This window comes from Rhodococcus sp. OAS809 (genome assembly GCF_040546695.1).
GTDB lineage: Bacteria > Actinomycetota > Actinomycetes > Mycobacteriales > Mycobacteriaceae > Rhodococcus_F > Rhodococcus_F qingshengii.
Genome location: NZ_JBEPOI010000001.1, coordinates 288356 through 403698 on the forward strand (window position 1 = coordinate 288356; position 115343 = coordinate 403698).

Sequence of the window (115343 nt, forward strand, 5' to 3'; positions counted from 1 at the left end):
TTGCCCCCGATCGCGATCTGGGTGTACACGTGCATACACGGCCGTGCGGCCCGAACCCGGCGGACTCCGGGCCGCATTATCAGAACAACGTGGATCCGGCGGCAGCCGCCCAATCACCATCGACCGATTCCGCGTACGCCAACCCTTCCAACGAGGTTTGGCTCGACATCACCACCGATGCGAACGGTAGTGCTCACTCGTCAGCCACGGTCGACTGGAAGTTCCGCGAAGGTGAGGCGCGGTCTGTGGTGATCCATGCCGACCGGACGAAGACGGCGTCGGGAGAGGCGGGCATGGCAGGTAATCGGCTCGCATGCATCGACGAAGACTTCTGAGCAGCCGAAGTCTTCTACACGCACTGTCAACCGTTAGTGCACCACCGCGTGCGCAACGAAAGGGGAACCTCGATGTCCGAGTCGAAGAAGGACCCATTCCGCCCATCGTCGAGTCGATCCGAGCAGCACGACGGCTCGACCCCTGCGGAGAAGGCAGCGATTGACCAGGATCTCAGCGAACTCGTCGACAATCTCGAGGAACAGGTGGCCGCGGAGCGTCATCAGGAGGGTGTCCCGGGCAATCGTGCCGACCGCAAGGACAGCCCACCCATCGACACCGGTGACAGGGCGCCCGACTGACGAATGGTTCCGATGATCCCCAGCACTGGCTGAGTTCGTCGACGGAAGCAACGCCTCCCCGACTGGCCCTTTCACGCGTGGGAGGGAATCAAGCGGAGGTCGCCCGGCAAGACCGGCCGGGGCGAATTATCGCCACTCTCATGTCGCGGGCCGGCTCCATCGCGCTCCGGAGGGCGATGTCCCACCGATCACTGCGTGGTCAGCGATTTCACGACCTCTGCTGCGAGCACGGCCACCCGGATGTTCCGCTGCTGGGACTGTTGCACAAGAACCTCGAATGCCCGATCCTCACTAATCCCGTGCAGCGCCATCAACATCCCCTTCGCCTGATCGATCGTGGCTCGCGTCTTCATCGCCGCTCGGAGCCCGTCGACTTCGGACCGCCACTGCTCAGCCCGACGCGCATTCCACACCGCGCCCTCGACCGCGGCCACAAAGACCTGCAACAACACCTCGTCGATCTCCGTGAAACCGTGATCACCGAAACCGTACAAATTCAGCGCACCTACATGACGCTCGTCGATTGTCAACGGAGCCGACAGGAAACTCGCCACGCCCATCCCCGCAATATTCGCCGCGAACTGCGGCCATCGCAGCGCCGCATCCTCTACCCTCACTCGCACCACTTGACGAGTGCGGGCAGACTCCAAACACGGGCCCTCGTGAGCGCGGTACTGATCGATATCAACGTCCAATGCTCGCTCGTCGGTGCACGCCACTGTCTCCGGCTGGCCGGAATCCGCAGACAATGTCGTCACACCAGCCATGTCTGCACCTGGAATCGTCGCAACAATCTGAGCAGACACTGCTTGCAACAGCGTCGACAAATCCATCGACGTCCGCAGTAGCGCACCGAAACGCTCCAGCGCCTCGGCAATCTCATCGGAGTGGTACGGGCGCTCCGCAGTGATATCTACTAACGACGTATCGGAAGCTGAATCTTCGGAAAGGGTCATGACCGTCCTGTCCCGCAGGAATCAGGTCCTGCGCACACTCGAAAGTGGCGGCGCTGGCTTCACCGATACACCGACCATACCCTCAAAAACCGATAAATTGCGACAAAAGGTGAAGGTCCTCGCCATTGATGTAGGGTCGCGGATGTTGACGAATGTCGAACGAGATCGCCTGGCGAATCAGGCTTCTCGGACCACCCGGATGTGTCGGAGGGAACCATCGGCGGCGTCGGGTATCTCCATCCCCGCGTCGACTCCCGTTCGCAGGTAGTCGATTACGGACCGGCCGAGCCGTTCTCCCGGCACGACGGCGGGAATACCGGGCGGATACGGCGTCAGCTGTTCGGCGGCAATACGCCCATCCGTTCTTCGTGCCTCTATCATCTCAGTGGGCCCGAAGAAGGCATCACGCGGCGACATCACGGACTCGAGTTGCAACTCGCCGGGGTTTGGCAAGAACATTTTCGGCGGCGGATCGAACTCGCCCGCAACACGTGCGATCGACGACAGGGACGCGATGAGTCGGTCCGCAGTGCTCTCGTCGTCGGCCATAGACATCGTGGCCATGACGCGTCGGTGATCATGCATACCCAGGTCGAGGTGACAGTGCTCGCGCACCCAGTCTGTGCACTGGAATCCGGATATCCCGAGCTCGCTGACGTCGACAAGAATTTGCAGCCGGTCCAGATCATGTGACGCTTCCTCTCCGAGCAGTCGCCCTTCGAGCACATTCAGGCCATCGATGTCGGCGATCCGTTCCCTGGTGCGTTGGGCGAGGGTCAGAGCTCGGCCGAGTAGATCCCTTCCTTGTTCGACCATCTGTCTGCGCCAACCGTCGATGGCCGCGTACAACATCACGTTTGGACTTGTTGTCGTCAGCAGATCTGCGCATTGCGACAGGTGAGATTCGTCGACGAGATCCCCCTGGAGGTGATAGACGGATCCTTGTTCGAACCCCGCCCCCATCTTGTGGACACTGACCACACAGACATCGGCGCCGGCATCCATAGCCCATGTCGGAAGGTCCTCGTGGAAGGGCAGATGCGCACCCCACGCCTCGTCCACGATGAGTGGCTTACCTCGCTCATGGCACACGTTCGCGATGGCCTCGATATCCGCACACGTCCCGTACGGGCTGGGGCTGACGATCAACGCACCGGCCGCATCGGGGTGTTTCTTCCACATCGCAAGTACCTCGTCCGGCGACGGCGGGTGGGAGAAGTGCATGTCTTCGTCCCATCGTGGTGTGATCCAGCGAGGCGTCACCCCGCTGAAGATCAGGCCGGCGACGATGGATTTGTGTGAATCACGGGAGACGAGCAGCCCTCCCGGATCATTTCCTGCCACGGCCAGCATCGCCGCTTTTGACCGACAGCGAACTACCGCAGGTCGAGAAAAAGGCACGCTCTGCCCTCACTGCCTCGGCCATCAACTGTTCGGCTTTGGACAAGTACCCGTGGCGGGACTTGCGGTCGTCCAGACCACCGGAAGCCAGTACGTCGGAACGGAATACGTCGGGACCCAGTACCCGAATGACCCGACGGTCTGCACCGCGACCCTGCCGGTGTCCCGGTGGGGAAAATCCGTATCGGTCGAGTCGGTGGTACTCCTGCAACCCGTCCAGAATAGGTGCCTGCGACTGGTCCATGTACAAGGCCTACCCGTTGACGTCGCGTCTTGAACAACTGTCACCACCGCCTCGAAGTTGTGGACGTTGACCGTGAGGCCTTTCACCACGAAACATTCTCTGTCAGTCTGTTTTACAGGGAGGTTCGCGTCGAGAGGAGTCCATCCGATGACGGTCATCGAGTGCGCGGGAAACGGACGGGCACGTGGGCGCGCCCACGGTGAGCAAGCACGCGAGATGATCCACGCTGCGCTCGCGCGATGGCGGGAAGGTACAAGCGCTCACAGCCGGGAGCACCTCACCGCGAACGGACTGTTGGCGACCGTCGAAGCCTCGGTGCCGGATTTGGCCGAGGAGATGCGGGGGATCGCGGAGGCCGCCGCCGTCCCCTTGCCCGAAGTCCTTGCGTACAACTTTATGGATCAACAGTGGTGGATACACCGCGAGCACCTCGAGCTCGGCTGCAGTGTTCTCGGGCAGGTCGGCGAAGGTGGCGTGTTCCTCGCCCAAAACATGGACCTGCCGGATTTCATGACTGAATCGCAGGTAATACTGCACGTCAGTCCGGAGTATGGCCCCAACGCGCTCGTGCTGAGCTCGGCGGGAATGATCGGACTGACCGGCGTCAACGATGCGGGCGTCGGTGTTTGCGTCAACGCGCTTGGCATGTTGCGCCACAACGAGGTCGGATTACCTGTGGCGACGGTCATCCGAGGGGCGCTTGCGCAGGTTTCGCGCGATCGTGCCGTCGACTTCTTACGCCGCGTCTCTCACGCGAGCGGGCAGCACTATGCGGTGGCGGACGCGCGGGGTTTCCACGGTGTGGAGTGTTCAGCCTCGAAGGTTCGAGACAGTACCCTGCCAGATTCGCGGATGGTGCTGCACACCAATCATTCGCTGTCGAACGACGATATCGATCTCGTTGCCGAACGAGAACTGACCGATGAGGGACGGATCGCCGATTCCAAGATTCGGATGGATTTTCTGACGTCGCACGCGGTCAGTGCTCGCGACGGCGAGTCTGCACAACGCATTCTCGCCGACCGCAGCGCGCCACTGTGCGTAACTCCTCGCTTCGGCCGCCGGACACAAACTTTCGGGGCTGTCGTCTTCGAGTTTGTAACCACTCCACCAACAGCGCGATTCTGCCTCGGTTTGCCGGACCGGGAGCCCTGGATCACGCCGAGTTGGAGTGAGCCTCGGACGGTGGAGACGCGCTAGGAAATCACGGCCGCATGGAGGTTGACCGACGACCTAGAGCGGAGGACCGAGTCGTTGGATACGGCAAGCGGCAGTCTTGAAAATGGGCTGCTTGGAAGCGGGATCCCAATCGGTGACCGTCATCTCGTTTGCCGCGCGCCGATGTACGTGGCGACCCGATTCCGAACGCGGAGTGTCCCAGTATCCGTAGTGGAACGGCACGAAGATCACCCCTTCGCGGATACCGGTGATACGCGCTTGTCCTTCGATGATGCCCCGCCGTGACATGACCGCGACGAGATCGCCTTCGTCGATGCGATTGCGGAGCGCATCACCCGCTGAGACCTCGACCCATACCTGCGGTGCGGCGGCTTGCAATTGCGGAACGCGGGCAGTCTTGGTTCGCGTGTGAAAGTGGTATAAAGTCCGGCCCGTGATGAGCGCGTATGGGTACTCGTCGTCTACGTGTTCGCGAGGTGGAACGTACTGTGCTGCTTTGATCATCGCTTTGCCGTGTGGGTTACGGGTGCGGTATTCCTGCGCATCGACTGGCGCGCCGGTGACCAGATTCTTGCCGTAACTTTCGCAGTAGGCGGGCGCGGCAAAGAACTGTCCGTCGGTGTACAAACGCTCGGTCCCGTCGGCGTGCTCGTCATCGCACGGCCATTGAATGCCGCTTCCCCCTCGCAGACGCTCGTATGTGAGCGCGGTGTAGTCGCACGGGCGTCCGGCGCTGCATTTTTTCCATGCTTCGAAGGCAGACTCCGGATCGTGCCAGGGCGGAAATGGATCGCCGTCCTTGTCGCGGAAAGCCATACGCCGCGCGTAGTCGAGGAAAATTTCGAGGTCGGCTCTCGCTGCACCTGGCGCCTCGACAGCTTTGTCCGAAATGTGTACGGTCCGATCGGCATTGGTAAAGGTTCCCGTCTTCTCGCCCCAGGTCGCTGCGGGAAGAACCACGTCGGCGAGTTCGGCGGTTTCAGTGAGAAAAATGTCCTGTACAACAAGAAGAAGACGTTGCTGCGCCAGGATTGATCTGATCCGATGCAGCTCGGGTAGGGAGACAGCCGGATTGGTCGCACTGATCCACAGCATGCGAATCGCGCCTTGTTCCGCATGTTCGAATATCTTCATCGCGTGCGTCGGCGGTCCGTCGTGCTGCATCCGCCGGACGTCCAGGTTCCACAGTTTGGCGAGTTCTGCGACGTGCTCGTCGTTCGCCCAGTTCCCGAAACCCCGCCAGGTCTCCGTTGGCGCCACATTCTCGTGTGTTCTCAGCCGTGGGCTGCCCGTTCATCTGCAGCAGCCCGCATCCGGGGCGACCGAGCATGCCGCGGATGATGTGGATGTTGTTCACTTGCACTGCCGCTGCCGTCGCCTGGTGCGATTGGTAGAACCCTTGCAACACTGTCGACAGTAGGCGCTCGGCGGTGCCCAATAGTTGCGCTGCTCGACGTACATCCTCTTCGGAGACACCGCAGAGTTTCGCGACGCGCTCGAGTGTGTACTCCGAAACGCAGGCGACAAGGTCGTCGTAACCGACCGAGTGATCGTCGACGTACGTATGATCGACCCAGCCTTGCGCAATAATCTCGTGCAGCAAACCATTCATAAGCGCGAGGTTTGTTCCCAGCAGCGGCGCCAGATGAACAGTCGCAACTTGGGCCACGGGAGTGGGGCGCGGATCGACAACCACGATCTTCGGTGGATCTTCGCCAGCCAACCGGTCGAGTACTCGCGACCACAGCACGGTCTGTGTCTCGGCAACGTTGTGGCCGAACAAGGCAATCACATCGGCGTGGTCGACGTCCGTATAGCTTCCCGGTTGGCCGTCGCTCGCGAAGGACTCCTTCAACGCCTCGGCTGCAGTTGCGGTGCACAATCGGGTGTTGCCGTCGAGGTGGTTGGTTCCGATGCCGCCGTGCGCGATTGCGGCGAGGGTGTAGTACTCCTCAAGGAACAACTGGCCACTGGTGTAGAAACCGAGAGCGCTGGGCCCGTGCTCGTCGAGGAGTTCTCGACTTCGGTCGACAATGAGATTCATCGCTGTGTCCCAGTCCGTTTCGACGAGATCCCCATCGACGCGGACCAGCGGCGCAGTCAAACGCTCACTCGACGAATTGGCTTGCCAACCGAACAAATCCTTGGGCCCGAGCCGACCATGGTTCACCCTGTCGTCGACGCGACCACGCACACCGACGATCCGAGCGTCCCGAACCGCAATATCCATGGCGTCGCCGTTGCTGTGTAGCAGAGATGCAGATTGCACCCAAGTCTCCACATCGTCTACCTCGATGCCCGGGGCCAGGCAGATATCGGGACGCGCCGGCCATTGATCTCCCGCTCGGTACGGTGTCCGATCCCCCCAGGGTTCAGCGATCCGGTCTTGTTCGGCCATCCTGTGTTGCTACCCCGCGCCAGAAGGACGGAAACCAAGGGATATTCATGTATCGCCGCGGATGCCAGTGTGCCGACTGCTGTCGAGATCGAGGCGCTCTCCTCGGACGATCTCGAGCGCAACGGCGGTGATCCGACGATGCTGGGAGAACGCAGCAGATCGCAAACGTACCAACGCTTCTTCCACTGGAACACCGAGCCGTGCAGCCAACATTCCGGAAGCAACATGTACATTCCCGCGTCTGAAAACCTTTAGATCAGTCCCGGAAATCAATGCGTACGCAGGGTCGAGTTCCGCCAGTACTGCATGGCCGATCGACTCTGCATACAACCGGCATGTCGCGTCCTCGGTCGAAGCCAGGGACACCGGGGAGCGCCCGTACATTTCCAGAACCCCGAACGGCTCACCCCCGATGGTCAAGGGGTACGCGTAAACGCTCGCCGCCCCTAAAGCCAAGACTTGGCTCGAAAAAATTGGCCACCGATTCCGTGCTTCTCCGCTGGCTATGTCGTCGTGGAGTTCGCTGTGTTGAAAGCGGAACGCGTCGAGACACGGCCCCTCGCCGAGGGTGAATTGAATTTCGTCCAATTCCTCAGAGACGGTATCGGTCGCGTACACGAGATCGCGCATGGACGCCGATGCGAACACCGCGACACCGGCTCCGTCTACCCCGGTGCACTGGACAAGTTCGTCGGACAGGCGTTTGGTGACGTCGAATGGCTGTGGCGGTGCCTGCACACGACGGGCAGGGAGATTTGGCATCTCTGCGCCTAGTCCCTGTCTGCAGGGTGCGTGAGAAGGTTACGTATTCGACGATTGGCGTGTGAAGGAGACGGCACATCAGCTCGTTTCGTCATAGTCTTCCCCTTCCGCTTGATCTGGTTGTCGGGTGACGGACTGCACGTTACGGGGATCCGCATCGGGATCATCCGACGGATCGTACGGTTCTTCGGAGGGATTATTCGGTTTTTGATTCACGACTCTCTTTCCCCTTCGATGTCCGACTTCTCGCCCTGGCGTTAATTCCAGGGCGGCGCAGTCTTGTTGCCAGAAGCTTCATTGTGGAGCGGACCTACCCGCATCTTGCGATCGTCAATCACGCGATCGAATCCCGGACGACAGGCACTCACCCATGCGGCAATTCAACGACCCTCGAGCACATCCGGTTCTTCTTCCGCGAGTTTCTGATCCAACGATTCGCCCTCTCGCACTTCCCGAGGCGTCGTGCCGAATCTGTCGGCTTCGCTCCACGTCTCGGGTGGATCTACGACGTCGTCGCCGTCTTTTTCTGGTACCTCCTCGTCGTCGACGCTTTCGCTGACATTCAGCGTGTCGCCGGGACCATCTTCGATGCTCATTCACTTTCCTTCCGCATTTCGCCGGTGGCGTGAGACCAATTTCGAGGCGGCTTCCTCGGCTGTTTTCTCAACCGGAGGAAGCCTCAGGCGCGGCGATACCGAACTGGGGTCGCATGGGTCTACCGTGCCTTGGACTACTTCTACCCCGGGCAATCCGATGTGACACACGCCTGCGCCATTTCCACGACGTCGATATTCGTTTGGCCCAGTCCCGCGTGGGTACGTGTCCTGCGGGCAGGAGTCACCCACCCCTGAATCCCCACTTCGATCAAGGAGGACCGATGACCGAAGAAACCGGTACGGTGACCGGCACGAAAGACAAAGACTACAACCTGATTTGGTTCGTCGAAGCATCTTGAGTAACGCGCTACGAATGGAGACCTACATTCGAGACGCGGAACGTGACGGCGATGACGAACTTGCGGACTTCTTCCGGCGAGCACAGACGGAAAGTCGAAAGGGCGGCAAGGAAGGCAAGAAACTGCTCAGTGCCAGGCTGGACGGCTCGACCATTTAGACGGGCACGGCGTTCGACAGGTGCTGCGCGTTGCATGCGGCTAGGGCTCTTGTCTCGTGCAGCTCCTCAGGACTCGGCTTCCTCTTCACCGGATCGCTGCCTGTCCAATTCGTCTACAGCATAGTCGGCGCCTTCGCGGCGAAGCGCTTCTCTCATTGTTCGAGCTTTGTCCTGCGAAGCGCGAGGAGGAAGCAGAGGAGTATTCGGATCGACCATGGCTTCGATGACGACCGGTCTTTCCGCCTCCAGCGCCGTCCTCCACACAGATTCGGTGTCCTCGCGCTTGTGTAAACGGATTCCGCCCAGGCCGAGTAAATCGGCGTACTCGGCGAAGTTGAAAGACGGAACTTCCTGGGACTGACTGAAACGAGTGTCTCCTTCCATCTCCCTTTGCTCCCAACTGACTTCAGCCAGATCACCATTGTTGAGTATGAGCACAACGAATCGTGGGTCCGCCCACTCCCGCCAGTGACGTGCCAGCGTGATCAACTCGGAATTTCCACTCATGAGCATCGCCCCGTCGCCGGCCAGCGCGACGACCGGGCGGTGCGGATGGGCGAACTTCGCGGCCAAACCGTAAGGCATCGCCGATCCCATGGACGCGAGTGTGCTCGACAGGTGGGCGGGAACTTCCGCGGGTAGGGGGAGGAATCGGGCATACCAGTACACCACCGATCCGACATCGACCGCCACAAGAGCGTCTCGCGGAATGCACGAAGCAAGCGTTCCCACAACAGCCTGCGGATTCAACGGTGTCCGGTCTCGAGACAGGCGATCGTTCGAAATCGCTCTCCAGTTTTCGATCATGGTTGCAACGTCGTTGCTCCATTGCTTCTCGCGGTGACGAAGAAGCGGTAGCAACATACGGAGAGACTCCGCCGCATCGCCGACAATCGGTACTTCGATATCGTATTTGGAACCCACATTGCAAGCGTCTATGTCGATTTGGACCGCACGAGCTTGCCCTGGAGCAGGATAGAACTCAGTCCATGGATCGTTACTTCCGACGATCAGGAGCGTGTCGCATTCGCTCATGAGATCCGCTGCGGCTGTGGTCCCCAGATGGCCCATAACACCGCATGACCATGGTGAAGTCTCGTCGACGACTGGCTTTCCCAATAGCGATGTTGTCACTCCTGAGCTGAGTAGTTGTGCTGCCTCGGCGATTTCGGCGCGCGCTCCGCGTGCGCCTTGCCCGACCAGCATCGCGATGCGTTCGCCACCGTTCAGTAGCGCGGCCGCCCGAGTCACGTCCGCTGCGGTGGGAACCACGCGCGGAAAAGTCACAACGGGAGCGCTTGGGACGATGCCGTGGCTGTGCGGTTTGTTTTCTATCTCGTGTTGTTGCACATCGTGCGGAACTATGACGCAGGTAGGGCTGGAGGTCGCTATGGCTGTGCGGAAGGCGTTGTCCAGCACTGCTTCCAGTTGCTCCGGGGTGGAAAGGGTTTGCGAGTACCGCGCACACACGTCTTTGAACAGTGTCGGCAAATCGATCTCTTGCTGGTAGCTGCTGCCCCGCGCCGTCAATGCGACCTGACCGACGATTGCAACCACCGGTTTACGATCGAGCTTTGCGTCGTACAGCCCGTTGAGGAGATGGACGGCGCCGGGCCCCTGGGTGGCAAGACAGACGCCGACTTCCCCGGTGTACTTGGCATGACCAACTGCCATGAACGCTGCCATTTCCTCGTGTCTGGCTGTCACCAGCTCGATTCGGTCGGTGGCGCGGCTCAGCGCAGCCATGATCGGGTTGATTCCGTCCCCTGGGTATCCGAATATCCGCGGCACCTTCCATGCCAGGAGTCGGTTGACGATCCCGTCCGCGACGTTCGGCATTCGATCACCTTCTTCCGTAGCTCGCTTCTCGGGGACTACCCAGCGAACGATGAAGTACACGAGCAATTCTCGGCCGTGGAATGTGTACTTTTCATGTCCACCGGGTAGCTGCCAAATGTTTCCGGCAGAACTTTCCACGCAGGAGTCATGATGATCAGCCACCGCCATCGATCTTTGGTAGTCCGACTACAGTTGCCCGTCGAGTGTGATTCGACAAAGCGCAACAGCCTCCCGTTCGAGACTTCGTATCAGCCCGGACGCCGTGCAGCTCGACTTGCCGGAGTTGCCGAATGACTTTCAGCGCTCCAACGCGGAAGGGAGTTGCGGTCGAAACCGTGACGGTTCGTCCTGCTGTTTGCGGCGACGGCATCACTGACGTGCCCTTCCAGGAAGTGGTGACCCGCATTGGGAAACTCTTGACCGCTGCGGGTTTCAGGATCGTCGACGCGGAGGGAACAGGTCCGGCGTCAGAAGTGTACGAAGATTATGTGCTCTCGCCGGAAGGGCACGTACGAGTGATGCATGATGTGAGTTGCGGCGCCGTTGAGGTGAGTGTCGCCATCGAGTATGTCGGGCGCGAGGTCGCATCCTTCCTGCGAACTCGCTTGGCCGAGCCGTAGTTCCTCATCGAGAGATGTTTCCTCCGAGAGCCTTTCGCAGTGTTTCGAGAGATTGAGCAAGCAACCGCGATACATGCATCTGGGAGATTCCGACTTTTTCGGCTATTTCGGTTTGGGTCAGTTGACCGAAGAATCGGTAGACGAGAATGGTCCTCTCCCGCTCCGGCAGCGCAAGAAGTGCCGGCCGAAGTGTTTCGTGAGTGTCGATGCCGTCCAAGGCTGCGTCGAAGTCCCCCAGACTGTCTGCGAGGGACGCCCCGTCAGCAGAGAAGGCGGCATCGAGCGAAGCGGCGTGGTACGAGTCACCGGCCGCGATGATTGCGGCAATCTCACCGGGTTCGACGTCGATCTGCGCAGCGAGCTCGGGAACGGTTGGCTCACGGCCGAGACTTTGGGTGAGGGCAGCCCCCGCTTTCTGCAGTGCGAGATAATTTTCCTGCATCGAGCGTGGAATCCGAACGTCCCACCCCCGATCGCGGAAGTGCTTGCGGACCTCCCCCATCATCGTCGGGATGGCAAACGACAGAAAGTCTCTACCCTTGTCCAAGTCGAATCGATTTACGGCGTTGACAAGGCCGACACTGGCAACTTGAACGAGGTCTTCGTGGCTTTGACCGCGCCCTCGGTACCGGGTGGCGATGTTCTCTGCAATGGGCAGACACGACTCGATAATATGCACTCGGAGGCGCTCACGTTCTGGGGCGTCCTCCGGCAGAGCAGCCATCTCCGCGAACAAGCCGATGACGTGTGCGTAGTCTTTGCTTTCTCTGGCTTGAGGCGTCGTCAACCGGGTTGCACCGCCTTTCCCAGCATGATGGTGACCAGCCATTCTCCATCGATCGGTGTGGGTACCTGTTCAATTGCCACGTTGTCGACCAGCGTTCGGAGAACGATGCGCCCGAATGATGAGGAACTGTTACTGATGGGTCGCAAGGTAGTGGCCGTCAGGCCGATTCGCAGCTGATGGTCAGTGTCGACGGCGAACGTGCACATCAGGGTGCTTCTCGGGGCCGCGTAATTGACGAGAGTGCTTGCAGCTTCATCTGCAGCGAGCACAAGGTCGGTCAAAGCATCCAGGGTAAGTGGATAGTGTGCGGCAGCGGTCCGCACGAGGGCTCGGAGTACGCCGAGGTGCTCCGGAGACGCGTCGATGGTCAATGAAGCAGAAGGTGAAGTTGACGTATCGATCGCCCGTTCGTAAGACATCACGTGTTTGCGCTCCTGTACCTGCTCGGAGAACGGCCGGTCCGACTGGTCCTGGTCGCAAGCCAGATTCGGTTCCCGATATTTCAGCTACCCAGGAACCAGAACTCCAAACTCGGCTTCTGTCGCTGCCTCGACACCCAACGTGGACAAAGCTTTTCGACGTCTGCGGCTTGTGGCATCCAAGTGAGTGTTTAGTTCTCGGCCCTGGGGTACCCGCTGTCTATGCGGCTAGGTGTGTTGGATGTCGGGTCCAATTCGGCGCAGTTGCAGATCGTGGAAGCGACTGCCGGTGCGCCCCCGCTTCCCTTGCACGCACTGAAAGCTGCCACTGGGCTGGGTGAGTCGATCGACGCCAGTCAGTTCCTGGATGCCGGCGGGATAGATCGAGTCTGTCGAGCCGTGACGCAGTCGTTGCAGTCAGCGCATCGGTACGAGGTCGATCAAATCTACGTGTTTGTGACGGCCGCGATCCGAGATGCAGCGAATCGAGAGGAGATTCTTGACAAGGTAGCGTCCGAATGCGGATTGCGACCCCAGTTCCTCACCGGACTGCAAGAAGCGCGCTTGACGTATTTCGCGGTGCATCGCTGGTACGGGTGGTGCGCGGGTCGACTCCTGGATCTCGACATAGGCGGTACGACTATGGAGATCACCCTCGGCCGCGATGCTGCCCCGGAGTTGGCTGTTTCGCTGCCGCTGGGGGCAGGGCGGCTCACGCGGACATTCTTCGACGCCGATCCCCCATCTCACAAACAAGTAAAGGAGTTACGACGGTATGTGCGAGCGTCACTACGCGAGACAGCGGACCGCTTGTAGTGGGAGGGAAAGCCTCAGAGAGTTGTAGGCACATCGAAAACTTTTAAGCAGTTGGCGCGCCTGACCGGAGCACCACCGCAAAGAAAGGGCCCGTTCGTACGAAGAACATTGTCCCGCAAGGATCTACACGGGTGGGTGCCACGACTGGCTGCGATGACGACTGAACGACGTTCCAAACTGCAAGGAATTGCCAGATCGCGCGCGCACCAGATCGTGGCGGGAGCGATCGTCGCCTACGAGACCCTGTCCGCACTCGATATCGACGAGGTGGATGTGAGCCCATGGGCGCTGCGAGAAGGTGTGATATTGCAACATCTTTCGGCAGTGTCAGACCTTCGAAACGAACTTCCCCTCCATGCACTTACCCCCAAGCCGCACCTGGACGGCGCCTCGATCACCGTCCTACCGGGCGTAGACGCACTTCTCGACTCCACACGCTGAACATTTTGAATGGCTGAGTACCTGCAAGTGTTTCGAAACATTCAGTCGGGTTGGGATTGCAGTGCGCTGCACGGTATCGACCCGAGCACTAGGGTGCAGGTGGTGCGGGGATGCGGCGAACGAGCACGTTCGACGGTCACGGAACACCCTTCGCAGGTAGTGCAAAATCAGACACACACATTCGCTAACGAGGTCTCGTCCCGTTACCAGCTCGAATTCTGTGAGGGCGCTTATCATCCCGTGGAAATCGCCTTAGACGAAAGAGGATGACAATGACAAATGACGTCGAGAAAAGGTCGAACGCCAGAGCTACGTCACGTTGCGCGCTGGTGCACGCAGGCGTGTCCATTGCCTTCGCCGCAATCGTCGCAGCGCTCGCACTCGTCTGGATGGCGAACCGGCCGGACCCCTGTCACGTTCGCGAACTTCCAGCATGCACGGATACAGAGCGATTTGCTCTGGCAATCGTGCCTGCTGCGGTTTTGCTTGTCGGCGGTTTGTCGGCACTGGTTCGAGCTTACCGTGCATGGAAAAACCAACGCCCGTGGCCGATCTGGCAAGGAGTCGCGTGGGGGCTGCTCACGCTCATGATGATCTATCTGCTCGCATCCATGCGTTTTCTGATGGTTGGCTAGCGGGGCCCAGCACCCATGTCCTGGCTACGCGGCTCGCCAAACTTGTGCGAACAGCCGAGGGCGTCGATCGTGGCTGGGGGTGGTCGTCCGATGCGGATATGAATCCGCAGCGTGTTCCTATACAGCGCCAACTGGGCGACGTTGCACGATCGACAGCATGGAGGGAAATCTTGCTGAGACATAGGCGCCTGTGTCCGAAACTCGGTGGCGTCTGAACCCCCTACACGAGTATCGCTACGGCGACGACGACGAACACAAGCACAATAACCCCGATTGCGATGACCGTCCCAATGCCCATCAACGGGAACTTTCCGGCGGGCGAGGGTTCCGGAGAAGACAAACCGGAAGTTTGTGCAGCATCAGGTGGTGTTCGCCCAGGCGCAACACCTCCGCCGGGCTCCAAGTCAGGGGTGTTGGCGGGATCTGGTTCTGGCGGTGTAGCGATCACTTTTCCTCATCTCCACGGGATTATGTTCGGGCGGACCCGAGGCCCTTTCCTTGCGTAGTCGTGGTGCTACCCGATTGACCGAAAAAGTACTCCGTGCCAGGATGTGATTCAGTCCCGTTTCTCTTCGCCCCCTCCGCTTCGAACCTTTATCTCGGCGACTGACACGAAACCATCGCGGCTCGAAGGTCGGTCACCAGGTCGGCGAAAGCCCGTTCACGCTCATCACGTGCCCCCCGGAGAATCGAAGAAGGATGGACGGTCGCAAAGACGAACGGATCGCAGTGCACGCCCAGTTCCGGCATCAGATGGTGCCTTTCTCCGCGGTGTGCCGTGACACGAAAGTCTCGCGCAATCAGCGACTGCGCCGCCGTCGCCCCCAGGCACACAACAACATCGGGTTCAACCGCGTCGATCTCTGCCACGAGCCAAGGACGGCATGCGTCGATCTCGCCGCGCCCGGGCTTCTTGTGAATACGACGCGTTCCACGCTCAGCCCGTACGAATTTGAAATGTTTGACCGCATTTGTCACATACGCCTCGCTGCGATCGATGTCCGCTGCGTCGAGCGCCCCCTGCAGCAGTTTGCCAGCGGGGCCCACGAACGGCTTACCAGCGTTGTCTTCCTGGTCACCGGGCTGTTCCCCGACGAGCATCAACGTGGCCGCCTTCTTTCCATTCCCGAACACAGTCTGGTTGGCCTCGCGGTAAAGGCCGCAGCCGCGACAGTTCGACGCAGCGGCTTTGAGTCTGCGTAGGTCCCGACTGTCCGGCACGAATTTGTCTGCACCACCGTCATCCATCCTGGCTCCCTTCGGGTTTCACCACTGACAAAACGGGTTCTCTCGACGGGCGGGTTGTGCTATCGAGGCATGCCCTGACGCGGTCTTCTGTAATCCAGCAATCCTGCGACATCGTTCGAAGCCAAAATATCTGCAGAACCACACTTCGACCCGCCAGAACCAACAAATTTGTCGCCAGTGTATGGAGAAAGCAGAGGCTGGGTAGTCGCCCGTCATGAACTCCTTGACTGCTCTCGCTTTGACTTGCTCCTTGAAACCTTCGCCTGCACGGTCGAGTAGCGAACTCATTGCCGAGCAGCTCCTCTCCGAATTTCGCGAAGAGGGCGTGAGCTGCAGTTCAATTCGACTCGTGGACCATGACATCCGACCCGGAGTGGAAATCGACATGGGCGGGGGCGATCAATGGCCTCGAATTCGGGCACAAATACACAATGCAGACATCTTGCTGGTTTCGACCCCCACATGGCTTGGTCAAATGTCGAGTGTCGCCAAGCGTGCTCTCGAGCGTCTCGATGCCGAACTCTCCGAGACAGACGACCGTGGCAGACCTGGCATGTTCGACAAGGTCGCAGTAGCAGCAGTAGTCGGTAATGAGGACGGGGCACACGCCATAGTTGCCTCACTCTTTCAAGCTCTCAACGATTGTGGCTTTTCCATACCGGCACAGGGGTGCACCTACTGGAATGGCGAGGCGATGACACCCGGGGACTACAACGACTTGGAAAGCGTGCCCCCGGCCGTAGCATCCGCCAACTCCACCCTCGTGCGTAACGCCGTGCACCTCGCGAAAGTCCTTCGCCAACAACCGTATCCGGTAGAGGATTGACGGGCCAGGGTTTCAGCGTCGTGAGACCGAAGTCTGCAAAATCCTCTGGCGCGGACCAACTTCTGCGCTGGCCAGTAACTTCGGCTCCCCCTCGTCGCAATGGTCAGCATGAGCCACTGCGTTTCGTTCCAGAGCCACAGCGATTCAGTGGTCGACCACGCTAGCGCCGTCTTGCCGGTTTCGTACGAAAACGAAGACTGTAGTGATTGAGTGTAGCCGGCACAGCCGCGTCTGCGGTCAAACCAGTTCTCGGGTCGAGTTCGAAGGTGTTTCCGCGCAGCAGGTTTGCCAGTGCAGTCGTAGCGACGAAGAGAGCGAAGTTCTGCCCTGGACATACGGCAGGTCCGCCGCTGAAGGGCATGAACGCTTGCGTATCAGCACGGCCGTCGAGCCAAGCGTCAGGGGTGAACACGTCGGCAAACGGCACATTTTGCGGATCCCGGTGAAATGCTACGGTCAGGATGATGAATGCACTGTCGGTAGGAATTTCGGCGACACCGCGTTCGGTCGGCCAAGTCGTCGGAGCGATCGAATCACGCAGAATTACAGGCGTGGTCGGCCATAGCCGCGCGGATTCCAAGACGCACGCGCGTAAGAACGGGTATCGGCTGGGGTGTCGGGGATCGGTCTCGTCGATTTCTTCCAGTGCGCGTGCCCGTTGTCGCGGGTGGGTCGCAAGGAGCGCCAGCGCTCGAATAGTGACGATGCCGGCCGCATCGAATGCGAACAGCCAATGGGGCACCTGCCCAATCGGGTCGACCGAGGGTGCAGCGGATGTCTGATTGACTGCCGCGATGAGACTGGGCATTTCAGCGCGTGCTGCGTACTGATAGAGACTCTCGATGAACCGATCCCGCAATCGGCGACGATGCGGAAGGAAGTAGGACCAGTTGCCCTGCGACCTCAGGCTCCAAAGTTGGTCGGTGACAGAATTGTCCTCACGTGCGGACGACCCCAGCACCAGCGAGCGGACCAGATTCCACCAGGCCGGCAGAAAACTACCCGCATCCAAATGCCCGCGCGCACGTGCGAGCTCGTTGAGTTCGCCGGTTTCGCTGACCACGGTTTCGGTCATTGCTCCAGCGAGATAGTGAAGTGGTTCGCCTGTCTCGAGAACGGATTCGTTGAAAGCGCGTCGAGCGACCCGCATTCGGCCCCGAGTTACGAGAACTCCATGAGGTTGAAAAGAACTGAGTGCAGCGACCTTTTCGCGGTTTGCCGGGGAGAACGGATCCGGTGTCTCCTCGAGGACGCGACTCGCGTCCTCCCGGTCGAGCAATACTACGACTCGGCGACCCGGTAGATCGAGCAGCAGGAGGCCAGATCCGAATTCCTCGCGAAGTCCCGATACGAGTCGTGGAGTCGAAGCATCGGCTTGCACTTTTCCAGCAGCGGCAACGTCGAGTGCCTGCGAGCGATGGCGCCGGCTACCACTGACGGGCCCGCTAGTTGCATCAAGAGTCGCACTGCCCGGATACCAGTCACTGTCGGCACGCTTACTGATGTCGTCGCCGTGGTTTCGTTGGTAGTCATGGGTTGGTACCTACCCGATGGCACCCTCGCCAAACCCGCGACAATTCCCGGGCATGGCGGGTTCGATCGCCGAGAATCGGTTGAGCGCCGGACTTCGATCCTACGAAAGTAACTGCGTCTCAGCTGTTTACGAGGATTCCATTGTTTCCAGTATTGAGCCACGCGAACGACGGGTAGAAATCGATGGCTTGGGGTAACACCGGGGCATGACCACCCGCAACGCACGAAGCCTGAAACTCAATTCCGCTTGAACGGAGCAGACATGAAGAGGATAATTGGCGCAACGATACTCGCGGGCACCCTGATATCGACTGGAGCCTGCGGAAACAACGGTGGCAACGAAGATACGAATGCCACTGCGTCGATTCAGAACATGACCCCGCCGACCGGCCAAGTCACCGATGAGGAGACTTCGACGTCCGGATCCGCCGATCTGGGGACCCTTGATGAAGCGAAACTGACTTCCTTCGTCGTTGCATTCCGAACCGGGTATTCAGAACTCGCGGAAGAGCGTGACGATGAGAGCATCAAAGTCATAGTCCTGCAATCATGCGATGCCATTGGAGCCGGAGCCGATGAGCAACAAGTCACCGAGCAGATCCGAACGCTCGCCGCACACAACGGCAATGAACCGACGCAAGCTCAAGCTGAACAGATCTATGACTTGGTTACACCTGCCTGTCCGTCGTGAAAATGACCTACAGGCTAGCCGACCAGGAGGGGTAAGCGAGACAGTAAAAGAGAAGGAGAATTTCGTGGCTAAATGTGAAACCTGTGGCAATGAGTACGATCGAACCTTCACTGTGACACGCGGAGATCGCACCGCAACATTCGACAGTTTTGAATGCGCGGTACAAGCCCTGGCTCCGCAATGCGCCCATTGCGGCTGTCGCATACTCGGGCACGGCATCGAGGTGGACGAGACGATATTTTGCTGCGCCCATTGCGCAAGAGAGAGTGGTCACGACGAGCCAACAGACCGCGTCGCGGCTGGGAGTCGTCACAGCTGACAGACAGAAGTAGCACGTTCGAGTCGGACGGACCATCCGTCGATTTTCGGCGAATTTTGCGACGTACCAACTCGATGAGATGGGCTCGGGCGTTGTCGGTGCCCGCGAACGCCGTACCGAATCATCGAGTCTGTCCGGACGGTTGACCGCGCGCGAAATTGTGATGTCCGCGTCATATGCATCGACGGCACGGGGATTGACGTAGCACTTGCGTGGGTCGGCGCAATGGGAATCCCGGTACCTCGCGCGAAACACTGCAAGTCGGTTGGCTTCTGCGTTTTTGAAACTCTGGGGGGCTTTGCTCGGCAAAGCCAAAACAGCGGGCGTCGTCGGATGCCACGTTTCGGGGCTTTCCACCGAGTAGTCCTGACAACCAGCGATTTGAATCGAGCACTGATATTTCTCGGCGGTGACAGCGTCCACCGCACTGCATTCTCGATAGACGGGAAGACACGCCGAGCCGTCCTCATTCGACGAAGGGTGCGTAGCACGTTCGCAAACGGGCAGTTCGACAATCTCCACAGCTCCGCCAATGCTACTCTTCGCTGGAAAGATGAGCTCCACAGTACCTTTCGAGGTCTTTCGAGACCTGTGCGTGCTCGCACAGAAGACTGGCTACGCCGTACGGAACCATCTCTTCGACATATTCTCGTTGACAACCGGGAACTCCACGGTCGAGAACCCTCAGTGCCACCGCCTCAGCACGCTCTCGTCCAGTGCCGTGCTACCGCAAAGTTTCGATCGGATCGGCGGGCGGAAGTCGGGCAGATTCGTTGCCACTCGGGATATCCGCTCGTGGTCCTTCACGTCGCGCTCGGTTCAGCACATGGGAGAGTAGATACTTCGCGTGAAATCGAGCAGTCAGAGGGCTGGTTTCGCAGGGGCCCCGACCTGGTGTTCCCATTCAGATCGAAGGGTGCCTGTTCGGATATTCGACTCGACAAATTACGGTCCAGTACGTCAATCGGGCCGACCAAGTCCGTATACCGTGTAAGCGGCGCGGATGACGGGTTGCGCGACATTGCGAACCCGTACGCCTCCCGGCGTCGTTCCACGCTCACATCCCGCGTGAGCGTGACCGTGCAGGGCGAGATCCAGATGAAACTCGTCAATCGGCTCCCCAAGTAGATAGGACCCGAGGAACGGATAGATTTCAGGCGGCTCTCCATGCAAGGTGTCACTGACCGGCGAGTAGTGCAACAAGGCAATTCGGACGTCAGCTTCGAGTTCGGAGACGGTCGAGCGGAAGCGGTCCGCCACCTCGACGGTATGCCCCGCGAAGTTCTTCATCTGAGGTTCGCCGAACACACTGGCGCATTTTCCCGCGAATCCCCCACCAAATCCCTTTGTGCCGGCGATCCCCAATGTCTGCCCATCGATATCCATCGTGACCGATTGTCCCTCCAAAACTGTGATACCTCGCCCCACCAAAACTGCTGTGACATCTTCAACCGCATCACTGTGGTAGTCGTGATTGCCGAGCACGGCGATCACAGGAACGTCGAGTTCGCCGAACTCGTCAGCCACGACCTCAGCCTCCTCGGCTCCGCCGTGACGGGTGAGATCGCCCGCGAGCAGTAGCACGTCCGCATGAATCGACACCTTCTCGAGAGCCGGGCGCATCTCTCCCCGGGAGTCCACACCGAGATGGATGTCACCGACCGCCGCAATGCGTATCACGTCAAGTCCTCGCATTCAGGCTGGGGTTCCGCAGAGCTCACCACGTGGATGTCGTTGTGCACCTGCACGTCCGGATAAATCTCCGCGACGATTGATTCGAGTTCGTGCTTACGATGCTGCGTGCTCACTTCGCCACTGAGATGAACGGTCTCTCCTCGAATCGATACCCTCACACCAAGTTCAGAGGTTCGGGGGTCCTCCGCGAAGACTCGTCGAATGTGAGCCACCACATATTGAGGCAGCCGAGATTCGAACTCCATCGCATCCTCCTAGTCGGCTCGTTACGCCTCTGTCCTACGAGGACTTCGGCGAGGCAATGGACAGATCGTCGAGCAGGCCCAGGAACGCCCGTGCATACGGAGACGATTCGGTCTTGTCTGCCACCTCTGACCAGTCGACCTGCTCACGCAAGTCCCTCGCGATTTGGAGCATCGGAACAAAATCACATCGGTGAGCGTCGAGGACGTTCAGTTTGTCGATCATCAGGTCCGTCGCGGTAACCACCGGAGCGTGTGCTGAACCTATTCGCATCCGTGGCGCACGCGCGAGCAATTCGTCTGTGATTTCACGTCCTGACGCGGAGAAGATCAGGTCAACGAGAATGTCTCCGTCATAGGCTTTGACCAGCCAGTCCTCCGGTGGGTCCACCCGTCTCATGCCGTTCTGTTGCAGTACTGCAAGTGCTGGGGCGACGTCGGTCCGCCGCAGAAAAATATCAACGTCGTGACCCGAGGGCGGTCCGCCCCGCGCGTAAACAGCGCAGCCTCCGGCAACGGCGAACGGGATCTCGGCGTGGGTCAGCGAATTAACCACACGTGTCAATGTCTGCAACAACTCGTCCATCGACACAGTGTTGCGCGGTGGGAAGTACTCGACCGGCGGTGGCCGGTGCCGAGTCGGTTCGGTGGTCATTCATGAGCGATACCCGATCCTGACTTTGTAAACCGGCTACGGGCAGCGCAGCTTTCGGTCACGATCGCAGCGTGAGGCCGTGAGACGGTTGGCATGCAGCTATCGCCCCATTGGGTAGCCCGAACCCCATCAGTACCGTGACAGATCTCGTCGATGTCAACGTTCCTGGGCGTACCGCGTACGACCAGTGACCCATATTCGGGCCGATTCCCACCTCATCTCAGGGGTACGTGAGATGAGTCAAGACGATGTGTCACACATTGGATCGTCGAGATATGAAGCCAAGTGGGAGAATTCGACGCCCTCATCGCCGGACAGCACCCTTCCGAGCCCGTTCCATGGAAATCCGGCGCAGGTCCAACCACGCTGAGGTGATCACCTTCCACCGTTTGGACGATCGCCGGACGCGGGTGACAGCACGGATGGAATCGACCCGACCGATTCTGGAGGACGTCGCCGAAGAGGTCGGAATTCGCTCCGTGGCGTCAAGACCGACATAGAGAACTTCAAGGTGCTCATCGAGTTGTGGACACGAAACAGGCGTCCGGCGCTGGAACATCGAGCCCGGCCTCGATTCGCCCCGACGGGGCCTGATTGTCCCTCTGTTAGGTCGTTTACGACGTTCCACCTCGGGTACTGCCCGATCTATGAGCGGATTACGGGTCGTGGTCACGGGTGCAACGGGCAATGTCGGTACCAGTGTCATCAAAGCACTGAGTGCGGTAGAAGGCGTCGAATCGGTTTTAGGGTTGTCGCGTCGTCCTACCGACTGGACTGTACCCAAAACACGGTTCGCTGTCTCGGACGTTCGTCGTGACAACCTCGAGTCGCACTTCGAGGGCGCGGACGTAGTGATCCACCTGGCCTGGCTGTTTCAACCGGCGCGACGTCCCGAAATCACCTGGGAGAACAACGTCTCAGGGTCGTTGCGAGTGTTTCGTGCGGTCGCCCAGACGGGTGTCCCGGCATTGATCCACGCATCCTCGGTCGGAGCATACTCGCCCGGGCGCAATCAACCGGCGGTATCGGAGGACTGGCCGACACACGGGTGGCCTGGGGCTTCTTACCCCCGCGAAAAGGCTTACCTGGAAAGGTGTCTCGATATATTCGAAGACCGTCACAGGACCCGCGTCGTACGCATGCGTCCAGCATTCATATTCCAGAAGAGTTCCGCCACGGCTCAACGACGGTTGTTCGCAGGTCCGTTCCTGCCCGGCTCACTTGTCAGTAGTTTCTGGATACCGGTCTTGCCGCAGCTTCCTGCGTTGTCAGTGCAGGTGGTTCATTCATCCGATGTCGCCGACGCCTACGTGGCAGCGACTTTGGGCGAGCAGCAAGGCGCATTCAACCTGGCAGCGGATCCGCCCGTCGGTATGAACACCCTCACAGATTTGTTCGACGCACGCTTGATCGACCTTCCGGAGCCCGTAATCCGGGCGGGCCTTTGGGCGGCATGGCATGCACACGCTGTCCCATCTACTCCGGGCCTCTTCGACACCGTGATGCAGATTCCGACGATGGATTGCTCGCGCGCACGTATCGAGCTGGGGTGGCTACCCACTCGAAGTCCCAGCGCCGTTCTGCAGGAATTTTTCGAGGGGCTTAGAACGGGTGCTGGATGGCACACTCCCCCACTCGCGGGTGACGGGCCTGTCGCCAGGCTTCGCGAAATCGCGACCGGACTCGGATCCCGCGCTTGAAAAGACTGCGCAACAGCTAGTTTGGGTGGAAGATGTGGCGGCTGAAATAGGTAACACGGCCTACTCCGTCACGTGGGTCAGACGGCGTCAAGGACCAACCACCTTCGTCGAGCCGACAAGACACGCGCTCTATGTCCTCCTCGGACGGTTCTTCGCGGATGGAGCCCACTACGACTTCCCGGACGCGCGCGCAATTGATGTGCCAATCCGGAGTTTCAGAAGCACGCTCGACAGAGAGCGCCACCACTTGGTCGATCTCGTCATTGCTCAATCCACGACGCAGGACGGATAGTAACGCGAAATCCTCGTTCTCAGGGATGTCCTTCGGATCGCTGCGAAAGCTCTCGAGTACGGCTCTCGATGCGTGCGCCTACCCCTCAGTTCACAGCTTCGACGCCACAGAATCAAGACAGCAAGGACGATACAACACGTGCTTCCTCGGCCTTGCACACGGCCGAGAGTTGTTTAGGCCCCGCGGTGATTGGGAATTGTCCCACGGCAGCCACACGAAAGGGTGACACGAACCACCGTAGTCGGCCACGTCTACGGAGCGTGCGTCACAACGTAAGTCGTAGGCGACAGCGGGACCGAAACAACGAGAGGAACATCATGGCACAGCGAAATTTTCGTCGCACCTATTCAGCAGTACAGATAGCCGCGGCGGCCGTGGGTGCGGTGTTTTTACTAGTCGGAATCCTCGGCTTTATTCCCGGTGTGACAACCGATTACGACATGCTGGCCGGAGCGGGTCATCATTCAGGTGCGAAGCTTTTCGGGATTTTCGAAGTCTCCGTTTTACACAACGTGGTTCATCTGGTCTTCGGTGTGGCGGGTGTGGCGATGGCTCGTATGGCTCGCACCGCACAGGCATATCTCATTGGCGGCGGAATCATCTACTTGGCGTTGTGGATCTACGGCCTGCTGATCGACCAAGACAGTTCCGCCAACTTTGTTCCGGTCAACGATGCCGATAACTGGTTGCACTTCGGACTCGGGGTAGGCATGGTGGCACTCGGATTCTTGACTCCCCGTCTCGCGCGGCGAGAAAGCCGCACGGACAGCCCGATTCGGTGAAGTCTCCGCAATTGCGACGAGATGCCGGCGGCCACGTTTCTCATACGGTAGCGATGGGCAACCGTCGGTCATGACCTCCCTGTGGCTCGAAGGGGCGCGCCCCGAGTACTCATCCGAATTCACCGAGCGCGAATACGACACCGTTGTCGTCGGGGCCGGTATGACTGGTGTGGTTACGGCTTTGCTGTTCGCACGGGCCGGTCATGAGGTGGCGTTACTCGAATCCAGGACCGTCGGAGCTGTCACAACCGGCAATACGACTGGCAAGATCAGTTTACTCCAAGGCACTCGACTTTCGAGTATTGCAAAAAAGCACTCACCGTCGGCGGTGCGCTCCTACGTCGAGGCCAATCGGGAGGGACAGCAGTGGCTGCTGCGCTACTGCGCCGACAATTCTGTAGCAGTGCAACGTGAATCAGCTTTCACGTACACCACCAGCACCGACGGAACCGTCTCCCTACGGGAAGAATTGGATGCAGCGCGTGCGGCGGGCCTCGATGCACACTGGACCGACGCGGTCGAAATACCGTTCCCGGTGGTTGGCGCGCTCCGCTTGGATGATCAAGCGCAGTTCGACGCAGTCCAGGCACTCGACGCGCTGATCCGGGAATTCGTCCGGCGGGGTGGGACCTTGCACGAAGGGACCCGGGTCAGGACCGTGCACGGCAATCGTCATCGACGTTCGGTGCATACGAACCACGGCGTAGTCACCGCTGCTCGAGTCGTGATCGCCACGGGAACACCAATACTCGATCGAGGCGGATTCTTTGCCCGCTTGGAACCACAACGCAGCTACGCAGCTGCCTTCGCAGTTCCCGGCGATATTCCACGAGGAATGTACCTATCTGTCGACGAACCGAAACGGTCAATTCGTTACGCTCCGCGCAATGACAGCAACTTGCTGCTCGTCGGTGGTAACGGGCATCCCGTCGGGCGCGCAGCATCGCCGTCACAGTGTCTGCAAGAGTTGATCGATTGGACTGGCAAGACCTTCCCCGGCGCCGAACTGACCCATTCCTGGTCTGCACAGGACTACCGGCCTGTGAACGAACTCCCTTATGTCGGGGAACTTTTGCCGGGAGATCCCTCGCTTCTCATTGCCACCGGTTACGCGAAGTGGGGAATCACCAACTCGGTCGCTGCCGCGCTGGCACTGGTCACGAGCGTCCTCGGTACCGGAGCGCAGTGGTCGGCAATCTATTCGCCGTGGGATTGGAATCAAGTATCGGGAGTGCCCCATGCTGTTCGGGTCAATGCTGAAGTGGCTGTTCACCTAGCGGGCGGCTGGGTAAAGCCTTTGTTCGATCGACTCGCGCGCAAGAACCCGGGATCCGACAGCCATGGCCAGGTCGTATGGGAAGGGCTTACGCCTGTTGCCCGAAGCACTGTATGCGGAGTGACGCAGGAGGTGTCCGCGGTATGCCCACATCTCGGCGGCATCGTGAGTTGGAACGATGCCGAACGATCTTGGGATTGTCCGTTGCACGGATCACGCTTCACCGCGAGCGGTGAGCTTCTGGAAGGTCCTGCAACCGAAGATCTCTCACCTTCGTGAGCTGGATCGCCCTCAGCTCATTCCACGGCCTCTCGCTCTAACAGGCATGGTGCTTTCGGACAGTTCCGCGATACCCACCATTCTGCAATTTTGTCGGATACAGCGTTCCGTCGCCAGCATATCGCTCGACCTTGACCCCTTCACTCACACCGTGATTGGCTTTCGTGGCCTCCTGGATTGCCTCATTGTCCGATCCGAAATACTCGTCGAGAGTCGAACCGTCCGGCATCGTGACCCGATAGAGGTCCATCTCGTCATCCTTGCTTCCGCATCATGGTTGGAACGGGGTACGTCGAGCCGGTTACGGCTCGCGCTTTCCTGTGAATCGTTTGCGCGCGACTACGAACGCCACTGCACCGACCAGAATAAGAATCACCAATATCTCCATGCCGGACAACTACCCGATCCCGGCTGAAGGCAATCATCGGTCCCTGAGACTCGTCCATGAGCCCAATTACCGCCGGTTCTCAAGCCAAACAGCTGTGGACAAGACCGTCGCAAATGCACACCAAAACGGGTACGGCGCCAATGCCACTCCCGCCGCTCGTCTGATCGGAAGTGTTCGTCGCGCCAACTCTGCGCTGCTTACAGTCAGGATGGCTGCGACGACGGCTGCTGTACGAAGTCGATGCGAGCGGAAGAACACCCAACTCCAGCCGGCGTTTACGAGGAGGTTGATCGCCAGTACTCGGGTGTAGTCGCGAGCGGCGGTCTCGTCCCCCTTCTCGGTGAGGCGCGCAAGAGTCAGCGCCGTGCTGACTGCGATGTCGGCGTACAAAACAGTCCACACGACGGGGAAGGCAACGGGTGGCGGCTGAAATGAGGGCTTGCGCAGCTTCTCGAACCACGCGCTTTGTGCTGGTCTCCCCGATGCAACTGAGCCGACGACGGCGGCCGCCGTCGTCATTGTCGCAGTGCGCGGTAGCCATTTCCTGAAGGAGCGGCGACTCTCGGGCATTGGTCAACTCCTGGCGCCTAATGTTTTGACGATACTTTGAAGGCACAACCACTTTGAGCGTCTTCGGCACTCCATCGGTACTCGCGTCGGGCGGTCCGCTCTTCGCCGCACGAGGTGATGATCGCGATTTTTCGTCCGATCACCATGTCAAGGGTCTCAGACAGTCGCAAGTGTATCGGTGAGTTTCGCGCAGAACGCGGGTAAATCATCGGGCTTGCGGCTCGATATCAAGGTATTCGGGCCAGAAGTACAGACCACGACTTCTTGGTCTACCCACGTGCCGCCGGCGTTCGTGATATCGGTACGCAAACTAGGCCACGAGGTCAGTGTACGACCGGCCACCACGCCAGCTTCGACCAGCGTCCACGGTCCGTGGCAGATCACTGCGACAGGCTTCCCGGCATCGAAAAAACTCCGGGCGAACGCCACCGCCTCTGGATTCATGCGGAGAAAATCAGGGTTGGCCACACCGCCCGGCAGGACGAGAGCGTCGTATTCGGACGACTCCGCCGACTCGACCACCGCGTCCACGTCGAAGACGTCAGCTTTGTCGAGATGGTTGAACGCCTGGATGGTGCCGGATTCTGTCGAAACAATCGACGGCTGAGCGTGTTCGGCAACCAAAGCGTCCCAGGGATCCGTCAACTCGATCTGTTCGACTCCCTCCGTCGCCACGAGGAATGCCACTTTCTTCCCTGCGAGTAATTGACTCATGCTTGAACGTCCTTCCTCATCTTCGTCACACCCGTTGAGCGACTGCTCAGCTGGATGCGCCCTCGGTGTCGTCGAAGAACGACCATTCGCCATCATGGTGAACTTCCATACGCCATCCCAGTTCCGAGTTGTCGGCGCGGGCATCTACAAACCAGGCATGGGCGTCGTCGGCGCTTTCGATGTCGCGCGTCGCGGTGACGTCGCCTGCAGGATTGATCACTCTGTATGTAGCCATTCGGGTCGGCTTCCCCAGTCGATGTTTTCTTAATCATCCGTCGGGATGTCGTGGTAGATCTGCACCACGGTGGTTCACGAAGCTCTAGTTCCGAATCCGCACCCAGGTTTGAAGGTCTGGTCGGTACTCCACGAGACCCCTCTCTTCGAATGCGTCGATCCATCCTTGCATCGGCCACTGCCCCCAACGCTGATGAAACACCTGCGCATTGGTCAAGATGTCGTCAAGGTGCTCGATGGGTGGATCGGACACGTGGTGGAATTGATGGTAGGCATCAGCTCCTCCGACCCAGGTCAATTTCACGCCCTTGTCTCGGGCGGACCAGGCGAAATCGGTGTCCTCTCCGCCGTACCCGCGGTATTCCTCGCAGAAGCCTTGCAAGGCAAGCCATGTCGGTACAGTGACCGCGAACGATAACGACCAGAAGAGATTGAAGTCGTCCCCGTGGAGGACCGTCCCGGCGGGGGGCGCTGGCCTTGCTGGATGTGGATTGTGCAGCAGTGCCATCTCATCCGGAGTAATCGGCGACGACAACGGCTGCGTCAAGTAAGTAACCGGTCCGCAGAACAGTGAGGCAGTAGAATTCTCCTCACTTGCCGTCTCGTGATATCGAGCGAGCAGTGTTGGCGCCGCAATGCAATCGACGTCGAGAAATACAAGCAGCTCGGCTCCGTGACATCGAGCTTTCGCTGCTCCAATGTTTCGGGCACGGGCGAGCGGAAGAGGATCCCCTTCTGGAACGTCGATTTCCACGACGTGGGCGGAGCTTCTCTCTTGCGCGACTGTGTTTTTCACCGTCTCGTCGCCCATCGCGACGATGACGTGCGAGTACGGCAGGGTCGTACTGGCAGCGAGGCCACGCAGGTGCATTCGCAAGTGCTCGTGGCGCCCGTGCACGATCGTGATTACCGCTGTCCTCACGTCAGCGGGCCGTGTGCTGTCTCGCGACTGACTCGATGACTCGCGCCGCGCGGTCAGCAGCACCCGTGGTCCGCCACTTGGACCAGCCTGCGCGATCGAGAGCCTGCGCCTGCGCGATCAAATCGGGCCAGGATTCGAGTGCCGGCCATTCCTTCAGCGTCACGGCGAGATTGTGCATGGACAGAGCTCCAGCGGTCGCGACCTGTTCTCCGAAAGGACGTTCTTGTGCGATCACGATGGCAGGCTTACCGGCGATCGCGATGTCGGCCACCGCGTTCTGGCCTGCGTGCGAGACCACGATATCGCTCGAGCAGATGTCCGGCCAGGGATCTGCAACCCACGTCCCTCCCGGCAATCCGATCCCTGTCCAGTGGAAGGAACGATGCTGCGCCGCAGCAGCTTGAACGTCAGCGTTCGAGACCGCTGATCCGCCGGCGCCGCTCAACACCACAACTCGAGGAGACAGGGAAGTGTCCACGGTCCGAGATACGCACTCCCGATCCTCGAAGCGGCTGATACCTCCCACGTAAGTCGTCTTGTGCGCATGGGGGTGGAGCCAAGTCGGGTCGTAGACCTCGTGGGGCCAGGCGGCGATGATGTGATCAGCAAGTCGATACGCGAGCTGGTGGGCGGCGTCGGTCCTGTCGCCTGGCATCGCCACTACGATGACGGGGACACCCATCAATCGAATGAATGTTGCAATTTCGACGGATACATCCACGACAACGGCATCGGGACGCGCGGTCGCTACCCAACGGGCGACTCGGGCCATCCGAGAACGTAGCCCGGTTTCGTGGATCGGTGCCCAATGAAGAGCATCGTTGGCCGTGGGGTCAACCTCGTGCGCGTCGCCGTAGTCGAGTTGCAACTGAACATGGTCGTCGAAGGCCTCCACTGCAACTGAATGGGCACTGGTGAGCGCGGTGACGTCGAGGCTCAGTTTTCTCGCGATCGACGCGGCACGGGTGAGATGGCCTCGCCCGTGATGGTGGATGTAGTAACCGATCATCAGCTTGCTCGACGCGTTGTGGCAGCGGGTGCCGCTGGGTGTGTATCGGACTGTATTGGAGCAGAGCAGATTTCGTCGTACAGTGCGACATACCGGTCCACCATTCTTCGTTCCGAACAGTGGTTCACAGCTCGCGCCCGAGCGTGCTGTCGAGCCAGCTGTTTAGCCTCGCCGATCGCGACGGACAGCGCAGCCACATCGTCGGCTGGGACCAACCGACCGCAATCCGGCGTGAGTATTTCCGGTATGCCACCCCGACTGTAAGCCACGACCGGGGTACCGCAGGCAAGCGCCTCGGCGACGACCAACCCGTAGGGCTCGTCCCACTGCGGGGTCACAAGTGCCACTGCAGACGTCCCTACCGCGTCAACAAGATCGTCAGTCATCAGATGACCGAGGTATCGAACAGAGCCGCCGAGGTGTGGTTCAATTCGCTCTCTGAAATACGTATGGTCACTGATCGGCCCGGCTAGTACCAACGGCATACCGGCTTCCCTGGCGGCCACAATCGCATGGTGTGCACCCTTTTCCGGAACAAGGCGCCCAAACCAGATCAGTCGATGCCCGCCAGGTCCCTCACTCCATTGATCGGTATCGACTCCGTTGTGCACGACCTCGACGTCGCCGGCTGCCTGTTTCCATGAATCGGCGGTGAAACGACTCACTGCAGCAAACCGGCCAGGTGACCCCCCTGCCGCGATTGCTGATTCCAGCCACGGAGTCGGCGGCGTGTGCAAAGTGGTGAGCACAGGAGCACTCAGCGTGGAAGCCATCGCCACTGGGAGGTAGTGCAGGCTGTGGTTGTGGATGACGTCGAAGCTCTCCGTATAGTCACGCGAGAGGCGGAGCATCAGGTCGAGATAGGCATGGTGTTCTTGCATGAAATACTCTGCCGGCATGGAGATGTCAGTCCTGGCCGCCGTGCTGATGCGGGCTGGACGGACATCGATCAGCTCGCAAGCGAGTTCCGGATCCGAACCATGCCCGGCGAAAAGCGTGACATCGTGGCCGGCTTTTCGCAGAGCTGCGGCCAGGTGCCATACGTGAGCTTCGAGACCGCCGGCGAACGGTTGGGTGACGGGATAGCGACTCGATGCGATCAGAGCTATGCGTAACGCGCTCATGCGAGAGCCTTTTCATAGATTTCGCGGTGAGCAGAGGCAAGAAAACGACGCTGCCTGGCACGCATTCCCACGGAAAGACGCACGGGCTCTGCCGAATACAATTCGCGAACGCATCGATCCAGCGACTCCGGGTCGAAATGATGCTCGTCGAACCCGTAGATTTTGCAGTCCTGTTGTTGTGAGTAGAACCCACAGCTGGGAGCGATGACGGATGTCCCGAGGTCGTAACATGCCTCCAGCCATCCAGAATGCGTACCAAATCGATACGGCAAGACCGAAACCGACAGAGACATCAGATATCGCCACAGCTCGTCGTCGGTGAAATACGGATGTACCACGACCTCGACACCCGGTAGATCCTCGTATTCCAAGAGTTTCTTCGACGCCTGCGGTGCATACCAGTGATTGTCGGGATCGAAGATCTCATCATGGATGTTCACCACCAATCGCGCACCGGGCAACGTCGCAATCGTCGAGCACAGAGTGTTCAACACCGGAAAGGGATCCATGTTGGGACGCAGGCTTTTCACGTGCACTCCCACGGTGAATTGTGTTCCAGGAGGCCGCGCAAGACCGAATTTGTCCAATTCGATCACATGAGGATGAGGCAGCACTGTGCATTCTCTCCCCCAATCATTCGCAACCGATGCCGCCGCCCCCGGTGTCAAGGTGATCAGGGAGTCCGCCGCCGGGATCAACACGTCCAGGATCTCGCGGTGCGGCTCGGGATCGGGATGGTGCGGATTTCGCAGGTCATGCACCGTATAGACCAAGGGGATTTCGTGACTGTGTAACTCGTGAACGATGTCCTCCATAACCTGCGGTGCGATCGCGTCGAAACCGAAGTGAACATGGAAAAGATCAAAAAGGTGATGATGCTCGCGAATCCATCCCGGATCGAGCATCACGGGAGGCCACCAGCCGCCGGGAACCTTGCGGCCATCTGCGGGGATCGGATCGTCAAGACGAACGACGCCGTCCGTTCCCATGTGCGGTGCCAGATGCCGTACGTACACGTGCGATGCAGGAACAGACGCAACCCGAATCACGTCTGCAGTTCCGGCCACGTCGTCAACTCGAACCACGTCGACTTGTGTAGACAAATCAAAATCGGTCGACAACCGATCGCCGGGACGTGCTTGCCCGTTCATCTCACTCCTTGCATCAGGTCAGGGCGCGCTCGCGCCGAAGAGACGAGAAGACGGCTGTTTCTCGCTTCAACGGCTGGTTCCTCAACCGCGATACCTCATCACCATATCGTAGATGCGTCTGTTGGATTGGGTTGAGGCGGAACGTGTTTCGTGCCGCACGCCTGAACGCGACGGGCACACTTCCCGGGGTCGACCTAGCGTTACCCATTTTTCGCGTAACTCACACAAGCGAAGAGCATCCTGCGATTTGGGCTCACCCGAAGCCGCGTTTCATGCACGCGCCTCCCCCTCGAAATCGCACTCGCCTCGGCCGCCGTGACAATCGCTTGGTGCCGGGAGCGCTCGCCAACGGATGCTGATGCTGGTGAAGAACAGCTCACCTGTACGGCTCGTTGTTTCGTGTGGAGTCGAAGGGCGTGCCGCGGAAGTGAACATTCGGCAGTCAGGCTGGTCGACGCACTTTCCTTCGTCCACAGATGGTCCGAGGTGGCCGCCCGTCGTAACTCGATCCGATCACAGCGATTACAAAACAGACTGGCGTCAGGCACATAGTTTCGGCGTGGTCGTAGGATCCGCAGCGGGTCCATGGCAGACGAACGTGATTTCGTCCACAAGATGTCGGCCTACGAAGTCAGTTTCCCGTGTGTGAAGTCCAGATACCGGCCCGCGACGACTAAAAACAAGGCAGAAACGAACCATATTGTCTGTCTACTCCGGTGGGTTGTCCGGTGATTCGGCAGGATCGATCAACTCACTGTGCCGAATTTAGTCCCGCGTGCCAATTCTCGAGATAGAGCCAGGGGCGCGGGTATCACGATTCCTCCCCGCCTCCCGTGCTGAGTGGCTTCGGGTCATCTTTAGAGCGGCAGGTCTCGAGGCAGAAGGAGCCCAGTGTGACGTTTGTTTCGATTGTTTCCATCGAGTGCGGGGTAGTCCCGCCGCATGGATCAAAACCGAGCACCGTTATTGGAGGCCCTCGAGCAGTACCGTCGGTTGGATCGATACGGGTTCACCCCACCGGGGCACAGACAAGGGCGCGGCACGGACCGGCGGGTACTCGATGTACTCGGGCGGGAGCCGTTCCACGACGACGTTCTCGCTACGTCCGGCCTCGACGACCGCCGATCGTCGAACAACTACCTTGCAGATGCCGAACGATTGATGGCCGATGCGGTGGGCGCGGACTATGCGTTCTTCTCGACCTGCGGTAGTTCACTGTCCGTCAAGGCAGCAATGATGGCAGTCGCGGGCAACGATCCCGGTGGGCTGCTGCTCAGTCGAGACAGTCACAAGTCGATCGTCGCGGGGCTGATCTTTGCCGGCATCACTCCCCGATGGATAACCCCGCAGTGGGATGCTGCGCACCACATTTCGCATCCCCCTTCCCCTTCCCAAGTGCGCGACGCGTGGGAAAAGAACCCGGACGCGGCGGGGGCGCTGATCGTCAGCCCGAGTCCGTACGGCACCTGTGCAGACCTAGCCGCGATCGCAGACGAGTGCCATCGGAGGGGTAAACCCTTGATCGTCGACGAGGCGTGGGGTGCACATCTCCCTTTTCACGAAGGATTGCCCACCTGGGCAATGGATGCAGGAGCGGACGTCTGCGTGGTCAGTGTGCACAAGATGGGGATGGGTTTCGAACAGGGGTCGGTCTTCCACGTCCAGGGAGATCTTGTCGACACTGCTCACCTGTCGGCGTGCGCCGATCTGTTGATGACCACGAGCCCCAACGTCATGATCTATTCAGCTCTCGACGGATGGCGCCGTCAGATGGTCGAGACCGGACACGAGTTGTTGGATACAGCGCTGACACTGGTCACCTCGCTTCGTGACGACATCAAACAACTCCCAGATCTCGAGGTCCTCGACTCTGAATTGCTGGGCCACCAGGCTTCCCACGACCTCGACAGAATGCAAGTGCTGATCGACGTTTCACGGACGGGAGCCACCGGCTATCAGTGCGCGGATTGGCTCCGAGCCGAACGCTCGATCGATGTAGGCATGAGCGATCACCGGCGCATTCTCGCGACCGTCTCCACCGCAGACGATCGCGAGACCACCCGACGACTGCTGGACGGCCTCGAAGCTCTCTGCGGCGCAGCACCAAGTTTCCCCGACACCCCCCGCATCGAGCTACCCTCTCCTGCGAGCCTTCAACTCGAAACTGTGTCATCGCCACGCGAGGCGTTTTTCGGCCGAACAGAAATGGTCCCGGGTGCACACGCTGCGGGACGTATCGCCGCCGAGCAACTCACCCCGTACCCACCCGGAATTCCGGTCGTGGTGCCCGGAGAGCGCCTCGACGCGGACGTCATCGGCTACCTTCAGTCCGGGCTGCGCGCGGGTATGGCCGTGCCCGATGCCACCGACTCCTCACTCGATTGCTTTCGGGTGATGGTGTGACGTGCTCCCGATTCGATCGTGCGCCCCCTGGGATCCGCTAGATTCGAGGAATGTGACGGTGTTGATGGTCAGTTGCCAGGTGTCGATAGTGCCCAACAGGAAGAACGACGGAGCCCAGAGCACCACGATTATCACGCACATCACGAAAACCATGCCTGTGAGGTGCACTGACGTAGGTGGCGAACCGGTCGAAGACGGAGAGTTTCGTCGATACCTCGGATGGAAATATCACGTCCGCTTTCTCGACGAGTTCTCGCTCGTTGCCTTCTCGTTCCCGCCGTTCATCTGATTGTCCTCTCGCCGGAACTTCTTCCAGTACCGCTCACTATCGCCCCAGGGCGCTTGTCCCCTATGTCTGTATCGCCGCCCATCCGGTCCATCAATCCGGGGTGACCCTGGGATCGTCAAATCTTGTGCTACAGAACGTAGTTCAGGAGTTACTGGCGGCGGGTCGGACCGGCACCGATTATGCATGACAGCCCAGACATGCGACCGGGTGCCGGTCCATGCGCGACGGCGAGCCCACCAGCTCCGACGCGCAGCATCCGCGCTGCGCCTGCGCTCGGTGGTGATGCCCAGGCAGTTCGGCGGGCAAACATCGCTGCATCGAGCCCAGGGTTGGGCGAGGAACGAAAGGGACATGCTGTACCGGACGACATGGGCGTGGGTCCGACGGCGAAATCCGTTGCGCTACAACGGGTGGGAGGATTCCTCTATCGCCGCGCCGACGATCAGTGGAAGTAGTCGGATACACCGCTACGAACCCGGCGCCATCACCCCCGCCACGGAATTGCGTCTCTCCCAGAAACATTCCGGCGATCGGCCTCATGTCGCTGAGACGTTGGAAGCGCTCCGCACTTCCGGCGGCTCGTTCAGCAGCCGGCACCGCATCGTCGACACTAGAGGAACGACGCGCTCGGTGGTGATAGTCGGCGAACGACTGGTCGACGAGTCCGGCGAGATCATCGGCAGTTCCGGCTTCTACGTCGATGTCACCGAAACTATCGATGACACGGTCACGGAATCGGCGAACCGGGCATTCAACGTCCTCACCTGGCATTCGCAGGAAACACTCGTGAAAGTTCGTGATGTCGCAGAAAAGCTCCTCACGGGGCTGGCAACGGACTTCCACATGGCCGACGCCGTACCAACACACTCCGACCACGCCCTGCTGGGTCTCTGACAACGGCGTTAAGCTCGATGTTTGGCGGCACTTCAGTTGGGTAGCTGAGTGCTGATCATCCTTCTCGAATGCGGCTACCAAGATCCCACCAATGGGGTTGGCTGCATCCGATCAAGTACAGGAGCAAATCTCACGTGACGTCCTTCGCGCGGGCGATCGTTTCCCCGGTCGCCGTTTCACCTTCACTGTCCGTCTCTGCATCACCGGATCAACTGCCGGTGCTGCGATCGCTGGTGCGAACCGTGGCCGCGCACTATGCGCTCTCGTTGGACGCGTTGTCCGATCTCGTACTCGCCGCCGACGAAGCAGCGACCATCCTCATCGGCCACGCCCTCCCCTCCAGCACCCTGACGTGCACGTTCGGCGACGATACCGCCGCTGCGCAGGTGATCCTCTCTGCGGCAACAACGGGTCAGATCACCACGAGCACTTCGTCCTTCGGGTGGCGCGTCCTCGAGACCCTGGCCGACGAAGTGGTCCTCGAGGAGCTCCCGCCTACCGCACCCGAGGAGAAGTGGGCTGTGACAATCACACTGACCAAGGTCTTGCAGGCAGATTCTTGATCCCGCGCGCGGAGGAGGGCAACGAGTAAGCGCCGGCCACCGGACAGTTGGTGTGTCTCGTCGCCGTAACCGACGACGCGTCCGATCACGAGTTGCTTTGTACCGGGATCAACACGAGTCCACTTTTCTTGGCATCCAGCTCACGCTGCGACGGCGGCCTCGAGGGCTGCGAGGGACTGCGTCCGTCGGAGCGCTTTGAGCGATTGTGCAAGCAGTCGGGAGACATGCATTTGCGAGAGACCAACCTTCTCGGCAATTTCCGCTTGGGTCAGTTCACCGAAGAATCGGTAGAGCACGATTGCGCGTTCTCGTTGAGGAAGTGCGAGTAGTGCCGGTCGGAGCGTTTGTTGGTTGTCAATGCCTTCGAGGGCAGAGTCGAAGTCTCCCAAGGTGTCTGCGATCGTCCGTCCGTCGTTGACGGTTGCGGCATCGAGGGACGCAGCGTGATAGGAATCGCCGGCGGCGACGATCTCCGCGATCTCGGCAGGTTCCACTTCGAGTTCTTTTGCCAGTTCCGGCACGGTGGGTTCGCGTCCGAGGGCTTGGGTGAGGGAAGAGCGGGCCTTGTTGAGCGCGAGATAGTTTTCCTGCAACGAGCGCGGAACACGGACGTCCCAGCCGCGGTCCCGGAAATGTTTGCGCACTTCACCCACCATCGTCGGAATCGCGAAGGCTAGGAAGTCTTTGCCCTTGGCGAGATCGAAGCGGTTCACCGCACTGACCAGACCGACGCTGGCGGCCTGTACGAGGTCCTCGTGGGCTTGTCCGCGACCGCGGTATCGCAAGGCGATGTTCCGGGTCAGTGGTAGACACGACTCGATGATCTGCGCGCGTAGACGCTCGCGGTGCTCGTCGTCATTCGGCATTGAAGCCATCTGTTCGAAAAGGGCCGCAAGGTGCGTGTAGTCGGCGTCTCGCGTGTGGGTGCTCATGAGAATGCCAACCCCTTCCCCCTTGTCATCGCCCTGGCAGAGCGCCGAAGGACAGTGGCCCCTCGCTGAGGTGAAGACACCGTCGTGTTGTCGGAACGGCGTACAGATCGTGTTGCCGACATCGTCGTCTCCTTCATTTTCGGGTGTTGATCGGCAGAACGCTCCAGAAAACCATCGCCGCGGCCCGCGCGAACACAGGCCCGCAGAGCGGCCCCAGCGCCGGACAGGTGATGCCGTCGCCGCCGCGGGCGGTGGCCATGGCAGTGGTCATTCGCGCTCCCGAAGTGCAAGTGCTCCAGCATGCATCTAAGTAATTGACTGTCATAAATCTATATCAGCCGATGCAGATAAAAGGCAACAGGTGAAACAGTGATCGACCGACCGCAATACGACTTCCGGGCCCAGACATGCCCACTTATGCACGAAACCAGCATGCGCGGAATCTTTTCGGCTCCTTTCCCGGCGAGATCGGGTTCGCACGTCAGATGAAATCTGTGGCGTCGGAGATCAGGTTTTAGGTGCGGGAGGGCGGGGGGACGGCGCACCAACATGTTAAGGTCGAGAGATATTCGGCTGGGTTAAAGGAGAGTGCTGAGGCATTGAAGGATCCAGCGCACGCCCACCGAGGGGTCTACGGAATTTCCGTGATGTCGGAACTGTCCGGAGTCGGCCCACAGACATTGAGACTCTACGAACGTCGCGGACTGTTGACCCCCGCACGCACCAGTGGCGGGACGCGGCGTTACAGCGCGGCGGACCTCGACAAACTGCGCCGTATTACCGCGTTGATCGGCGACGGAATCAACTTGACCGGAATCGGTGTCATTCTCTCACTTGAAACCGAGAACGCGATCCTGGCTGAGCGGATCGCTCAGCTGAGCGAAACGGCCGTGGACACACCACCGGGAGTCACGCCCGAGACTGTTCAGCCCAGTTCGCGGGTGTAACGAATGCTGCCGAATTCCGCGTCTGCAACGACGATGTTTCCGTCAGATTCAAGCTGTTCGACCGCGGAGTCGAATGCGTCGATGAGCCACGGCTTCTTCGCCTCGCCGAGCAGCGTGTCCGTACCGTCGTCGCCGGTTTGAAAGATACGCACCAACCAGGATTCGCTGGCGTCAGGTTCGTCCCATAGTCCTCGCGGAGTGTTCGTGGCCAGGACGTAGCGGTTGTACTCGAGGTCGACGCGAATAGCGTAGTGGCCGTCCACATTCACGACGTTGGCAGGTCGTTGGGACGCCGCGGCCAGTGCAGTCAATGCGTCGTCGTACATCTCGGAAAACTTCTTCGTAAGAGGCATGCCGTCCTACCCGTACTCGACACCGCCATGCACCGGGCACGGCGTACAGACGATCAGTTGCCCCGGCAACGACCGGAACTGAAATGCATCCTAACCCTGCGCAACTCACCCCATTGGGGGCATCCCACTCGGTGATCAACACCGATCGAGCCGAATGCCCGTATGGGTCCAAACACTGTCCGAAACTGGACACCGATCTCAAGACCAAGCTCGGCGTCGCTGACGCTGGGATACCCGAATGCGATCACATCGCCGGTGTGCCGTCGAAGACCACCTCGCCGGCTACGTCGACAACCTAACCGTCCTCGCGGTGAGCGATGGCCTGACCCGGGTGGATCACGTGCTCGATGGCCGTCGAACGATCATGCCCCACAGCACCGCGGTATAGGTGAACTCCGGCCTCTTCTCCCTCACCGATAGTCAACCAGTCCACTAGTGTCCTCCTCGTCTCCGTCTTATGCGACCTGAGCAATTTTCTTCCGCTTCGTCAGTGTGTCCACTCACTCAACGGCAATCGCCGTGACCCGAACATCGGGCGACTGAGATTGTTCGACGAGGATTGTTCGATGAGCCCCGAACGGGGCGCTCCGGCCGCTCAGTCGAAACGAAGCGCGGGTATTCACTTAGAGGACGAACGAAGAGCTCGCTCAGCGTCCCCTGAGTACGGTGCCAATCGATCCGGACCACGCCTTTGGTTCTGTTTCGGCGGTCTACTTCTCGACCAGCGCCCCGGGAAGATCGCTCAATGACCCTCTTGGTCGAGAAGTTCGCTGCCTTCCAATCGCTTGATCCGCCGATGTTCCATCAAGATTGCCAGGGCACCGACGACGAAAGAAATTACGCACACACATCCGGCGATGACCGCCCACCCACGAAATCCGTAACCTGCTGCCACCAAAGTTAATCCGAGAGTTGCCAATCCGAGGCCGATCAGCAGGTACCCGGGATAGTTGCGCCCGTCTGTGATCGCCTCCCCGACGTGCGATCGATTCGTGCGTTCATTGTCCACATGGACAGGGTCGATTTCATTCGGCTCAGCCACAACACACACTCCCTCCAGCAATCATGACAACGTTTCACCAGCCCTCGTTGTTCGTTCGCAACGCACGTACCCCGGCCCTGCGCGGATGAAACAGTCAACTCCGCAACAAGGGAGGGCATCACACCCAGGAACCGTACGGTTGGCGTGGACGAGCCGAAGAGGCTCCAGCGACCTCGCGGTGATCGGATGATATGGAGCCTGCGTGCAATCACGTGCTGTTTGCACCGGGGAGCGACTTTTCCGCGGACATGCCATTCTGGGGTCGGCACCAGTTTGTGGGACCCGAACCGCTTCTCTCGATCGGCACGCCTACCCTTCGTCAGGCGTACCGGCAGGAGCGCATCAGTGTGCGTGTGACTGCAACATCGCGCCAAGTACCTCTGTTTCGTCCTGAACGGCACTCGCGTTCTCCGAACTTCGCTACCGGGGTATGCTCGTCGAAACCTGTAGCGCCGCATGGCCTGCCTCGTAGTTTCACCCGCTCGGTGCCGCGCAATAGCGGTTCGAGTAGATCTAGCTGTCGCGCCCCGAACAATTGCGGGGTGACGCTGGATCGCCGCGATTCAATCCGCCGATTAGACAGCTGCGGATCGAATTGTGCGCGACATCGTGTTGCGTTCAGTGCCACCAGGTATCGAAGGGTGTGACCGGCACCGTGCGCTTGTGACGAGTGTTGATGAACATCTTCTCGAGCTTTTCGGCTACCTCGGAGGAAACGTCCTTTCCTTCGAGGTAGTCGTCTATCTGTGAGTACGTGACGCCGAGGGCAACTTCGTCGGGCAGCGCGGGTCGGTCGTCCTCGAGGTCGGCGGTCGGCACCTTGCGCCACGTGCTCTCGGGTGCGCCCAATTCCTGCAGTAGCGCAGCGCCTTGACGTTTGCTCAGGCCGGTGAGCGGCGTGATGTCGACGCCGCCGTCACCGAACTTCGTGAAGAAGCCGGTAATCGCTTCTGCCGCTTGGTCGGTACCGATCACGAGGTAGCCGAGCTGACCGGCAATCGCATACTGGATGACCATTCGTTCGCGCGCCTTGATGTTGCCGCGGACGAAGTCGCGTAGTTCGCCGTTCCCCAACGCCTCGGAGGCCTCACGGGCCGTGGCGTCGGCGCCAGGCTTGACGTTGACCGTGAGAGAGCGGTCCGGCTTGATGAAGCCGAGCGCGATCTGAGCATCGGATTCGTCGGCCTGCGCGCCATAGGGGAGTCGAACGGCGACGAACTCGGCCTCGTGGCCTTCTTCACGAAGTTCCGTGACCGCGCGTTGGGCGAGGGCTCCGGCGAGCGTGCTGTCCTGACCGCCGCTGATTCCCAGAACGAACCCTTTGGGCGGGGGTCGAGCGCACGTAGTCCTTCAGGAACTGGACTCGCGCGCGAACCTCCGCTGCGGCGTCGATTGTCGGCTTTGTGCCGAGTTCTTCGATGATGCGTTCACGCAGTGTGGCCATGAATGGACTCTAGCGATGTGAGCAGGCGCGTGCAGTGCCACTAGGGGCCGGGGCCCGTTGAGAATCGCAATGGCGCAATTGCCGACTTTTCCGGCAGCAGCGACCGCGCGTGTCGTTGGCGTTCCGAGGGGAGCGCGTGGAGCGCCACAACCGGGATCTGCAGTATCTGTGCGTGAGTCAGTAGGCGGCGCCGCGATCGGTGACCGCTGAGGACTTGAGCGCCTATGGTGCAGAATTCTCCGCGGGCAGAGGGCCGTGTTCCTTACGGTGTGGGCATTCGCGTGCGGTGCTTTTCACGGGACGTCCTCCACTTTGCCTCCCTCCCTTCAATTTCCAAATCGCTGCTCGACGAGATGGTGGGATCCGCACCACACGGCGTGCGGGAGGTGCAAGTCCCGTCGCTCTTCTGGCCCGCCAAGTTGTGTAAGGGCTAGGTCGGCACTGCCAATTGCCGAAGCCACCCCGAGCGCCAGCGCTGCAGCGAATCGGCACAGGGTTGCGAAAAGCCAACCGTCGTCGGCATACCTTTGGACGCTCATTTCTCGGCTACTGCCAAAGTCGGCGTTCGTCGCTGCCGCGGGTGCTTCGCTGTCCGAACCGAAATAGTCGTCGGAGACCGAAAGTCGCGCATCGCGAATCTGTGGCCGTCCATTCCGAAACGATGCACTCTCTCGCATGCTTTCAGGAACATTCGGGTAGAAAAACTGTCGGGATCGAACCCCCTGAACTGGAACCCCTGAACTCAGGAGTCGACGATGATCGTTAGATTGCCAGGTGCGCACCGACCGCAGGACGATACGTCGCTGTTTACCGAGGCATTGAGGCGTCAGCAGGTGATGGGCTCGACTCGCGTTCTCGACCTCTGCGCCGGAACCGGTGCGTTGTCGATAGCCGCCGCGAAGGCTGGAGTTGGTCGCGTTCTCGCGGTAGACATTTCGCGCCGGCCAATTGTGAACGTCATGCTCAACCGCGTTCCCAACAAAGCACGTGTCGAGGCACGTCGTGGAGACCTCACCGCGGTGCTGACTGAGAAATGTTCGACCTCGTGGTTTCAACCCGTCGTACGTCCCGTCGGAAATCGACGAATTGCCGACTTCAGAGCCCAAGAGAGCCTGGTACGCCGGCGCCGGCGGTCGGGTTCCACTCGATCCGATCATCGCATCGGCCCAACTTCCTCGTCCCAGGAGGGTCTCTCCTGTTGTTGCAGTCCGCGATGTGCGACATCGGAAAGACCGGAGCCATGCTCAAGGAACGGAGGATGATTACAGAAGTCGTGGCGGGGAGATCAATCCCGCGCGGACCGGTCCTGCGCTCGCGCCGCGCGAGCGCTGACCCGTTGACCAGCTCGAACATCAAGCGACACAATACGAGTGCTCGACATCTATTGGAGAGGACTGGACATGAGTAACGACCCCCGGCCCGATTTACCGACCGAAACCGACCTCGACGAACTATGCAACCGCCTGGCAAGTGTCGCAGTGGCCCGAGGTTTGTCGGTGTCAACGGCAGAGTCCCTGACGGCGGGCAATATTGCCGCACACCTCGGTAAGGCGCCGGATGCCGGTTCTTGGTTCAGCGGTGGGATCGTCGCCTACAACCGGGAAGTGAAACGGTCGGTCCTCCATGTTCCGAACGGCCCTGTCGTGAGCGAAGAATCAGCGCGAGCCATGGCGCACAGCACAGCCACTCTGTTGGGAACCACACTGACGCTCGCCGTCACCGGGGAAGCTGGGCCGCAGACCCAAGAAGACGTGACCCCGGGGACCGTCTGGTTCGGGATCGTCGACCACGGAAGTGTCCACGCCGAAAAGCAAGTGTTCTCAGGCGAACCGGAAGACATCCTAGCCGCCACGATAGAGCACGGAATCAAGCTTCTGGTGCGGTACGCCTCCACGGACGCCGCGTCGATCTCCCGTGGAGTCCCGTCATGAGCCAGCGGACGTCGACTGTGGAGGATCGTCGTCTCTGACAGGCCTTGGGCGATGTCGACGAGGGACCTCGATCAACCGAGCTCTGGCCCCGTATCTCAGAGTCGCATCCGAGATATTCGACGCAACCGAGGAATTCGTGGTCAGCAAGAGTCGCCAGGTTTCTCGTCATGTGCAGCCTGGCGACATTTGTGAACCGTGACCGGTCCCGAGCCCCACGGCGGCGAATTCTTAGCTGATGCAATCGCGCGTGGCGCCGTAGTTGCGATAAGCGATCGCCCAACCGAGAGTGGAACGCTGGTCGTTGACAACGCCCGAAAGGCGTTAGGGCCATCGGCTTCTTCGATGCAGGGCCAGCCCTTCTCGATGTTGGACCCGGAGCGATGGCCTTGTGTCATCTTGACGAGTGCCCCGGTCACTCGCGCTGCGGGGGGCACGGCCGACGTCCGCGCCGAGAGGGGCAGCGCGGCCTTATTGCCTGTCCGCGACTGCTTCTGTGGCAAGTGACCGCGGTATTCACGGAAAGCTCGGCCGCGCAACTCGGCAAGGTCGTGAAGCGTCGGCGTGATCGCCCAACGGGTTCGACGCATCCGGAAACAGAGCCGATCGCTCATCCAGGTCGCCGTCGACCCGACCGGGTCTTTCCTCCTCGCCGGAGTGTAACGGTCAGGCGGAGGCAGCTCTACGGCTCGGTGGTCCTTCCATGCCTATGACGCGTGATCTGGCGATGATCGCTACGTAAAAGCGAACGTTGCCATGGGAAGTCCAGACACATCACCACAACGATGCCGATACTCAGCACTACAAGCAACAGAACAATGTTGAACATCGTATCTCCACCCCTTCGATCCAGAACTGACAGTCAAGCCGCGGCTACTGCCCGAAGATGGGTAGCAACCGACTCGCTCCTTTTCGATGTCGTCGAGAGGTTGGGACGCGGCAGCTCTCCGACATCCGGCGGCACACAGTGGCTCCGGGTGGTTGAAATTCCCACAATTTCGCGCCACCACCTCTCCCGTTCTTCGGATTCCGTCCACACCACAACATCCATCGCAATCTCCTCCATCACTCCCCGCTTGTTACCCAGATCACATACTCGGGAAACGGGCCGCGCCTGATACACGCGAAGGTCGTTCCACAACGCTCATGTCTCGTGCGTGAGAGAGCGAACTGACCGAGAACGCCGAGCGGGGTCGGCCGCTTGAGGTCCCGGAGTTCGGTGAAAAGACCTGATCAACGATCAGTTCACTGCTCGACGGCGCCGGGGAGGGCTTAAGTGGCAGGATACGACGGTGCAACCAGCGGATTCAGGGCGAACAACGCCTGGGACGCGTGCCCGCCGGTCGCACTACGTGCATTGCTGTGGGCACAAAGGATGAGCGTTGGTCCGATGCCGTCTGCACACACCAGCGGTTTGGCCTCACCAAGTTTCTCCATGCAAAAGGCCGCTACAACTGGGCTACTTGGTATTTGCACCAGTGCACGACGGCATGTGTCTGTCAGCTTGCGTGGTCAGAACGTAGCTACCCGGATACGACCAGGTCCTCCGCGGTGCACGACCGCACAAACTTTTCGATGCCGCGATGGGGGGCATCGTGCCTCGTGTTCCGAATCGTGATGATCGCCCCGACGATAGGCACTGGCGGCGCAAACCCGTGCCTGCAAGACTGCAGCTCCTATTGCATTGCGTCCGAGTCCTTCGGACGATGAGAACATATTGTCTGCGCTGGATCACCGAGCCTTCTGGCAAGCCAGGGCGCCCTCTGGGTCGCTACATGGCGGGCAGCAAATTCAGCGATATCGCCGAACCAGACGGTCTGTGTCCGATCCCAGCGTGCCAGGCCAGTAGGCCGAGAGTCGAGATCGCAGGACTCGTTTGTGGATGATGAGTACTCCTTCCGTTCAGGAAGCGCTCTCGTGGTCTTCCAGTCCGACAGCGAGTCGCAGTTCGCGCAGATCTTTATCGAGTTCGGGGTGCTGCTGGGCGAGTTGTTTCATCAGATCGGCCAGGCCGTCGGCGATGGCGTTCAACTTGTGCTGTACGGCGTCGTCGGATCGCTTCTGTGTGTTCTGCAACAACGCCACCAAGAGGAACGTGACGATAGTGGTGACGGTGTTGATGATCAGTTGCCAGGTGTCGATGGTGCCGAGAAGGAAGAACGACGGCGCCCAGAGCACCACTATCACCACGCACACTACGAAGAACCATGCCTGCGAGGTGCGTGCACTGACGTAGGTCGCGAACCTATCGAAGACGGAGATGTTCGTCGAAACTTCGGATGGGAGAACTGCAGGGGGCTTCATCGTTAGAACCTCATTCGAATCCGAAACATTGTGCCGATCGTTGCCGCAAACGTCGACGGCGCTCGCTAGTTGTGCTTGGTGAGGCGGGAACGCTGCTTGCGGCGGCGGAGGACAAGTACGAAGACCACTAAGAGACCGAACGCCGCAGCGACGGCTGCAGGCCGCTGCCTTACCCGTTCCACGTCACGCAACACCTCACCTTTGACGCGGGCCGGTACGTCGGCCTTTTCGGCGAGTGCGCCTACGGTTGCGGCTAGAGCCTCACGTTGGGCTCGAACATTCTCGTCGGGTCCGTCTGCGGTAGTGCTCATTTCACGCCCTTCTTGGCAGTAGCGATGTCAGCTTTGACGCTTTCGACGGTCTCTTCCGGAAGTGGTGGCGCCGCGGACTTCGCTCGTTTGGCTCCCACGAGTGCGGTTATTGCTCCGATGGCGATCACGATTGCCGCGATGATCAGAGCTGCAAGCCAAGGTTCGAGGGTTGTGGCCAATCCGAGTACTGCTGCCGCCAGAAGTACCGCGAAGCCGTACAGCAGCAGCAGTGCACCGGCGCCGGAGATACCGACCCCTACACCGAACCGGGTGCTCTTCGTCTTGACTTCGGCTACTGCGTGCGACATTTCGGCCCGTACGAGGTCGGACACCTGCTCGGTGAGGCGCTCGACGAGTTGTACGGTCGACAGTGCGTGCGGGTCTACGCCCTCTGTGTCGACAGTTTTCGGCGTCGCGGTGCTCGGAACGGTTGCCCGGCTATCGGATCGCTCGGTCATGGTCGACGTCCCTTCGTTGTCTTCGCCGCCGTGCGTTTCGCGAAGTTCGCGACCGGCGGCGATATCGTGTGCGTGCAGACGAGCGTTCTTTTCCGAAACGCTGGTGTCCCGAGGAGGCAGCCGCAGGAATTCTTCGGCTTCGATTCCGGCCTGTAACTGCCGGCCGCGTTCGAGTTCCGCGTCAACTTCTGCTCCGAACAACAACGCAAGATTGGTGATCCACAACCAGAGGAGGAAGATGACCGCCCCGGCCAACGATCCGTACGTCTTGTTGTAACTACCGAAATGACTTACATAGAAAGCGAATCCGACTGAGGCCACGATCCACACTGCAATAGCGAGTGCTGCTCCGACGCTGATCCAACGAAATTTCGGCTGTTGCACATTGGGAGTCACGTAATACAGCACCGCCACCGCCAACGCGACACAGATCAGAATGACGGGCCACTTCGCAATATTCCACGTCGTCACCGCGCCGTCTCCGATGCCGAGCTGATCACCCAGCGCCTTGGCTACAGGTCCGCTGACGACCAGCATCAAGATCACCGCGGCAACCAACAGAAGTCCTGCGAGGGTGACGACCAGTTGCAGAGGACGAAGTTTCCAGACCGGCCTGCCTTCCTCCACCTCGTACATACGATTCATCGCTCGCCCGAATGCGCCGACATAGCCGGAGGCCGACCACAACGCACCCGCGAGACCGATGATCAATGCGAAACCGGCGGTAGGGGCCGCCACCAGTTGTTCGACGGTGCCACGCATCGTGTCCACGGCCGAGTCCGGTCCGACAGCGGCCACCAGTTCCATCACCGTGTCCACACTGGCACGCCCCTGGCCGACAACTCCCAGCAGGGACACCAGCGCCAGAAGCGCCGGGAACAGTGACAGCACAGCGTAGTACGTCAAAGCCGCCGCCAGATCGGTGCACTGATCGCGAGTGAACTCTCGGGCAGAACGTCGTGCTACGAACTTCCACGACTGCGCCGTCAGGTCGGTCGGATCGGAAGGCTTACGCGCGTCGTCCGCATCAACCGTGTGTGTCACCATGCCCGAGTTGCTACCCAGTGAGCCGGGTGTCGAAACTCGGTCGAGACTCCCCTAGCTTCCGTACTCCTCTCGATCGAGGACAGCGAGCGCCGCAAGTAACCCACGGCTGGAGAGAACTATCGAAGGTGCGACGGACGTTGTGACTGTTCCCTGCTGCACGAGCTTTTCGAGTGCGGTCAATCTTTCACGGGCAAGGGGCAAGGTCGTGACGGAACGATGGTCGGTAGGGTCGTGCACCGGACCTCTTCCCGCATCGGCAAAGGCTATGGCCATCGCTTCGAGCAACTCCGAGACGGCACTTTGCATACTCCCGTTCTCGTTGAAATCGCCGTCCTCGACGGCAAGGATCAGGCCCATGAGATGTAGCGCTGCTCGATCGAGTGCTTCGGCGGCCGGGCGAAACAACTCGGATCCTCCTATACGCAACCACCCACGTTTGCGAAAGTTTCCGACCAGGCTGGCTTCACCGTCCATCACCGCGGTCTCCGCGGCAACGGATTTGTTCATCGACAGAGCGCGTTGACGCCATGAACCCTGTTTTCCAGCACTGGCTTTCACGTCCGCGGCCATCTGTCGGAGAATGTCCGCGACCTCATGCGTACGTGCCACCAAGAGGTCTCTGGCGTCGGAGAGATAGTCCGGCGGCACCAACACGGCATTGACCGCGATGCCCACGAATACTCCGAGCACTACGTCACCAATGCGGTGCATCACCAAGTACGGGTTGGTTGCTGTTCCGTACAGAAGGACCAATACGGCGGTGACGGCGACCCAAATCCCGTCAGGCGACAACCGCGGAATGCGGCCGACGAGTATTCCTGCACCCGTTGCGATGGCCAATGCAGCGACGGTCGGAAGGGTCACCGCCGCGACGGCGGCCACAACAACTCCGAGGACGACCACACTGACCTGGCGGGCGGCCACCCGCATCGAGTTCCGCACGGTGTTCCCGATGATGAAGAGTGCAGCGTACGGAGCGAGAAATGCTTCAGGGCTGTGAAAGACGCTGTTCGCGATCACCCACGCGATGACTACGGCGACTGCGCCTTTCAGAGCTGTGATCAAGCCTATGCTTTCACATCGCTGAATGAGGGGATGCTCGAGAATTGCTTGCTCCTTAACCTTCTACGGTCGTCCGAAGACTCATCTGAACAGGACCTTGTCCGCTGTTACCGGCAAGTCGCGTACCCGCACACCGGTAGCATCGTAGATAGCATTGACAACAGCGGCTGCTGCCCCGACGATCCCGATCTCGCCGGCGCCCCGCGATCCCATCGGGTTGACGTGTGCGTCAGTCTCGTCGAGCCAGAAGGCTTCGATGTCTTGCACATCCGCGTTTGTGCTGATGTGGTAGCTCGCCAAGTCGTGAGTCATCACGTGGCCGAACCTGTTGTCCCGGAAGCTTTCCTCGTGCAACGCCATCGACAATCCCATCGTCATTCCTCCGATGAGCTGTGAGCGAAGCGTTTTTGCATTGATTGCGCGTCCGATCGAGAATGCACCGAGCATCCGGGGGATCCTGATCTCGCCGGTCTCGCGATGTACGCGCGCTTCCACGAAATGAGCACCGAATGAATGCATGGAGTAAACGTCCTCGTCCGGATTCTCCGGCGTCTCAGTTGTCGTCTCCACGCCGGCAAGGGGAGTGGCGCTGTGTTCCGCGCGGAACTGACGGGCAGCCGCGACGATAGTAGAGCCCCACGACGAGATACCGGCGGAGCCGCCGGCAACTGTGGCGAAAGGGAATGTGGTGTCGCCGATTTGGAGCCGAACTTCCTCTATGTGGCATTCGAGAGCATCGGCGGCGATCTGAGTCAGAGCGGTCCATGTTCCCGTGCCAATGTCGGCCGCCCCGATCTGAACAGTGTAAATTCGATCGGCTCCGAAGACGATGCGCGCTTTCGAACCGGGGTTCGTCATTGCCGGATAGGTTGCCGCTGCCATGCCGGTACCCACCATCCAGTTGCCGTCCGGACTGAGACCACCACGCACCGGACGTCGTCCATCACGCCGACTCCGATCTTTCCACCCGAATCTCTCCGCGCCTGCGTACATGCAGTCGATCAAATTCCGCCCTGACCAAGGTTTTCCGCTCTCCGGATCCACTTCGGGTTCGTTCCGAACACGAAGTTCGATCGGGTCGAGGCCACAAGCTACGGCAAGCTCGTCCATCGCTACCTCGACCGCATACATACCCGGAGTCTCGCCCGGGGCACGCATCCAGAACGGGACTGCAACATCGAGGGCTGCAACCCGGTGAGAGGTAGAGCGATTAGGCGTGGCGTACATGATCCGGGTGGCAACAGCAGTCTGTTCCGCGTATTCCTTGATCTTCGACGTTTGCTCGATTACGTCGTGGGACATCGCCGTCAGAAGACCGTGGGAGTTCGCACCGAGGCGCAGGTGCTGAATGGTGGATGTGCGGTATCCGACGATCGCGAACATCTGCTGCCGCGTGAGCGCGAACTTGACAGGTCGCCCCGCCGTCCTGCGGGCAGCAAGAATCGCTAATACGTTGTGCGCGTGAGGTGATCCCTTCGAACCGAACCCTCCGCCGACATGTGGCGCCACGACTCGCATCTGCTCGAGTTCGAGCCCGAACATGGGCGCCAGGGTCTCGCGAACGACATGAACGCCCTGAGTAGAGTCGTACAGGGTGACGCACGCCCGCCCACCCTCGGCGTCGTCCTCCCAGATTGCAATGCAGGCGTGCGGTTCCATCGGATTGTTGTGTTCGAGTGGAGTGGTGTAGGTCTGATCTATCGTCACATCCGCAGCCACGAATGCCGACTCGACATCGCCGTCGGTCGTGTCGGTCGCGAATCCGTTGACGTCCTTCGGGGCGTAGAGGTCGTCGCGATCGGCTCGTAGCTCACAATCATGAGGGAGTTCGTCGTACTCGACTTGTACCAACCCGGCTGCATGACGGGCTGTCTCGGGTGTTTCGGCAATCACAGCACCGATGAATTGTCCGCGAAAGTGGACGGCTGGGTCCTGGAGTACGGACAGCTCTCGGTCTTCGGTATCCGCCAAGCGTGGGGCATCGAAAACGGTGATCACGGCGACGACACCCTGAAGTGCCTCTGCCAGTTCCGTTTTCATGCTGACAACGCGGCCACGCGCAACCGTCGCCTGGACGGCGTGCAGGTAGGTGGGATTCTCCACGGGATGTTCGAACGCGTAGAGCGCCGTCCCCGTGACCTTCGCGGACCCGTCGAGACGCTCCATCGGATTTCCCAGGTAGCCCGGTTCGATCATCCTCATCACGTCGGCCCTCCGGTGGTGAGTGACCTCAGCACCGAAACCATGACGCCGCGTGTCAGGGGAATCTTGAAAGCATTGCCCGACTGTGGGTTCGCGTTCGCCAACTCGGCATCTGCGGCTTGCACGAACACTTCCTCGGTAGGCGGGGATCCCAGCAAGACCTCTTCCGCCTTGTACGCGCGCCAGGGGCGGTGCGCCACGCCTCCGATGGCGATTCGGGCGCCCGCGACAATACCGTTTTCGAGTTCGATCTCAGCGGCAACCGAAACCAGAGCGAAAGCGAAGGAGGCGCGATCGCGTGTCTTGACGTACGTCGACAGCGCCGCCGGTGCAGGCACGGGCAGCTCCACTGCAACGATCAACTGGTCGGGTTTCAGAACTGTGTCATGTTCCGGTGAATCTCCAGGGAGACGGTAGAATTCGTTGACAGGAATGTTGTGCTCGCCACGGCGGTCCCTTACGACGACCACGGCGTCCAACGCAGCCAGCGCGACCGCCATGTCGGACGGGTGCACGGCGATGCATTTGTCGGAAGCCCCCAGGATTGCGTGGTAGCGCACGTGGCCGCCGACGGCGGAGCAACCAGATCCGGGTTCCCGCTTGTTGCACGGAGTTGTCACGTCCTGGAAGTAGACGCAGCGGGTAGCTTGCATCAGATTGCCGGCTGTTGTCGCGGCATTACGAAGCTGCCCTGAAGCTCCGGCCAGGAGAGCGCGAGCAAGCACCGCGTATCGGCGGCGGATGACGGGGTGGGCTGCGAGATCGCTGTTTCGAACTGTCGCGCCGATGCGGACTCCTCCATCCGGAAGCATCTCCACTCCGGCGAGGGGCAGCCGACTTACATCGATCACCATGCGCGGGTTGGTCACGCCGAGTTTCATACGGTCGACCAGATTCGTACCGCCTCCGAGAAAGGCGGCGCCGGGGTTTTCAGTCACCAGGGCCAACGCGCCGTCGACATCCTCGGCGCGTCGGTACTCGAACGGCATCACGACTGCACTACCTGTCGAATCGCTGCGACGATGTTGCCGTACGCAGCACAGCGACAGAGATTCCCGCTCATGCGTTCTCGAATCTCGGCGTCGTCCAGATCCGGGTCAGCATCGAGGTCCTCCGTGACATGACTGGGGTGCCCGGCCTTCACCTCGTCGAGCATCCCCACTGCCGAGCACACCTGTCCCGGGGTGCAGTACCCGCACTGGAGCGCATCCTGGTCGAGAAAGGCTTGTTGTACGGCATGCAGACCGTCGTGGCCCGCCAAACCGTTTGCCGTGGTGATCTGTGCGCCGTCCTGTGCCACTGCGAACGTCAAACACGTAACGGCGCGCCGCCCGTCGAGGAGGATCGTGCACGATCCGCACTGCCCGTGGTCACAACCCTTCTTCGGGGACGTCACGCCGAGGCGATCCCGCAGCGCGTCGAGCAGCGTGGTTCGAGTGTCGACCGTCAGGGTGTGGCTGCTGCCGTCTACCATCAACGTGATCTCGGCATCGATTCGCGAAGACTCCATGACGAGCACCTACCCAGCTCCGGATTACTCAAACGGGTAGCGTCACGATCTGACGAGGCGGCGTTTGCAAGATCGCGACTAGATCGCACTCGTACACACCGCCGCTACACCTCACCCGCTTCGGCAGTATCGCGATCTCCCCCATCTGGGACATGTGCTACTTCGTCATATTGGGGAGGTGGGTTCGATCGGCGGTGGGGACTGGCCACGCGGGCCCGCCCCGCCCCTCCAGGAGGGGTCGATCGTTAGATTTTTTTCTTCGAAATGTCGGAGTGAGGGCGGGTTACCGGCTCATGCTGCGCGTCCGATCTGCAGATTGAGCCAGTCCGAGATCCACTGGATCGCGTTGCGGCCAGCGTTGTCGACGACGAGAGAGTTGTAGTTCTGGTGTGCCCCGGAGGCGAAGAAGGACGCTGCGTCGAGCCCCTCCCCTATTAAGGATGCAAGGTCGTTGGCGCCTTGTGCACTGGCCATGGCGGTCAACGAATTAGCCAGTGCTGAGAGTTCCAGATTCTGTGTCTGAGCGGAATCGGTGGTCGCGGCCGTCGAGGCCTGCTTGCCGAGCAATGTCGGATCAGTCTTCGTAGCTTTGCCGGCGAGCATGTTGACCGCGACCGTGGCGAGTTCGAGTCCGACTGGGACGAGGCCGGTCATGGTGGCTCCGGCCCCGAGCGGGTCGGGGAGCTGTCCTGGCGGTGGGAGCAGCTTCTCGACTGCGGCCCAAGCGGTTTCCTGCACACGGCCGACGAGGTTTGCCAGGTTGATGATGTCGACTCCTCCCAGGATCGACGCGACGAGCGCGGCGACCTGTGAGTAGCCGGACGGATCCGGGATTGCCGACAGGACCTGTGAGACCCATTTCAGATCGACGCCGGCGGCCATCTTCACCAATGGGTAGAACTGGTTGTTCAGATCCCCTGCGACCTTGTGGGCACCGTGGGCGTCGAGCGCTGCGACCTTCTGCGGAAGAAGGTTCAGGTTCGCCAGGATCGCAGGCATATCCAGGGAGGTGAAGCCGGTGGCGACGCCCAGGACTTGGTTGACGACCACTGTGGGTTTGAGTAAGGAGAGGACTCCGGAGGCAGATCCGAGGACGTCACTCGGTGTCGTGGCGAGTGGGGCGATCTGGCGGTCGAGGGTGCCAGCAGCGGTCGACAGGGAGGTCAGGTCCGGAGATGAAGCTGGCAGCGTCGTGGAGCCCTTGCTGGCGAGCGTGCTCGCGGTGTCGGCGATCGCGGTCACTGTCGAGAGCGCACTGCTGAGATCAGATTCTCCGGCCTTGTCTAGAACGTGGCCGGCATTATTTTCGGCTGTTCCGGCGGGAGCTGCAGCGAGCTGCCCGTTCGCCGCAGGATTGGCGGCACCGGAGCCGAGTAGTTCCGCGAGCGGACTGATGGTGTTCGCCAGCGTTCTCGCGCTGGAGGCGACCTTCTGGAGGTCGACTGTGCCGTCCGTCTTCGAGAGTTCACTGGTCAGATTGCCAGTGGCTGTGGCGAGGCTGGGAAGGTCGGCTTGGGAGAAATCCGACGCCAGCGCGGTGGCCAGGTGTGAATTGTCGCCTACCTGGCCGTCAACTCCAGCACTCGGAGCTTTGGTGAGCACTGAACCCAGCGATCCGAGCAGCGGGCTCGAACCTTTTTGGATCGAGCAGTAGAGGTCTTTCGGATCGCAGATCGACGCGACCCGGCCCGAGAGCTTCCCCATGCCCTGCGGCCGCGGATCGGCGATCCCCTTTCCTGACGGCTTCGGGCCGATGACTGCTTCGCCGTTCGTTCCGGAACCGGGATCGGCGAGAAGCCCGACCGCGAGGACTTGCTCTGCCTTGATGGGGCCGGAGCCGTTGCCGATTTCAGAGGCAAGATCACCTGCGATGTCCGCGCCCTGGGAATAGCCGGTGATGGTGAATTTGGTGTCGGAGCATTTCGTTGCGATCTCGGCGATCACGTCCTTCGCCCTCGTCAAACCATCAGATTTGCTGTCTGCGTAGGTTTTTCCGTTGTCGAAGGCTCGGGCCATGTACGGCAGAGTGTGGACCTGTGCCGCGCTACCGTTCGTGTCCGCGATGCTGTGGGCGATCGGTTTTAGCATACCGACCGGGATCGAGGGATCGGCGTCTTCTGCGGTTTCCCAGGTTCCGGGGATGAACAGGTTGAAAGTCTTCGAGCATCCGTTTGATTGGGCGGACGCGATGCCCGGCGACATCAAAGCGATGGAGGCTGCGACGACTGTTGCCGTCATCAGCATGCATACCGGACGGTGGATGGTCGAACCTAGGAACGGCATGAGAACCTTTCTCTACCAGCAAACACGATGTACCTGTCCGCGCGCGGACAGGCCTGACGCGCCCGATTTCAGGTGAGGGCCGCTATGGTGCTGGACGTATTCACTCCGATCAATGCGCCCTGTGAAGAACTGAGCTGTGCGAGGGCCGGGTGATCCTGCGTCTAGCGCGCATGCCCGAGTCGCCGTTCCTGCGGGCTGAGGTGTCCAGTGGGGGCATGTCCGGTGGGCGTTCCCAGCAGCGCTGGGTAAAGATGGATGGGTGAATGCTCCAGCCGAACTGCCCGCCGACTACGCCCAGCTTCTCGACCATCTCAAGTCGCAAGTTCGGCAAGCGCGAGTTCGCGCCACCCGAATCGTCAACACCGAACTGCTCAGTCTGTATTGGGACATAGGGCACGCGATTGTGCAGCGTCAAGAGGCCGAGGGCTGGGGTTCAAAGGTGATCGACAGGCTCGCCGTCGATCTTCGATCGGCCTTTCCCGACATGCGTGGGTTGTCGCGGACCAATCTGAAGTACATGCGGCAGATGGCGAGCATCTGGGGGCGCGATGCAATTGGCCAACAACCTGTTGGCCAATTGCCGTGGGGTCATGTGACGGTATTGCTCGACAAGCTGGATAACCAGTCCGACCGCGACTGGTATGCATCAACGGCTGCTGAACACGGGTGGTCGCGCAATGTGCTGCAAAATCAGATCAACAGCGGTTTACGGCGCAGGATCGGTGCGGCACCGTCGAATTTTCAGGACCATCTTCCGGCTGAGGATTCCGATCTCGCTCAGCAATTGGTGCGTGACCCGTACGTCTTCGATTTTCTCGACATCACCGAACGTGTCGCGGAGCGGGAGCTGGAGTCCGCGCTGATGCGTCGGCTGGAGCAGTTCCTCCTCGAACTGGGACACGGGTTCGCTTTTGTTGGACGCCAGTACCATTTCGAGGTCGGTGATCAGGATTTCTATATCGACTTGCTGTTCTTCAACTGGGTGCAAGCGAGGTTCGTCGTCGTCGAGTTGAAGGTAGGCAGGTTTGAGCCGGAGTATGTCGGGAAGCTCGGCTTCTATGTTTCGTGGATCGACGACAACCTCCGCAACAAGGACATCCACGCCCCGACTGTGGGAATCTTGCTCTGCGCCGGCCGCAACGACAACGTCGTCCGGTATTCACTTGCCGGGACAACTGCACCCCTCGCCGTAGCCGACTACACCTATGAGACTCTCCCCTCCCAGGTTCGCGATCTCGTCCCTACCGACGACGAGATCGCGGCAGCTGTGGAAGCCACTGTCTCCGAACTCGACTCCCAATTGCCCGTCAAACCTGACAACTCCGGCTGAGAGGCGCCATTCGATTTTCGAACCTGGCCGACATATCCTCTGGTGCCGAGATCGCTACCGGCGTTTCGCACGAGGGTCTGCGAACGCGATGCCTGGTCCCGCCCGGTGCGTCGAGGAGCAGGGGGAGTTCTATGTCCAGTCGATGTGGACGGATTCGATGGAATCGAAGTGAAATCCGAAAGTGTCGCCGTACTGGTCGAATCCCTTGTTTTCCGGGTAATCCATCGTGGCGTGACGTTCGAGGATGGCAACCACTCGGGCATGATCGTCGTTGGCCAAAGCCATGGCGAGTTCTCGTGTTTCGTCGAGACTGAAGGGGCTGTCGGAGTTCGCGAAGTCGAGGGTACGCACTCGATAGTCGTAGCCTTCTTCGGAACCGTTGCGGACGGACACTCCCCCGCGGACTCGGATGGTGGCCTTTTTGGGTTGTCCGTCGGGTCGTAGGACGCCGGCGCGGTCCATGATGTCGCGTGCTTTGACGTTTTTGAGTTTCTTTTTCGCGTCAGCGCGCAGTTCGTTCGTTTCGCCGGAACGGTAGCGAGAGACCGCTGATCGTGAACGGCCGATTTTCTTTGCGACAGCGTCGATTCCGCCGAGGCGTTCGATGGCGGCTCGCCGTTGTGCGCGTTCGGTGACGTCGGGGTGCGGGATTCGTCCTTGCTGCGCCCAGCGGCGCAGTGTTCGGTCCGAGGGGGGCTTTCTTCCGGCGTCGACAGCTGCTTGCCGTAGGCCTTCTTTGCCGATTTCGGTACGGATCTGGCGTACGGAGACTTTGCTGGTGAGTCCGGCTAATCCCCCACTTTTGACCGATTTCGATTTTTCGATACCGCTTGTTGCTGCTGTCGAGACGGATACGTTGAGTCCGTCCAAGCCGACGGTCTTTTGTGCGGGTTTGGTTGATCGTGGTTTCGGAAGATGCAGGGCCACTATATGTTTCCTTCATCTTCGTCGGTGAACGCAGCTTTGAGTGCGAGGTTGATCTCGTGGGTGTCGCGTGCGTCGGTCAGCATGACGGTTATGTTTTCGGTGAGCGGGGCGCTCTTTTCCAGAGTCATTTTCCCGAGTGCGTCACTGTTGTCTGCGATGTCGATGCCCGGGGGCAGGGGGTAGACCCAGGAGTCGGTGACGGTGCGCAGTGGCCAACGCCCGGTTTCGCGTGCGATGCGCATCGCGACGCGGCGGCCTCGCCAGCGGCAGTGTGCGATGATCGCTGCTCGCCAGAGCGGTTGGTGGTGGTGTTGCATTTGTTTGGCGGTCCACATGTCGGGGTTGACCATTCGGCCGATGTAACCCTTGTAGCAGGCGCCGATGAACCGTTTCATTGCTGTGTCGCCTGTGTCGACGGCAACTTTGCGGGCCTCTCTCAAGATTTTCGCCCACTTGTCGAGGGCTCGACCCTGTTCGGGGTAGACCCACGCTTCTGCGATGTCGAGGTCGTCGAGTTCTGCGCCGATTCCGCCATCGGCGATGGACGTTTGAAGTGCATCGAGGCTGACGGTGGTGATCCAGGTCTGCACAGGTTGGTCGGCGAGCATGTGTGGGTGAGGCATCGGTAGAGCGGGTGGGAGCGCCAGCATGTCACCCGGTGGGAGGGTTACACGCCAGAGTCCGAACGGGGTTTTCGATTGCCGCGCAGCGTCGAGCGCATTCTCGCCGCGAAGATGTCGAAGTTTTCCGTAGCCGAATTCGAGCATGCCAGCGGAAGCGAGGTACGCAGCTCGTTGGTCTATCGATACCAGTTGTGTTGCGTCGGAAAGTTCTTCGAGGTCCGGGATGCGGGTCCATCCGGCGGCAGGTTCGAGATCTCCGCGGGGTTCGCCGTCCAGCGGTGGGACCGGTCCACCGACAGTGACGACGATTCCTCTACCGCTGCGGGTGCGGTCGCGTTTGATCTTGTCGACGATGGCGGCGCCGGTGCGTGCGGGGGTGGGGCCGGGTAGCACGCCGAGGTGTTGTGCGCACCAGGCGAGTCGGCGTCCCAGTTCCTGCGCAGCGGGGAGGTCGTCGTCGGGGAGGTAGGTTCCGGCGGTGGGTGATCCGAGGATCCCCATGTCCCCCACGCGATTGCCCCATCCGAAGTCTTTGTTCCAGTAGGTCCACACGTAGGGTTCGATGAAAATGTCGACCATGGATGTGAAGTTCCCGGTGGTGCGGGAGAGGTGAACGACGTGGCCGGGTTCTCCGCGGAGTTCCCATCCTGCGGTCAGCATGGGGGTCAGCGTGGCGTGGAGGATCGCGGTGAGTTCTTCGGCAGCGCGGGTGCGGAGGATTTCCATGTCGTCGACATCGTCTTCGCTGCCTGGGTCGATGATCCATCCGAGCATTTCGCAGGCTTCGATTCCGACTATCCAGATCTGTGCCGGTGCGCCCAGCGGGGTGAGCGTTGCCCATCTGATGAGTTTGTCGAGTTTTTCGATGGAATCGACTGGGCCGGTGAGTGTGTGGCCGGATGGTGTGTAGGTGCCGGCTGCTGTGACAATGACGGCGTGGCCGTCTGCTGACTCGCTGGCGGGAGGAAGGGCGGCCGGTTCAGTTGCGTCGAGTTCTGACGCCTGGGTGGGTTCCGTTTCCATTTCGTTGGAGCGCTCATCCGGAGGGGCGACGATGTCGTCGGTCCGGGGGTGCTCCGCAACCCCGGAATCCGTTTCGAGACGAGCGGTGTCGTCAACGTCGAACAGAGAAGGCTGATCGGGTTCGGGAACTTCGTCCGGACGAGTAGCGGATTCGGGTGGCTCGAGCTCGAATAGCGTGAACTGCTCCCCTTTCTTCAGCGCCATGTTTCATCCTTTCCGTTCACTGTCGTCATCATTCGAGATCGAAGGCGGCGCGCACGGCTATGGACAGTGATTCCTCTTGCGCTGGAAGAAGATAACCGATGATGTTGCCGAGTGCACTGACGGGAATGGTCGTGATGTGGTCGCAACTGACCACGGCGTCGGCGGATAGTCCGTTAGCGGCGCTGACGGACACCTCAGTGGACAGTCCTCGGATCTCGCCGGTGATGGGCGCTACCGTGACGGTCCCGAGGTGTGGACGGACCATCTCTCGGGTGAGTACGAGGACCGGCCGAACTGAGTCGAGGTTGGCTTCATGAATTGGTCGCATCAGGTCGAGCCTGTTGGCAGTCGATTCACAGCGTGGTGAGCGAGGGGGCTCAGATCATGTTCGGATGTTGCGGCCGAGAGGATCTCCGCGTCTCGTGCAGCTATCTGACGGCGACGCTCCCGTTCGAGAGCGCGCAACACTAGAGAGGCTCGCGAGGCGGCGCGATGTTCCCTGACTTCGTCGTCGAGAAATTCCACGATCTCGTCCGGTAGTCGTACCGCGATCTGCGTGCTCATATACTGATGGTACCGAAGTGGGATTCGATTTGGTACCACCATCGCGTGCGAGTTCTGCAACCGATCATTTCAACGGGAGGCAAGGGCCGATGAAGTACTCAGCGGCCCGACGCGGCACACCTTGCCACGCACACGGTTTCCGCTGTCTTCATCGGTCGATCTCTATCTGGTGTTCTTCAGTCTCAGTGACGGTCCCATCGCTGGTGACGTCTCCACATCGGTACGGCTCGGATCGCTGAAATATTCGCTATGAGACAAAGCACTCCGGGGATTCGGCTCTCGATGTCAGGCACTTTGTCACTCCTCTCGACGACGCAACTGCCTCGCTACCGTCGAGGAATTAGCAGTACACCGTGCACACGGTTGGCGACGTCACCGCGAGGAGTCCAGTTCCTCTCCCCTACTCACGACCTCGCCAGCGCGCGGACTACGCATCTGAAATCAAATACGCGTTCACTAAGTCGTCAATGCGTGAAGTGAAATCTCCAGAGTCGCCGAGCACCTGTATGACTTGAACTGCGCCGATAAATCCCGCGCACAGATTCGCGGCCAGGCGCTGGGCGGCAGAGGCGGGAAGCTGTCCGTCTGCGATCGCAGTATCGACGAATCGGCTGACGAGTTCCACCCACTCACGGAACGCGGGTTGGGCGGTATCGAGACCTGCTTCCATGGTGAGCCTGAGGCCGGCTCGGGCCAGGGCATCGTCGGCTATAAGCGCCGCTGAACCGTTGAAGAATACAGCCAACTTCTCGATCGCTGGTATTGCTGATTCGTCGGTTGATTGCCGGGTTCCGCCGAGCGCGGTCAACCAGTGGTTGATGAGTTCTCGCGCGATCGTTTCCTTGGAGTCGAAGTGGAAGTACACGGCTCCTTTCGTGGAGGCAGCCTCCGCAACGATGTCGTTCATGGAGGTAGCGGCGTACCCATCGATCGAGAATGAGCGTGCAGCTGCCTTGAGGATCTTGGCCTTCGTCTCGTGCGCTCGCTGTTGTCGGGGTCGCTGGCGCGGTTCGGGCGGAACGATCAAGTGGTGTCGGTCGTCTGGGTCGGTCAATGCGGGTTCCTTACCTGCAGTCTGTGGGCACTCTGCTGTGGTCAATCCCTCCATGATGATGCAATTCCTGGCGCTCGGGAACCTTGGCGTTGGCAGGTTGCGGCGCTACTCACGTTGTAGTGACGAGTTGGTCGGTGAAGTGAACATCGGAGGCTCGCATGTCGATGAGCGGCGGATTGTCGAAGCCAGCTGCTCGGGCCGCGGTATCGAACTTTTCGTATCGGCGCCACGAGGTCGATGTTGCAACCGGAGGGTTGGACGTCTGGGCGATCAGCTCCCAGGTGAGAGTCGGGTCTGCAAGCTTGCGTCGTGCGGTGTCCTTGACAGCGTCGGGCAGGTCCGATGTGGCAATGAACCATTCGAGTTCGGCGTGCGCCACCGCCTCTGCGTTCGACGGCTCCGGGTCCACTGAAGACCCCGTTTGTTCGGAGGGGCTCGGGCGCGGAGCGCTTTCCGGCGCGTCATGCGTTTCTACGACGCCTAAAGAAGGCTGGGCTCCTACGGCTGTTTCGTTGCGCATGACGACGCTTTGCGTACCAACCGTACCCACACCTGCGGCAGCATTGTCGATCTCGATCTTGTAGTCGGAATATGCAATACCCGTTGCTTTGATCAGGATTCCCAGACCGTGCGTGAAGGCGAGTACGAGCACCGGCGGAATGACCGCGATCATGGCAGCAACGGCCGGGTCGAGAGGCGTGTAGCCGATGCTCTGACCTGCCGCAACGGCCTGTTGCGCAACTGTTGCGGAGTGGAACGCATGGTAGGCGTTCCCGAGGATGCTGATCGCGACCACCGCAACAGCAACAGCAACGTAGAAGTACTTGTCGCGTCGATGCATCTTCAGTTTGCTCAGAATGACGATGGCGACGGTGGAACCGAAGATTGCACTGTCAACGATGACGGGAAAGATCCATGCGAGGTTTTCGGGGATAGTTCCTTGGCGCGCGAGGTCCCGTTGGACCGCGAAGGAGAGGACAAATGCGCCTGCGGTGATCCCGATTGCGATCAAAATCGCGATGAGAAGTGCGGCGATCAGTGCTCCAAGCTGGATCCGCGCTGCGCGCAGACTAAAATCACCCATGATCGGGTTTTCCTTCCTAAAAGGGGTGTTCTCGGTCTGGAGTCCCGCTGGTTGCCGCCGGCGGGACTCCTCCTGGTTTCGGAAGATTTCTTCTGGTCGTACTCCTGCGTTTCGTCCGTTTTGCGTGCGGTGAGGGTCGACAGCGATTTCTAGCGGACATATCCGAGAGTCGACTGATGTTTTTTGCGTCGCACTCAAAGCACGTCGGGGATGTCGTTCCAGCTGCGTGCCTGTTGATCTCAGAGTGACGTGGGGTGGTCTGCAATTTTGCGTGAGAATTGCGTGACTGCAACGGATTGTTCACGCAATTTGCTCCAGGCTTTGCGCTGCCAAGGCTTCCAAGTTCTACAGAACGGACAGTCAGCAGATGAGAGGGACATGGCATTGCGCGCGCAGCAAGGACTTCCCGCCCCGGCGGTTCGCCTCCCGCCCGCACCCGAGAACCGTTCTCAATATCGAGGTCCTTGGAATGTCCCCCACATGTGCCTACTCGGCTGTCGTGCCAGGCGCCTCTAATTAGGTCTTCCAGCCGAAACACAAGATGCCCTCGCCCGGGGGCCGAACTCCACAATCAAGAATTAAGACAATCCATCATGCGTGCACGCAGTGCATGCCATGCACGCGAATCTCTTATAGTCCCCTGGCCTTCAAGTATTCGTCCAGCGCAGCCTCGGTCATCGATGCCTCGCTGATTTCGCGATCGCCAGTCTCGTACCGCAATTTGTCGACGCCACGCCGAAGGCGATCCTTCGTCGAAGGTTTGATGCGCGTGTTGTGGGTCATCGACAGCTTCTCCTCCTCATCTTTGCGGGCACTGAGATCCGCTGAAGGCGTTGGTGGCGTAGCTGCAGGTGCCGCGGGGGTCGCGTCTCCCCTGGGCGGACGTTCCGGGATGAGTTCAGCCGGATGTGTCTTACGAATGGCAGGTTCCCGCTTCACGCTCATGCCGGGGCTCCGATCACGATGGGCAACTCAGCGAGCAAGTCACTGTAGGCAAGTTGCAGCGTCAATGCTTTCCCACCCTTGAACTGGTGAATCGGAGTGCGATTCGAGTGCGCGTCCTGGCGGGCCGCGAGTTCCGGGATCGATGTCTTGGCGACGAGTGAGCCGTAGGTTTCCCGTAGCTCGCTCTCTCTGAACTCATGTTCGCCGGTAGACCGTTTACGACTGATCACGATCTTGTCGAATTCCAGCTTCGGATTCGCCCGTTTACGAACGGTGTCGATTGTCTCTTCGAGCTTCTGAACGCCACCGACACTGTCGATTGTGGGTTCAGTGATGGCGACAACGCCATCTGCTGCAATAAGAACCGCGAACAGCACCTTGCCCATATTGGGAGGGCAGTCGAAAAGCACGGCGTCATAAGGAGAAAGGTCGAGCCCTTCGAACGCAACGTCTAGGCGAAACACCAGGTCATTCGACCCATCCGACTCGATTTTGCCGAGCTCTTCGTCTGCGGGAATGAGGTCGACGCCATCCCATGGGGTGGCAATGATCGCCTCGGCTGCAATGCCTTCTCTGGTCTGGTTCATGAGGTGGTAGGCCGTCATCATGCCCTCTTCGAGAGTGACGCCGAGGCCGCCGGTCGTATTGCCCTGTTGGTCCATGTCGACGACAAGTACTTTTCCGCCGACCGCGGTGATGGCGCTGGCAAGCCCGAGAGTGGAGGCCGTCTTGCCTACGCCACCCTTCTGGTTGCCGAGTGCGATTTTGCGTGGCTGCATTGCGGACCTTTCATCGAGGGCGTTGACATTTGCGAGGCGTGCATTGCGTGTAAACAACGCGCTGCATGCAATATGTGCATTGCTTGCTGTGTGCGCAATCCACGCTGCACGTGGGCTGCATGCAGACTGTGCGTGACGGGCAATCCAAGCACTGCATGCATTGCGCGCTAAGTCTGCTTCACTCGCTACACACGCACACTGTGCATTACGTGCGCGCGTAGCATAACACGCATGTCATGCGTGACGTACAAGCCTCGCACTCTGCGCGTGTCATGCACGAGTCGCATCAAGTGCAACCCTTGCGTTCAACGCGTGCAATGCTCGTCACGCGTTCACCGCAACCCATGCACGTCATGCGCGACCCGCTATCCATGCCTCGCTAGCAAACCCCGCATGCTTTGCACACAATGCGTTCCTCGCTAGCCAAGCACTGCGCACATACAACGCATGGCGTGCTTCGCACGCACGGCTAGCGATGCTACCTCCGCACGCACGCGGTGCTCTGCATGCACACCATACAACGCTGGCAGCGCACGCAGAGCACGCATGACGCGGTATGCAAGGATTGCACGCATGCCATGCGCTGCTAGCAGGACATGCATTGCATGCACCGCACATCTTTCAGTTCTGCATGCAATGCATGCCGACCACGCATTGCGTGGACGCGCAAAATAGCAGGTCAATGCACTCATTGCCATCGAACGAATCGAAAAACATCTGCCGTGAGTGTCACACACCGTTGCAAAAGGTCGACCGACCAAGAGCAGCTTGGCTGCCACGATCACCCGATAGCGAGGCGTTCCAGACATGAATCGAAACGTGTGACAGTCCGTCTCGATCAGATTGTCAAGGAAGTCGAAGGGACGCTATTGGGCAGCCAACTGACTAAAGGCGGAAATATAGTGTTCAGCAATCTCCGCTGTGCGCACAGAACAAATTGCTCAACCGTCGCGAGCGGTCCTGCCCAGCCATCCGCCAATGCACCGCCCTTGCGGGGATGGAAGGAACGCGCCAACCTCAACGAGGCGGGCAAGACAGCCTGCCGCTTCAGAAACTTTCTGATGTTCGCACCGGGGGCACTTCAATAGAACCCTGTACCCCTTTGAAGGCCAGAACATATTTCATTCCATCGGGGTCCGAACATCCAGGGCAGAAGGAAGGACTCACGTGAACCGCACGGATGGTGACAAAACTGAGACATGCGTGGGACGAACAACCGCACTGATCGAGGGGAGGGGGTTCCAATTCTATTGAGAGATACAGCCGACTGACTGCCAGTCGGGGTGCTCATCTAACTCACGAACAACATTGCGGAATCATTTCAGGACACAGCGGGGGCCCGCGGTGAAACGAAAATTCTGTGCGAAAGGTCGGTCGCGGTGTGAACCCGGACGTGTAAGGGAAGGGACGTGTGGAGATCCGGATCAGTCGAAGTTCGGCCGCGACGGAATGACCGAAGCGAGTCCGAGCAGGCACTAACTTTACGTCACAGTGACGAAATTGGCCTTGGGGACGGGGTGGGAAGAATCAGTTCCGTCAGGCTTGATTTCGCCGCTTTGCGAGCAGAACTTTCGGGTGGGCACATTTCGAATACAGCGACGCATGAATCGCAACGCCGAAACACACGCACTTCTCGACCGAGTGGGGGAGGGGATGGAGACAGCTTCCCGTCTACAAGTATCCCGTGCACGATGCCGGCGCTGCCGTGCCGACGGCTACGAACGACGCAAGGTGGACCACCGTTTCACGCAACAGCGCTGCCATACATGCAATGCATGCCTTGCAACGCACGCATTGCATGTATGGCATGCGCGACCAGGATGCCTCGCAAAGCATGCGTCACACGCAGTGATCGCACCATGCTTCTCTGCACAAAAAGCCGTTTACCTGCGCAAATAACGATGCTCAGTCAGGTACATGACTCGGAGAGATAGACCGATAGACGATCCGAATACCTACGGGCGCGTCTGCATTGGAGGAAACGGCTGTCGTTTCAACCCCTCTCGGATGTTGAACCCGTACCAGCGCGGCGTTCTTCAAGCGCAGAGAAGCGGACCGCCAGCCCGCCATTGACTGGCTCGGGCGGGGTCAGTTCTCCGAAAATGGCTGTGGAGCTCCGCGTATTAGATCAAAATGTTGTCCTCCGGGTTCTTTGTGTCCCGATCAACGTCGCCATGAGTATTTACACCTGTGGCGATCAGGGTGCTGTGCCTCGGATCGCCACACTTCTCGGCAACGCTTGTCGATCATCGTGAGGCGTGTTTTTCGGACGTGTATTGCTTGGCCGGATTGGGGCCAGTAAAGCCTCAATGCTGCTGCTTGCATGTCAGGTGTGCCCGAATGCTGGCTAGGATCTTGGCGCGATGCTCCGGGTTCGCTGCCATTTTCGTACGTTGAACATGTGAGCTTTCAAGTAATTCTTGTTCCCTCTTTCGCGCCAAGTCGGCCGATTTACGCTGTTCACTGGGCGATTCTCCGGTCCAGTCGATCCCATCGAGCCTGCGTCTGAGGTATGCCAACGGTGAGATCAGGCTTGATCTTGTTGGCCAGATCCACCCCCGGTCTGCTGTGTCTCGGGAAAGCGTCTGTGCGATGTCACGTCCTGTCCATCGCGTCGTATCGATCTTGACATCGCGGAGAAGATCACAGATCGCGCCGATATGTCCGGTCGGTCTGAGAGCCGGCGCATGGTTGACGAGTTCGGCTGCAGTCCTCTGAAGTGCCAGAGGCCGCGGTGTGATCCGAGAAGTGCTTCGTTTTTTTGTTGTGAGCTGGGCTCGCGCGTGCGCGCGTTGGTGAGTTCTTCCTAACGGAAGAACTTCAAAAGATAAAGAACCAACACTAGATAGGGTGTCAGTTCCTATCGGCCCTGGTCGACTGCTGTGGGGCTGATAGACGCGATTGACGTCGGGCCTCAGAGAGTTGTGAGCTCTGAGGCGGGTTGCTCTTTCAGAGGCGCGAGACGGTCGCGTCTTGGTGAGTTTGCGGTGAGGTGTCGTTGCCACGATTGTTCGAGGGGATGACAGTGACCATGTCGATGCAGCGCGGTGCTGTTGACCCCCGTGATGGGCTTCAGCAGCCAGAAATTCCAGGGTTTTGAGGTTCCGTCCCCGGACGTGTTCGATGCCCATTCCCAGCGCGATGAGCACTCGCCTGGCGCGATTGACAGAGGATTCGCTGACTTTGGCCCGGGCAGCGATCGTTGATTTCGCTGCGGAGACCCCGCGGCCGGTGTGCGATTCGGCGAAATGTGCGTGAGCTTGTGCCACTGCGTAAGCCTTGTCGGGCTTGATCAGGTTGCGCGCGCACAACGCCTTGCCAGCCGGACTGGTGGTGTGATGCCGGAATTGGCGGAGCCATTCCCTGCGTGATGTCCACACTGGAACGCGTGCTTGTTCCGTTGGTTCGACAGGTAGGGACCAAGAGCGTCCACGCTGGTAAGTGGACTCGTTGAGTTGCCGTGTAGCGGATTCGAGGCGCGCGATACGTGAGAGAGCATCGTCGACTGCCGCTTGCCATTCGTCGACTTCTGTCGATTGAGGAACAGCGGATTGGGCGCCGATGCGCGACACGCCGAAGGTTGGTGATATGGAATGAGTTGGGCTGTATTCAGGGTATGCGCTACCCTGAGACATACCTGCCATAGGTAAGTCCCTTCCAGGGGGATGCAGTACGAGCAGAGAAAGCGCTAACTTTCGAAGCTCACCTCTCGAGAATGTTCGAGAACAGATGTCGGAGAACCTGCCAGTTCTCAGTCGACGTCAAGGACCTGCCAGTCCTTATTTCGCCGCGATGCGGTCCGCTCCCAATCACCCCCTTCGGGGGCCTTTGTGCTTTCAAGAGGTCTGCGCTGTTTAGTTAGGTATCGGGGCACTTCGTTCGTTGTCGGCTAGGGGCGGCCTCCCTGTCTGCGGATCCGCTGTACGCGCGTCACGGCCGCGGTTGTTCGGAAGGTCTGTTCGATCCGGCGGCCGCACATCGGTACCACTATGGGTACGGTGCTGGCTTGCTCGGATGGGACATTCGGGACGCAGAAGTGTGATCCGAGCGCCGCGAAAGCCGAAATGTGATCTGGACGTGCCAAAAATGACACCGCGAATACGTCCGCGAGTATGGCGGAATTGCGTTTCTGCGATATCATCGAGTAAGCACCGCCTCTTCCTTTCGAGGTAGTGGTGGTCACCGCCTCTTCCTTCACTGGGTTAGTGGTGGTCAGGGAGCTGGGAAGCTCTCACAACCGCATAAACGGACAGCCCCCGATGCCGCCAAGCCCTGGGGGTTGTTCGCTGTCTAGGGGTAGTTCATGCGCCGACCGCAAGCTGCTCGATGCGGCGCAGTGATCCAGCGGCCTCGACCTCAAGCAGTCTCAGCTGGTCCGGATGCAGTTTGTCGATGATGTAGTCCGGTATGTCCAGTCCATGGGTGATGGCCAGTATGAGCACGGAGTAATCCCCAGCAGGGATTCCGAGTTCGGCGGCCCGATCCTCGTACACCTTGTGCTGCTTGAGGGGAGCACGAGTCGCGATGTGTCCGCGAGGTCCCTTGTTGTGCTGTGCCATGAGGAAAGACTAGAACCAATCTGTAACTGATACGGGTAGGCGCGCTTGTTCGGTGTGTCGCGTGTGGTTGATGTTGCCATGGAGTTCTGAGGGATTTTGCGGCGGCCCGCCTCACAGGCCGCCGCCGGCCCGACCAGGGAGGGGCTTGATGGACCACCTCTGCGGCTTCGCTGAAGGTGGAGTTTGGGTGCGTTGGCGGTCGGCGGTTCGATGATGGGTCTAGCGTCGGAATCGGGTTGGATTCTTCGGGAGCGGATGGAGATGCTTGGCTCTCATGCTGTCAGACGCCGGGGAGGTTCATGTGCGACTGAACGCGGGGGAGGGGTTTGTAACCCGCGTGTTGGACGGCGCTTCCGCAGGCTGCTGCCGTGTGTCCTGGAGATGGATGGAGACGGGGGTCTGTGGACAGTCGATGGTGCGTCTGCGAGCTCGATGGCTCGGGTCACGTGTCGAGAGGAGCACCTGAAAGATCCGGAAAGGCACCTTAACCTGTCAGCTGCCGAACGTAGGTTTCCAGCGGGGAGGGTTTGCGCCTTCGTGTTCGCCTGCGAATCGTGAGGGACTTCGGTTGGGGGAGGTCGATCCGCGTATATTGTCACGCGGAATGCTCTTTATCGCAGTTGCGCAGAGGATTTCGTTCACGGATTCGAACATTAGAGTCGTGCGTCGTTCGACTTCCGTGAGTACATTGCTCGGATCGACGTATTGACGGTGCGCTGTTCGCGCACTCGAAGGAATGCTTCGCATTCCGTCAACATTCGTTTCTCAGGACTCAAAGGTTCCACAACGCCAACAGTTCGGCCCGAAGACTGAGCGAGCGAACGTAGTGGTCGGACCACAGTTGTGCGCTGGGGTGCCCGAACTCGACGAGATACCTCTCGGTGTCTGCCACAGGAAGCGGTAGCAGGTCGTTGCGAACGCGGAGAAAGAACTGAAAATGACTGGGGGAATCCGGTATTCGATCCTGGTTGGATATCACGACAGCGGGTGGCAATAACAATTCGTTGTCCGTGGAGACGCGGATGACGACGTCCCCACGTGCCATGCTGCTTGGTTTTCCGAGTCTGAGTGTTTCGAGTCGATATCTCACGCTCGGATTGACCGAAAGATGCTTCGTTGAAGTCTGTTTCACAGGCGCGATGCGCACGGAGGGACGGGTTTCGTGATCGCTGACTTGCCTGATAAATACTCGGTTGGTCGGAGCAAGAGGAAAGTCGTTGTCAAGGTTCTGCATTCGGCCAGTGATGCCAGGTATGGGTACGGCACGCCCGATCGCCCATTCGCGCGCGGCGTTGTCGATGAATATTTGGTCTACAGCAGTGGTTTCGTCGATATTGTTGATGAACGCGCGACTGTCGGCAACCACTTGGGGGTCATCGGAAATGACGACCGCTTCATGGGTGAATGTGGAATTTTCGGAAGCATTCGGCGAGCCGATTACAGCTCGTTGGTTCGTCACGATGACCTTGGCGTGCAGTGTTGACGACGACAGGATGCGAACGCCCTTGCTGAGGTAGTGCGCAAGAACGGCAGGTGAAGTGGCGTGGGCGCGGATCGCCGCGGTAGAAGCATTGACGATCAGAAGGTCTCCACTGCGAAGTGGAAGTAGTTCGGGCGCAAGGTGTCCGAGATAGGGGACAGCGGCATAGCGTGGGCCTCGCGTGCGGATCGCGCGAGTGATGTGTGGCCACGGGTTCGGTCCGTGGAAGCTGGTCCCCATAGCCTAGAACGGTAGCGCGAATCGGGCCCGATTTCTGGCGCCTGCGTGAAAGCTGCCGTTGTTCTGCGTCGTCTCCGGAGCAAAAGAAACTTCCGGATATCTGTGATCTGTCGTGGAGGTCGAAGAATGTTGTAGCGATCAACCCTGCCGGGTCAGACGGCGTTAAACCCCAGTGCGACTGCAGCGCTGTCGATTCGGCGTGCGATTTCAATACGGGACGGTGGCAGTAATGGCGCCGGACGGGTGGGAAGGGTCTGCTGCTTGTTCGAGCAGCGCCCCGCACAGTGCACCGGGAAATTTACCGCGGTACGCGATCCCGCGGGGGTGAGGGCGGGCGTGGTGGATCGTGCGGGCCCATGCCTGGAGGGGCGTGTAGGCCTGAGATCGTAGGCGCTCGCCGTGTGGATATCGGGTGGCTGATGTAGTGTCGCTGGCGGGCCGAGTCGATTCGTGATCGGTGCTCGAAAAGTAAACGCGCAGAAAACTTCTCGGCATTCTAGTGTAGGTCTGGCGGCGTGGTCTTCATGAACTGATGGACCCGTGCCTCGTGACGGGGAAGCCGGGCGTGTTGGGCTGCAGTGGAGGTTCGTCTACCACTCTTTGGCAGCCTCTCGTCGCGAGTTCAGGTGAGGTGGCGGCTGGGATGCGTCAGCGTGGCTTCGGCGCCCCATCAGATAACAGGCGGTAGCGCCGGCGTGATGGTTGTGAGCGCAACGTAGGACATTGCACTCACTGGAGACGTTGTGGGGAAGAAGATTCCGTTGAGCTAGATCCATGAGGTTGCGACGGCACCGGCGATCAGTGCTGCGATTGTCACGGTGGTGGCTGCGCGCTCGCGGAAGAGGAGCATCACGGCCCCGACGCTGGGCTTTCGGGCGGGGTCAGCGCGGATAACCTCTGGCTACGGTGCGTGCAAGGATACCGAGCGTGGCTTTGAGAGATCCTTCGGCGATGACGGGAAAGATTCCTGCTTGCCGCCAGGTGGGGCCGATATCAGACCAGTCGTAGTACGAGGTCACGAGGGAACTGTGGCCGTCGTCGGCCGGCTCGATCCGATATCCGTAGACGTGCCCGATTGGAGGCCGGACAGTTCCGAGGATGGTCCATGTTATTTCGCGTTGGGGAACAAAGGTTTTGATCGTCACTGTGACGTCGTACTGTCCCATGGGTAGGTCGCCCAGAGCTTCGCGATCCATGTGGACGACGAATTCGTCGCCGGTCGCGGTCACGAGTTCGCCATCTGCGCCCATCAGCATTCCGGATCCGTCGATGGCGACGTGCCCCTGAGGGTCGCAGAGGACCGCGAAGATCGATGCGGGGTCGGCACGGATGGTGCGCTGTACTTCGATCCGTTCGCTAGTCATGTGGCGAATGCTGCCATACCGCCGATCGGTCGGCGAGGTTTCTCTCGTTCGGTGGGTGCATTCATCGGCTTCGGTCGGCGAGGCGGGGTGATGCGCGGACATGTCGGATGCTGCCGTTCACGCGCCGGACGGTTGAGTAATCCTGAGCGGGGTAGGTGATCCATGGAGTCTTCGCGAATGCTCGTGGAGAGCGTGGGTAATCGACCGTGTGGATACTGGGTGACTGTTGTAGTGCCGCTGGCGGATTGTGTCGACTCGTGAGAGGTACTCGACAAACGAACGTGCAGAGAGTTTCGCGATAATTTAGTGGCGGGGACAGCTCCATTTGCCGAAGAACCTGGCCATGGCACTGGGCGGTGAGGTGGGGGAGCTGTGTGTCGAAATCGAACCACTGTTCGTCGATCCTCGTTTGCCTCTGAACTCGGCACCCGTGGACAATGGAACGCAACGAAATTGGGGATCTCGCTTGTGCGCGGTACTGATAGGCGTCGTTGTCGAGCGTTTTCTGTGGAACTTAAGTGCTAACGCACCCCTTGTTGAGATGCCGAAACTACGACTTAAGTCGGAACAATTGAGATAAATCGCGAAAACTGGCACGAGTTCTAAAACGCTGTCTACGGTTACTTCCACATCGTGATCGCTCGGCCCTAGATCCCGTCCTTCGGGTGACGGAAATTCTTACCGGCGACATGCGACTGTCCGTTGCGAAGGAGTGGGAAATGTTAGTTCCGTTCTTGCAGGCGATTCTGAATTTCGCCTACGGGTCAATCGATGCCGGTGGGGTCGTCATCGACGGGCTCACTGGAATCTCGAGCGAATAGGAGGATGCGAGATGAATTCATCTGATCTGGGTTCGGTTTCGGCACTCTTGCCCATGATGCTGACTGCTTTCAAGTCCATCATCACGATGCCTGTTGCGCTCTCTGTGGACTTCGGTCTCGACGTCCCGTTCAATCCGTTCAAATAGTTTAGGAGGGTGAAAATGGGTTCCTTGGAAGATGTTTTCGGTCTTTTCACCGGGTCACTGTCAGCGATCCACGTCAGCTTCTTCGAGATGCTGACTGCATTGTCGAGTGACGGATGGGTGAAGGAATGACCTTCCGATCCGATTACTCGCGGCTTAAGGAGGTGAGTATCTAATGCTTTTTTCCTTCTTGAGTAATGCTCTGGGTTCGCTTCGAGATGTCAGCGGCTTGGCGGTGATGGGAAGCATGATGATTCCCTCGTTCAGCGCGGAATAACCTGATATGCGGGTCGACTCGTCGATAGGTGACGAGCCGACCCGCATTTTCTGTTGTGATGAAGATTCGGAGCGGCCGAAGACCGTCGATGCTCGAAGCTGTCGGCGGATCGACGAGCAACATGTAGATCTCACGGGCAGTGTGATGTTTGAGGCATCGGTGGATCTTCGGCGGCGATTTCCTTTCCACTGGTCGACGTGCGACGTAGGTGCGCTATCGCATGTCGCTACTAGTGTGGATGATCGCGATCCGCCAGAGCGCATTGTTGGCATGACGATCTCCGCCGCGGTTGAGGCGGTGGCGAGTGTGCTTTCCTGCGGGCGCCTCGATCGGAGAGATCCGCACAGGGCAGCAAACGATGTTTCACTGCGTAGTCTTTCGTGATTGTCGCCTGTGGTGACGAGCAGTGTGGATGCGCTGTTGACGCCGACCGGTGCGGCGAGCAGTGCGGTTGACTCGGCCACGAGATCGGTGAGTTCGCTTCGGAGCCCGGTTCATTTCTTCACCCTGAGTGATCGCCCGACGGGGCGGCAACCGTAACGTCGATTTGGCCGCCTCCCGAGGGGCAGTAGGTGCGCCTATCCGACTCACACCGTCGAGCAGTGGTGCAACAAGGCTCCGGTTGTCATTGATTCGAACTGATCACGTAGTTCGCGAGGAGCGCTGACGGTGACATTGCGTAGCGAATTAGTTGGTGAATTAGTTGGTGCCGTAGAGTATCAACGCAATCCAGACAAACTGCTGCGAAGTGATCTAGGGACCGGTCTCCGGTTGCTCGACCGTGGAGAGAGCGGACGCGCGCAGGAGGGACGATGCTCCGAGTAGTTCGATACCGAGGAGCCGTCCGTCTCTGTCGTAGTCGAGGATGATCTGGCCGTCAGAGCCGTCGCAGTAGACGTGCTGCTGGCGGACCGCATCTCCGTCGCCCGGTCGGAGGCCACATAGATGTATGAAGCGTCGGCGTCAGGGTCGTATGTTGCCGCGAATGTCAGATGCATGTCGAGAGGATAGTTCTGGGCGGAGCGTGGGGCGACTTGACGCTGTGGCCGCGCGGAGGACTTCAACACGTGAAGTGCCGGCAAAGATCCTCGTCGAGCGCGGGTTCATCCAAATCAGTTGGGACCGTTGAAGAATTCCTCGGTGAGGATGTCCCCGTCTTTGAGTCCACTATCTCTCAGCTTCTTTTTCATCTTCAAGGATGCATACACGTAGGGCAGGGCGGATCGCGGATCGGTGTCGTAGTCCTCTTCGTTCCCGCCTAAGAACACGAAGACGCGCGGCGTGATGCATTGTCCGACATCCAGGCTGGACAAACCGGCCCGCTGCAGCCAGAAGGCAAATCGGTCCAGTGCGCAGCCGTTCAAGATGGTTCCATCTGCGATTCTCAGCAGAAGAAGCCCGTACGGTAGCAGTTCCTCTGCGATACCTCGGGCGGGATCGTAAATGTAAACCATTGTTTCAGGTTTGTTCTGAGTCAACTTGTCGAGGATGAAGAACTGGATGCCATGCCAGTCCTGGGCGAAGCAGTACATGCGAGGGTGATCGAAGTAATGGGATAGCAAGTCAGAAAGCCGATCCGAGATCGACTCGTCGTAGACCTGGAACGCCCCACTTCCCAAAGAGAGGGAAGTTCTTTCGCTGGGCGTGCCACCTTCGAAGGATCCTCCCCGGATCCTGGCTGCGACGAAGTCCGGCACCGGCACTGGCGTCGTACAGGCCTCATGGTTCGGAGGCGAAGTGGGAGGGAGCGAATCACCCACGTGCGCTAGATCCAGAGGCGTGGGTGGGAGGTCGGGCCACCGATCGGGGATCGAGGGACGATACGTTTGGCGGGAGCCTTTGCGGACGAGGTAGATGAGCAGAGCCACCGTCCCGGCGATGATCAGCACGGCTGTTTCTCCATTCGCTGGGGGATCGGGGGAGGACTCGCTATCACGGAGTCGTCGGCGGCACGGCTGTTTGTCACAGACGGTGCGTCGCTGGGCGCCCTCGCGTGGTGGTCAGATCAGTAAGCCGAGCGTCAGAAGCGTGAGCGCGAGCACTGCGGTACTGGTGGCGGCGCCGGTGAGCGTCCGGTGTCCCGTGAAAGCCAGCGACGTCACCTGCAGCGCCAAAGAGACTAATCCGGTGCCGGCGGCGGTAAGCAGGACAAGTTGGGGCACGGCCACGGCAGAGTCCAATCATGTTCATTGTCAACGGAACAACGATCCGATGACGCCGCCGACGACGTCGGCGACGAAGTCCACGACTGTTTCGGCGATGCGTTCTGCGAAGCGGCGCAGTCGACCGGGATGTGAGGTGGCCATGTCGTCGGTGCCCGTGAGGGATTCAGAGGACGCGGGGGAGTGTGATGGAGGCGCAGCGCTGCCGGGCTCCGCTACGGCGACTCGATCCGATTGTCGTTCCGCCGCCGGCAGTGGCTGCTGTTTCGCGGACATGGGGTTCGCGCGGCATGTGCGGGCTCCTTCTGTCGGCGATCGCCCCGGTGCAGCCGGTTGAGGGGCCGCGGGGTTTCGTTACCGACAGTCAACGCCCATTTGTGAATATTCAGCAATTATTTTGTGAAGTTCGAGAGTGAAATCACACAAGACTGAAAGCGTTCTTGTTCTTCAAGAATTTTCCAGCGCGCGACGGCCAGCGTAGGTCGTCGAGGTCAGGTGAGCACCGTCTGGGTTATGTCATGGTTACCTGTCGGGCGCCCCCAGATTGGGCGGGGTGTTGTGTGGTTTCATGCGCCGAGTCCGACGTTGGTCCAGATGTCGAGGTAGGTGGAGTAGTCAACGATGTACGGGGGCTCGTCTGACGACCACACCCCTCTGATCTTCTCCCTGTCGATGTGCAGGCAGAGGTATCCGCCGCCGCCGGAGCGGAATGTTGCGACGCAGCGGGAGGAGTCGGGGTACTCGTCGGGGGAGAGACCGTCCAGGATTCCCCATTCGAAGGCGTCGATGCGAAACATCTCGCGCAGTGGCAGAGGCCCGACGGTTTTCCCAGCGATGTAGTACCAGCCGTTGTGAAGGTGGGTGTAGAACCGTGCGAGGCTTGCCGGAAAATGGTGCCACACTGCCGGGACGTCGTCGTTCTCGGTGACCGGCCGCCCACCGAGGTAATACATGCCTTCGCCGTCGGCGACTGTCATCCGATACAGGAGAAACCACTCACCCCGCGATTTGAGCAAGGCGACGTCGGCGAGACTGGCAGTGATCGTAGTGTAGGTGTCGGACATGATCGATCGGCCGAAGTGGTTCCACCGCTTCAAGACTTCTGATACGCGCCATGCACGGTCCCCGGCGAGTGCGTGCAGCCAGTGCTCCGGTAGCTGTCGGCGGTCCGGCATTGTGAGGTCGTCGAGTGCAATCAACTCGGGTGCGGCGACAAATCTCGCAACATGCTCCAGATCCACTTTTCCTCCATCTGCGACGTCGAGTTACCTGTCGCTGTTCGGCATTGACTGGCACGCTTCTCGGCCACTCATTGCTGACGTGGCCGCCTGCTGGGTTGGTGGTCCTTGTCCCAGGCGTAGTGGAGGAAGGGCCGCACGTGGGCGAAGGTGTCGATGACTTGGTGGACTATTCGCTCGATCGCGGCCGCGCCCTGCAGCGGGGAACCCTCCGAACTGCCCAGTTCCCCTTCGCAGATCACGCCGGCGGCAGATTGGATCTCCAGCACTGCGCTGTCCGCGACTTTCAGTCCGTAGCCCCTGGCAGTCTCCATCTCGGTGGTGGGGTCTCGATGCACGTAGGTGCTCGTCAGTCGTCCCGGTGTGGGGAGAAGCACGATGCCGTCCTCGACTGCTTGTGCGATCACCACTTCGGCAAGCTCAACAGATGGAGCAAACGGAATATGTGGGATCTCGCCGCGTACGTACGCGGCTTCCAGTTCCGCTGGCGAGGCGTCTACAAGGCCGGCTGGGAGCCAGGTACGCGCCCACTGCGACACATCGCCCACGATCAGGAAGGGCCATGTGCGGGAATTGAACTCGGCTTCCGCCTGCTCCCACGCTACGGCTTGACGCTCGTAGAACTGTGTGCGCGCGGCGGGAACCTCAGGCGTCTCGACCTGCACCTGCCCCGACCCCTGTGGTTCTACCAGCCGCTGTCTCCGTTGATACCATCTCCGCACCGACCGGCCCATCAGTCGAGTAAAGCACTATTGCCTCCCGGCCTGGCCAGGCGGTGCTGTCGGGGCGGGGCAGGGGTAACTCTCGGTGTCTCGAGGTCGTCTCGGTGCCGACACAAGGGTTGCTAGGGTTACCCGGTCATTGGAGAGATTCCTATCGAATTGGAGACGATGTTGCATGGCTGAGAGAGTGATTCGCCAACTTATCGACGATCTCGACGGTAAGCCGATCGACGACGGATTCGGCGAACGCATCCAATTCTCGTATCAGGGGTCGGACTACCTGATCGATCTGCGGCCGACGAACGTCGACAAGTTCAACGCCGCCCTCGAGCCTTTCGTGAAGGTCGCCGAGAAAGTCGGAAAGGCACGCCGCGGCAGTAAAGCTGATGTGACGGCGAAGGATGCCGGTTCAGGTCGCTCGAAAGAGCAGTTGCAGGCAGTGCGGGACTGGGCAGTCAAGAACGGCTACGACGTGGCACCGCGGGGACGGGTCAAAGCGGAGATACTCGATGCCTTCGACGCTGCGCACTGAATTCGATCCGTTTGAGACGACACGACATTCAACACTGATACGAAAGCGGGTGTGAGGGGAAGCGTTTCCCGCATACCCGTATCTTCCTAACCCGGCGTGGATTCCGCCACCGGCCGTCAGCTGTTGCAAACTGCGGGTTCTTCCAACAGAAAACACCCACGCATTACTCATTTTCTGCGGTCGAAGGACGTCGAAAAGCATCGCCGTCTGCGCTCGGCCGCCGACTGCCACTGCGAACAGCAGAGATTAGACGCAGTCATCTCCGGGTACAGTTCCGCAAGCAGCCTGCGGAGTGCGCGCATACACAATCCAGTCGGTCCACCGTCGACGTCTTGCGCTCATTCTGCAGGCTGCACCCGCAACTGTCAGTGCAGATCATTCCCCGAGTTCCCTTGCAGGCGAGTAGGCCCGGCAACGGAAGCATCGTCGACGGCAGTCCATAGGTCACTCCTCGTTGAGCCAGACACCGTCTGTGGCTTGAATCTTGCGGATCATCGAGGTACCTGCGGTCTATCGAACCTGCTGATCGCCAGCATTATCGGCGACGGCTCAGGTGGAATGCAGCGACTGGAATGTGGTCACGAACGCATCGATGGTTTCGCACACTTCGACCTCGTCTTGCGGTGCGCGGCTCGGGTCATCGTGACGTAGAGCGTTCATGATTTCGATCTGCCCCCATGCCCAGCGTAGGTCTTCGTGGCGATCGTGTTGTTCGTGCTCGTACTTGTCGAGGATCGATTCGTAGACGGTTACCAAGGCGTGCAGGGAAGTTCGGCCGTGATCGTAGTCGTCGGCTACCTCGAGGATCAGAGTGTGAAGATCTGGTGATTCGGGTGAAGGATCGTGCGGGTTGTCCGAAGTCATGAGTCTTGTCCTCGCGATTGACGGTCAGGAAGTTTCCGGCGGGGATGAAGTGTGCGACAAATTTGTGGTCTCGGGAGTAGTGCTCGGGCGTCGGTCCCGGTATTCATGGATAGCCATGTCCGTCGGTGCTGGGCCAGTTCCACGCTGCGATCGTGCCGCCAGGTGTCGAGACGACGAGCACGTTCCCGTGCGCGGAGACGTTCCAACTTTCGAAATCCGGCGACGGTGGCACCGACAGTACGGTCCCGGTGTCGAACAGTACGACGAGTGATCCGTCTGCGGTGCAGGTGCTGAGTTCGATTGTCGCGCCGGTCAGTTCCGCTGCGATGTCTGTTCCGGATGCACGTGCCGGAAGGCTGATGGTGACTTCGGTGTCGTCGGGAAGGGTGAGGACGGGGTTCTCCTCGACGAAGTATCGAACGTGCGCGTCAGTTTCGAACTGTAGGGCGTGACCGACCTCGGTGCGGACAACCCGCTGTCCGGCACCTGGAAGATTCATCGCGTTCACGTCAGAAGGATATGACGGCACTCTCGGCAACACCGCCCCGACGGTAGGCGGCAGGCATACTTAGGCGCCATGAGCTACAACCTGGCGTTCTGGGCCGGAGGCGATGATCTCGACCCCGGCAGCGTCTACACGCGTCTGAACGACGAGCAACACGTCGACAGCGTCGACATGGTGGACCGCGACCGTGTCTTGCGGTTGTTTGCGGAGGATCTCCCAGGCTGGACGTGGGACGGGCAGTTCCTGCGCCCGCCCGGGTCTGACCCCGAAGGAACGCCGGCCTACGACGTGTCCATCGGTGAGCAGTTGGTCGAGTTCGTCGGCTACAAATTCCGAGGAGAGCATGCAAACGAGATCATCGGCGCGATGCACTCACTCGGCTACCGCCTCTACGACCCGCAGATCCTCGAACGATTCGCCTGAGTCCCGACGGGAGAGATTGAAGTTCAGCCTTCGCAGGTTGATGCCGTGTTGTTGTGGCACGCGGCCGCATGAGCGGCGAAACAACAGCTCGTTTGGGGGACTGCGAGCGTCAGGGCCCACCGACTACACCAGGCTCTCTTGGCGGCGGCCGACGTTCTGGAGGCGCCCACAATGGCGATCTCACCTTCGTACGGAGATGGTGCCGACAAGGGCGCCGGACCCTCAACCCGGATGTCGACGTCAGCGGCATGGACACGCTTGAAGCGTGGAGCCGGCATTTCTGTCACGAGAATTGCGGGCGAGGTTGACGGAGTAGAACCGGAAGTAGCCCTAAAAATTGGGGGAGCGAAACCTCCAGCCCTCCTTGTGGATCCGGGGTAGCGCGACGAGGCGAGGAATGAGCATCGAATACGGCGAGGAGCGATGCTGATCAGCGTTCGGTGCCGCCGTGATCATCGACCTGCGAGGTTTCTGGTGTTTCTCCCATAGGGTGCGGATATGACGCCTGTGGATGAGGAGAAGGTCTTGGTGACCGCGGGGCAGATGGCGAGTGGGAGTGTTTTCCGCGCTCGTCTGAATGAACTTTTCGCCGATGCGGGCCCGAATCTCACCAACGCCGCAGTTGTGCGCGGCCTTCTCGACCACGGTTGCCGGATCGCGAAGCCGTACGTCCCTCAGCTACGTCACGGGCACCGCGTGAGCCCGTCCGACGAGGTCGTGACTGCGCTCGCGGCATTCTTCGGTGTCTCGCGTGGCTACTTTTTCACCACCTCTGTCGCGGGCGGTGATGTTCACGTCGAGGATGCCGAGATTGTCGAGCGCCTCGACGACACGGTGCACAAAGCTCTGCTGCCGGCAGCGAACGGTCACTCCGCGCCGTCGCTGGAGTTGCTGGCGGATCTGGCCAAGCTCCGCCTCTCCGAGGGCCGCCTGGGGGTTCCTGCGGATTCACCGTCCTATGTACGGTTGGCAGAAGCGGCCCTTCGGTCTCGCCATTCCGAGTCGCAGCCGCAGATCAGGCACTCATAAGCCTGTTCCGCGGACCGGTTGCCGGAACGTCACTGAATTCGTTTGAGTCGTCACCAATTCGTGATCGTGAGTCCCGTCACGCAGCGCATGTGAACAAACCGCCTGGTCCGAGTGTTCCGGAAATGTTGCTGTAACGCCGGGTACGACTTTTGGTGGGCTGAGTCGGATATCGGGGGCTGGTCGCGCATCCGTGTCGTCTTGTAGCGTCCCGGTCAGACGTTCAGCTAAGCTTCGGCAATCGATCGGGTTGCTGGACTTTTTACTCACCCACAGGGAGACCGACCATGGCCACCACGACCGTCGAGACCGCTCGGGCCCGAGTAGGAAAGCTCCGTCTCGGATAACAGTGTGTTCGTGTACTCCGACCCCACCTGGCTCTGATCCAGGGGCTGTCGTCAACGGCAGTCCGCGCCCGCAATCACATATCTCGGTTCACGTGCCGGACAGCCGTTGACACCTGCTACCCAACACTTTCCAAATTCACTCTTTCTCGAAGGAGCATCATGTCTTTGAATCGTACGAAGAAGATCGCAGCAACGACCGCGGCGGCATCGCTCGCGGTCGGCGGGATTCTGCTCGCTACCGCCCCAGCCGCGAGCACGGGCCGGCTGAGTTGGGTGCCCCGGTGGTGCAGGTTCCCCTCAATCACGCCGTGACGGTCGCGGCCCGCGACAGTGGGATTGTGGCCGCACTCTCGAATGCGAACGTGACGATCCCGGTACCGGGGTGGGAGCATGTCATCGATGCGTCGGCTGATGTCCTGGCGCGTCGGACGGCAATTGCTGCCCAATATCCGAACGGGTGCACATCATTCCAGTTCTACCTTCCGCCGAGCGGGAAGTGGGCTGCTCAAGCAACTTCGTACATCAACTGCCCCTGGTAACAGCACTCTCTTCCTGTCAATCACTGCATCCCCTCCCGTTGACCGCCCGTTCCTTGGTTGGTGACGGGTATCTCGAGTCCCGCTTTTTGGGTTGGCGGGGAAAGGCATTCACCTCCGATGACCACCTCACCGAACGCCCCGATGACCTCACCCACCCGCCGAGACCTCACGGCAGAGAACGCGTTGCCCTATGTTCCGCCTGGATCTGGGCGAACTTCGTCCACCGACCCCGGCCGCTCTCGCACCGAATCCTCGAAACAGGAATGGGATCGCGACAGTGAATTGAGCCTGATGTCGAAGGCTGTGATCGCGACCGTGTTCGGGCTCGCGTTGTTGGTTGCGGCGTTTGCGGTGATCGGACGCCTCGGTGGGTGGGCGGCGGATTACGGGACGATCCTGGTGTATCTGGCGTTCTTTCTGTGGATGTCGATCGCGGGCCGGGTGTTCTGGTGGGGCGCAGACACACTCATCGCCGAATTCAAGAAAAAGTCGAACACGGTCGGTGATCGCCGGTGAAGCCCACACAGACACCCGCGGCCACACTGAGGCTGCGCAGGTCGCTGGCGGGGGTGCTCGCTGCCGGCGCACTGCTGACCGGGACAGCTGGTGTGATCGGTGCGGGTATCGCATTGACCGCAGGGACTGCGGCTGCGGGGCCGGCGGAGGATTGTGCGGCGGTGCGGGCGCGTGATCATCAGATCTACCTGAACCTGGTCGCCTCACTACCGCCCGGTGCACCGATTCCGCCTGAGTACATCAACCCGTGCGTAACGGCACCATCAACGACCGCGACGGCTGCGCCGACGACGACCGTCGGGTTGCCGGGTGCGCAGGCTCCGGGCGGCGGCCCGAACGTCGGGGCGAACGCTCCGACGAATTTCCCCACCTACAACGGCACGCCCATCGTCCCGGTTCCGACGATCGAGGTTCCGCCTATTGCTTCCGAGTCCCCGACCTCGGAGAACGGTGCCGGCGCACCCCCTGATGCGTCGACGCCGCAGGTTCCCTCACCCACGTCCACGCTCAACGCCACCCCGGGTGAGGGAACCACCCCCGATCGCGGCCTCGGACCCGTCCCTGCAGCGTCACCGAATGCTGTTCCCGGACAGCCTGAATCGACTCCGACGGTGGCGACCTCCGGGCTCGACGACGATAACGGACGCGAACGCTACCTCGAACTTGTGTTGGTCGGCGCCGCAGGTTTCACTGCCGCCGGTATCGGAGTACGGGGGAGGCCCGGACCGTTCAGTGCGCGTGAGAGCGGGAAGGTCACTCCGCTACCGCAGACGTCGATGAGCGGTCTCGGATCGGGTGGGATCTTCCGTCCGGGGTACGAGGAATTGACGGTGGTGTGGCCTGGCGGTGCGGAGCAGACGTTCGATCTTCTCAACGGGCCGGAATCACCTCGTGAGTACTTCTTCCCGAAGAAGGTTCCCCCGGGTGGTCATATGCGTGTCAACGCAGACGGCTCCGCTGACATCCTCGACGTGAACGGCGCCGTGGTCTCGCACGAGGCTCCGCCGTGGGCGTACGACGCTCTGGGCCGTCCGCTGCCGACATGGTACGAGGTCGCCGACGATGGAACCACCTTGGTTCAGCACATCGAGCCCGGTCCGGATGTGCTGTATCCGATCTTCGCGGACGGCCTCGACGGCGGAACCAACGAGGCTACCGGGCATCAGATCTCTGCGGTCGAACTGTCGAACGGGCAGGAAGCGATCACGGGACAGTCGGGCGGTATCGCGGTGGTGGGCACCCCGGATGACGGGCACTCGGCGTATGTGCCGAACCAGGAGACGATGAAGCCGGATGCCCCGATGAACGTCGATCAAGGTGACGGCACCACCAACAACTACACCAAACCTGGTGATTCGGCCGATGCAGGGTTGGAGGTCACGAACGTGCCCACCACGCAGGCTCTGGACACGATGGCCGCTGAGCAGGAGCACGCGAACCAGGAAGCCGCAGCAGCGGCGGACGCAGCCGTCGTGGAACGGCGCGACATACAAGAGAGTGGTACCACTGGCGACATTTCAGACGATGAAGATCTGCCGGCGGGGGGCGATTCGCTCTATCAGGCGGCAGGTGTGATCGGCGTCGGCGCTCTTGCGGCTGGAGAGACAGGTGTGGGAATCCCCGCTGCGGTTGTGCTCGGGATCGTTGCTGGGGGTGTGTTAATTGCTGCCATGGCCCGCGATCGGGGTGATGGGCGCGATATACTCGGTCAATATGCTGACGGAAATGACGGGCTTAGCGGCAAAGAGGCCGAAAAGGCTGCGCTCGACAGTGAAGAGGCTGATCGCGGCATTACGATCGAACGTAAGCAAGTTCGAGCAACTGTCCAAGGCGTCGGACACGGTCGGTTTTACGACGGGCTGACTGAGAACCCAGACGGGACTTATACCGGGTACGAAGTCAAAAGCAACACTGGAAGCAAAAATCGCGAACAGCGAGATTTCGACAATCTTGTCAGCCCTGACAACCCTGCTAGGGCTACGCTAAACGGGCGGACAATCGAGATCGTTGGTGTACGTGATCTACCTGGCTGAACGCAGCGCCCGACTTTGATGAGAAAGAGGAATCATGTTTCTACTCACCTTTAGTGGAAAGCGACAGGTCATCGAGCATCGAATAGATCAGCGATGGCAGTTTGCTCAACCTCTCGAGAGATTCGACGGTCTCGAACGCTCCAGCCTGACCGTGAGTAAAATTCCAGAAGACCGCTATTACGAGGACCTCAGTGACATCGAAAAGATTTCAATGTCGGAGAACTATATTCAAGCTGCAGGATCTGCAGAAGCAATGTCTGTCGAGGTGAGGCGCCGTGACGAAGATGGCACCTCCCGCCTTTATATTGTTGGGCATCCAAGTTTTCGAAACGGCGAACCTGACGTCCGTATTCCGTTCCACAACGGCAAACACACATTGACGGTGTATTCCAATGAAGTATTTGACGCCGCGGAAGCAGCCGACTTATTTCTATCATGGGTTACTGATGGGCGCATTGACGAGACCGCTTACCAATTGCGTGAATTTGATCTCGGTCCAGGATGAGGAAAAATGACGAATCAAGTGACAATGTCGAACAGATCGGACAGCCGAATGTGTGATGCAACTGGTCACGCAGGATCGGGTAGATTATCCAAACTTCCGCGGATGGCGTCGACGGCGGCGTTCCTGCAATTGGCCTAGCTGGCTGGTTTGCCCAAAATTCTAGGTCAACGGGAAATAAGACTAGACATCAGCAAGAATTTAGCACATGAAATCCCCCCGAATGGCCCGTCTTATCGGATCGACGTCGAAAATCCCATTCCCGGGGAGCGTGCTGGGCAACTGCATTTGCAGGACGATCGCGGTGGGAAGTACTACTACAACTTCAACACCCAAGAATTCGAAGGCGCACCCCAGTCTTTGATCAAGAAGATCCGGGGCGACAACGCCTACCAAAACGCGTTGAACAAAGGCGCACGCTTCCTAGGAGTGAACTGATGTTGGTCGAAAGCAAGCCCTGGCCGAGTATGCCTGCCCTCGACCTGGAAGTTCATGCGCCTCGGCTGGTCACGGGGCGGGAGATTCGTGTCACCGGAGTTTCCTTCGGCTCAGAAGGTGATTCCCTTGTCTTCGACGCCCTTCTATGTGGTGCGCCCCGAATCTTGTTCAACGTGGCGTCGATGCCGCTGGCAGTGGTGTCGAAGGAATCGGACGACCATCCGATCGTCTACGGCGTCGACGGGATGCTCCAAGACGGCGGTATCGACGAAATCCCCCTGCTGCCGGGGCTTCCCGACGGGCCGATAGCCTTGTATCGCGCTGGGCTGGTGTTGGGCGGCGACTTCCGCGTCCAAGCCCAGACACACCGTGTGGTGGGCGGGATCGTGTACTTCTCGCTGCACTGCCGCACCGAAAAAGGGGAACTGGTGGACTACGACGTCGCCTCCGTTGCCGTCGATCTCATTCGCCGCCGTCCCGACGGCGCGCTCGACATCGACGTCGTCGATACCACCGATGACGCCGACGCCGGGGACACGCACGCGTAGTAACCACTGCTTGGTGGTCTTGAAAAGTACTGGTGCGGAGCATGTTCGCTGCTCACCAGAGGAGAAATCGGATGCTGATCTTCGGAACACCTACGAAGACGACCTTCATCGCGGCACTGTTCTTTACCTGTCACCTGTGCCGGGTCACTGCGGCGCAGCGGCTGCATCGCCGGCGTACGTGGTTCGCCCTGTTCTTCCTCCCGATTTTCCCGTTCGGGCACGGACAAGATTTCATGGCGTTCGCACATTGCGGGCAGACCACCGCCCTCTCTCGTGCCGATGCTGAACATTTCGCTGCCGACGCCGCGCAGTACGAGGCGCAACGCCGAAGCACCGAAACACTCGGATGAAAATACCCACCGGCACGCCACGATCGACTGGACGCGCCCACGCTTCGACGGCTGGATTCGAGGGAGAAATTAGGGTGTCAGAACAGCTTTCGCTCACCGATGTTCAACGGAGCGTTGTCGGCGATCGGATCACCAAGATCAGACGCGTCTACTACGTTCTCGGAGACACGATTCAGTCGCGGAACGGTCCCGTCGAAGTGACCGTCGGCGATAGGGCGCCTCTTGTGTTCGATGCAGGTCCGGACGGAGAAGAATTGGTGTGCCGGGAAGGCCCGTGGCTCGACCCGTTTGCTGATGTCGGCACCGGTGCAGATCCTGAAGGTGAAGCCGAGAACGCCCGGTACATAGCCGAATACGGAAAATGGACGGTGTTCGACGCAGACGAGGGATCTGCTGTGTCCGCCATCGGGCACAGCGTCGAAGCGCTCACCGTCGACACTGTGGCGGACGGTAAACCGGTCACTGCAGTCTTCGATCTGGGCGATCGTAGTTTGGTGTTGGCGGCAATGGGAGACGAACTCGTCACCACGGTGCGGTAGCGGTCAGATTTCCTGTAGTCGGGTTGGGGATCGAATTGTGACACGCACTACGCCCCACCCGGCTACCGACTCTGCGACCCGCAAATCAGCGAACGATTCGCCTGAGCCACGACGAGAAAGGAATGAAAATGCCGTCGACATCACTGCGCCGAACCATGACGGACGGACTGACCTTGAGAGCCATCTCGCCTGAGGGGCCGCCAACATCCGAAAATGTCACCGCCGCTCTCGTTGTTCGTTCGCTGCAGTTACTTCGCGACATCGACCCGGTCTTCGGTGTCGACCTCTATCAGTCGGTAGGCAACATTATCGAGGATCTGTACATTCGCCCGTGGTGAGCGATCCGAGCTTCCGTGTTCTCGCGGGGTGGGACGAGGCGGTTGCACCGACTGGTAGGGGTGAACGACTTCGATTGCTTTCTTTGCAGAGGGTTGCTCTGAGGGTGAGTACGAGCCGGACGGCAGCGGCCGGGACAGTTGATTCTGTTCTGGGAGATACTCTTTCGTCCGGCTCGTGTGCTATGTCCGGGGTGATGTCAGTATTCGCGGACAACGGTGCGGAAGTCGCCGTTGTTGATGCGCAGTTTCGTTCCTGCTCCGCCGTAGTAGCCGGCAGACAACATGATGTCGCCCAGGGTGGTGTCGATGGTGGGTGCGGTGAAGGTGACGTCGTTGCCGTCGAGGGTGGATGTTCCGGCTGTTGCGATGACTCGATCGACGTTGTCCAGGAATTCTTTCGCTTGCCCGGGCTCGGGAAAACGGGCGAGGAAGACGGCGTTGCTGTCAGTTTGTTCGGGCATGGTGGTGTCCTTCCACTGGATGTTGATTCCGATCGAGGTGTGACGGCCGTTGTGACGACGTCACTTCCGTTTGCGGTCGTGGGGGATGCTACGGTCCAAAAGTGCGCCGTGGTCGGGCGTGGCCAGGGACCCGTATTCGTTTGCGGCCAAGAAATATTCGGCGGAGTACGAAGTTGGCTGTGGTGCGCGCGATGGGGTGTGGGGCGCGCAGTGGTGGGCGGAGCGTGAATGGGCGGCTAGAGGATTCGGTCCTATGATGTAACTCTCAAACCGCCGGGTCTGGTTGCTCATGATTAACAGTTTGCCGTTTACTGGCATTGGTAGAACTTGGCATATCCCGTACCGCGGTAGAGGCGAAAAAAGTTTCGCTTCGAGGACATGGAAGGTTGCAGGACACATGACACGCACGTTGAAAGCCGTTGCTGCAACGAGTGTTCTCGCGTTGGCGACGGCTGGAGCCCTCCTGGCGGTCGGTACAGGAGCAGCCGCACCTGCGCGCACTGACCAGGGGAGCGGTGAACCGCCGCTCATCCATGTAGCCCCGACCCCTACTGGCCTGCCCGTCTCCCAGTGGCTTGCAGGTCTCGCGCAGTGCCCACCGGGTGAGGTGGACCCGCTGGATCCCTGCGCCGCCCTTGTGGATCTGAACCAGGGATCCTCTGGGGACTTCGAAATCGCCGTCCCGGCAGGCGAACACGGCCTCTCGGTGATGTACCCCGCGGGATAACACTGTCTTCAGCCCGGAGTCGGCGCCCCGCCGTCTCGCGGGCTCACTTCCCGCCGGAGGAGTGGACCGGTCGACCTACCCACACTGAATGGGTTGGTGCGACAGCAATCCCTGCTGCGTGGCGGCCTCGGAGAATCCCGAATCGGGTGCGGCCTTCGACTACCTGCAGTCCACTGAGGTCGGGGTGGATCGCGCTGCGGTCCAGAAGAATTGGTCGTCGTACCCAGGTACCGTCCTGTTCCCATGCCGAACGAACTTCGGGGTTGGCATAGTCGCGTGTTCCGATCCAATGCTCGTGATTCTGTGCGATCTCGGCTATCAACTCGGCTTCGCGCGATCCGGTCGGGAGGCCGACGAGGGTCGCTGTGGCGATCGCCTCGCACGTCCACCGGATAATCTTCGCCGACGCTCGGTCCCGCGTGGCTCGGATCGAGCGCCGACGCAGCATCGCCGGGTCCGCATTGCCCCATGCGACCCGTACCGGCCTGCCAAAGATCTCGGTGTCGTCAATGCGTGACTTCCGAGAGACATCGTTGGACAGGCGTCGCTGACCGGCACATAGCATCGAGACTGCTCGTAACTGTGCAACCTGAACGTATTTGGTGGCCCCGACGACCACACAAGAAAGGGGACCGACGGGGCCAGTTGGATGCCCTCGCTGTCTGAAGGCACCCTCTACCGCCACGATACTGCCGTCTCACTGTCTTGGCGAGGGCGTGGAGGACAGTCCGGCTGCGTCGGGGTGGGAGGATCTGACTCGAACATGGCATGAAAGATACGGAGTAAGAGGGTAGTTCGTGATCGAAGTCAGTTGATGCCCTAAAAACATGATGAGCCTGCGAACGAAGCCGACAAACAAACGGTGTGATGTGACAAAAGATAGTTGTCGCCGCCCTTCGGCGCGTTGAATCTGCTCCGTGGTGCCATTTCGATGGAGTGCCAGGCAATCCGTGCTTCTCGCACGGGAGACGGGGGCGGCACACCAGACAGCAGGTGTGTGAAGGGCACATTTCAAGTAACGGGATCCTGCTATGCCGAGACTGTTTCTCAGGGAGTCCCGCAGCGGGGGACTCCCCGCCAACGAAAAAGCTGCTGACCAGATCGCTAAACACATCGGCGATCTCCGCGACGGGCGACGAACAACTGGCCAGGCGTGGCTGCCGTACTTGTGCCAGGTGAGGGAGAACCGCGCTCTACCCGACAGGTTACTGCTGGCCAGCTTGACGGAGCCGATCGGACATTTCGATCAGTATCTCCATCGACTCGGTCGAAAGGCCCACGCAGGCTGACAGTAGGCGACTCAAACCGAAGCTGTGCAAATCGCGAACGATCGCGGACGTGTTTGCCTCGTCCGATGCGGAAGCGTCGGACGGGTGCGGGCCGAAGAAGAAGTCAGGCGCGACCCGGAAGTAGTCGGCGAGCGCGTCGATTACGAGGTATGACGGATTGACGCGTACCCCTGTGCGTAGTTGGGAGAGATACGGAGCGGACAGTGGACAACCGCGCCGGCGAATCTCCTTCGCCACATCATGATTAGTGAGTATGGCTTCCGAGCGTGAAAACAGAGCATTGAGGTGTGTGCGGAAAACGTGTGTCCCTGCGGCGTTCACGTACTTGCCTTAAGTAGTTCTGTCGGAAGCAAAATCGATCGCACATCGCAAATGAGTTGATCGGGTTTCCGAGGATGTGTGTGGGTGTGGAGCATCCAGTATTGTCCAGCAACTCGACGTTGGCCAGGCGATTGTCCCAAACAAATCCACTTGTTCCACACAAACCTTTTGTGAAACGAGTTCTGCCCGTGTACGAACCGCGGTGCCAGGTCTTTTGTCGCCACGACGATGATGCGTTCAGCGGCCTGAACACGGTGGGCGCAACCCAGCATTGCGGTAGCTGAAGCATTGCTATACGTTGCTGGAGAAGTGCTGGAAGTCCGAACGGCGGGCGCGGTCGTCTCGGTTGACGTCCGCTGAGGCACTCAGTACCCCCCGAATGGGCAAGAGAGGCGATGCGTGCGATGGCAGAGGCGAGAGTAGATTCGCGCACGGCTGTGGACTCGAAAAGTTCATGGGCAGTCAAGGGTGCGGGAGTCCCGTCCTTCGAGGCGGAGTTTCGGGTTCGCGGCAGTGATGTAGCTCCCGATCTGACACTGCGGTTCGACAGCGTCGCAAGGTTTTTGCAGGACGTGGCGACTGACGACCTGGCGGCGTCGAGTTTCGGATCGACAGATCCCTACTGGATCGTGCGCCGCACGATCATCGACGTGCTGGAGCCGATTACGTGGCCGGGTACCGTTTCGTTGGAGCGCTGGTGCTCGGGATTGTCGACGCGGTGGGCGAATATGCGTGTGCGTATCGTCGAGATACCTGAGGTCAATGCCTTCAACCCCGCGCCCCGTCGAGCTGGGGTGATCGAAACCGAATCCTTCTGGATCAATGTCAATGTTTCCGGGTTCCCAGCGCGGATCAGTGATGAAGGGTTTCGGCACCTCTCTGCCGGGGCGCCGGAGACAAGGCTGCGGTGGAAGTCGATGAATCCGGGAGCGCCTGCCGCACATCTCGGGACCGAAGCGATCCAGGAGCGAGAGCACGTTATCCGTGCTACCGACTTCGATCCTTTCGGGCATGTGAACAACAGCGCCTACTGGGCTGTCGTCGAGGATGAATTATCTGACCACCTGGACATCAGGACAGGCCCGCATCGCGCGGTGATCGAGTACCTCAAGCCTGTTACGCCGAACTCTCGAATCATGGTACGTCGCATACGTGTTGGGGATCGATTGAGTTTGTGGCTGTTGGTGAACGGCACCGTTGTGACGACTGTCGTTGTAACGAAATGCTGATCCGAACCGACAGAGAGATATGGATAACGTTGCACTGCAGTAGAAGTCGATCCTATAAGTCTGTTTCGTCCGGTTTGTGAACTCACGGGTGGACGAACACCGGCAGGTGGGATCCGGTGCATCGATGGATGACTGAGTTCGTGGTTGCTGGCGTCGAGGTGGTCGGCAGAAGTGGCACCGCGTCGCGAACCCGGCAGTGTCAGGCCTTGCGGCGGCAACCGCTTTCTATGTTGATCCGGATCGACTCGGTATATGAACAGTGTTGGGGCACAGAGTAAGTCGCTATCACGTGTCCGTTTCGTCCAATCTCAAGGTATGTCGTTCCCTGTCACGTGCGAAACGGGGCATTCGGGGGTCGGTAGAGGAGTGTGCAATATGCAGCAACCAAGTTTGAATCGTCGGCGCCTGCTGGGCTTGTCGGCGCTCATCCCTGCGGCGTCGTTGGGCTTGACGGGAACTGCCGGGGCGGCGCCGGCGCCGCCCGGGTTCCCGGTGCCGTTGCTGCCGCAGTTCGACCCCATTCCGTGGGCGCGTCAGGCTGCGCTCGTTCAGGCTCAATCGGCTTATACCTGGACGGAGGATCTGCCCTTTCTGACGGGAATCCCCGCGGCGTATTTCGTTCCGCTGGACTCTCTGCCGACCATCGAGTGGCTGATCGAGGGCCTCGATACCGTGCTCGAATGGGCAGTGAACTTGGTCGCCTCGATTATCCCTCAGTTCAACGCCGGTGCGACAGGAACATTGGCCGATACTCAAAACGACCTGCGGGCGAAGCAACAACGGTCGGCGGAGTTGAACGCGAGGTTCACCTCGCTGGGCAACGGCAAATACAACATGCTGGGGGACCGCACCTCGGACGCGTACGTGACGGCGACTGCGGAAGAAGCCGCTCAAGCGACGATGCTTCAATCCGAGGCGATGGATCTGTTTCAACAGATTCTCATCCTGTTGGGAAACCTGCGGACCAATGTGCAGGCATTGCTCGAGACGAATCAGAGCATCGGCAGTTTCGGCACGCACGACGGTTTGGCGAGGTACAACGCCATCTGGCAGACGATGCCGATACCTGGTGCCGCGGAGAACCTGCATGACGACAACTTCTTCGCGTACTTGCGGATCGCCGGTGCGAACACGAATGTCATCGAGCGTGTCGAGGGCATGTTGCCGGACAAGTTCCCTCTCACCGACGAGCAGTACAGAAAAGGGTTGGGCGCAGATGATTCGCTCGACGCGGCGATCGGTGCCGGAAGATTGTTCATCACGGACTACGCCGAGTTGGGGAAACTGGCGCCGGAGCATGCCACCTACAAGATCCTGACCGGCGACGGATACAACTCGGCACCCGTAGCAGTCTTCGCTATCGCGCCCGGCGGCACCAAACTACAACCGGTAGCCATCCAATGTGGTCAGGATCCGGCAACGGCTCCGATGTTCGTACGTCCCGCACCTGATGACCAGAAACACTACTGGGGCTGGCAGATGGCGAAAACGGTGGTGCAGACCGCCGACTTCAACCATCACGAGATGTTGGCTCATCTCGGTCGTGCCCATTTAGTCTCGGAAGCATTCGCACTCGCGACGAACCGGACGCTGGCACCGAATCACCCGTTGTCAGTTCTTCTCAAACCACACTACGAGGGCGACCTTTTCGTCAACTTCCTGGCAGCGACCATCATCTTGCCCCCGAATCTTTTCGCCGACATGATCCTCGCAGCTCCGCTTCCCGACATCTTGGATTCTGTCGGGCAGGACCGGCTCGACTGGCATTTCTACGAGCGTATGCCGCATCGTGATTTCGCGCGTCGCGGCGTCGACGATGCCAACGTGTTGTCCGAGTTCCCCTATCGTGATGACGCCCTATTGGTGTGGAGTGCCATCGAGGACTGGGTCGAGGACTACGTTCGGATCTATTACGAATCCGACAGCGACGTCCTCGGAGACACGGAGTTGGCAGCGTGGGTGCATGAAGTCTCCTCGATAGGCAAAATAAACGGGTTTCGGCCGATCACGTCCGTCGATCAGTTGATCGAGGTCATCACCATGGCCATCTACACCGCGAGCGCGTATCACGCGTCGGTGAACTACCCACAGGCCCATCTGATGACGTACGCCCCTGCCTCTGCCGGGATGATGTCGACTCCACCGCCGGCGACCGTCGAGGGCCACACCGAAGCGGACTGGATCAAGATGCTGCCCAACTTACTGACCTCGTTGGCGCAGTTCTATTTTCTCAACACTCTGGGAACGCTCTACTATCGCCCTCTGGGTGACTACCGGACGAATATTTTCCCATTTCCGCCGTCCTTCGGCGATCCGCGGGTCGCAGACAAAGACGGTCCGTTGCAACGCTTCCGAAGTTCGCTTCAGGATATCGAGGCCGAGATCCATCGACGAAATCAGTCCCGATGGCAACCGTACGAGTACCTGTTGCCCAGCAATATCCCGTCCAGCACCAATGTCTGAGTTCGTTTCTCGATCCAACTTTGAGGATGTATGACATGCCGGTAGTGTCCCGTCGTTTCACGTGCGCTGCAGTTGTCAGTGTTGCCGTTGCACTCGTGGTGGCGACGCCTTCGACTGCGACAGCGCAAGGTTCGCTCGATACGAGTTCCTCTCCTGCGCTCGACGAACCGTATGTCGGCGGCCCGGAAGGCGAACTGTTCATTCCGGAGGTCGACAATGACACGGTCGCGGTCATGGACACGGCGACGAACACCATCACAGAGCGAATTCCGCTGGATGTTCCTGTAGGACCGTCACATCCGGCTGTCTTGGCGAAGACGCCGGACGGCAGCAAGATCTACACCGACAATTTCGGATTGTTGTCACCGTCGATATCGATCATCGATCGCACGAACGACACCACAGTCACCATGCCGGTCGAGTCGGTCCCGTTGGGAATCTTCACATCTGGCGACGGGAAAGAGATCTACATTCCCGAGATGGGGTTTGTGGTAGAGGTTCTCGACGTCGCCACCGATACGATTGTCCGGCGGTTGCGTTTCGATGATATTCCGGCAGGCGCTATGGCAGGTCCCGACGGGCTGATGTACGTCGGGTTCGTGAGCGGGTTGATCGGTGCCTACGATCCCGTCACCGGAGCGACGGTCAAGCCGCCGATCTGGGCGGGCGGACTGGCAACGTTCTGGTACAGCTTCACCCAGGACGGGAAGAAACTGTATACGGACACGGTCAATTCGATCGGCGTCATCGACGTCGAGAAATGGGAGTTGACAAAAACGATAGCGAGCGAGGAGAACGGAGTCGGAGGGTTGATGAACCCGGGCGCCTTCACGTCCGAAATTTCCCCTGACGGGCGAAAGCTGTACGTGACACGTTTCGGTAAGAACGGTGTGATGGTCTTCGACACCACCGACGACAAACTCCTCGGCGTCATTCCCACAACCGGGGATGTGATCGGACTGACGTTCAGTGCCGATGGGTCACGTGGATACATCTCCGATTCGGGCCCGACGTCCCGTAATGTTCCCGGCCCGATTGGCGAGGCAATCACGTTCATGAATCTGATCACGATTGGTTTCCTCGGCCCCGGCACGCTGATCACGTTCGATCCGGACACTGATCACATCCTCGACACCACCGCCACTGCCCCCGGCCCCGGCATTCCAGCGTGGGTGCCGCACCTTGACTGAACCCCGAAATTCCGCAGATCTCGCTTGCGAAACTCCGTGATCGGCACGCCCCCACGCCGGATCACGCACACCAATCCGCACTACCCATAGAAACGACACCCCATGCCATCGAAGAAGACCCAACGATCGACGGTGACCCGTCTGTTGGCGGCCGCCGTGACGGTCGGTGCAATCCTGACTTTTCCTGTTGCCGCACAAGCCAACCCGTCGATATCAGGAAGCACGAGCGGTCCGGACGGACTGATCTGGATGCCGAACTACGGCGCGAATTCGGTAGTCGGGTTCGATCCGGACACCCTCGACAAGGTCAAGGAGATCCCTTCCGTCGGTGATCACCCGCTGGTGATCAAGATGTTGCCGGATCAGTCCAGAATGTTCGTGGGAAACTTCGGGCCGTTGAGTTGGAACGTGTCGGTGATCGACATGAAAACGGAATCGGTGATCAGCCGCATCCCAACTCTCGGACCGGCATACGCCGTCTCGATTCTCTCGCACGACGGGCGATACCTGTTCGTACCGACCGGGGCATCGGTAGTGCACGTGATCGACACCCAGTCGCTGCAGATCGTGCGGACGTTGCCCATCGCGTTGCCGCCTGCGCCGGCGCACCTTGAGTTGTCTCCCGACGATTCGACGATGTACGCGTTCTCCACCGCAGGAACCATCACGAAGTACGACGCCGTCACCGGGGCACCGTTGGCGCCGCCACTGTTTTTGGGTGGGTTTGTGCCAGGTTGGGGGGCAGTCAGCGCCGACGGCAACACCATCTATGCAGTCAACTTCTTCTCTGGCTTGACCACCATCGACGCACGGAGCTGGACCGTGAGAAAGGTGCTGCCGATGGAGCTGACCGACGGCCCCCTCTCGGCGACATTGAGTCCGGACGGGAAAGAACTGTGGCTGTGCAACTACTTCGGCAAAGAAATCATCGTCATCGACACCGAGACGGGAGAGCCGAACCGGACGATCCCAACCGAGAACACGCCCGTGTACGTGGGGTTCTCGGCGGAGGGCGACAAGACTTACGTCAGTTCCGTTGACGGGACCTCAGGAGTTTTGGGCAATGTACCCGAACTTCCTTTCCTCCATGACGCCGTCGACGCATACGGATTGTTGAACGCGTACGCGGCGGCGCCGTTGAATCTCGACACGGTCTTGACCGCCTACGACACCGATACCTTCACCGAGATCGATTCGACCACGCTCAAGGGAGCACTAGTGGCCGGCGTTTATCCCGGCTGACCTCGCGAGCCATGCGACTGACAGCCGTCCGGCCACCACATTCCCACCGATGTGCTGATGAGGGCTGTTGCTGCGAGCGGGCTTCGGTGAACAAATGCAGGGTGGTGCGGGCCTGGCCGAGCAGAGAACTCAATGCCGAACGGATTCGACCACTGCCCGCGCATGGTCGACGAGCCGAACTGCCAAGCGGGTGAGCCTGACTCGCACGAGGTGCACGCCAGGTATCCCATTTTTTGCACGCCGGAGACTGTTGTCAGGAAGCTGAGAGTCATGGAGTCATTTGAGAGGCCCATTGTCGAGTAGAGGCTGACGTCCGGCCAGGTTGCGGCGATGTTCGGTGTCAATTCGGGCACTGTCGTGCGATGGGCACGCGCCGGCAAGATCGGCACGATGACGACGTCGGGCGGGCATCGGCGCTACCGGTTGAGCGAGGTTCGGGAGCTTCTGCGCGAGTTGGAGAGTAGCGGTTCCGACAGTGTGATCGGAGTCGGCCGTGTTGTGCCACGATCGGCTTGAGATCCCGCCAGCGCAATGGTTTCACGTTGTCGGTTACTTCGGGAGAGCTTTCGGCTAGCGGTGACCGAAAGCGCGTGAACCGCGTGTTTGCGTGCTCGGAGGCGAGGCGCGGCGCTCATGTTCACAGGGCCCGGCATGTATGCGAGAAATTCGTGGTCAACGAGAAGGAAGGGATAGACAGGGGTAAGTGAGCAGTACCATTATCTGGGGCGGAACTCCTGAACGCGTCGGTGATCATGTTGACCTTGTTGAGCACTTGACTGTTTGTCGGATGCGTGACGAATTCCCCATTCCTCCCCCCGGGAGGATCAATAATTGCAATCGAATGGGCGCCAGTAGTGGTACCCGGACAAGGAGTCTCGCGTGTCGAGCACAGAAGTTTTTCAGGCTGTTGTTGTCAAACCGTTGTTCACCCTGCCGGTGGAAATGTTGCGAATCGTCCAGCAAGTGGTCGGAGTCGTTCATTTCTAGCTCACTCAACACGCCGAAGGCTTCGGCTGGGATGCATGGCTTTCCGCGCGATCGTATCCTTTCCTTGGTAGGTTGTTGTGAGCACTGATCGCATCATCTTCTCCCGCCCCTATCGGGCATCGAACGAATTGTCGAATCTGGCAACGGTTCTGGAGTCCGATCACATTCACGGTGACGGACGTTTCACCAAGTCCGCGACTGCAGCACTCAAAGCGATCACCGGATCCACGCATGCTCTGCTGACCACCTCGTGCACGCACGCACTCGAATTGGGTGCGCTGCTACTCGAATTGGGCCCGGGCGACGAGGTAATAGTTCCGAGCTTCGCGTTCAGTTCGGCGGCAACCGCCGTCGCGTTGCGCGGTGCCATTGTTGTTTTCGTCGACATCGATCCGAGTACCGGCAATATCGATCCCGACTGCGTCGCAGCGGCAATCACGGAACGAACGAAAGCAGTACTGGTCATGCATTACGGCGGAGTCGCCGCCGACATGGAACCCCTCCTCGACCTCGCGGAACTCCACGGCGTCGCGTTGATCGAAGACAACGCTCACGGGCTCGGCGGAAAGTGGCGCGGGCGGGCGCTCGGCACCATCGGAACTATCGGTACGCAGAGTTTTCACGACACCAAGAACGTTCACTGCGGCGAGGGTGGCGCGCTGTTGCTCTCCGACGATCAACTGATGACCCGCGCCGAAATCATCCGTGAGAAGGGGACCGACCGTGCGCGTTTCCTGCGCGGCCAGGTCGACAAGTATTCGTGGCAGGACATCGGGTCGAGCTATCTGCCCAGTGAACTCAATGCCGCTGTCCTCGACGCACAACTCTCGGAGTTCGACGCGATTCAGGCGGCCAGGCATCGCGTCTGGGATGCCTACAGCGTGAGTCTGGGCGAGTGGGCGTCCGAGAACGGTGTCGTTCCCATGGCGGTTCCCGAAGATCGCGAGCACACCGCGCACCTGTTCTATCTCAAGATGCCTACCGAAGAGAGCCGCGACGGCTTGATTCGGCATCTCGCCTCCGACGGAATCGTGGCGCCGTTCCACTACATTCCGCTCGATACGAGTGCGGCCGGTGTGCGCTACGGACGAACACCGGAGCCGTGTGTGCGTAGCGCCGAGTTCTCCGCGTCGATCCTTCGGCTCCCGCTGTGGCCCATGCTCACGTCCGAACAACAGGAACGGGTCATCGGTTCGGTCCTCGAGTACAAGGGCATCTGAACAAAGAACCGCTAGAATAGGCGAGGGAATCTTTCCGAACGATCATTGTCTGCGGGAATGCCGCAGTGGTTCTTCTCCTCGACGTCGCTAGAGTTCGTGAGACCGCGACGGGCGCAAAGGGAAAAGTCCTTTGCTGTTCTAGTGTCGGGGAGGGCTGAAGTCCCGATATTCGGGTGGGCGAACTCAGTTACCGCGTACGGAAGGTAGGCGGGGGCTCCTCGGAGCCGGCTTACGCGAAGCTTGTGCACGCGGCGCGTGAACTGTCCGGTTCCTCTGAGTGCGTGGGAGCACGGGCGGCGCCGTCAACTTCGTCCCACCTAGTGGCCGCCGGGTCTGGAGGACCCACCGAGAGCTGCGGGCGGTCCTCCGCAGCGATCACTTGCCACCCGATGGTTCCGTTTTCCCTTTGCGTTTCGCCTGGTGCATAACAGCGTCTGCGATCTCAAGCAGCGTCTCCATACCGTGATCCGGAGCGTCGGGTGTACCGCCGAACGGTGCTAAGGCATTCACCGACTCGCGCGGCTGCACCGTCTGTGCTCGGACTGTCACGAACGCGTCGCCGAAGATTGGACTATTTCTTGGAGCACAGGCAACGGTTGTGGAGTTGATTTCGGTGAACTGCGTGCGGAGTTCCGGGGCTGGCGCACTTTTGTCGCGCGCCGTAAACCGCTCAGCGTCAACCGGATTCTGTGCGAGCGAGACCATGCAGGTCCTCAGTCTCGGATCGCCCTTCCTCGTGGCCGGTAGGTAAAGGGCGATCACCAATGGCGTTGTAAAGAGTGAAGGTCAATTCTTTCGCGTTAATCAGCCGCGGACGACTCGGAGGAGGGCCGCTTCGATCTCGGTTGGCGGTCTTCCGGCGTATTCGCGGTAAACGGCACGAGTGCAGGTTGCAGCGTGGTACGGCCCGATGGTCGGGGTCGGGGTCGGGGTCGGGGTCGGAGCCATCGACCCGAACTTTCACACACGCGACCAGCGTATTCCACTCCTCGGGAATTTTGGAAGCGATTATCGGGGTCCCGATTGGCGTACGCAGAGAGCAATACTAGCGCTCAAGTTACGGTGACTCTGGTCGTTAGAAGTGCCTGTCGTCGTTTGAGAAGGCTCAGTCGCCAGCCCCACAGAGTTCGGACCCATCGCCATGTTCGCATATTCTTCGATTACGACCGCTTCGTGGCGCTGGTTCTCACACCCGCGGAAGTCATTGGAGTCCAAGGCAAGTCGCACTCGGGTTCCGACGGCGATCATAGGCGGGGCTGTGGTGTCCTTATCGGTCATATCTGATTCGCGCAGAGCAATTATGTCGCAATCGCGTCGCGGCGTGACTCTCTCAGCGGCGCCCCGATCACGGCGCCCATAGGAGGGGGCATCGCATGCAGCGACCGACGACGTCTGGGCGATGAAATCAGACCAAGCGATCATCGACCCATGTGGTGCTTCTCGTTCACAGTGCTCATCGGGAGGGGATGGTCGAGCCGAAAGATTCGGCGTTGTTGTGGCGGGCACGGTGAGCGTCGAGGAGTGTGCGTCGTAGTGGATTGTGTGTGTGGGGAAGCCAGTGTGCCTGCAGTGGCGCGAGCGGTGCCGGAGAAGCGGTGATGACTGCGACTTGTCCGCGATGATAGAGGCCGGGGGCGGCCGTGACGAGTGCGTAGTAAGGGGTTCCGATGACCGCAGCGGTCGGAGTGATGCCTTGGAAGTTTGCTGTCGCGGTGGAAGGTTCGAGCCCCGCTTGGTGACAGATCGCGACTAGGAAATGCGCATGGGGGCTGTTGACGTCGCGGGGAAGTATGAGGGTGTCGTTGGCGAGTTCGCTGAAAGCGATGCCGTCGCAGTCGGCAAGGCGGTGCTCGCGGGCAAGTGCGACGGTGATGGGAGTTCGTGCGATGACCGTCGACGCCAGATGGTCGTCGTCGGCTCTGCTTCGGGTCAGTGCGATGTCGGCTCGGCCGCTGCGCAGTTCGGTGTGGAGTTCTTCGAATGCGATCTGCCGCAGGACGATCGCTGTTTCAGGTAGAACCTCCACTGCGGTGATGCTGAGGTCGGCGAGGTCATCGGCGATGACCTCGGAGGTGAACGCTACTGTCAGCGGCTGCTTTTGTGATGTCTGGGCGGCGTGGATTCGTCGAGTGAGCGCGGATGCTGCATCCAGAAGGGGTGCGGCTCCCTCGCGGAGGACGATACCCGACGAGGTGAGTTCGAGGCGTTTTCCTGCTCTCGTGAACAGGTTAACCCCGAGGTCCCGTTCGAGGGATTTGATCGACGCACTCACCGCTTGCTGTGTGAGGTAGAGCTCGCTCGCCGCCCTGGTGATGTTCAGATGCTTGGCAACTGTCGCGAACTGCGTGACTCGATGCAGGTCAAGCGGTGAGCGCGATGCCGGCCCAGGAGCGAGCAGTGCTGCCGATTCGGCAACTGGACGCCGTTCTGTTGTCGAGTCCAACGCTGTCACCGCCCTGTCTTTTTGTCGTATGAGAGGTGGCTAACTCTAAGGTAACTAGCGAGATATAGATAGAAGGTCTGGGCGTTCAAATGCGTTCGACGTCATCATGGGTGACCACCTACGACACGGACTGTCGTCGTTCCGGTCGTGGGTGACGTCGATGGGCATTGAATACAGAAACTTGCCGCCAGAACGGGATGCACAGCGAAAGGTTGTTTGGGCTATTGTCCGATTCGATGGGGCGTCTGCGGGCTGATGGGGGCGCACACGAGCAGCACGCAGCCAGGAGGCGCTGCGGACAGCGGCGAGCGTGCCGCTTCGTCGGAGTTCGGACCGAGCCCGAGTGCATGGGAGGAGATGTCGATGTCGAACAGACCGTCCGGGTCGAGGTCGAGATTCATCTGCGGGACGTACGGCGGAACCATAAGGCCCTCCTGGGGCAGCGCCGCGCTCAACGCATTGAAAAAATTCGAGTACAGCTCGCTGGCGAGTGAGGCGCTCAATACAGTGCTGGGATCCGGCGAAACGTCACCGAGAAGACCTGTCCATGTGACCTGGAGTCCTAAGCTCGGGATGATGAAGTTGTTCTGCTGCAGGAAGCCGACCATGGCGTATCCGTCGTCGGGAAGGCCCGCCATCGGTGCGACGTCTGTTGTCTTCGTCGATGGAACGCTGGGGCCCGTGCAGGGTGTCTTGTTCAGCCAGAACAGAAATCCGTAACACGGGTTGGAGGCGGAAGGTTCGCGCAGCGCGGCGATGTAGTCCGCTGAGATCACCTCACGTCCATTCCAGGACCCGTTGTTCGCCATCAGCATTCCCAGCCGCGCGAAATCGTTGGGCGGCAAGAACAACAGCGCGAATCCGTAGGTGTGCCCAGTTCGATCGCGGGCCCAGTAATAGTCGTTCGGAGCAATCCCGATCGGATCGAACAATTCTCTTTGTGCGAAGCTCTGCAAGTCCTCTCCGACCGCATTTTGCAGTACGTACCCGAGCAGGTCTGGACCGAGTTGTGAGTATTGGAATCTTTCGCCTTGAGGATGAAGGATCGGCGCGTCGAGCGCAGTCTTCGGCGCATTGACCGTCATATCAAGGAGGCTGGGAAACGCCTCTGACAGGATTGCTTGGTCGAGACCCGAGCTTTGCGTCAGCAGGCTTCGAACCGTGATCGCTCGGTGCGCAGTGTCACCTTCGTCCTCGGGCAAGTAGTTGCCGATGGGTGCTTCGACGTCGAGAAGCCCGTGGGTCACCGCAACACCGGCGATCATCGAAACGACGCTTTTGGTGCCACTCATCAGGTTTCCTGGGATGTTTCCGGATATGTCGTTGAACGGGCCCTCGCCGACGAGGCAGTTGTACCGAAAAACCTGGATGTTGGTGCGCATACGCGAGGTGGCGAAGTCGATTGCGCGTTGTAATGCAGCTCCGTCCATCTCCACTTGCTCTGGGCGGGCATGCTCGAACCCGTCGGGCGCCGACGGGGGCGCCGAACATTCATGTCTGGTCGCAGTCGAGGGTTCGCTATCGGCGGTGGCGAGCGCCGGCGCCACGCCCGTCCCGAACACTGCGCCCGCGAGGAAAAGAGCTCCTACTGTCTGCCGAAGATATGACAAGCCGAACACCGCTTCCTTGATGACGTGAATCACACTCGCTGACGGGAGTACTGTCTACCACAGATATACCGAACGGTAAATCCGATATTGAGGATCGGCAGAAAGTCAGTAGAGTCGCGAGTGATGAACGCCACCACCAACGAGCGGAGTCCGGCGCCCCGTCGCCATGGACGCACTCAGATTGCCGTCGTCGACATACTTGTCGCTGCCACTACCGTCTTCGCGAACGAGGGGTTCGATGCTGCAACGGTAAATAGGCTCGCCGCTGTCGCGGGCACCACCAAACCCACGCTCTACAAGCACTTCACCGACAAGCAAGGACTCTTCAACGCCTGTCTCGACCGTGAACTCCGTCATGCGGAGACCTTTCTTTTTCGAGCCTACGATTCGGCGACGGATCTCTCCAACCGCAGCGAGATTCGCGCTCATGTGCAAGCGTTCTTCGACTACGCCGACCAACGCCCCGACGGCTTTCGGCTGATGTTCGATACCGGCGGCCCGCTCGGACGGCACACCGAATTTATCGATACCGTCGTCGAACGTAATGCCATCCGGATCTGCCAAACGCTCGTCGCTGCAGGACATCACGATGCGAACGCTCGCGCCCGTGAGATTGCCGCATACTCCGTCGGCGCATGCATCTACGGAGCCCGGCAATCGATACTCACCGAGGAGCCAGGCAACGACATCAGAGGTCAACTGGCATCAGAATTCGTCTTCAGTGGGATCGTGGGAGCGGTAGCACATTTGCTGGAGCCGAAGCCTTAGCTCGGGACGTAGTCAGGGTTGAGCCTTGCCCTCTTGGGCCAACGACGCCTGTGACGGGTATGAGCGTCACAACGGTGAAACTTTGCGCCAGGGTTCGCCGAGCGAACCGTCGTGGGTCAAATCGGCTGAGTGAACGGTCCGGGCCGAGTCTCCAGAAGTGCATTGCGGGGTTGGGAGATGGTGTGCGGCAGCCAGATTGCTTGCATCGGTACCTTGGGGGCGTCGGTCAAGCTCTTTACGACGACCCTTCCTTCGAGTGCTGGGCCGGGCGTGGCGGTGACCAGGGCTACGTAGTCGTTTCCCGCGACGGCTGTGACCGGTGGTGTTCCTTGAATGGGGTTCACGGTGTGTGTGGGTTCGAATCCTGCCCGACGGCACGATGAAATGAGGAAGTCGGTATAGAAGGAATGCATGGGCGGTGCCCAGACGATCAAGGTGTAATCCGCGATGTCCGCAAGCGCGAGGTCCGGACGTTCTGCGAGCGGATGTGATGCGTCGACAGCAATGCGGAGTTCGTTGTATCCGAGGACAGCGGCAGCAAGATCGGACGGTGTACTCACGCCCCGGCGCAGTCCGACGTCCACTGTGTGATCGAACAATCCTCGTTCGATGTCATCGAGGAACATTTGTCGCACCGTGATGGAAACTTCCGGCGAGGCAAGGCGAACCGGTGTGATCAGATGGAAGGCTTCTTCGGCGGTGATAGCGGGAGTATGCGCTACGACGAACGCTGGTACCCGCTCGTGTGCGGCTTGGCGCGTAGCTGTGGCGAGCGCTTCCGCTGCGGCGAGCAAAGTGGGTGCTCCTTCTCGAAGCTTGTGTCCGGCGGGGGTGAGGACGAGGCTGCGGCCGTGAGGGGCGAAAAGTGCTGTGCCGATCTGCTTCTCGAGTTGACGCATCGCCGCACTCATCGCTTGTTGTGTCATGAACAACGAATGTGCTGCCCGGGTGAGGCTTCCGCTGTCGGCAACGGCGACGAATTGCGAGAGACGACGAAAATCGATCGAACTTGCGGCACGGGCAGTTTCTGATGGATCGTCGATGTCACTCACGTACCACTCCTTCGATTCCAGGTAAGCACAAGCAATAGTTGTCGAAACACCAATAAGCGATGCTTTTGGCTTGTGCGTACTCACTGTAGCGTGAACTGGACTCGACGCCTGGAGTCATGACCCAGCGCGGTTGGGTCGGCCTGCATCGCGACATCTCGTGACGGCGACTGTAGGTATTCAGTAAATTATCAGCGATCTTACTTTGAAGTAAGATAGCGTGTGGCGGTCAGGATGATCTCTTCGCGTACACACGACCTCGAAGGACGGGACCAGATATGTCGAATTCGTTGCAGGGCAAGTCCGCGATTGTGGCCGGAGGTGCCAAGAACCTCGGCGGCTTGATCAGTACGACGTTGGCCGGGCAGGGTGTCAATGTTGCAGTGCACTACAACAGTGGCAGCAGTGAAGCGGACGCCGACAGGACTATCGCCGCAGTCGAGGCCGCAGGCGCCAAAGCGGTCAAGGTTCAGGCGGATCTGACACAGGTGTCGAACGTGGAGAAGTTGTTCGACACCGCGATCGATGCTTTCGGCAGCGTTGACATCGCGGTGAACACCGCAGGTAAGGTTCTGCGCAAGCCGATCCTGGAAACCTCTGAAGCAGAGTATGACTCGATGCTCGATATCAACGCGAAAGCTGCCTATTTCTTCATCAAGGAGGCTGGCAAACGGCTCAACGACGACGGTAAGATCATCACGATCGTAACCGCGTTGTTGGCGGCGTTCACCGACGGCTACTCGACGTACGCAGGTGGTAAGAGCCCGGTCGAGCACTTCACCCGTGCTGCGTCCAAAGAGTTCGGCGCCCGCGGAATCTCGGTGAACAGCATTGCCCCCGGCCCGATGGACACCCCCTTCTTCTACGGTCAGGAAACGCCGGAGCGAGTGGAGTTCCACAAGTCACAGGCAATGAAGAATCAGCTCACGCAGATCGAAGACATCGCGCCGATCGTCCGGTTCCTCGCTGACGAGGGATGGTGGATCACCGGTCAGACTCTCTTCGCCAACGGCGGCTACACCACCCGCTGACTTGGATCCGAATATCCAACAGGCCCAGGACAGGGCCAGGGAAGGCGTAATCCGATGACCGAGACAGTGTCCGCTCCTATTGCTCGCTTGATCGATGCCACCAACGCGGGTGATGTCGAGTGTTTTCTCGATGCCTTCACTTTCGACGGCATAGTCGACGACTGGGGCCGCGAATTTACCGGGCGAGACGAGATCCGGGCATGGAGTGATGCCGAGTTCCTTGGCAAGCAAGTCACTTTGGAGGTCCGAGATGTCGCTGTCACGGGCTCCGGGGTGGTCCTCGTCGCGCAAGTGGGCGGCAATGGATTTAACGGACCGAGCACCTTCACCTTCACTGCCGATGCAAACAAGGTGTTGAAGATGAGCATTCGGGCCTGAGGGCGCACACGACATATTCGGGGACGGTTGTTCCACTGTGTGACAGTTCGCCCTGCACCTCTCGATGCGTGCACGTAGACGCTCACCGAAAGGGCCGTTGCGTTAGTGTCCTGGCCACCCAAAGGGCGGCCAGGACACTAACGTTTCATTCGTGTTGATGACCGTAACATGCTGTAGTTAAAGGATTTTCGGCGATCTCGCGCAATGTGTGTCACAGTGTGACCATGCGAACTATGGTGATAATTTCTGTGGGCATTCTACTAGCTTTGGTCTTCCTGGCGGCCGGAGCACGAAGCCCCGCAATTGGCGTGCGCCGGGCAGCAGGTGCATTTGTGGGTATGTGGGCGATCACGACGATCGCAAACATGGCATGGGGCGTACACGAGGGTTACTCCGCGGCTGAGGAACTTCCGATCCTGGTGGCCAACTTCCTTCCCGCATCTGTCGTCGCGGCCGTAGGTGGCCTCGTGCTCGGCCGCGACGACCGATAGCTGCCCAAGCTGGAATCGGCGCGCACGCTCAGCTCAGCGGATGCGAATCACAACGCCTACCTTCACTTCCCACAGTTCCCCGCGGGCGTCTGATGGTCATACTGAAACCCGGGTCGCGATCGAGATAGTAGCGGTACGGCGGTGTCGGGCTCGCATTCGGAGAGGACCCGACCACATTCCAGTTTTCACAGATATATGCGCAATTCCCGGAACTGCAACAATTTTGGGGCGAGCGTCTGGCATCAACGGTGTCGAGAGCGCGGGACGGCCCGAACACAAATGAACGGACCCCCGGATTACGCCTTGACCCGTTGCGCCCTCGAGTCGGCCGCCGATCAGGAATACCGACGAGGGCGGGCGTACTTCTCCGCAGAAGACGAACGACGGAATAGGACAACAATGAGTACCGACGATTTATGCAGTGGGCAGGCGGAGGGTATGCGGTCGCGTCTGATCGCTATGACCGGCCGCGACCCGAGTGAGCAAGGGCGTGCTTCGTCTCCGTTGGAGTTGTTGTTCGACTTGACGTTCGTGGTCGCGGTCGGCACTGCCGCGTCGCAATTCGCCGAGATGCTCTCGGCAGGACATGTGTTCTCGGCGACGGCGGCCTTTGTTCTGGCGATGTTTGCAATCTGCGTGGCCTGGATCAGCTTCAGTTGGTTCGGATCAGCATTCGACACCGATGACTGGCTGTACCGCACTCTGACGATGATTCAGATGATCGGCGTTGTGGTGTTCGCGTTGGGAATCCCGCCGATGTTCCACTCCGTCGAGGTCGGAGAACACCTCGAAATGCGTCTCATGGTCGTGGGTTACGTGGTGATGCGGTTGGCGATGGTGCTCCAATGGTGGCGTGCTGCTCGCTCGTCAACCGAGTACAGAGTCACTGCATGGGCAAACATCCGGTGGATAGTGATTGCTCAGGTTGGTTGGGTGGTTGTCGCCTTCACCGGACTGCCGAACGGTGTCCTCATTCCTCTGCTTTTCGTGATCGGTTCCCTGGAACTCTTGTTGCCCGTAATCGCTCAAGGTGCTGCGGGCGGCACGCCCTGGCATCCGCATCATGTCGCGGAAAGGTACGGACTGTTTGCCATCATCACTCTCGGCGAGGGCGTCGTCGGCACTGTCGCGTCGTCGGCGGGATTGCTGGGGGGATCGGACGGGATGACATGGACCGTAAATACCATCGCCGTTGTGGTGGCGGGGGTCGGCCTTACCTTCGGCTTGTGGTGGGCGTATTTCATCACACCGTTCGGAGAGATGCTCGAGCGTCGACGCGGGCGCGGTTATCTGTTCGGATACGGCCACATCCCGCTGTTCATCGGGACGGCGGGGGCTGGGGCGGGCCTGCACGTTGCTGGCTTGTACCTCGAGCATCACAGCGTTCTCGGCGGGGTGGCGGTGGTGCTTTCGCTGGCGGTGCCCGTTGCCTTGTACCTGGCGATCGTGTACTCGTTGCACGCGGCGTTGATGTCGTCGGGGGATCGTCTCCACCTCATATTGATTGCGACTACGGCGGTAGTTCTCGTCTCGGCGGTCGCAGTTGCGGTGATCGGAGCGCCGTTTGCGATGTCACTGATGTTGATAATGCTGGCGCCATTTGTGACGGTGATCGGGTATGAGACTGTTGGACGCGAGCGTCAGGTCGAGATGCTCGCTGCCCTCCGTGTTAAGGACGTTGCTTAGTAGATAGGGTGCGAAAAGTGGGCTACGTCCTGTAAGTAGTTCTGTCGCAAGCAAGTTGATCACACAGGGTTTCGATGTGGGTTGAGTGGGTTTCCGGCGTGTGGTGGACGATCCGGTACTGTTGAGCAACTCGCTGTTGAACAGAAGGCTGGTCTAGGCAAAAGTTCGGTTGCAACCGATGCACGGTAGAAGTTCTACCGCATCAACAGGGTCAGAGAAGTCGACCCCCGGGGTGCGAGTCCCCATCTGGGGTGACAATGGCTGCGGGATGATCTGCCGTGGAATCGATTTGATCGAGGACGGCGCGAGCGTGGTGGGGGAGACAACGAGCGCTGGCTCCCCCACCCGGTGGAGGATTTCCGTCGGTGCAGCCTTGTTGGTTCGCCTGGGGCGGACTAGGAGGCAGGAAGCTGTTCGACGTATGCAAGGACTTGGAACGGGTCCAGTGATTCTGTCACTTCCACCAATTTTCCGTTCCGAAGTTTGAACATGATGAGGTAGTTGTTGTTATACGTTGCTTTTCCCGGCCCTGTGCCGTGGGTGGTGGCTTCGACGACTACTCGGTCGTCTTCCGCGGTGATGGTGAGTACGTCGAATCGGAAGTCGGTGAACGGCTTGAGGAATCCTTCGAGGAGTGCTTTGGTTCCGGCCTTGTCGTTTCGGCCGCCGTACTGGAAGCGGTCTGGCCGGTTCGGTAGCGTCCACGATCCTTCATCGTCGATGAGATCGAAGAGGGCGGGAAAGTTGCGTTCGCTGATGTAGGCGCATGCGTTCAAAACGATTTCTTTGTTCTTGTCGGTGGACACGGGAATACCTCCTGGATTGGACGAGTCGGTAGTAGCGATTGGAGTCTTGGCCGAATGGCTGAATAGGTCGCCTCGAATCGGTGGCGCTATTGTTTGAGGGAGATCAGGCGGATCTAGGTATCTCGGTCAGATCTCCGTTGATTCCATTCTTTGGCAGAATGTTTCGCTAAATGTGAGTGTGGCGGACGGGGTCACGTTGGAGGGCGTTTCGGCAAAGGCGCGGATCCTTTCTCGTGCTTCTGGTGAGGCAAAATAGCGGGCGGTGAGGGCCTGCATCTGCTCGAACTGGTCTGACAAGATTTCCGCCGGCGGGGATAGAAGTTGTTTGACGCCGGTGAGGGCCTGGGGCGCGCCGAGTTGGAGGGAATCGGTGAGCTCGGTGACTGTGCTGTCGAGATGTGTTTCCGAGACCACCGCACTGACCAGGCCGATGTTTGCTGCATAGCGCGCGTCGAATGTTTCTCCGGTCAAGAACAGCCGGTGCAGTGCTGAGGGCTGTACACGCAGCCGCAGCGGTATTGAGATCATCGACGGGATTACTCCGATCCGTACCTCAGGGAATGCGAAGGTGACGGTGTCTGCTGCGATCGCGAAGTCGCAGGCGGCGATGAGTCCGATGCCTCCGGCGCGGGCGGGGCCAGTGAGGCGAGCAACCACTGGTTTCTCCGACGTCATCAGATTGTGGAGGAGTGCGGCGAGTTCCTCAGCGGATCTGGTGGTGTCCGCATTGCGGGCCTCTTTCAGGTCGGCGCCGGCGCAGAACGTCGGTCCGGTGTGGGCCAATACGATCGCGCGTGTCGATTTGTCGGCGAGCGCTTTCTCGAGAAGTTGAAGCAACTGTGTTCGGAGCGGTGCGGACAGTGCGTTGCGGTTGTGTGGTGAGTCGAGTGTGATTGTGGAGACTCCGCGATCGACGGTGAGGTGCGCTAGGCGGGTGGTGGTGTGGAGAGTGTGCATACCCTTCACACCGCTTCGGTGGCAATGAGGTTGGCCGGTGTCTGTGCCTCGAGCGGCGGCAACAACGCGGTGGGGATGTCGAGGTGTTTGGCGCGCAGGTACTCTCCAAGCCCTTTGCCCTGGGAGTCGAGGTCGAGGTTGGCGGCCACCCCGCGCCCGAGCAGCCCCACGATGGTCACTCCGCAGGCACGTAGATGCGGCAGCTCCCACATTCGCAGGTTGCAGTCCGCTGCCTCAGGGATCATGTCGCGCAGGGTGTCTTCGGTCCACCACGAGCGAAGCCATCGGTGGGCGTCGTCGCTGCGGGCCCACACACCCAGTGTCGCGTTGCCTGCCTTGTCTCCGGATCGGGCACCGAGAACAGTGCCCAGCGGAAGTCGGGCTGTCGGGCCGGGGATGGGCTCTACTGGTGTCGAGGTCGGCGGAGCGATGGGTGAAGCGTCGGGTGAGGTCGGGGCCGGAGGCACTTCGATGATGTTCCCCGACAGGGTAATCCGCTGGGGAAAGATCTCAGCGGCCATCAAGGTGGGCCAGAATACAGTAATTTCGCTTCCGGGCGTGGGAGGTGCGGTGAAGTACAGGCCGGGGTAGCTGGCCAGGCCGGTCTCGATAGCAGCGCGAGGAAAAGCGTGGACCTTTTCCCGAGAAGGATCGGTCACAGCGATCGTCAACAGGGCGACGGCTTCGGTCATCGTTGAAGGATCGGGCCGGTCAGCACGCAAGACGCGCGTGACGACATGTCGGAAGGAATGCTGTCCTCCTGGGATCGTCGCCCACAACGCGCGCTGGGCGAGATCGGCCTTGGCGTCGATGTTCGTTCCGGTGAGCACGAAGGTCACCTCGTTACGCCAGCCACCGGAAACCAATGCGCCGACCTTGACAGTAGCCGGGGCGGGTTCTCCTCGTACACTTGATATCTGGACGCGATCGGTGCCGAGTTGTTCGAGTCGGATGGTATCGAGACGAGCGATCACGTCAGGATTGGCGTACTGGGGCCCGTCGATTTCGTAGAGCAACTGCGCAGTCACTGTCTCGACGGTGACTTGTCCGCCGGTGCCCTGGTGTTTGGTGATGACCGAGGAGCCGTCAGCGGAGATCTCGGCGATGGGAAAGCCGACGTGATCCATTTCGGCAACCTCGCCGAAGAAGGAGAAGTTCCCGCCAGTGGCTTGGGCGCCGCACTCGATCACATGCCCGGCGGCGACAGCACCGGCGAGCGGGTCCCAGTCCGTGCGGGACCAGCCGAAATGCCATGCAGCGGGGCCGAGGATGATCGCGGCGTCGGTCACCCGGCCGGTGATCACCACATCGGCACCGGCGTCGAGGGCTTCCTTGATTCCCCAGCCCCCCAAGTATGCGTTCACGACCTCGGGGTCCTGACCCAACTCGGAGAACGATTGACCGGTATCGAGATGGGGAGCGTCCCAACCACTTCGGCGGGCGTCGCTGAATGCCTGGGTGGCATCGTCACCGTCGACCACGGCAATTCGGACAGTCCGACCGATGCGTTCGGCGATGTCGACGATCTGCGCGGCGCAGGCGTGCGGGTTGAGACCGCCCGCGTTCGAGATGATCTTGATATCCCGGTCCAGGCAGGTAGCGAGTACCTCGTCGAGCTGGTGAACGAATGTCCGAGCGAAGCCGGCATCGCGGGCACGATTGCGTTGTTTGACCAGGACTCCCATGGTGAGCTCTGCGAGCCAGTCTCCGGTCAGGACGTCGATGGCTCCTCCGTCGACCATTTCGTGTGCGGCAGCGAGGCGGTCGCCGAAGAAACCGGAACAGTTGGCGATTCGTAGTGAATGGGGGGTGCTCACGGTTGTTCTCCCGCCGCCAAGGTGATCAGGATGCTATGCGCAGTGACGTACTGTCCGACTGTGACGTGAATCTGCTCGACCGTTCCGTCGATGGCTGCGGTGGCCGGGTGCTCCATCTTCATGGCCTCGATGACAACCAGCTTCTGGCCGGCGGTCACCCTGTCACCGACGTTGACGGCGATGTCGACGACTGTTCCTGGGATCTCGTTGATCGGACCGCGTGCCGCTGCGGTCGCCTTACCTGGATCTGGCAGCCGCGACTGCGGTAGCCACCCGGACTGGCTGCGGGCGTCGTTGACCCATACAGAGCCGTCCGGGTGCGTCCGCACGGTACAGGGATAGTCCACCCCTGCGTAGTGGATCCGCACAGAGTGGTCGTCGAGGTCGCGGAGGGCGAAATCGTGAAGCTCGCCGTCGACGTCGAGTAACAGGTCGGTGTCCCCGCCCCAGGACCCGAGTCTGTACCCGATCTGAAGCGCATCTTCGGTGGTCGCCCGGTACCAGGTTGCACGGGTCAACAGTTTGGCGGCGAGGGGTCGGAATCCGGGACGGGCATGTCCACGGACGGGATCGGTATCGGCACGCCGAGCGGTCGAGACGGCTATCGCGGCGGCCAGGTGAACGGGCCAGGCAGTTGCCATCGGCGGATCGAGCAGGTGCCGGCGGTGTTCGAGGAAGTCGGTGCGAGTTTTTCCGGCTAGATAATCGGGATCGCGTAGCAAGGAGGACAGGAAATCACGGTTCGTCTTCACTCCGTGGATCTGTGTGGCATCGATCGCGGAGGCCAGCGCGGAGGCCGCGTCAGCGCGGTTGTCGGCGTAGGAGATGATCTTCGCGATCATCGGGTCGTAGAAGGGTGAGATTTCGGCAGGCGCGGAGACACCGTCCTCGTATCGGATACCTGGTCTCACAGGGTGTGTGTAGTGGTGCAAAGTTCCGGGGGTGGGCACGTAGCCGTTGGCGGGGTCTTCTGCGTAGAGGCGAACCTCGATCGCGTGCCCGGCGATGCGGACCTCGCTCTGCCTGAATCCGAGAGGTTCGCCGCGGGCGACCCGCAACTGTAGTGCCACGAGATCCCGGCCTGTAACTTCCTCGGTAACTGGATGTTCGACCTGAAGTCGGGTGTTCATTTCGAGGAAGTAGAAGCCTCCCGTTTCGTCGTCGAAGAGAAATTCGACGGTGCCGGCACCGACATATCCGAGTTCACGGACCAAGGACACCGCTGTCGAGCCCATCTTCTCGCGCATCTCGTCGGTGACGACGGATGAAGGTGCTTCCTCGAGGACTTTTTGATGGCGGCGCTGGATGGAGCACTCCCGTTCCCCCAGATGTACTGCGCTGCCGTGGTGGTCGCCGAAAACCTGAATTTCGATGTGTCGAGAGAACTTCAGATATCGCTCGAGGAATACCGTGGAATTGCCGAACAGGTTGGCGCCTTCGCGGCGGGCCGAGGCTATCGATTCGACCACGTCGTCGGCGCATTCGATCAAGCGCATGCCCTTGCCACCGCCGCCCGCAACGGCCTTGACCAAGAGCGGGAAACCGACACCGGCAGCAGCGATTTGCCATGCCTCGGTGTCGTCTCCGGTGATGACTGCGTCCGGGAGGACTGGGACGTCCGCTTTGCGTGCCCACTGCTTCGCCCGGTCCTTGAGGCCCATTTCGCGAATCGAGTCAGGGCTAGGCCCGACGAAGAGAATGCCGGCGGACTCACATGCTTCGGCGAATTCGGCGTTCTCGGAGAGAAATCCGTACCCGGGATGGATGGCATCCGCGCCCGTCCGGCGGGCAGCCTCGAGGATCTTCTCCCACACCAGATACGACTCGGCGCTGCTTGCGCCGCCGATCGGGACAGCGAAGTCGGCATCGAATACGTGCGGTGACCGGGAGTCGGGATCGGAGTACACCGCAACTGTGCGGATTCCCAGCACGCGGGCCGTCCGGATGACGCGTCGTGCGATTTCCCCGCGATTGGCTATGAGCAGTGTGTTGATCGAACGGTGATTCACGAGCTTCTCACATTCGGAAGGTGGCGAACCGGGACGTGCCGGTCACGGGTGCGGAATGAGTAGCGGAGAGGGCCAAGCCGAGAACGGTGCGCGTGTCGCGGGGATCAATTACCCCGTCGTCCCACACCCGACCGGTTGCGTATACCGCCCCCGACTGGCGGTCGATCATCTTTTCGATGTCGCGGCGTACCTGGACGTCGTCGGCATCGCTGAACGTCGAGCCGGAGCGTTGCGCCGCGACTTTTCTGATAATCGACATGACACCTCCGAGCTGGGTGCCACCCATGACGGCAATGTGGTGATTTGGCCAGGTGAAGACAAAACGCGGGTCATATGCACGACCGGACATCGCATAATTTCCGGCGCCGTACGAGGCGCCGATCATGAGGGTCAGATGTGGGACGGTCGAATTCGAGACGGCGTTGATCAGTTTGGCGCCGTCCTTGATGATGCCGCCCCGTTCGGCGGCGGAGCCGACCATGAATCCGGTGATGTTTTGCACGAAAAGGAGAGGGATATTACGGGTGTTGGCGAGCTGAATGAAATGGGCGCCCTTGTTCGCTTCGTCGGAGAACAGAATGCCGTTGTTGGCTAGAACGCCGATGGGATAGCCGGCGATCGAACCCCATCCGGTCACGAGTTGGGTGCCGAAGAGAGGTTTGAACTCGTCGAAACGGGAGCCGTCCAGTGTCCGAGCAAGGATTTCACGGACCTCGACGGGGCGTTTGGTGTCGGCGGCCGCGCAGCCCAGTAATTCTTCCTGGTCGTAGAGGGGGGCATCGGCTGGTACGGACGGGCCCGGGCCGGCTTTGGTCCACTGCAGAGCCGATACGATCTGCCGGCCCAGCCGCAGGGCATCGCGTTCGTCGTGGGCGAGGTAATCGGCCAGGCCCGAGACCCGTGCATGCATCTCTGCGCCGCCGAGTGATTCGTCGTCGATGTCTTCGTTGATAGCCATCTTCACCAGAGGCGGGCCGCCGAGGTACACCGAGGCGGCCTCCTTGACGAGCACGGTGTATTGACTCATTCCCGGCAGGTAGGCGCCGCCGGCGGTCGAACTACCGAAAACTAGAGATATTGTGGGGATTCCGGCTGCGGTGAGGCGGGTGAGCTCCCGAAACGTCTGGCCGCCGGGAACGAAGATGTCGGCTTGGCGGGGGAGGTCAGCGCCGCCGGATTCGACCAGGGTGATTACGGGCAGGCGATTCCGTTCGGCAATTTCGAGTGCCCGAAGCTGTTTGGTGACCGCGTCGGGGTTGAGTGAGCCGCCTTTGACCGTTGATTGGTTGGCGATGATCATGCATTCCGCTCCGGAGACAGGGCCGATGCCGGTGATGAGCCGCCCGCCGGGCTGCTCGTCAGGGTCATGGGCGCCTGCGTAACAGGAGAGTTCGAGGAACGGGGCGTCTTCGTCGAGTAGGAGATCGACCCTTTCGCGCGGGAGCATCTTCCCTCGGGACCGATGGCGTTCGACGGTTTTGGCTCCGCCGGCTTCGAGTACGCGGTTCGCCAGGGACTCAAGTGGTTTCAGGGCGTCGAGCATCGTCTGGCGATCGAGCAGAAACTGCTCGGACCCGGAATCGAGTCGTGTGGAAATGGTCGTCATTGGTGCACCTCGATCAGACTCGTGGAGAACGTGTGGTGATGCCGCGAGAGGTTGGCAATTGGAAACGCATCCGATGTCTCCGACGGACGTAACTGCGCACCCATGAGCAGGGCATGGTCCGGCGAGTTCGTGGGGCGGTTGTCTGGTCCGACGCGGAGCCCAGACTCGACTCATTTGGTACGTGATTGTCGGTATCGCCTTCGATGAAACACTAATCTGATTCGTCAGTCAAGTATGAATTTAGGGTGTTCAACCCGTATAAATCGAAATATTTGACAATCTGAATAGCCGTTTGACATTGACAGTTGACTCACCAATCAAGATGTGACTACCATCACGTTGGGTCAGGTAATGGACTGGAACTCAGGTCCCTGGCTTCGGAAGATGCACCGCTCTGGCGGCAATCGGTTTTCCCACCACGCCCCGAGGTCGGATCGCTCACACACGCGTCAAGGAGGACTCAGATGTCCAGTGCTGAATCGGAAGTGTTGAAAGCGCACTTCCAGTCGATCACCGAGAGGCTGGCCGCTAATCCGGAAATGAGCCTGACCGCGATGCGATCGATATTCGAAGAACTCGCCGTCAACGCGAAGGAACCGGAGGACGTCACATACGCCGAGGTGGAGGCCGGGGAAGTGCATGGGCTGTGGGCTCTTCCCGTCGGAGCTCCGACAGACCGAGCCATCCTCTATACCCACGGCGGAGGATTCATCGGCAACACCGCGGCCAGCCATCGCAAAATGGCAGCACATCTGGCGAAGGCCGCCGGTGTCCGTACACTGATCCTCGACTATCGGCTGGCTCCGGAGCACCCGTTTCCCGCGCAGATCGATGACGCAATCGCCGCGTACAGGTGGCTACGTACACAAGGATTCCCCTCCGAGGGCCTGGCAACAGCCGGGGACTCCGCCGGCGGCAACATGGCGATCACCACCGTGCTCAAACTGCGCGACCTCGGGGAGGCGCTTCCCGCCGCGATCATCACATTCTCCCCGTGGCTGGACATGGAACATCGTGGGAAGACCCTCGAGTCCAACGCCGCCACCGACGCACTCATCAGCAGGGACGTCGTGACAATGATGTCGCAGATGTTCCTGGGCGCCAGTGGCTCAGCCACCGACCCACTGGCAAACCCTTTGTACGCAAACTTCACCGGCCTGCCGCCGCTCTTCGTCACCGCTGGCGACGCGGAAGCCCTGCTCAGCGATGCCGAGCGGCTCGCCGAACGAGCTGAACGGGCAGGCGTCAGCGTCGACTTCAGCATCGCCCCCGACCAGCAACACGTTTTCACCTTTATGGCCGGTCGTGCTCCCGAAGCCGACCACTCCATCAATGCTGCGGGCACATGGCTTCGTCGGCGTCTCGGATTGAATTGAGGCCTCGCGGCCTGTCAACCCACAGCACTGTCATGTACGAACGAAACGATACGAGTCGAGGAGTGAACTGGATGTCCAGTCAAGAACAGGCACCGGCGGCCACCGAGTACAACCACACCGACGCATTGGTCATCGGCGCTGGTTTCGCTGGAGTCCGAATGCTGATCGAACTGCGCAAACTCGGAATGTCCGCGATCGCGCTCGAAGCAGGAACCGACATCGGAGGAACCTGGTACTGGAACCGGTATCCGGGCGCACGAACCGACAGCGAAAGCTGGTCGTACTGCTTCCCGTTCCCCGAAGTTGAACAGGAATGGAACTGGTCCGAGCGCTACCCCGGCCAGGAAGAAGTGCAGAGCTACATAAAATTCGTCGCCGACCGCTTCGACATCCGCCGAGATATCCGCTTCGGTCAACGTGTCATAGCTGCCACCTACGACGAGGCTGACAACAAATGGACGATTGCCACTGGCGATGGCAAACACTTCACCTGCACCTACTTCTTCACAGGCCTCGGTCACCTGTCCGTTCCCCAAGAACCCCCGTACGAAGGGGTGGACGGCTTCAACGGCGAGGTCTACCTGACCTCCCGATGGCCGAAGGAGAAAGTGGACTTCACCGGCAAGCGGGTTGCTGTAGTGGGAACGGGCGCCTCTGGAATCCAGACCATCCCGCATGTCGCCGCCGCCGCCGACCACTTGACCGTTTTCCAGCGCACTCCGAATTATGTGATGCCAGCACAAAATCACGATCTCGATGAGGAGTTCCGGCGCAGGATCAAGTCGGACTACGCCAAGGTCTGGGCCAAAGCGCGAAGCCATGTCTTCGGCTTCCCCATGGATCCTGCCGGCCGGATGTTCGACGATGTCGATACCGATGCCGAACGCGATCGTATCTTCGAAGAAGGATGGCAGAACGGTGGCTTCCATTTTGTATTCGAGACTTTCGACGACCTCATCCTTGACCAGCGATCGAACGATGCGGCGGCGGAATTCATCCGAAAGAAGATCCACGAGACCGTCGAAGACCCCCGCACTGCAGAACTACTCACCCCCCGCGGGTACCCCTATGTCTCCAAACGGCCGCCCTCGGGTACGAACTACTACGAGACCTTCAACCGTGAGAACGTCAATCTCGTCGACATCCGCAGCAATCCGATCGAGTCCGTCATTTCTACCGGGTTGCGCACCCGCGATCACGACTACGAGTTCGACGTCATCATTTTCGCTACCGGATTCGACGCTGTCACCGGAGCCCTGAACAACATCGACATCCGAGGCG

112 protein-coding genes and 7 pseudogenes (2 of these 119 running past the window's edge) are annotated in these 115343 nt (G+C 60.0%); 48 read left to right on the forward strand and 71 right to left on the reverse strand.

Features of this window, described 5'->3' with window-relative positions:
* Both ABIE52_RS01365 and ABIE52_RS01370 read left to right on the forward strand, forming a co-directional pair.
* A protein-coding gene (locus ABIE52_RS01365; protein ID WP_192713052.1) for a superoxide dismutase family protein crosses the window boundary here: on the forward strand, positions 1-335 show its 3' portion. The gene continues 328 nt to the left of window position 1, outside the view; the window shows 335 of its 663 coding nt (coding positions 329-663); its start codon lies off the left edge, out of view; its stop codon occupies positions 333-335.
* A gap of 72 nt (positions 336-407) precedes the next feature.
* Positions 408-635 (forward strand): hypothetical protein, encoded by a 228-nt coding sequence (locus tag ABIE52_RS01370; protein WP_080910738.1) that lies wholly within the window; start codon positions 408-410, stop codon positions 633-635.
* A 188-nt stretch (positions 636-823) separates the two neighbouring features.
* Here ABIE52_RS01370 and ABIE52_RS01375 read toward each other — a convergent pair whose 3' ends face one another.
* A complete protein-coding gene (locus ABIE52_RS01375) occupies positions 824-1591 on the reverse strand; it encodes an ANTAR domain-containing protein (RefSeq protein WP_192713051.1) in 768 nt (255 codons plus the stop codon).
* Between the two features lie 177 nt (positions 1592-1768).
* Positions 1769-3236 (reverse strand): annotated as a pseudogene (locus ABIE52_RS01380) (aminotransferase class I/II-fold pyridoxal phosphate-dependent enzyme).
* A gap of 147 nt (positions 3237-3383) precedes the next feature.
* Between ABIE52_RS01380 and ABIE52_RS01385 the strand changes: the two are divergent.
* Positions 3384-4436, forward strand: a complete 1053-nt coding sequence (locus ABIE52_RS01385) for a C45 family autoproteolytic acyltransferase/hydrolase (protein WP_192713050.1) — start codon at positions 3384-3386, stop codon at positions 4434-4436.
* A gap of 33 nt (positions 4437-4469) precedes the next feature.
* Here ABIE52_RS01385 and ABIE52_RS01390 read toward each other — a convergent pair.
* From ABIE52_RS01390 to ABIE52_RS01400, 3 genes and pseudogenes are all read right to left on the reverse strand, one after another.
* Positions 4470-6813, reverse strand: a pseudogene (locus ABIE52_RS01390) (molybdopterin oxidoreductase family protein).
* 45 nt (positions 6814-6858) lie between these two features.
* On the reverse strand, positions 6859-7575 hold the full coding sequence (locus ABIE52_RS01395; RefSeq protein ID WP_192713048.1) for a GAF and ANTAR domain-containing protein: 717 nt from the start codon (positions 7573-7575) through the stop codon (positions 6859-6861).
* A 395-nt stretch (positions 7576-7970) separates the two neighbouring features.
* Positions 7971-8171, reverse strand: a pseudogene (locus ABIE52_RS01400) (hypothetical protein); the annotation flags it as partial.
* 281 nt (positions 8172-8452) lie between these two features.
* Here ABIE52_RS01400 and ABIE52_RS01405 point away from each other — a divergent pair.
* Positions 8453-8688: pseudogene (locus tag ABIE52_RS01405) on the forward strand (hypothetical protein).
* A gap of 66 nt (positions 8689-8754) precedes the next feature.
* Here ABIE52_RS01405 and ABIE52_RS01410 read toward each other — a convergent pair.
* Positions 8755-10527 carry a thiamine pyrophosphate-requiring protein gene (locus ABIE52_RS01410; RefSeq protein WP_192713182.1) on the reverse strand — a complete coding sequence of 591 codons (1773 nt, stop codon included), beginning with the start codon at positions 10525-10527 and terminating at the stop codon, positions 8755-8757.
* A gap of 290 nt (positions 10528-10817) precedes the next feature.
* On the opposite strand from ABIE52_RS01410, the gene ABIE52_RS01415 reads away from it, so the two are divergent.
* Positions 10818-11147, forward strand: a complete 330-nt coding sequence (locus ABIE52_RS01415; protein ID WP_192713046.1) for a hypothetical protein — start codon at positions 10818-10820, stop codon at positions 11145-11147.
* 4 nt (positions 11148-11151) lie between these two features.
* Here ABIE52_RS01415 and ABIE52_RS01420 read toward each other — a convergent pair whose 3' ends face one another.
* Together ABIE52_RS01420 and ABIE52_RS01425 are read right to left on the reverse strand one after the other, a co-directional pair.
* Positions 11152-11976 carry a SigB/SigF/SigG family RNA polymerase sigma factor gene (locus ABIE52_RS01420; protein ID WP_080910730.1) on the reverse strand — a complete coding sequence of 275 codons (825 nt, stop codon included), beginning with the start codon at positions 11974-11976 and terminating at the stop codon, positions 11152-11154.
* Positions 11931-12353: an ATP-binding protein gene (locus ABIE52_RS01425; protein WP_192713045.1), complete on the reverse strand. Its 423-nt coding sequence runs from the start codon at positions 12351-12353 to the stop codon at positions 11931-11933. Before ABIE52_RS01425 ends, ABIE52_RS01420 begins: the two co-directional genes overlap by 46 nt.
* A 222-nt stretch (positions 12354-12575) precedes the next feature.
* Here ABIE52_RS01425 and ABIE52_RS01430 point away from each other — a divergent pair.
* Positions 12576-13610, forward strand: a pseudogene (locus ABIE52_RS01430) (Ppx/GppA phosphatase family protein).
* 266 nt (positions 13611-13876) lie between these two features.
* Positions 13877-14245, forward strand: a complete 369-nt coding sequence (locus ABIE52_RS01435) for a hypothetical protein (RefSeq protein ID WP_192713044.1) — start codon at positions 13877-13879, stop codon at positions 14243-14245.
* A 220-nt stretch (positions 14246-14465) separates the two neighbouring features.
* On the opposite strand, the gene ABIE52_RS01440 is transcribed toward ABIE52_RS01435, so the two are convergent.
* Positions 14466-14693, reverse strand: coding sequence for a DUF6480 family protein (locus tag ABIE52_RS01440; RefSeq protein ID WP_080910726.1), 228 nt, complete (start codon positions 14691-14693; stop codon positions 14466-14468).
* Positions 14694-14839: 146 nt separating this feature from the next.
* The gene (locus ABIE52_RS01445; protein ID WP_192713043.1) at positions 14840-15493 is read right to left on the reverse strand and encodes a UdgX family uracil-DNA binding protein; all 654 of its coding nucleotides are present in this window, start codon (positions 15491-15493) and stop codon (positions 14840-14842) included.
* A gap of 214 nt (positions 15494-15707) precedes the next feature.
* Here ABIE52_RS01445 and ABIE52_RS01450 point away from each other — a divergent pair, with 214 nt between their 5' ends.
* Entirely contained in the window at positions 15708-16319 is a 612-nt protein-coding gene (locus ABIE52_RS01450; protein ID WP_192713042.1) for a flavodoxin family protein, read from the forward strand.
* Between the two features lie 160 nt (positions 16320-16479).
* Here the strand turns inward: ABIE52_RS01450 and ABIE52_RS01455 are convergent, their stop codons facing one another.
* The gene (locus tag ABIE52_RS01455; protein ID WP_192713041.1) at positions 16480-17394 is read right to left on the reverse strand and encodes a cytochrome P450; all 915 of its coding nucleotides are present in this window, start codon (positions 17392-17394) and stop codon (positions 16480-16482) included.
* 206 nt (positions 17395-17600) lie between these two features.
* Positions 17601-17852 (reverse strand): hypothetical protein, encoded by a 252-nt coding sequence (locus ABIE52_RS01460; RefSeq protein ID WP_192713040.1) that lies wholly within the window; start codon positions 17850-17852, stop codon positions 17601-17603.
* 247 nt (positions 17853-18099) lie between these two features.
* Between ABIE52_RS01460 and ABIE52_RS01465 the strand changes: the two genes are divergently transcribed.
* Positions 18100-18543 carry a hypothetical protein gene (locus ABIE52_RS01465; RefSeq protein WP_260457315.1) on the forward strand — a complete coding sequence of 148 codons (444 nt, stop codon included), beginning with the start codon at positions 18100-18102 and terminating at the stop codon, positions 18541-18543.
* Positions 18544-18607: 64 nt separating this feature from the next.
* Complete coding sequence (locus ABIE52_RS01470) at positions 18608-18862, forward strand: metallothionein (protein WP_308118999.1); 255 nt, start codon at positions 18608-18610, stop codon at positions 18860-18862.
* A gap of 960 nt (positions 18863-19822) precedes the next feature.
* On the opposite strand, the gene ABIE52_RS01475 is transcribed toward ABIE52_RS01470, so the two are convergent.
* Genes ABIE52_RS01475 through ABIE52_RS01485 form a run of 3 tightly spaced genes read right to left on the reverse strand, consistent with a single transcriptional unit; the run spans position 19823 to position 21454 of the window.
* Positions 19823-20542 carry a metallophosphoesterase family protein gene (locus tag ABIE52_RS01475; protein ID WP_198538451.1) on the reverse strand — a complete coding sequence of 240 codons (720 nt, stop codon included), beginning with the start codon at positions 20540-20542 and terminating at the stop codon, positions 19823-19825.
* Entirely contained in the window at positions 20539-20802 is a 264-nt protein-coding gene (locus ABIE52_RS01480; protein ID WP_108912739.1) for a BON domain-containing protein, read from the reverse strand. Before ABIE52_RS01480 ends, ABIE52_RS01475 begins: the two co-directional genes overlap by 4 nt.
* Positions 20803-20836: 34 nt before the next feature.
* Positions 20837-21454: a nucleotidyltransferase gene (locus ABIE52_RS01485; RefSeq protein ID WP_108912738.1), complete on the reverse strand. Its 618-nt coding sequence runs from the start codon at positions 21452-21454 to the stop codon at positions 20837-20839.
* 647 nt (positions 21455-22101) lie between these two features.
* Between ABIE52_RS01485 and ABIE52_RS01490 the strand changes: the two genes are divergently transcribed.
* Positions 22102-23154 (forward strand): NAD-dependent epimerase/dehydratase family protein, encoded by a 1053-nt coding sequence (locus tag ABIE52_RS01490; protein ID WP_192713038.1) that lies wholly within the window; start codon positions 22102-22104, stop codon positions 23152-23154.
* A gap of 16 nt (positions 23155-23170) precedes the next feature.
* On the opposite strand, the gene ABIE52_RS01495 is transcribed toward ABIE52_RS01490, so the two are convergent.
* On the reverse strand, positions 23171-23473 hold the full coding sequence (locus ABIE52_RS01495) for a DUF3349 domain-containing protein (protein ID WP_192713181.1): 303 nt from the start codon (positions 23471-23473) through the stop codon (positions 23171-23173).
* Between the two features lie 290 nt (positions 23474-23763).
* Between ABIE52_RS01495 and ABIE52_RS01500 the strand changes: the two genes are divergently transcribed.
* The gene (locus ABIE52_RS01500; RefSeq protein ID WP_080910719.1) at positions 23764-24228 is read left to right on the forward strand and encodes a DUF4383 domain-containing protein; all 465 of its coding nucleotides are present in this window, start codon (positions 23764-23766) and stop codon (positions 24226-24228) included.
* Between the two features lie 70 nt (positions 24229-24298).
* Complete coding sequence (locus tag ABIE52_RS01505) at positions 24299-25783, forward strand: FAD-dependent oxidoreductase (RefSeq protein WP_192713037.1); 1485 nt, start codon at positions 24299-24301, stop codon at positions 25781-25783.
* A gap of 37 nt (positions 25784-25820) precedes the next feature.
* Here the strand turns inward: ABIE52_RS01505 and ABIE52_RS01510 are convergent, their stop codons facing one another.
* The 8 genes from ABIE52_RS01510 to ABIE52_RS01545 form a co-directional block, all read right to left on the reverse strand.
* Positions 25821-26033: a hypothetical protein gene (locus ABIE52_RS01510; RefSeq protein ID WP_192713036.1), complete on the reverse strand. Its 213-nt coding sequence runs from the start codon at positions 26031-26033 to the stop codon at positions 25821-25823.
* Positions 26034-26237: 204 nt separating this feature from the next.
* Positions 26238-26741, reverse strand: coding sequence for a TspO/MBR family protein (locus ABIE52_RS01515; RefSeq protein ID WP_372507624.1), 504 nt, complete (start codon positions 26739-26741; stop codon positions 26238-26240).
* Positions 26742-26897: 156 nt separating this feature from the next.
* Positions 26898-27455 carry a type 1 glutamine amidotransferase domain-containing protein gene (locus ABIE52_RS01520; protein WP_192713035.1) on the reverse strand — a complete coding sequence of 186 codons (558 nt, stop codon included), beginning with the start codon at positions 27453-27455 and terminating at the stop codon, positions 26898-26900.
* A gap of 46 nt (positions 27456-27501) precedes the next feature.
* Positions 27502-27690, reverse strand: a complete 189-nt coding sequence (locus tag ABIE52_RS01525; protein WP_029538629.1) for a hypothetical protein — start codon at positions 27688-27690, stop codon at positions 27502-27504.
* A gap of 84 nt (positions 27691-27774) precedes the next feature.
* A complete protein-coding gene (locus tag ABIE52_RS01530) occupies positions 27775-28611 on the reverse strand; it encodes a glycosyltransferase family 2 protein (protein WP_192713034.1) in 837 nt (278 codons plus the stop codon).
* A gap of 1 nt (position 28612) precedes the next feature.
* Positions 28613-29620, reverse strand: coding sequence for a glycosyltransferase (locus ABIE52_RS01535; protein WP_080910713.1), 1008 nt, complete (start codon positions 29618-29620; stop codon positions 28613-28615).
* Positions 29620-30744 carry a glycosyltransferase family 4 protein gene (locus ABIE52_RS01540; RefSeq protein ID WP_080910712.1) on the reverse strand — a complete coding sequence of 375 codons (1125 nt, stop codon included), beginning with the start codon at positions 30742-30744 and terminating at the stop codon, positions 29620-29622. The genes ABIE52_RS01535 and ABIE52_RS01540 overlap by 1 nt, the downstream gene beginning before the upstream one ends.
* On the reverse strand, positions 30741-31793 hold the full coding sequence (locus tag ABIE52_RS01545) for a glycosyltransferase (RefSeq protein WP_070160372.1): 1053 nt from the start codon (positions 31791-31793) through the stop codon (positions 30741-30743). Before ABIE52_RS01545 ends, ABIE52_RS01540 begins: the two co-directional genes overlap by 4 nt.
* Before the next feature lie 1044 nt (positions 31794-32837).
* Here ABIE52_RS01545 and ABIE52_RS01550 point away from each other — a divergent pair.
* The gene (locus ABIE52_RS01550) at positions 32838-34298 is read left to right on the forward strand and encodes an aminotransferase class I/II-fold pyridoxal phosphate-dependent enzyme (RefSeq protein ID WP_192713033.1); all 1461 of its coding nucleotides are present in this window, start codon (positions 32838-32840) and stop codon (positions 34296-34298) included.
* A gap of 51 nt (positions 34299-34349) precedes the next feature.
* On the opposite strand, the pseudogene ABIE52_RS01555 reads toward ABIE52_RS01550, so the two are convergent.
* Positions 34350-34530, reverse strand: a pseudogene (locus ABIE52_RS01555) (low affinity iron permease family protein); the annotation flags it as partial.
* 240 nt (positions 34531-34770) lie between these two features.
* On the opposite strand from ABIE52_RS01555, the gene ABIE52_RS01560 reads away from it, so the two are divergent.
* Both ABIE52_RS01560 and ABIE52_RS01565 read left to right on the forward strand, forming a co-directional pair.
* Complete coding sequence (locus ABIE52_RS01560) at positions 34771-35481, forward strand: PAS domain-containing protein (protein ID WP_354541406.1); 711 nt, start codon at positions 34771-34773, stop codon at positions 35479-35481.
* 134 nt (positions 35482-35615) lie between these two features.
* Complete coding sequence (locus ABIE52_RS01565) at positions 35616-36044, forward strand: ATP-binding protein (protein ID WP_019749549.1); 429 nt, start codon at positions 35616-35618, stop codon at positions 36042-36044.
* Positions 36045-36184: 140 nt separating this feature from the next.
* On the opposite strand, the gene ABIE52_RS01570 is transcribed toward ABIE52_RS01565, so the two are convergent.
* Together ABIE52_RS01570 and ABIE52_RS01575 are read right to left on the reverse strand one after the other, a co-directional pair.
* Positions 36185-36976 carry a SigB/SigF/SigG family RNA polymerase sigma factor gene (locus tag ABIE52_RS01570; RefSeq protein WP_192713031.1) on the reverse strand — a complete coding sequence of 264 codons (792 nt, stop codon included), beginning with the start codon at positions 36974-36976 and terminating at the stop codon, positions 36185-36187.
* 133 nt (positions 36977-37109) lie between these two features.
* Positions 37110-37247, reverse strand: a complete 138-nt coding sequence (locus ABIE52_RS01575) for a hypothetical protein (protein ID WP_153212855.1) — start codon at positions 37245-37247, stop codon at positions 37110-37112.
* 328 nt (positions 37248-37575) lie between these two features.
* Between ABIE52_RS01575 and ABIE52_RS01580 the strand changes: the two genes are divergently transcribed.
* The gene (locus tag ABIE52_RS01580; RefSeq protein ID WP_354541407.1) at positions 37576-37923 is read left to right on the forward strand and encodes a MerR family transcriptional regulator; all 348 of its coding nucleotides are present in this window, start codon (positions 37576-37578) and stop codon (positions 37921-37923) included.
* Here ABIE52_RS01580 and ABIE52_RS01585 read toward each other — a convergent pair.
* A complete protein-coding gene (locus ABIE52_RS01585; RefSeq protein ID WP_029256709.1) occupies positions 37902-38276 on the reverse strand; it encodes a hypothetical protein in 375 nt (124 codons plus the stop codon). The two genes, ABIE52_RS01580 and ABIE52_RS01585, sit on opposite strands and share 22 nt — an antisense overlap.
* An 83-nt stretch (positions 38277-38359) precedes the next feature.
* Here ABIE52_RS01585 and ABIE52_RS01590 point away from each other — a divergent pair, with 83 nt between their 5' ends.
* Positions 38360-38575 carry a hypothetical protein gene (locus ABIE52_RS01590; protein ID WP_156423137.1) on the forward strand — a complete coding sequence of 72 codons (216 nt, stop codon included), beginning with the start codon at positions 38360-38362 and terminating at the stop codon, positions 38573-38575.
* Here ABIE52_RS01590 and ABIE52_RS01595 read toward each other — a convergent pair.
* The 3 genes and pseudogenes from ABIE52_RS01595 to nadE form a co-directional block, all read right to left on the reverse strand.
* A complete protein-coding gene (locus tag ABIE52_RS01595) occupies positions 38572-38709 on the reverse strand; it encodes a hypothetical protein (protein WP_192713029.1) in 138 nt (45 codons plus the stop codon). The two genes, ABIE52_RS01590 and ABIE52_RS01595, sit on opposite strands and share 4 nt — an antisense overlap.
* Positions 38710-39018: 309 nt before the next feature.
* Positions 39019-39318: a hypothetical protein gene (locus tag ABIE52_RS01600; protein ID WP_354541408.1), complete on the reverse strand. Its 300-nt coding sequence runs from the start codon at positions 39316-39318 to the stop codon at positions 39019-39021.
* 618 nt (positions 39319-39936) lie between these two features.
* Positions 39937-40762: pseudogene (gene nadE / locus ABIE52_RS01605) on the reverse strand (NAD(+) synthase).
* Between the two features lie 755 nt (positions 40763-41517).
* Here nadE and ABIE52_RS01610 point away from each other — a divergent pair.
* Complete coding sequence (locus ABIE52_RS01610) at positions 41518-42024, forward strand: 50S ribosomal protein L11 methyltransferase (protein WP_192713027.1); 507 nt, start codon at positions 41518-41520, stop codon at positions 42022-42024.
* A gap of 138 nt (positions 42025-42162) precedes the next feature.
* Positions 42163-42693 (forward strand): CinA family protein, encoded by a 531-nt coding sequence (locus ABIE52_RS01615; RefSeq protein WP_192713026.1) that lies wholly within the window; start codon positions 42163-42165, stop codon positions 42691-42693.
* 1899 nt (positions 42694-44592) lie between these two features.
* Here ABIE52_RS01615 and ABIE52_RS01620 read toward each other — a convergent pair.
* The 8 genes from ABIE52_RS01620 to ABIE52_RS01655 all read right to left on the reverse strand — a co-directional run bounded on the left by ABIE52_RS01620 (position 44593) and on the right by ABIE52_RS01655 (position 53828).
* Complete coding sequence (locus tag ABIE52_RS01620) at positions 44593-44994, reverse strand: low affinity iron permease family protein (protein WP_019749538.1); 402 nt, start codon at positions 44992-44994, stop codon at positions 44593-44595.
* Positions 44995-45059: 65 nt separating this feature from the next.
* Positions 45060-45305, reverse strand: a complete 246-nt coding sequence (locus ABIE52_RS01625) for a DUF3618 domain-containing protein (RefSeq protein WP_192713025.1) — start codon at positions 45303-45305, stop codon at positions 45060-45062.
* Positions 45302-46810, reverse strand: a complete 1509-nt coding sequence (locus ABIE52_RS01630) for a YhjD/YihY/BrkB family envelope integrity protein (RefSeq protein WP_192713024.1) — start codon at positions 46808-46810, stop codon at positions 45302-45304. The genes ABIE52_RS01625 and ABIE52_RS01630 overlap by 4 nt, the downstream gene beginning before the upstream one ends.
* Positions 46811-46861: 51 nt before the next feature.
* Complete coding sequence (locus ABIE52_RS01635) at positions 46862-47875, reverse strand: FUSC family protein (RefSeq protein WP_192713023.1); 1014 nt, start codon at positions 47873-47875, stop codon at positions 46862-46864.
* Positions 47876-47953: 78 nt separating this feature from the next.
* Positions 47954-50074, reverse strand: a complete 2121-nt coding sequence (locus ABIE52_RS01640) for a xanthine dehydrogenase family protein molybdopterin-binding subunit (RefSeq protein ID WP_192713022.1) — start codon at positions 50072-50074, stop codon at positions 47954-47956.
* Entirely contained in the window at positions 50074-51066 is a 993-nt protein-coding gene (locus ABIE52_RS01645; RefSeq protein ID WP_024488117.1) for an FAD binding domain-containing protein, read from the reverse strand. The genes ABIE52_RS01640 and ABIE52_RS01645 overlap by 1 nt, the downstream gene beginning before the upstream one ends.
* Positions 51063-51584 (reverse strand): 2Fe-2S iron-sulfur cluster-binding protein, encoded by a 522-nt coding sequence (locus ABIE52_RS01650; protein ID WP_019749532.1) that lies wholly within the window; start codon positions 51582-51584, stop codon positions 51063-51065. The genes ABIE52_RS01645 and ABIE52_RS01650 overlap by 4 nt, the downstream gene beginning before the upstream one ends.
* A gap of 291 nt (positions 51585-51875) precedes the next feature.
* Entirely contained in the window at positions 51876-53828 is a 1953-nt protein-coding gene (locus ABIE52_RS01655; protein ID WP_354541450.1) for a cutinase family protein, read from the reverse strand.
* A gap of 298 nt (positions 53829-54126) precedes the next feature.
* On the opposite strand from ABIE52_RS01655, the gene ABIE52_RS01660 reads away from it, so the two are divergent.
* A complete protein-coding gene (locus ABIE52_RS01660) occupies positions 54127-55197 on the forward strand; it encodes a PDDEXK nuclease domain-containing protein (RefSeq protein ID WP_003941261.1) in 1071 nt (356 codons plus the stop codon).
* Between the two features lie 129 nt (positions 55198-55326).
* Here ABIE52_RS01660 and ABIE52_RS01665 read toward each other — a convergent pair whose 3' ends face one another.
* The 11 genes from ABIE52_RS01665 to ABIE52_RS01715 all read right to left on the reverse strand — a co-directional run bounded on the left by ABIE52_RS01665 (position 55327) and on the right by ABIE52_RS01715 (position 70043).
* Positions 55327-56124, reverse strand: a complete 798-nt coding sequence (locus ABIE52_RS01665) for a hypothetical protein (protein ID WP_007733683.1) — start codon at positions 56122-56124, stop codon at positions 55327-55329.
* Positions 56124-57974, reverse strand: coding sequence for a hypothetical protein (locus ABIE52_RS01670; protein WP_192713020.1), 1851 nt, complete (start codon positions 57972-57974; stop codon positions 56124-56126). Before ABIE52_RS01670 ends, ABIE52_RS01665 begins: the two co-directional genes overlap by 1 nt.
* Before the next feature lie 28 nt (positions 57975-58002).
* The gene (locus tag ABIE52_RS01675) at positions 58003-58302 is read right to left on the reverse strand and encodes a type II toxin-antitoxin system PemK/MazF family toxin (protein WP_019749527.1); all 300 of its coding nucleotides are present in this window, start codon (positions 58300-58302) and stop codon (positions 58003-58005) included.
* On the reverse strand, positions 58302-58538 hold the full coding sequence (locus tag ABIE52_RS01680) for a YlcI/YnfO family protein (RefSeq protein WP_019749526.1): 237 nt from the start codon (positions 58536-58538) through the stop codon (positions 58302-58304). Before ABIE52_RS01680 ends, ABIE52_RS01675 begins: the two co-directional genes overlap by 1 nt.
* A 427-nt stretch (positions 58539-58965) precedes the next feature.
* A complete protein-coding gene (locus ABIE52_RS01685) occupies positions 58966-59592 on the reverse strand; it encodes a TetR family transcriptional regulator (RefSeq protein ID WP_241896179.1) in 627 nt (208 codons plus the stop codon).
* Between the two features lie 109 nt (positions 59593-59701).
* Positions 59702-60676 (reverse strand): DUF2637 domain-containing protein, encoded by a 975-nt coding sequence (locus tag ABIE52_RS01690; protein WP_019749524.1) that lies wholly within the window; start codon positions 60674-60676, stop codon positions 59702-59704.
* Positions 60677-61306: 630 nt separating this feature from the next.
* Positions 61307-61459 (reverse strand): hypothetical protein, encoded by a 153-nt coding sequence (locus ABIE52_RS01695; RefSeq protein ID WP_007733689.1) that lies wholly within the window; start codon positions 61457-61459, stop codon positions 61307-61309.
* Positions 61460-61617: 158 nt separating this feature from the next.
* Positions 61618-62400, reverse strand: a complete 783-nt coding sequence (locus ABIE52_RS01700) for a ParA family protein (protein ID WP_007733691.1) — start codon at positions 62398-62400, stop codon at positions 61618-61620.
* A 4301-nt stretch (positions 62401-66701) separates the two neighbouring features.
* Entirely contained in the window at positions 66702-66959 is a 258-nt protein-coding gene (locus ABIE52_RS01705) for a hypothetical protein (RefSeq protein WP_007733695.1), read from the reverse strand.
* 772 nt (positions 66960-67731) lie between these two features.
* Positions 67732-68679 (reverse strand): phospholipase D family protein, encoded by a 948-nt coding sequence (locus ABIE52_RS01710; protein ID WP_192713019.1) that lies wholly within the window; start codon positions 68677-68679, stop codon positions 67732-67734.
* A gap of 881 nt (positions 68680-69560) precedes the next feature.
* Positions 69561-70043, reverse strand: coding sequence for an SRPBCC family protein (locus ABIE52_RS01715; RefSeq protein WP_192713017.1), 483 nt, complete (start codon positions 70041-70043; stop codon positions 69561-69563).
* A gap of 665 nt (positions 70044-70708) precedes the next feature.
* On the opposite strand from ABIE52_RS01715, the gene ABIE52_RS01720 reads away from it, so the two are divergent.
* On the forward strand, positions 70709-70864 hold the full coding sequence (locus tag ABIE52_RS01720) for a hypothetical protein (RefSeq protein WP_192713016.1): 156 nt from the start codon (positions 70709-70711) through the stop codon (positions 70862-70864).
* 11 nt (positions 70865-70875) lie between these two features.
* Positions 70876-71010, forward strand: a complete 135-nt coding sequence (locus tag ABIE52_RS01725; protein WP_256065141.1) for a hypothetical protein — start codon at positions 70876-70878, stop codon at positions 71008-71010.
* A gap of 487 nt (positions 71011-71497) precedes the next feature.
* On the opposite strand, the gene ABIE52_RS01730 is transcribed toward ABIE52_RS01725, so the two are convergent.
* The 7 genes from ABIE52_RS01730 to ABIE52_RS01760 form a co-directional block, all read right to left on the reverse strand.
* The gene (locus ABIE52_RS01730; RefSeq protein WP_354541409.1) at positions 71498-71629 is read right to left on the reverse strand and encodes a transposase; all 132 of its coding nucleotides are present in this window, start codon (positions 71627-71629) and stop codon (positions 71498-71500) included.
* Between the two features lie 408 nt (positions 71630-72037).
* Complete coding sequence (locus ABIE52_RS01735) at positions 72038-72235, reverse strand: DUF2283 domain-containing protein (RefSeq protein WP_354541451.1); 198 nt, start codon at positions 72233-72235, stop codon at positions 72038-72040.
* A 161-nt stretch (positions 72236-72396) separates the two neighbouring features.
* Positions 72397-73173: a hypothetical protein gene (locus ABIE52_RS01740; RefSeq protein ID WP_192713015.1), complete on the reverse strand. Its 777-nt coding sequence runs from the start codon at positions 73171-73173 to the stop codon at positions 72397-72399.
* A 111-nt stretch (positions 73174-73284) separates the two neighbouring features.
* Positions 73285-73452, reverse strand: a complete 168-nt coding sequence (locus tag ABIE52_RS01745; protein ID WP_192713014.1) for a hypothetical protein — start codon at positions 73450-73452, stop codon at positions 73285-73287.
* A gap of 160 nt (positions 73453-73612) precedes the next feature.
* Entirely contained in the window at positions 73613-73738 is a 126-nt protein-coding gene (locus tag ABIE52_RS01750; RefSeq protein WP_354541410.1) for a hypothetical protein, read from the reverse strand.
* Positions 73739-74012: 274 nt separating this feature from the next.
* Positions 74013-74687: a hypothetical protein gene (locus ABIE52_RS01755; protein WP_192713013.1), complete on the reverse strand. Its 675-nt coding sequence runs from the start codon at positions 74685-74687 to the stop codon at positions 74013-74015.
* Positions 74688-74755: 68 nt separating this feature from the next.
* Complete coding sequence (locus ABIE52_RS01760) at positions 74756-75349, reverse strand: hypothetical protein (RefSeq protein ID WP_192713012.1); 594 nt, start codon at positions 75347-75349, stop codon at positions 74756-74758.
* 232 nt (positions 75350-75581) lie between these two features.
* On the opposite strand from ABIE52_RS01760, the gene ABIE52_RS01765 reads away from it, so the two are divergent.
* The gene (locus ABIE52_RS01765) at positions 75582-75938 is read left to right on the forward strand and encodes a histone-like nucleoid-structuring protein Lsr2 (RefSeq protein WP_069147207.1); all 357 of its coding nucleotides are present in this window, start codon (positions 75582-75584) and stop codon (positions 75936-75938) included.
* Positions 75939-76487: 549 nt separating this feature from the next.
* Here ABIE52_RS01765 and ABIE52_RS01770 read toward each other — a convergent pair.
* Entirely contained in the window at positions 76488-76802 is a 315-nt protein-coding gene (locus ABIE52_RS01770; RefSeq protein ID WP_192713011.1) for a hypothetical protein, read from the reverse strand.
* Between the two features lie 103 nt (positions 76803-76905).
* Positions 76906-77301 (reverse strand): DUF6188 family protein, encoded by a 396-nt coding sequence (locus ABIE52_RS01775; protein ID WP_354541452.1) that lies wholly within the window; start codon positions 77299-77301, stop codon positions 76906-76908.
* A 78-nt stretch (positions 77302-77379) separates the two neighbouring features.
* Between ABIE52_RS01775 and ABIE52_RS01780 the strand changes: the two genes are divergently transcribed.
* From ABIE52_RS01780 to ABIE52_RS01825, 10 genes are all read left to right on the forward strand, one after another.
* Positions 77380-77730, forward strand: coding sequence for a hypothetical protein (locus ABIE52_RS01780; protein ID WP_192713009.1), 351 nt, complete (start codon positions 77380-77382; stop codon positions 77728-77730).
* 498 nt (positions 77731-78228) lie between these two features.
* Positions 78229-78759, forward strand: coding sequence for a transcriptional regulator (locus ABIE52_RS01785; protein ID WP_192713008.1), 531 nt, complete (start codon positions 78229-78231; stop codon positions 78757-78759).
* Between the two features lie 625 nt (positions 78760-79384).
* Positions 79385-79642 carry a hypothetical protein gene (locus ABIE52_RS01790; protein ID WP_192713007.1) on the forward strand — a complete coding sequence of 86 codons (258 nt, stop codon included), beginning with the start codon at positions 79385-79387 and terminating at the stop codon, positions 79640-79642.
* A 117-nt stretch (positions 79643-79759) separates the two neighbouring features.
* A complete protein-coding gene (locus ABIE52_RS01795; protein ID WP_354541411.1) occupies positions 79760-80158 on the forward strand; it encodes a hypothetical protein in 399 nt (132 codons plus the stop codon).
* Positions 80155-82191 carry a YML083C domain-containing protein gene (locus ABIE52_RS01800; RefSeq protein WP_192713006.1) on the forward strand — a complete coding sequence of 679 codons (2037 nt, stop codon included), beginning with the start codon at positions 80155-80157 and terminating at the stop codon, positions 82189-82191. Before ABIE52_RS01795 ends, ABIE52_RS01800 begins: the two co-directional genes overlap by 4 nt.
* 34 nt (positions 82192-82225) lie before the next feature.
* Positions 82226-82696, forward strand: a complete 471-nt coding sequence (locus tag ABIE52_RS01805) for a hypothetical protein (protein ID WP_192713005.1) — start codon at positions 82226-82228, stop codon at positions 82694-82696.
* A 434-nt stretch (positions 82697-83130) separates the two neighbouring features.
* Positions 83131-83679 (forward strand): hypothetical protein, encoded by a 549-nt coding sequence (locus tag ABIE52_RS01810; protein ID WP_192713004.1) that lies wholly within the window; start codon positions 83131-83133, stop codon positions 83677-83679.
* Positions 83680-83750: 71 nt separating this feature from the next.
* Positions 83751-84029, forward strand: a complete 279-nt coding sequence (locus tag ABIE52_RS01815) for a zinc ribbon domain-containing protein (RefSeq protein ID WP_192713003.1) — start codon at positions 83751-83753, stop codon at positions 84027-84029.
* A gap of 74 nt (positions 84030-84103) precedes the next feature.
* On the forward strand, positions 84104-84568 hold the full coding sequence (locus ABIE52_RS01820) for a hypothetical protein (protein WP_192713002.1): 465 nt from the start codon (positions 84104-84106) through the stop codon (positions 84566-84568).
* A 128-nt stretch (positions 84569-84696) separates the two neighbouring features.
* On the forward strand, positions 84697-84906 hold the full coding sequence (locus tag ABIE52_RS01825) for a hypothetical protein (RefSeq protein ID WP_192713001.1): 210 nt from the start codon (positions 84697-84699) through the stop codon (positions 84904-84906).
* Between the two features lie 197 nt (positions 84907-85103).
* Here ABIE52_RS01825 and ABIE52_RS01830 read toward each other — a convergent pair whose 3' ends face one another.
* On the reverse strand, positions 85104-85367 hold the full coding sequence (locus tag ABIE52_RS01830) for a hypothetical protein (RefSeq protein WP_192713000.1): 264 nt from the start codon (positions 85365-85367) through the stop codon (positions 85104-85106).
* A gap of 397 nt (positions 85368-85764) precedes the next feature.
* Here ABIE52_RS01830 and ABIE52_RS01835 point away from each other — a divergent pair, with 397 nt between their 5' ends.
* A complete protein-coding gene (locus ABIE52_RS01835; RefSeq protein ID WP_192712999.1) occupies positions 85765-86094 on the forward strand; it encodes a hypothetical protein in 330 nt (109 codons plus the stop codon).
* A gap of 43 nt (positions 86095-86137) precedes the next feature.
* Here ABIE52_RS01835 and ABIE52_RS01840 read toward each other — a convergent pair whose 3' ends face one another.
* A complete protein-coding gene (locus ABIE52_RS01840) occupies positions 86138-86542 on the reverse strand; it encodes a hypothetical protein (protein ID WP_192712998.1) in 405 nt (134 codons plus the stop codon).
* A 757-nt stretch (positions 86543-87299) separates the two neighbouring features.
* Complete coding sequence (locus ABIE52_RS01845; protein WP_192712997.1) at positions 87300-87620, reverse strand: transcriptional regulator; 321 nt, start codon at positions 87618-87620, stop codon at positions 87300-87302.
* Between the two features lie 488 nt (positions 87621-88108).
* Between ABIE52_RS01845 and ABIE52_RS01850 the strand changes: the two genes are divergently transcribed.
* The 6 genes from ABIE52_RS01850 (at position 88109) to rffA (ending at position 96035) form a co-directional block, all read left to right on the forward strand.
* Positions 88109-88933 carry an acyl-[acyl-carrier-protein] thioesterase gene (locus tag ABIE52_RS01850; RefSeq protein ID WP_192712996.1) on the forward strand — a complete coding sequence of 275 codons (825 nt, stop codon included), beginning with the start codon at positions 88109-88111 and terminating at the stop codon, positions 88931-88933.
* Between the two features lie 375 nt (positions 88934-89308).
* Positions 89309-91396: a lipoxygenase family protein gene (locus ABIE52_RS01855; RefSeq protein WP_192712995.1), complete on the forward strand. Its 2088-nt coding sequence runs from the start codon at positions 89309-89311 to the stop codon at positions 91394-91396.
* 35 nt (positions 91397-91431) lie between these two features.
* Positions 91432-92586, forward strand: a complete 1155-nt coding sequence (locus ABIE52_RS01860; RefSeq protein WP_080911164.1) for a YncE family protein — start codon at positions 91432-91434, stop codon at positions 92584-92586.
* A 102-nt stretch (positions 92587-92688) separates the two neighbouring features.
* The gene (locus ABIE52_RS01865; RefSeq protein WP_125461316.1) at positions 92689-93828 is read left to right on the forward strand and encodes a beta-propeller fold lactonase family protein; all 1140 of its coding nucleotides are present in this window, start codon (positions 92689-92691) and stop codon (positions 93826-93828) included.
* Between the two features lie 306 nt (positions 93829-94134).
* A complete protein-coding gene (locus ABIE52_RS01870; RefSeq protein ID WP_354541453.1) occupies positions 94135-94344 on the forward strand; it encodes a helix-turn-helix domain-containing protein in 210 nt (69 codons plus the stop codon).
* Between the two features lie 548 nt (positions 94345-94892).
* Positions 94893-96035, forward strand: coding sequence for a dTDP-4-amino-4,6-dideoxygalactose transaminase (rffA, locus tag ABIE52_RS01875; protein ID WP_192712993.1), 1143 nt, complete (start codon positions 94893-94895; stop codon positions 96033-96035).
* Between the two features lie 375 nt (positions 96036-96410).
* Here rffA and ABIE52_RS01880 read toward each other — a convergent pair whose 3' ends face one another.
* The 3 genes from ABIE52_RS01880 to ABIE52_RS01890 all read right to left on the reverse strand — a co-directional run bounded on the left by ABIE52_RS01880 (position 96411) and on the right by ABIE52_RS01890 (position 100121).
* Complete coding sequence (locus tag ABIE52_RS01880) at positions 96411-96740, reverse strand: hypothetical protein (protein ID WP_037134843.1); 330 nt, start codon at positions 96738-96740, stop codon at positions 96411-96413.
* A gap of 748 nt (positions 96741-97488) precedes the next feature.
* Positions 97489-98487: a LysR family transcriptional regulator gene (locus ABIE52_RS01885; RefSeq protein WP_019749958.1), complete on the reverse strand. Its 999-nt coding sequence runs from the start codon at positions 98485-98487 to the stop codon at positions 97489-97491.
* 212 nt (positions 98488-98699) lie between these two features.
* The gene (locus tag ABIE52_RS01890; RefSeq protein ID WP_019749957.1) at positions 98700-100121 is read right to left on the reverse strand and encodes a serine hydrolase domain-containing protein; all 1422 of its coding nucleotides are present in this window, start codon (positions 100119-100121) and stop codon (positions 98700-98702) included.
* A 90-nt stretch (positions 100122-100211) separates the two neighbouring features.
* Here ABIE52_RS01890 and ABIE52_RS01895 point away from each other — a divergent pair, with 90 nt between their 5' ends.
* The gene (locus tag ABIE52_RS01895) at positions 100212-100856 is read left to right on the forward strand and encodes a TetR/AcrR family transcriptional regulator (protein WP_192712992.1); all 645 of its coding nucleotides are present in this window, start codon (positions 100212-100214) and stop codon (positions 100854-100856) included.
* Positions 100857-100972: 116 nt separating this feature from the next.
* Here the strand turns inward: ABIE52_RS01895 and ABIE52_RS01900 are convergent, their stop codons facing one another.
* Positions 100973-101908, reverse strand: coding sequence for a LysR family transcriptional regulator (locus tag ABIE52_RS01900; RefSeq protein ID WP_019749955.1), 936 nt, complete (start codon positions 101906-101908; stop codon positions 100973-100975).
* Positions 101909-102183: 275 nt separating this feature from the next.
* Here ABIE52_RS01900 and ABIE52_RS01905 point away from each other — a divergent pair, with 275 nt between their 5' ends.
* The 4 genes from ABIE52_RS01905 to ABIE52_RS01920 all read left to right on the forward strand — a co-directional run bounded on the left by ABIE52_RS01905 (position 102184) and on the right by ABIE52_RS01920 (position 105491).
* Positions 102184-102936, forward strand: a complete 753-nt coding sequence (locus ABIE52_RS01905) for an SDR family oxidoreductase (protein ID WP_019749954.1) — start codon at positions 102184-102186, stop codon at positions 102934-102936.
* A gap of 54 nt (positions 102937-102990) precedes the next feature.
* Positions 102991-103314: a nuclear transport factor 2 family protein gene (locus ABIE52_RS01910; RefSeq protein WP_029538874.1), complete on the forward strand. Its 324-nt coding sequence runs from the start codon at positions 102991-102993 to the stop codon at positions 103312-103314.
* 248 nt (positions 103315-103562) lie between these two features.
* Positions 103563-103805 carry a hypothetical protein gene (locus tag ABIE52_RS01915; RefSeq protein WP_354541412.1) on the forward strand — a complete coding sequence of 81 codons (243 nt, stop codon included), beginning with the start codon at positions 103563-103565 and terminating at the stop codon, positions 103803-103805.
* A 399-nt stretch (positions 103806-104204) separates the two neighbouring features.
* Complete coding sequence (locus ABIE52_RS01920; RefSeq protein WP_241896171.1) at positions 104205-105491, forward strand: low temperature requirement protein A; 1287 nt, start codon at positions 104205-104207, stop codon at positions 105489-105491.
* Positions 105492-105886: 395 nt separating this feature from the next.
* Here the strand turns inward: ABIE52_RS01920 and ABIE52_RS01925 are convergent, their stop codons facing one another.
* The 5 genes from ABIE52_RS01925 to ABIE52_RS01945 form a co-directional block, all read right to left on the reverse strand.
* Complete coding sequence (locus tag ABIE52_RS01925; protein WP_019749950.1) at positions 105887-106297, reverse strand: nuclear transport factor 2 family protein; 411 nt, start codon at positions 106295-106297, stop codon at positions 105887-105889.
* A gap of 126 nt (positions 106298-106423) precedes the next feature.
* On the reverse strand, positions 106424-107254 hold the full coding sequence (locus tag ABIE52_RS01930; protein ID WP_019749949.1) for an enoyl-CoA hydratase-related protein: 831 nt from the start codon (positions 107252-107254) through the stop codon (positions 106424-106426).
* A 5-nt stretch (positions 107255-107259) separates the two neighbouring features.
* Positions 107260-109071, reverse strand: a complete 1812-nt coding sequence (locus ABIE52_RS01935; protein ID WP_080910991.1) for an acyclic terpene utilization AtuA family protein — start codon at positions 109069-109071, stop codon at positions 107260-107262.
* On the reverse strand, positions 109068-111080 hold the full coding sequence (locus ABIE52_RS01940) for an acetyl/propionyl/methylcrotonyl-CoA carboxylase subunit alpha (protein ID WP_080910990.1): 2013 nt from the start codon (positions 111078-111080) through the stop codon (positions 109068-109070). Before ABIE52_RS01940 ends, ABIE52_RS01935 begins: the two co-directional genes overlap by 4 nt.
* A gap of 7 nt (positions 111081-111087) precedes the next feature.
* Positions 111088-112686 carry an acyl-CoA carboxylase subunit beta gene (locus tag ABIE52_RS01945; RefSeq protein WP_019749947.1) on the reverse strand — a complete coding sequence of 533 codons (1599 nt, stop codon included), beginning with the start codon at positions 112684-112686 and terminating at the stop codon, positions 111088-111090.
* Between the two features lie 464 nt (positions 112687-113150).
* Here ABIE52_RS01945 and ABIE52_RS01950 point away from each other — a divergent pair, with 464 nt between their 5' ends.
* A complete protein-coding gene (locus tag ABIE52_RS01950; RefSeq protein ID WP_019749946.1) occupies positions 113151-114062 on the forward strand; it encodes an alpha/beta hydrolase in 912 nt (303 codons plus the stop codon).
* 71 nt (positions 114063-114133) lie between these two features.
* A protein-coding gene (locus ABIE52_RS01955; protein WP_037134878.1) for a flavin-containing monooxygenase crosses the window boundary here: on the forward strand, positions 114134-115343 show its 5' portion. The gene runs 443 nt beyond the window's last position; only the first 1210 of its 1653 coding nucleotides appear in the window; it begins with the start codon at positions 114134-114136; the stop codon falls past the right edge of the window.

Excerpts from the sequence above, each read along its gene's own strand:
- ABIE52_RS01765 (WP_069147207.1), top strand. The coding sequence starts at position 75,582 with ATGGCTGAGAGAGTGATTCGCCAACTTATCGACGATCTCGACGGTAAG.
- ABIE52_RS01425 (WP_192713045.1), bottom strand. The coding sequence starts at position 12,353 with ATGTCTTACGAACGGGCGATCGATACGTCAACTTCACCTTCTGCTTCA.
- ABIE52_RS01905 (WP_019749954.1), top strand. The coding sequence starts at position 102,184 with ATGTCGAATTCGTTGCAGGGCAAGTCCGCGATTGTGGCCGGAGGTGCC.
- ABIE52_RS01535 (WP_080910713.1), bottom strand. The coding sequence starts at position 29,620 with ATGATCGGTTACTACATCCACCATCACGGGCGAGGCCATCTCACCCGT.
- ABIE52_RS01855 (WP_192712995.1), top strand. The coding sequence starts at position 89,309 with ATGCAGCAACCAAGTTTGAATCGTCGGCGCCTGCTGGGCTTGTCGGCG.
- ABIE52_RS01560 (WP_354541406.1), top strand. The coding sequence starts at position 34,771 with ATGACAGCCCAGACATGCGACCGGGTGCCGGTCCATGCGCGACGGCGA.
- ABIE52_RS01795 (WP_354541411.1), top strand. The coding sequence starts at position 79,760 with ATGACCACCTCACCGAACGCCCCGATGACCTCACCCACCCGCCGAGAC.
- ABIE52_RS01450 (WP_192713042.1), top strand. The coding sequence starts at position 15,708 with ATGAACTCCTTGACTGCTCTCGCTTTGACTTGCTCCTTGAAACCTTCG.
- ABIE52_RS01835 (WP_192712999.1), top strand. The coding sequence starts at position 85,765 with ATGACACGCACGTTGAAAGCCGTTGCTGCAACGAGTGTTCTCGCGTTG.
- ABIE52_RS01550 (WP_192713033.1), top strand. The coding sequence starts at position 32,838 with ATGGATCAAAACCGAGCACCGTTATTGGAGGCCCTCGAGCAGTACCGT.
- ABIE52_RS01895 (WP_192712992.1), top strand. The coding sequence starts at position 100,212 with ATGAACGCCACCACCAACGAGCGGAGTCCGGCGCCCCGTCGCCATGGA.
- ABIE52_RS01880 (WP_037134843.1), bottom strand. The coding sequence starts at position 96,740 with ATGGTCTCGCTCGCACAGAATCCGGTTGACGCTGAGCGGTTTACGGCG.
- ABIE52_RS01780 (WP_192713009.1), top strand. The coding sequence starts at position 77,380 with ATGAGCTACAACCTGGCGTTCTGGGCCGGAGGCGATGATCTCGACCCC.
- ABIE52_RS01815 (WP_192713003.1), top strand. The coding sequence starts at position 83,751 with ATGCTGATCTTCGGAACACCTACGAAGACGACCTTCATCGCGGCACTG.
- ABIE52_RS01865 (WP_125461316.1), top strand. The coding sequence starts at position 92,689 with ATGCCATCGAAGAAGACCCAACGATCGACGGTGACCCGTCTGTTGGCG.
- ABIE52_RS01620 (WP_019749538.1), bottom strand. The coding sequence starts at position 44,994 with ATGAAGCCCCCTGCAGTTCTCCCATCCGAAGTTTCGACGAACATCTCC.
- ABIE52_RS01575 (WP_153212855.1), bottom strand. The coding sequence starts at position 37,247 with ATGACCACTGCCATGGCCACCGCCCGCGGCGGCGACGGCATCACCTGT.
- ABIE52_RS01930 (WP_019749949.1), bottom strand. The coding sequence starts at position 107,254 with ATGCACACTCTCCACACCACCACCCGCCTAGCGCACCTCACCGTCGAT.
- ABIE52_RS01825 (WP_192713001.1), top strand. The coding sequence starts at position 84,697 with ATGCCGTCGACATCACTGCGCCGAACCATGACGGACGGACTGACCTTG.
- ABIE52_RS01920 (WP_241896171.1), top strand. The coding sequence starts at position 104,205 with ATGAGTACCGACGATTTATGCAGTGGGCAGGCGGAGGGTATGCGGTCG.
- ABIE52_RS01410 (WP_192713182.1), bottom strand. The coding sequence starts at position 10,527 with ATGCCGAACGTCGCGGACGGGATCGTCAACCGACTCCTGGCATGGAAG.
- ABIE52_RS01435 (WP_192713044.1), top strand. The coding sequence starts at position 13,877 with ATGACAATGACAAATGACGTCGAGAAAAGGTCGAACGCCAGAGCTACG.
- ABIE52_RS01850 (WP_192712996.1), top strand. The coding sequence starts at position 88,109 with ATGGCAGAGGCGAGAGTAGATTCGCGCACGGCTGTGGACTCGAAAAGT.
- ABIE52_RS01615 (WP_192713026.1), top strand. The coding sequence starts at position 42,163 with ATGAGTAACGACCCCCGGCCCGATTTACCGACCGAAACCGACCTCGAC.
- ABIE52_RS01505 (WP_192713037.1), top strand. The coding sequence starts at position 24,299 with ATGACCTCCCTGTGGCTCGAAGGGGCGCGCCCCGAGTACTCATCCGAA.
- ABIE52_RS01415 (WP_192713046.1), top strand. The coding sequence starts at position 10,818 with ATGACTTTCAGCGCTCCAACGCGGAAGGGAGTTGCGGTCGAAACCGTG.
- ABIE52_RS01460 (WP_192713040.1), bottom strand. The coding sequence starts at position 17,852 with ATGACTACCAACGAAACCACGGCGACGACATCAGTAAGCGTGCCGACA.
- ABIE52_RS01770 (WP_192713011.1), bottom strand. The coding sequence starts at position 76,802 with ATGACTTCGGACAACCCGCACGATCCTTCACCCGAATCACCAGATCTT.
- ABIE52_RS01395 (WP_192713048.1), bottom strand. The coding sequence starts at position 7,575 with ATGCCAAATCTCCCTGCCCGTCGTGTGCAGGCACCGCCACAGCCATTC.
- ABIE52_RS01705 (WP_007733695.1), bottom strand. The coding sequence starts at position 66,959 with ATGGCACAGCACAACAAGGGACCTCGCGGACACATCGCGACTCGTGCT.
- ABIE52_RS01590 (WP_156423137.1), top strand. The coding sequence starts at position 38,360 with ATGCATCCTAACCCTGCGCAACTCACCCCATTGGGGGCATCCCACTCG.
- ABIE52_RS01585 (WP_029256709.1), bottom strand. The coding sequence starts at position 38,276 with ATGCCTCTTACGAAGAAGTTTTCCGAGATGTACGACGACGCATTGACT.
- ABIE52_RS01610 (WP_192713027.1), top strand. The coding sequence starts at position 41,518 with ATGATCGTTAGATTGCCAGGTGCGCACCGACCGCAGGACGATACGTCG.
- ABIE52_RS01520 (WP_192713035.1), bottom strand. The coding sequence starts at position 27,455 with ATGAGTCAATTACTCGCAGGGAAGAAAGTGGCATTCCTCGTGGCGACG.
- ABIE52_RS01695 (WP_007733689.1), bottom strand. The coding sequence starts at position 61,459 with ATGACCCACAACACGCGCATCAAACCTTCGACGAAGGATCGCCTTCGG.
- ABIE52_RS01650 (WP_019749532.1), bottom strand. The coding sequence starts at position 51,584 with ATGGAGTCTTCGCGAATCGATGCCGAGATCACGTTGATGGTAGACGGC.
- ABIE52_RS01840 (WP_192712998.1), bottom strand. The coding sequence starts at position 86,542 with ATGCTGCGTCGGCGCTCGATCCGAGCCACGCGGGACCGAGCGTCGGCG.
- ABIE52_RS01510 (WP_192713036.1), bottom strand. The coding sequence starts at position 26,033 with ATGGACCTCTATCGGGTCACGATGCCGGACGGTTCGACTCTCGACGAG.
- ABIE52_RS01480 (WP_108912739.1), bottom strand. The coding sequence starts at position 20,802 with ATGGAGTTCGAATCTCGGCTGCCTCAATATGTGGTGGCTCACATTCGA.
- ABIE52_RS01910 (WP_029538874.1), top strand. The coding sequence starts at position 102,991 with ATGACCGAGACAGTGTCCGCTCCTATTGCTCGCTTGATCGATGCCACC.
- ABIE52_RS01675 (WP_019749527.1), bottom strand. The coding sequence starts at position 58,302 with ATGCGACCAATTCATGAAGCCAACCTCGACTCAGTTCGGCCGGTCCTC.
- ABIE52_RS01625 (WP_192713025.1), bottom strand. The coding sequence starts at position 45,305 with ATGAGCACTACCGCAGACGGACCCGACGAGAATGTTCGAGCCCAACGT.
- ABIE52_RS01860 (WP_080911164.1), top strand. The coding sequence starts at position 91,432 with ATGCCGGTAGTGTCCCGTCGTTTCACGTGCGCTGCAGTTGTCAGTGTT.
- ABIE52_RS01445 (WP_192713043.1), bottom strand. The coding sequence starts at position 15,493 with ATGGATGACGGTGGTGCAGACAAATTCGTGCCGGACAGTCGGGACCTA.
- ABIE52_RS01700 (WP_007733691.1), bottom strand. The coding sequence starts at position 62,400 with ATGCAGCCACGCAAAATCGCACTCGGCAACCAGAAGGGTGGCGTAGGC.
- ABIE52_RS01420 (WP_080910730.1), bottom strand. The coding sequence starts at position 11,976 with ATGGCTGGTCACCATCATGCTGGGAAAGGCGGTGCAACCCGGTTGACG.
- ABIE52_RS01655 (WP_354541450.1), bottom strand. The coding sequence starts at position 53,828 with ATGCTGATGACGGCAACAGTCGTCGCAGCCTCCATCGCTTTGATGTCG.
- ABIE52_RS01810 (WP_192713004.1), top strand. The coding sequence starts at position 83,131 with ATGTTGGTCGAAAGCAAGCCCTGGCCGAGTATGCCTGCCCTCGACCTG.
- ABIE52_RS01485 (WP_108912738.1), bottom strand. The coding sequence starts at position 21,454 with ATGACCACCGAACCGACTCGGCACCGGCCACCGCCGGTCGAGTACTTC.
- ABIE52_RS01630 (WP_192713024.1), bottom strand. The coding sequence starts at position 46,810 with ATGGTGACACACACGGTTGATGCGGACGACGCGCGTAAGCCTTCCGAT.
- ABIE52_RS01490 (WP_192713038.1), top strand. The coding sequence starts at position 22,102 with ATGAGCGGATTACGGGTCGTGGTCACGGGTGCAACGGGCAATGTCGGT.
- ABIE52_RS01805 (WP_192713005.1), top strand. The coding sequence starts at position 82,226 with ATGTTTCTACTCACCTTTAGTGGAAAGCGACAGGTCATCGAGCATCGA.
- ABIE52_RS01785 (WP_192713008.1), top strand. The coding sequence starts at position 78,229 with ATGACGCCTGTGGATGAGGAGAAGGTCTTGGTGACCGCGGGGCAGATG.
- ABIE52_RS01670 (WP_192713020.1), bottom strand. The coding sequence starts at position 57,974 with ATGGCGCTGAAGAAAGGGGAGCAGTTCACGCTATTCGAGCTCGAGCCA.
- ABIE52_RS01640 (WP_192713022.1), bottom strand. The coding sequence starts at position 50,074 with ATGAGGATGATCGAACCGGGCTACCTGGGAAATCCGATGGAGCGTCTC.
- ABIE52_RS01515 (WP_372507624.1), bottom strand. The coding sequence starts at position 26,741 with ATGCCCGAGAGTCGCCGCTCCTTCAGGAAATGGCTACCGCGCACTGCG.
- ABIE52_RS01690 (WP_019749524.1), bottom strand. The coding sequence starts at position 60,676 with ATGGGTGATTTTAGTCTGCGCGCAGCGCGGATCCAGCTTGGAGCACTG.
- ABIE52_RS01455 (WP_192713041.1), bottom strand. The coding sequence starts at position 17,394 with ATGACCGAAACCGTGGTCAGCGAAACCGGCGAACTCAACGAGCTCGCA.
- ABIE52_RS01750 (WP_354541410.1), bottom strand. The coding sequence starts at position 73,738 with ATGCCGCGCGAACCCCATGTCCGCGAAACAGCAGCCACTGCCGGCGGC.
- ABIE52_RS01945 (WP_019749947.1), bottom strand. The coding sequence starts at position 112,686 with ATGACGACCATTTCCACACGACTCGATTCCGGGTCCGAGCAGTTTCTG.
- ABIE52_RS01370 (WP_080910738.1), top strand. The coding sequence starts at position 408 with ATGTCCGAGTCGAAGAAGGACCCATTCCGCCCATCGTCGAGTCGATCC.
- ABIE52_RS01375 (WP_192713051.1), bottom strand. The coding sequence starts at position 1,591 with ATGACCCTTTCCGAAGATTCAGCTTCCGATACGTCGTTAGTAGATATC.
- ABIE52_RS01710 (WP_192713019.1), bottom strand. The coding sequence starts at position 68,679 with ATGGGGACCAGCTTCCACGGACCGAACCCGTGGCCACACATCACTCGC.
- ABIE52_RS01715 (WP_192713017.1), bottom strand. The coding sequence starts at position 70,043 with ATGACTAGCGAACGGATCGAAGTACAGCGCACCATCCGTGCCGACCCC.
- ABIE52_RS01680 (WP_019749526.1), bottom strand. The coding sequence starts at position 58,538 with ATGAGCACGCAGATCGCGGTACGACTACCGGACGAGATCGTGGAATTT.
- ABIE52_RS01540 (WP_080910712.1), bottom strand. The coding sequence starts at position 30,744 with ATGAGCGCGTTACGCATAGCTCTGATCGCATCGAGTCGCTATCCCGTC.
- ABIE52_RS01385 (WP_192713050.1), top strand. The coding sequence starts at position 3,384 with ATGACGGTCATCGAGTGCGCGGGAAACGGACGGGCACGTGGGCGCGCC.
- ABIE52_RS01830 (WP_192713000.1), bottom strand. The coding sequence starts at position 85,367 with ATGCCCGAACAAACTGACAGCAACGCCGTCTTCCTCGCCCGTTTTCCC.
- ABIE52_RS01775 (WP_354541452.1), bottom strand. The coding sequence starts at position 77,301 with ATGAATCTTCCAGGTGCCGGACAGCGGGTTGTCCGCACCGAGGTCGGT.
- ABIE52_RS01525 (WP_029538629.1), bottom strand. The coding sequence starts at position 27,690 with ATGGCTACATACAGAGTGATCAATCCTGCAGGCGACGTCACCGCGACG.
- ABIE52_RS01725 (WP_256065141.1), top strand. The coding sequence starts at position 70,876 with ATGAATTCATCTGATCTGGGTTCGGTTTCGGCACTCTTGCCCATGATG.
- ABIE52_RS01570 (WP_192713031.1), bottom strand. The coding sequence starts at position 36,976 with ATGAGCACCCACACGCGAGACGCCGACTACACGCACCTTGCGGCCCTT.
- ABIE52_RS01500 (WP_080910719.1), top strand. The coding sequence starts at position 23,764 with ATGGCACAGCGAAATTTTCGTCGCACCTATTCAGCAGTACAGATAGCC.
- ABIE52_RS01950 (WP_019749946.1), top strand. The coding sequence starts at position 113,151 with ATGTCCAGTGCTGAATCGGAAGTGTTGAAAGCGCACTTCCAGTCGATC.